At 58.7% G+C, this 111,561-nt stretch carries 123 protein-coding genes and 1 tRNA gene (2 of these 124 running past the window's edge); 41 read left to right on the top strand and 83 right to left on the bottom strand.

Annotated elements, in window-relative coordinates:
• Positions 1-640 carry the 5' portion of a hypothetical protein gene (locus FHL07_RS06695; protein WP_095020783.1) on the bottom strand. It extends 113 nt beyond the left edge of the window, so 640 of the gene's 753 nt are visible here — the first part of the coding sequence; its start codon is at positions 638-640; the stop codon falls past the left edge of the window.
• Positions 641-1,338: 698 nt separating this feature from the next.
• Here FHL07_RS06695 and FHL07_RS06690 point away from each other — a divergent pair.
• The gene (locus FHL07_RS06690) at positions 1,339-1,857 is read left to right on the top strand and encodes a cysteine hydrolase family protein (RefSeq protein WP_138738227.1); all 519 of its coding nucleotides are present in this window, start codon (positions 1,339-1,341) and stop codon (positions 1,855-1,857) included.
• A 198-nt stretch (positions 1,858-2,055) separates the two neighbouring features.
• Here the strand turns inward: FHL07_RS06690 and FHL07_RS06685 are convergent, their stop codons facing one another.
• From FHL07_RS06685 to FHL07_RS06675, 3 genes are all read right to left on the bottom strand, one after another.
• Positions 2,056-2,406, bottom strand: a complete 351-nt coding sequence (locus FHL07_RS06685) for a hypothetical protein (protein ID WP_138738226.1) — start codon at positions 2,404-2,406, stop codon at positions 2,056-2,058.
• Between the two features lie 55 nt (positions 2,407-2,461).
• Complete coding sequence (locus FHL07_RS23795) at positions 2,462-3,463, bottom strand: polymorphic toxin type 44 domain-containing protein (protein WP_238705504.1); 1,002 nt, start codon at positions 3,461-3,463, stop codon at positions 2,462-2,464.
• 490 nt (positions 3,464-3,953) lie between these two features.
• A tRNA-Ser gene (locus tag FHL07_RS06675) sits at positions 3,954-4,041 on the bottom strand.
• Between the two features lie 124 nt (positions 4,042-4,165).
• On the opposite strand from FHL07_RS06675, the gene FHL07_RS06670 reads away from it, so the two are divergent.
• The 7 genes from FHL07_RS06670 (at position 4,166) to FHL07_RS06640 (ending at position 7,594) form a co-directional block, all read left to right on the top strand.
• Positions 4,166-4,837, top strand: a complete 672-nt coding sequence (locus tag FHL07_RS06670) for a Bax inhibitor-1/YccA family protein (protein WP_095002022.1) — start codon at positions 4,166-4,168, stop codon at positions 4,835-4,837.
• 110 nt (positions 4,838-4,947) lie between these two features.
• Positions 4,948-5,340 (top strand): sulfurtransferase complex subunit TusD, encoded by a 393-nt coding sequence (gene tusD / locus FHL07_RS06665; RefSeq protein WP_095019560.1) that lies wholly within the window; start codon positions 4,948-4,950, stop codon positions 5,338-5,340.
• 1 nt (position 5,341) lies between these two features.
• Positions 5,342-5,704, top strand: a complete 363-nt coding sequence (gene tusC / locus FHL07_RS06660) for a sulfurtransferase complex subunit TusC (RefSeq protein ID WP_138738225.1) — start codon at positions 5,342-5,344, stop codon at positions 5,702-5,704.
• The gene (gene tusB / locus FHL07_RS06655; protein WP_095002025.1) at positions 5,704-5,991 is read left to right on the top strand and encodes a sulfurtransferase complex subunit TusB; all 288 of its coding nucleotides are present in this window, start codon (positions 5,704-5,706) and stop codon (positions 5,989-5,991) included. The genes tusC and tusB overlap by 1 nt, the downstream gene beginning before the upstream one ends.
• Positions 5,988-6,323 (top strand): TusE/DsrC/DsvC family sulfur relay protein, encoded by a 336-nt coding sequence (locus tag FHL07_RS06650; RefSeq protein ID WP_095025501.1) that lies wholly within the window; start codon positions 5,988-5,990, stop codon positions 6,321-6,323. The genes tusB and FHL07_RS06650 overlap by 4 nt, the downstream gene beginning before the upstream one ends.
• On the top strand, positions 6,320-7,321 hold the full coding sequence (locus tag FHL07_RS06645) for a glycosyl transferase family protein (protein WP_095021346.1): 1,002 nt from the start codon (positions 6,320-6,322) through the stop codon (positions 7,319-7,321). Before FHL07_RS06650 ends, FHL07_RS06645 begins: the two co-directional genes overlap by 4 nt.
• Positions 7,322-7,366: 45 nt before the next feature.
• Positions 7,367-7,594, top strand: a complete 228-nt coding sequence (locus FHL07_RS06640) for a YheU family protein (protein ID WP_095002028.1) — start codon at positions 7,367-7,369, stop codon at positions 7,592-7,594.
• Here the strand turns inward: FHL07_RS06640 and csrA are convergent.
• Both csrA and FHL07_RS06630 read right to left on the bottom strand, forming a co-directional pair.
• Positions 7,591-7,794, bottom strand: a complete 204-nt coding sequence (csrA, locus tag FHL07_RS06635) for a carbon storage regulator CsrA (protein ID WP_095019562.1) — start codon at positions 7,792-7,794, stop codon at positions 7,591-7,593. The genes FHL07_RS06640 and csrA overlap by 4 nt on opposite strands.
• 135 nt (positions 7,795-7,929) lie before the next feature.
• On the bottom strand, positions 7,930-8,262 hold the full coding sequence (locus tag FHL07_RS06630; RefSeq protein WP_095002030.1) for a YnfA family protein: 333 nt from the start codon (positions 8,260-8,262) through the stop codon (positions 7,930-7,932).
• Positions 8,263-8,463: 201 nt separating this feature from the next.
• Between FHL07_RS06630 and FHL07_RS06625 the strand changes: the two genes are divergently transcribed.
• Positions 8,464-8,622 (top strand): DUF3309 family protein, encoded by a 159-nt coding sequence (locus tag FHL07_RS06625; RefSeq protein WP_095002031.1) that lies wholly within the window; start codon positions 8,464-8,466, stop codon positions 8,620-8,622.
• A 48-nt stretch (positions 8,623-8,670) separates the two neighbouring features.
• Here FHL07_RS06625 and FHL07_RS06620 read toward each other — a convergent pair whose 3' ends face one another.
• From FHL07_RS06620 to FHL07_RS06600, 5 genes are all read right to left on the bottom strand, one after another.
• Positions 8,671-10,749 (bottom strand): LTA synthase family protein, encoded by a 2,079-nt coding sequence (locus FHL07_RS06620; RefSeq protein WP_095019563.1) that lies wholly within the window; start codon positions 10,747-10,749, stop codon positions 8,671-8,673.
• A 353-nt stretch (positions 10,750-11,102) separates the two neighbouring features.
• Positions 11,103-11,978 (bottom strand): polyamine aminopropyltransferase, encoded by an 876-nt coding sequence (gene speE / locus FHL07_RS06615; RefSeq protein ID WP_138738224.1) that lies wholly within the window; start codon positions 11,976-11,978, stop codon positions 11,103-11,105.
• A gap of 203 nt (positions 11,979-12,181) precedes the next feature.
• Complete coding sequence (locus FHL07_RS06610) at positions 12,182-12,373, bottom strand: PLDc N-terminal domain-containing protein (RefSeq protein ID WP_016781476.1); 192 nt, start codon at positions 12,371-12,373, stop codon at positions 12,182-12,184.
• A gap of 84 nt (positions 12,374-12,457) precedes the next feature.
• On the bottom strand, positions 12,458-12,988 hold the full coding sequence (locus FHL07_RS06605) for a hypothetical protein (protein WP_095019565.1): 531 nt from the start codon (positions 12,986-12,988) through the stop codon (positions 12,458-12,460).
• Between the two features lie 68 nt (positions 12,989-13,056).
• Positions 13,057-13,590: an ankyrin repeat domain-containing protein gene (locus tag FHL07_RS06600; RefSeq protein ID WP_095002035.1), complete on the bottom strand. Its 534-nt coding sequence runs from the start codon at positions 13,588-13,590 to the stop codon at positions 13,057-13,059.
• Positions 13,591-13,882: 292 nt separating this feature from the next.
• Here FHL07_RS06600 and FHL07_RS06595 point away from each other — a divergent pair, with 292 nt between their 5' ends.
• Positions 13,883-14,161: a DUF3509 domain-containing protein gene (locus tag FHL07_RS06595; protein ID WP_095002036.1), complete on the top strand. Its 279-nt coding sequence runs from the start codon at positions 13,883-13,885 to the stop codon at positions 14,159-14,161.
• A gap of 83 nt (positions 14,162-14,244) precedes the next feature.
• Here the strand turns inward: FHL07_RS06595 and mtnC are convergent, their stop codons facing one another.
• From mtnC to aroC, 5 genes are all read right to left on the bottom strand, one after another.
• Positions 14,245-14,928 carry an acireductone synthase gene (mtnC, locus tag FHL07_RS06590; RefSeq protein ID WP_138738223.1) on the bottom strand — a complete coding sequence of 228 codons (684 nt, stop codon included), beginning with the start codon at positions 14,926-14,928 and terminating at the stop codon, positions 14,245-14,247.
• A 9-nt stretch (positions 14,929-14,937) separates the two neighbouring features.
• Positions 14,938-15,483 (bottom strand): 1,2-dihydroxy-3-keto-5-methylthiopentene dioxygenase, encoded by a 546-nt coding sequence (locus FHL07_RS06585; protein ID WP_095002038.1) that lies wholly within the window; start codon positions 15,481-15,483, stop codon positions 14,938-14,940.
• A 100-nt stretch (positions 15,484-15,583) separates the two neighbouring features.
• Positions 15,584-16,204: a methylthioribulose 1-phosphate dehydratase gene (locus tag FHL07_RS06580; protein WP_095027152.1), complete on the bottom strand. Its 621-nt coding sequence runs from the start codon at positions 16,202-16,204 to the stop codon at positions 15,584-15,586.
• Positions 16,201-17,349 carry an MFS transporter gene (locus FHL07_RS06575; RefSeq protein WP_095002040.1) on the bottom strand — a complete coding sequence of 383 codons (1,149 nt, stop codon included), beginning with the start codon at positions 17,347-17,349 and terminating at the stop codon, positions 16,201-16,203. The genes FHL07_RS06580 and FHL07_RS06575 overlap by 4 nt, the downstream gene beginning before the upstream one ends.
• A 34-nt stretch (positions 17,350-17,383) precedes the next feature.
• Positions 17,384-18,475: a chorismate synthase gene (aroC, locus tag FHL07_RS06570; RefSeq protein WP_095019567.1), complete on the bottom strand. Its 1,092-nt coding sequence runs from the start codon at positions 18,473-18,475 to the stop codon at positions 17,384-17,386.
• A gap of 192 nt (positions 18,476-18,667) precedes the next feature.
• Between aroC and FHL07_RS06565 the strand changes: the two genes are divergently transcribed.
• Together FHL07_RS06565 and FHL07_RS06560 are read left to right on the top strand one after the other, a co-directional pair.
• Positions 18,668-19,672 (top strand): alpha/beta hydrolase, encoded by a 1,005-nt coding sequence (locus tag FHL07_RS06565; RefSeq protein ID WP_095002042.1) that lies wholly within the window; start codon positions 18,668-18,670, stop codon positions 19,670-19,672.
• Positions 19,673-19,725: 53 nt separating this feature from the next.
• Positions 19,726-20,517: a hypothetical protein gene (locus tag FHL07_RS06560; RefSeq protein WP_095021343.1), complete on the top strand. Its 792-nt coding sequence runs from the start codon at positions 19,726-19,728 to the stop codon at positions 20,515-20,517.
• Between the two features lie 33 nt (positions 20,518-20,550).
• Here the strand turns inward: FHL07_RS06560 and FHL07_RS06555 are convergent, their stop codons facing one another.
• Positions 20,551-22,431 (bottom strand): glycoside hydrolase family 3 protein, encoded by a 1,881-nt coding sequence (locus tag FHL07_RS06555; protein ID WP_095032290.1) that lies wholly within the window; start codon positions 22,429-22,431, stop codon positions 20,551-20,553.
• A 167-nt stretch (positions 22,432-22,598) separates the two neighbouring features.
• On the bottom strand, positions 22,599-23,507 hold the full coding sequence (gene prmB / locus FHL07_RS06550) for a 50S ribosomal protein L3 N(5)-glutamine methyltransferase (RefSeq protein WP_095021341.1): 909 nt from the start codon (positions 23,505-23,507) through the stop codon (positions 22,599-22,601).
• Positions 23,508-23,779: 272 nt separating this feature from the next.
• Here prmB and FHL07_RS06545 point away from each other — a divergent pair, with 272 nt between their 5' ends.
• The 5 genes from FHL07_RS06545 to FHL07_RS06525 all read left to right on the top strand — a co-directional run bounded on the left by FHL07_RS06545 (position 23,780) and on the right by FHL07_RS06525 (position 26,554).
• Complete coding sequence (locus tag FHL07_RS06545; protein ID WP_095002045.1) at positions 23,780-24,370, top strand: cysteine hydrolase family protein; 591 nt, start codon at positions 23,780-23,782, stop codon at positions 24,368-24,370.
• 146 nt (positions 24,371-24,516) lie between these two features.
• Positions 24,517-24,837 (top strand): hypothetical protein, encoded by a 321-nt coding sequence (locus FHL07_RS06540; protein ID WP_095002046.1) that lies wholly within the window; start codon positions 24,517-24,519, stop codon positions 24,835-24,837.
• Positions 24,838-24,900: 63 nt separating this feature from the next.
• Positions 24,901-25,458: a Smr/MutS family protein gene (locus tag FHL07_RS06535; RefSeq protein WP_095002047.1), complete on the top strand. Its 558-nt coding sequence runs from the start codon at positions 24,901-24,903 to the stop codon at positions 25,456-25,458.
• A 77-nt stretch (positions 25,459-25,535) separates the two neighbouring features.
• Positions 25,536-26,081, top strand: a complete 546-nt coding sequence (folE, locus tag FHL07_RS06530) for a GTP cyclohydrolase I FolE (RefSeq protein WP_003442011.1) — start codon at positions 25,536-25,538, stop codon at positions 26,079-26,081.
• 101 nt (positions 26,082-26,182) lie between these two features.
• Positions 26,183-26,554 carry a glutathione S-transferase N-terminal domain-containing protein gene (locus FHL07_RS06525; protein ID WP_095002048.1) on the top strand — a complete coding sequence of 124 codons (372 nt, stop codon included), beginning with the start codon at positions 26,183-26,185 and terminating at the stop codon, positions 26,552-26,554.
• A gap of 168 nt (positions 26,555-26,722) precedes the next feature.
• Here the strand turns inward: FHL07_RS06525 and FHL07_RS06520 are convergent, their stop codons facing one another.
• Together FHL07_RS06520 and FHL07_RS06515 are read right to left on the bottom strand one after the other, a co-directional pair.
• On the bottom strand, positions 26,723-27,325 hold the full coding sequence (locus FHL07_RS06520; protein WP_138738222.1) for a glutathione S-transferase family protein: 603 nt from the start codon (positions 27,323-27,325) through the stop codon (positions 26,723-26,725).
• A 10-nt stretch (positions 27,326-27,335) separates the two neighbouring features.
• Positions 27,336-28,502 carry an aminotransferase-like domain-containing protein gene (locus FHL07_RS06515; protein ID WP_138738221.1) on the bottom strand — a complete coding sequence of 389 codons (1,167 nt, stop codon included), beginning with the start codon at positions 28,500-28,502 and terminating at the stop codon, positions 27,336-27,338.
• 82 nt (positions 28,503-28,584) lie between these two features.
• On the opposite strand from FHL07_RS06515, the gene FHL07_RS06510 reads away from it, so the two are divergent.
• The 3 genes from FHL07_RS06510 to FHL07_RS06500 all read left to right on the top strand — a co-directional run bounded on the left by FHL07_RS06510 (position 28,585) and on the right by FHL07_RS06500 (position 31,349).
• On the top strand, positions 28,585-29,025 hold the full coding sequence (locus FHL07_RS06510) for a MarR family winged helix-turn-helix transcriptional regulator (RefSeq protein WP_095002051.1): 441 nt from the start codon (positions 28,585-28,587) through the stop codon (positions 29,023-29,025).
• Between the two features lie 287 nt (positions 29,026-29,312).
• Positions 29,313-30,662 carry an NCS2 family permease gene (locus FHL07_RS06505; RefSeq protein ID WP_138738220.1) on the top strand — a complete coding sequence of 450 codons (1,350 nt, stop codon included), beginning with the start codon at positions 29,313-29,315 and terminating at the stop codon, positions 30,660-30,662.
• Positions 30,663-30,722: 60 nt separating this feature from the next.
• Complete coding sequence (locus tag FHL07_RS06500; RefSeq protein ID WP_095019573.1) at positions 30,723-31,349, top strand: LysE family translocator; 627 nt, start codon at positions 30,723-30,725, stop codon at positions 31,347-31,349.
• A 236-nt stretch (positions 31,350-31,585) separates the two neighbouring features.
• Here FHL07_RS06500 and uraH read toward each other — a convergent pair whose 3' ends face one another.
• Positions 31,586-31,939, bottom strand: a complete 354-nt coding sequence (uraH, locus tag FHL07_RS06495) for a hydroxyisourate hydrolase (protein ID WP_095002054.1) — start codon at positions 31,937-31,939, stop codon at positions 31,586-31,588.
• Positions 31,940-32,312: 373 nt separating this feature from the next.
• Here uraH and puuE point away from each other — a divergent pair, with 373 nt between their 5' ends.
• From puuE to FHL07_RS06455, 8 genes are all read left to right on the top strand, one after another.
• Positions 32,313-33,242 carry an allantoinase PuuE gene (gene puuE, locus FHL07_RS06490; protein WP_138738219.1) on the top strand — a complete coding sequence of 310 codons (930 nt, stop codon included), beginning with the start codon at positions 32,313-32,315 and terminating at the stop codon, positions 33,240-33,242.
• Complete coding sequence (uraD, locus tag FHL07_RS06485; RefSeq protein ID WP_016781499.1) at positions 33,239-33,754, top strand: 2-oxo-4-hydroxy-4-carboxy-5-ureidoimidazoline decarboxylase; 516 nt, start codon at positions 33,239-33,241, stop codon at positions 33,752-33,754. Before puuE ends, uraD begins: the two co-directional genes overlap by 4 nt.
• Positions 33,755-33,815: 61 nt before the next feature.
• A complete protein-coding gene (alc, locus tag FHL07_RS06480) occupies positions 33,816-34,811 on the top strand; it encodes an allantoicase (protein ID WP_138738218.1) in 996 nt (331 codons plus the stop codon).
• A 121-nt stretch (positions 34,812-34,932) separates the two neighbouring features.
• A complete protein-coding gene (locus FHL07_RS06475; protein ID WP_016781501.1) occupies positions 34,933-35,436 on the top strand; it encodes an ureidoglycolate lyase in 504 nt (167 codons plus the stop codon).
• Between the two features lie 48 nt (positions 35,437-35,484).
• A complete protein-coding gene (locus FHL07_RS06470) occupies positions 35,485-36,774 on the top strand; it encodes a urate hydroxylase PuuD (RefSeq protein ID WP_095002056.1) in 1,290 nt (429 codons plus the stop codon).
• A gap of 84 nt (positions 36,775-36,858) precedes the next feature.
• Positions 36,859-38,223 carry a nucleobase:cation symporter-2 family protein gene (locus tag FHL07_RS06465; protein ID WP_095002057.1) on the top strand — a complete coding sequence of 455 codons (1,365 nt, stop codon included), beginning with the start codon at positions 36,859-36,861 and terminating at the stop codon, positions 38,221-38,223.
• Between the two features lie 152 nt (positions 38,224-38,375).
• On the top strand, positions 38,376-39,161 hold the full coding sequence (locus FHL07_RS06460; protein WP_095002058.1) for an outer membrane protein OmpK: 786 nt from the start codon (positions 38,376-38,378) through the stop codon (positions 39,159-39,161).
• A 359-nt stretch (positions 39,162-39,520) separates the two neighbouring features.
• Positions 39,521-40,306: an outer membrane protein OmpK gene (locus FHL07_RS06455; RefSeq protein WP_138738217.1), complete on the top strand. Its 786-nt coding sequence runs from the start codon at positions 39,521-39,523 to the stop codon at positions 40,304-40,306.
• Between the two features lie 19 nt (positions 40,307-40,325).
• Here the strand turns inward: FHL07_RS06455 and FHL07_RS06450 are convergent, their stop codons facing one another.
• The gene (locus tag FHL07_RS06450) at positions 40,326-40,928 is read right to left on the bottom strand and encodes a TetR/AcrR family transcriptional regulator (protein WP_095002060.1); all 603 of its coding nucleotides are present in this window, start codon (positions 40,926-40,928) and stop codon (positions 40,326-40,328) included.
• 274 nt (positions 40,929-41,202) lie between these two features.
• Between FHL07_RS06450 and FHL07_RS06445 the strand changes: the two genes are divergently transcribed.
• The gene (locus tag FHL07_RS06445; protein WP_095019576.1) at positions 41,203-42,405 is read left to right on the top strand and encodes an MFS transporter; all 1,203 of its coding nucleotides are present in this window, start codon (positions 41,203-41,205) and stop codon (positions 42,403-42,405) included.
• Here FHL07_RS06445 and FHL07_RS06440 read toward each other — a convergent pair.
• Positions 42,402-43,343: a DUF808 domain-containing protein gene (locus tag FHL07_RS06440; RefSeq protein WP_095002062.1), complete on the bottom strand. Its 942-nt coding sequence runs from the start codon at positions 43,341-43,343 to the stop codon at positions 42,402-42,404. The two genes, FHL07_RS06445 and FHL07_RS06440, sit on opposite strands and share 4 nt — an antisense overlap.
• 132 nt (positions 43,344-43,475) lie before the next feature.
• Here FHL07_RS06440 and FHL07_RS06435 point away from each other — a divergent pair, with 132 nt between their 5' ends.
• Positions 43,476-44,084: a TetR/AcrR family transcriptional regulator gene (locus tag FHL07_RS06435; protein ID WP_095021338.1), complete on the top strand. Its 609-nt coding sequence runs from the start codon at positions 43,476-43,478 to the stop codon at positions 44,082-44,084.
• A gap of 80 nt (positions 44,085-44,164) precedes the next feature.
• Here FHL07_RS06435 and FHL07_RS06430 read toward each other — a convergent pair whose 3' ends face one another.
• Together FHL07_RS06430 and FHL07_RS06425 are read right to left on the bottom strand one after the other, a co-directional pair.
• A complete protein-coding gene (locus FHL07_RS06430) occupies positions 44,165-44,623 on the bottom strand; it encodes an REP-associated tyrosine transposase (protein WP_095024370.1) in 459 nt (152 codons plus the stop codon).
• Positions 44,624-44,801: 178 nt separating this feature from the next.
• The gene (locus tag FHL07_RS06425) at positions 44,802-45,242 is read right to left on the bottom strand and encodes a GlcG/HbpS family heme-binding protein (protein ID WP_095002064.1); all 441 of its coding nucleotides are present in this window, start codon (positions 45,240-45,242) and stop codon (positions 44,802-44,804) included.
• A gap of 267 nt (positions 45,243-45,509) precedes the next feature.
• Between FHL07_RS06425 and gcl the strand changes: the two genes are divergently transcribed.
• From gcl to FHL07_RS06390, 7 genes are all read left to right on the top strand, one after another.
• Positions 45,510-47,285 (top strand): glyoxylate carboligase, encoded by a 1,776-nt coding sequence (gcl, locus tag FHL07_RS06420; protein WP_095002065.1) that lies wholly within the window; start codon positions 45,510-45,512, stop codon positions 47,283-47,285.
• Positions 47,286-47,340: 55 nt separating this feature from the next.
• The gene (hyi, locus tag FHL07_RS06415; protein WP_095002066.1) at positions 47,341-48,123 is read left to right on the top strand and encodes a hydroxypyruvate isomerase; all 783 of its coding nucleotides are present in this window, start codon (positions 47,341-47,343) and stop codon (positions 48,121-48,123) included.
• A gap of 90 nt (positions 48,124-48,213) precedes the next feature.
• Entirely contained in the window at positions 48,214-49,104 is an 891-nt protein-coding gene (locus FHL07_RS06410) for a 2-hydroxy-3-oxopropionate reductase (RefSeq protein ID WP_046809691.1), read from the top strand.
• A gap of 143 nt (positions 49,105-49,247) precedes the next feature.
• Positions 49,248-50,135, top strand: a complete 888-nt coding sequence (locus tag FHL07_RS06405) for an urea transporter (RefSeq protein WP_138738216.1) — start codon at positions 49,248-49,250, stop codon at positions 50,133-50,135.
• Positions 50,136-50,174: 39 nt separating this feature from the next.
• Positions 50,175-50,996: an ion transporter gene (locus tag FHL07_RS06400; protein ID WP_095002068.1), complete on the top strand. Its 822-nt coding sequence runs from the start codon at positions 50,175-50,177 to the stop codon at positions 50,994-50,996.
• 93 nt (positions 50,997-51,089) lie between these two features.
• Positions 51,090-52,097: a sulfate ABC transporter substrate-binding protein gene (locus FHL07_RS06395; RefSeq protein ID WP_095019582.1), complete on the top strand. Its 1,008-nt coding sequence runs from the start codon at positions 51,090-51,092 to the stop codon at positions 52,095-52,097.
• 229 nt (positions 52,098-52,326) lie between these two features.
• Complete coding sequence (locus FHL07_RS06390; RefSeq protein WP_138738215.1) at positions 52,327-54,264, top strand: DNA topoisomerase III; 1,938 nt, start codon at positions 52,327-52,329, stop codon at positions 54,262-54,264.
• Between the two features lie 3 nt (positions 54,265-54,267).
• On the opposite strand, the gene FHL07_RS06385 is transcribed toward FHL07_RS06390, so the two are convergent.
• The 3 genes from FHL07_RS06385 to FHL07_RS06380 form a co-directional block, all read right to left on the bottom strand.
• The gene (locus FHL07_RS06385) at positions 54,268-55,110 is read right to left on the bottom strand and encodes a PhzF family phenazine biosynthesis protein (RefSeq protein ID WP_138738214.1); all 843 of its coding nucleotides are present in this window, start codon (positions 55,108-55,110) and stop codon (positions 54,268-54,270) included.
• Between the two features lie 82 nt (positions 55,111-55,192).
• Positions 55,193-55,324 carry a putative transporter small subunit gene (locus FHL07_RS23790; protein ID WP_016781520.1) on the bottom strand — a complete coding sequence of 44 codons (132 nt, stop codon included), beginning with the start codon at positions 55,322-55,324 and terminating at the stop codon, positions 55,193-55,195.
• Positions 55,306-56,973 (bottom strand): sodium:solute symporter family protein, encoded by a 1,668-nt coding sequence (locus FHL07_RS06380; RefSeq protein WP_095002072.1) that lies wholly within the window; start codon positions 56,971-56,973, stop codon positions 55,306-55,308. The genes FHL07_RS23790 and FHL07_RS06380 overlap by 19 nt, the downstream gene beginning before the upstream one ends.
• 414 nt (positions 56,974-57,387) lie before the next feature.
• Here FHL07_RS06380 and FHL07_RS06375 point away from each other — a divergent pair, with 414 nt between their 5' ends.
• Positions 57,388-58,110, top strand: a complete 723-nt coding sequence (locus tag FHL07_RS06375; protein ID WP_095027142.1) for an SDR family oxidoreductase — start codon at positions 57,388-57,390, stop codon at positions 58,108-58,110.
• A 46-nt stretch (positions 58,111-58,156) separates the two neighbouring features.
• Here FHL07_RS06375 and FHL07_RS06370 read toward each other — a convergent pair whose 3' ends face one another.
• The 10 genes from FHL07_RS06370 to ccmA all read right to left on the bottom strand — a co-directional run bounded on the left by FHL07_RS06370 (position 58,157) and on the right by ccmA (position 65,643).
• Entirely contained in the window at positions 58,157-58,552 is a 396-nt protein-coding gene (locus FHL07_RS06370) for a hypothetical protein (RefSeq protein WP_095021432.1), read from the bottom strand.
• Between the two features lie 130 nt (positions 58,553-58,682).
• Positions 58,683-59,885 (bottom strand): c-type cytochrome biogenesis protein CcmI, encoded by a 1,203-nt coding sequence (gene ccmI, locus FHL07_RS06365; RefSeq protein WP_095002075.1) that lies wholly within the window; start codon positions 59,883-59,885, stop codon positions 58,683-58,685.
• A complete protein-coding gene (locus tag FHL07_RS06360; protein WP_095002076.1) occupies positions 59,878-60,354 on the bottom strand; it encodes a cytochrome c-type biogenesis protein in 477 nt (158 codons plus the stop codon). The genes ccmI and FHL07_RS06360 overlap by 8 nt, the downstream gene beginning before the upstream one ends.
• Positions 60,351-60,887 (bottom strand): DsbE family thiol:disulfide interchange protein, encoded by a 537-nt coding sequence (locus FHL07_RS06355; protein ID WP_088377708.1) that lies wholly within the window; start codon positions 60,885-60,887, stop codon positions 60,351-60,353. Before FHL07_RS06355 ends, FHL07_RS06360 begins: the two co-directional genes overlap by 4 nt.
• Positions 60,884-62,869, bottom strand: a complete 1,986-nt coding sequence (locus tag FHL07_RS06350) for a heme lyase CcmF/NrfE family subunit (protein ID WP_176465207.1) — start codon at positions 62,867-62,869, stop codon at positions 60,884-60,886. The genes FHL07_RS06355 and FHL07_RS06350 overlap by 4 nt, the downstream gene beginning before the upstream one ends.
• The gene (gene ccmE, locus FHL07_RS06345; protein ID WP_016781527.1) at positions 62,869-63,330 is read right to left on the bottom strand and encodes a cytochrome c maturation protein CcmE; all 462 of its coding nucleotides are present in this window, start codon (positions 63,328-63,330) and stop codon (positions 62,869-62,871) included. The genes FHL07_RS06350 and ccmE overlap by 1 nt, the downstream gene beginning before the upstream one ends.
• Entirely contained in the window at positions 63,327-63,503 is a 177-nt protein-coding gene (ccmD, locus tag FHL07_RS06340; protein WP_016781528.1) for a heme exporter protein CcmD, read from the bottom strand. Before ccmD ends, ccmE begins: the two co-directional genes overlap by 4 nt.
• The gene (locus FHL07_RS06335; RefSeq protein ID WP_176464856.1) at positions 63,500-64,258 is read right to left on the bottom strand and encodes a heme ABC transporter permease; all 759 of its coding nucleotides are present in this window, start codon (positions 64,256-64,258) and stop codon (positions 63,500-63,502) included. Before FHL07_RS06335 ends, ccmD begins: the two co-directional genes overlap by 4 nt.
• Positions 64,259-64,342: 84 nt before the next feature.
• A complete protein-coding gene (ccmB, locus tag FHL07_RS06330) occupies positions 64,343-65,011 on the bottom strand; it encodes a heme exporter protein CcmB (protein ID WP_016781529.1) in 669 nt (222 codons plus the stop codon).
• On the bottom strand, positions 65,008-65,643 hold the full coding sequence (ccmA, locus tag FHL07_RS06325; protein ID WP_095024387.1) for a cytochrome c biogenesis heme-transporting ATPase CcmA: 636 nt from the start codon (positions 65,641-65,643) through the stop codon (positions 65,008-65,010). Before ccmA ends, ccmB begins: the two co-directional genes overlap by 4 nt.
• A gap of 192 nt (positions 65,644-65,835) precedes the next feature.
• Between ccmA and fliK the strand changes: the two genes are divergently transcribed.
• Positions 65,836-67,407 carry a flagellar hook-length control protein FliK gene (gene fliK / locus FHL07_RS06320; protein WP_095039467.1) on the top strand — a complete coding sequence of 524 codons (1,572 nt, stop codon included), beginning with the start codon at positions 65,836-65,838 and terminating at the stop codon, positions 67,405-67,407.
• Complete coding sequence (locus tag FHL07_RS06315) at positions 67,404-67,721, top strand: EscU/YscU/HrcU family type III secretion system export apparatus switch protein (protein WP_138738213.1); 318 nt, start codon at positions 67,404-67,406, stop codon at positions 67,719-67,721. The genes fliK and FHL07_RS06315 overlap by 4 nt, the downstream gene beginning before the upstream one ends.
• 26 nt (positions 67,722-67,747) lie before the next feature.
• On the opposite strand, the gene FHL07_RS06310 is transcribed toward FHL07_RS06315, so the two are convergent.
• Entirely contained in the window at positions 67,748-69,037 is a 1,290-nt protein-coding gene (locus FHL07_RS06310; protein WP_138738212.1) for an amidase, read from the bottom strand.
• A gap of 29 nt (positions 69,038-69,066) precedes the next feature.
• The gene (locus FHL07_RS06305) at positions 69,067-69,480 is read right to left on the bottom strand and encodes a VOC family protein (RefSeq protein ID WP_095002082.1); all 414 of its coding nucleotides are present in this window, start codon (positions 69,478-69,480) and stop codon (positions 69,067-69,069) included.
• Positions 69,481-69,588: 108 nt separating this feature from the next.
• Here FHL07_RS06305 and FHL07_RS06300 point away from each other — a divergent pair, with 108 nt between their 5' ends.
• A complete protein-coding gene (locus FHL07_RS06300; protein ID WP_095027136.1) occupies positions 69,589-70,464 on the top strand; it encodes a LysR substrate-binding domain-containing protein in 876 nt (291 codons plus the stop codon).
• 56 nt (positions 70,465-70,520) lie between these two features.
• Here the strand turns inward: FHL07_RS06300 and FHL07_RS06295 are convergent, their stop codons facing one another.
• The 43 genes from FHL07_RS06295 to FHL07_RS06080 all read right to left on the bottom strand — a co-directional run.
• On the bottom strand, positions 70,521-70,913 hold the full coding sequence (locus FHL07_RS06295) for a DUF2802 domain-containing protein (RefSeq protein ID WP_095002084.1): 393 nt from the start codon (positions 70,911-70,913) through the stop codon (positions 70,521-70,523).
• Positions 70,914-71,393: a chemotaxis protein CheW gene (locus FHL07_RS06290; protein WP_016781537.1), complete on the bottom strand. Its 480-nt coding sequence runs from the start codon at positions 71,391-71,393 to the stop codon at positions 70,914-70,916.
• A gap of 81 nt (positions 71,394-71,474) precedes the next feature.
• A complete protein-coding gene (locus tag FHL07_RS06285; RefSeq protein WP_095002085.1) occupies positions 71,475-72,203 on the bottom strand; it encodes a CheW domain-containing protein in 729 nt (242 codons plus the stop codon).
• Positions 72,204-72,287: 84 nt separating this feature from the next.
• Positions 72,288-73,076, bottom strand: coding sequence for a ParA family protein (locus FHL07_RS06280; RefSeq protein ID WP_095002086.1), 789 nt, complete (start codon positions 73,074-73,076; stop codon positions 72,288-72,290).
• Between the two features lie 39 nt (positions 73,077-73,115).
• Complete coding sequence (gene motD / locus FHL07_RS06275; RefSeq protein ID WP_095002087.1) at positions 73,116-74,006, bottom strand: flagellar motor protein MotD; 891 nt, start codon at positions 74,004-74,006, stop codon at positions 73,116-73,118.
• A 2-nt stretch (positions 74,007-74,008) separates the two neighbouring features.
• Positions 74,009-74,749 carry a flagellar motor protein gene (locus tag FHL07_RS06270; protein WP_095002088.1) on the bottom strand — a complete coding sequence of 247 codons (741 nt, stop codon included), beginning with the start codon at positions 74,747-74,749 and terminating at the stop codon, positions 74,009-74,011.
• Positions 74,749-75,891 (bottom strand): protein-glutamate methylesterase/protein-glutamine glutaminase, encoded by a 1,143-nt coding sequence (locus tag FHL07_RS06265; protein ID WP_138738211.1) that lies wholly within the window; start codon positions 75,889-75,891, stop codon positions 74,749-74,751. The genes FHL07_RS06270 and FHL07_RS06265 overlap by 1 nt, the downstream gene beginning before the upstream one ends.
• Positions 75,892-75,938: 47 nt before the next feature.
• On the bottom strand, positions 75,939-78,107 hold the full coding sequence (locus FHL07_RS06260; protein ID WP_095018899.1) for a chemotaxis protein CheA: 2,169 nt from the start codon (positions 78,105-78,107) through the stop codon (positions 75,939-75,941).
• Positions 78,108-78,171: 64 nt separating this feature from the next.
• Positions 78,172-78,960: a protein phosphatase CheZ gene (locus FHL07_RS06255; protein WP_095018900.1), complete on the bottom strand. Its 789-nt coding sequence runs from the start codon at positions 78,958-78,960 to the stop codon at positions 78,172-78,174.
• A gap of 20 nt (positions 78,961-78,980) precedes the next feature.
• On the bottom strand, positions 78,981-79,352 hold the full coding sequence (locus tag FHL07_RS06250) for a chemotaxis response regulator CheY (protein WP_162939305.1): 372 nt from the start codon (positions 79,350-79,352) through the stop codon (positions 78,981-78,983).
• Between the two features lie 194 nt (positions 79,353-79,546).
• Positions 79,547-80,287 carry an RNA polymerase sigma factor FliA gene (gene fliA, locus FHL07_RS06245; protein WP_016781546.1) on the bottom strand — a complete coding sequence of 247 codons (741 nt, stop codon included), beginning with the start codon at positions 80,285-80,287 and terminating at the stop codon, positions 79,547-79,549.
• Positions 80,287-81,114, bottom strand: a complete 828-nt coding sequence (gene fleN / locus FHL07_RS06240) for a flagellar synthesis regulator FleN (protein ID WP_016781547.1) — start codon at positions 81,112-81,114, stop codon at positions 80,287-80,289. The genes fliA and fleN overlap by 1 nt, the downstream gene beginning before the upstream one ends.
• Before the next feature lie 119 nt (positions 81,115-81,233).
• Positions 81,234-82,550, bottom strand: a complete 1,317-nt coding sequence (gene flhF, locus FHL07_RS06235) for a flagellar biosynthesis protein FlhF (protein WP_095002596.1) — start codon at positions 82,548-82,550, stop codon at positions 81,234-81,236.
• Positions 82,551-82,561: 11 nt separating this feature from the next.
• Positions 82,562-84,691: a flagellar biosynthesis protein FlhA gene (flhA, locus tag FHL07_RS06230; protein WP_095002707.1), complete on the bottom strand. Its 2,130-nt coding sequence runs from the start codon at positions 84,689-84,691 to the stop codon at positions 82,562-82,564.
• A 256-nt stretch (positions 84,692-84,947) separates the two neighbouring features.
• Positions 84,948-86,000 (bottom strand): fimbrial protein, encoded by a 1,053-nt coding sequence (locus FHL07_RS06225; RefSeq protein WP_095026927.1) that lies wholly within the window; start codon positions 85,998-86,000, stop codon positions 84,948-84,950.
• A 125-nt stretch (positions 86,001-86,125) separates the two neighbouring features.
• The gene (locus FHL07_RS06220) at positions 86,126-86,533 is read right to left on the bottom strand and encodes a fimbrial protein (RefSeq protein ID WP_238705503.1); all 408 of its coding nucleotides are present in this window, start codon (positions 86,531-86,533) and stop codon (positions 86,126-86,128) included.
• A 106-nt stretch (positions 86,534-86,639) separates the two neighbouring features.
• Entirely contained in the window at positions 86,640-87,212 is a 573-nt protein-coding gene (locus FHL07_RS06215) for a fimbrial protein (protein WP_095002598.1), read from the bottom strand.
• Positions 87,213-87,234: 22 nt separating this feature from the next.
• The gene (locus FHL07_RS06210; RefSeq protein WP_095002599.1) at positions 87,235-87,999 is read right to left on the bottom strand and encodes a fimbria/pilus periplasmic chaperone; all 765 of its coding nucleotides are present in this window, start codon (positions 87,997-87,999) and stop codon (positions 87,235-87,237) included.
• Complete coding sequence (locus FHL07_RS06205) at positions 87,996-90,530, bottom strand: outer membrane usher protein (RefSeq protein ID WP_238705502.1); 2,535 nt, start codon at positions 90,528-90,530, stop codon at positions 87,996-87,998. Before FHL07_RS06205 ends, FHL07_RS06210 begins: the two co-directional genes overlap by 4 nt.
• A gap of 42 nt (positions 90,531-90,572) precedes the next feature.
• Positions 90,573-90,845 carry a fimbrial protein gene (locus FHL07_RS23785; RefSeq protein ID WP_232527673.1) on the bottom strand — a complete coding sequence of 91 codons (273 nt, stop codon included), beginning with the start codon at positions 90,843-90,845 and terminating at the stop codon, positions 90,573-90,575.
• 356 nt (positions 90,846-91,201) lie between these two features.
• Positions 91,202-91,735: a fimbrial protein gene (locus FHL07_RS06195; RefSeq protein WP_095002710.1), complete on the bottom strand. Its 534-nt coding sequence runs from the start codon at positions 91,733-91,735 to the stop codon at positions 91,202-91,204.
• A gap of 345 nt (positions 91,736-92,080) precedes the next feature.
• Positions 92,081-93,217: a flagellar biosynthesis protein FlhB gene (gene flhB / locus FHL07_RS06190; protein ID WP_095002601.1), complete on the bottom strand. Its 1,137-nt coding sequence runs from the start codon at positions 93,215-93,217 to the stop codon at positions 92,081-92,083.
• A 2-nt stretch (positions 93,218-93,219) separates the two neighbouring features.
• Positions 93,220-94,002 carry a flagellar biosynthetic protein FliR gene (gene fliR / locus FHL07_RS06185; RefSeq protein WP_138738209.1) on the bottom strand — a complete coding sequence of 261 codons (783 nt, stop codon included), beginning with the start codon at positions 94,000-94,002 and terminating at the stop codon, positions 93,220-93,222.
• Positions 94,003-94,272: a flagellar biosynthesis protein FliQ gene (gene fliQ / locus FHL07_RS06180; protein WP_095002603.1), complete on the bottom strand. Its 270-nt coding sequence runs from the start codon at positions 94,270-94,272 to the stop codon at positions 94,003-94,005. It lies immediately after the preceding gene.
• A gap of 4 nt (positions 94,273-94,276) precedes the next feature.
• On the bottom strand, positions 94,277-95,020 hold the full coding sequence (gene fliP / locus FHL07_RS06175) for a flagellar type III secretion system pore protein FliP (protein WP_095002604.1): 744 nt from the start codon (positions 95,018-95,020) through the stop codon (positions 94,277-94,279).
• Positions 95,020-95,454, bottom strand: coding sequence for a flagellar biosynthetic protein FliO (fliO, locus tag FHL07_RS06170; RefSeq protein WP_095018905.1), 435 nt, complete (start codon positions 95,452-95,454; stop codon positions 95,020-95,022). Before fliO ends, fliP begins: the two co-directional genes overlap by 1 nt.
• On the bottom strand, positions 95,455-95,919 hold the full coding sequence (gene fliN, locus FHL07_RS06165; protein WP_095002606.1) for a flagellar motor switch protein FliN: 465 nt from the start codon (positions 95,917-95,919) through the stop codon (positions 95,455-95,457). It abuts the gene before it with no gap.
• A 58-nt stretch (positions 95,920-95,977) separates the two neighbouring features.
• Positions 95,978-96,946 carry a flagellar motor switch protein FliM gene (fliM, locus tag FHL07_RS06160; protein WP_019828822.1) on the bottom strand — a complete coding sequence of 323 codons (969 nt, stop codon included), beginning with the start codon at positions 96,944-96,946 and terminating at the stop codon, positions 95,978-95,980.
• A 9-nt stretch (positions 96,947-96,955) separates the two neighbouring features.
• Positions 96,956-97,447: a flagellar basal body-associated protein FliL gene (fliL, locus tag FHL07_RS06155; protein WP_095018906.1), complete on the bottom strand. Its 492-nt coding sequence runs from the start codon at positions 97,445-97,447 to the stop codon at positions 96,956-96,958.
• A 184-nt stretch (positions 97,448-97,631) separates the two neighbouring features.
• Positions 97,632-98,816: a flagellar hook-length control protein FliK gene (locus tag FHL07_RS06150; protein WP_138738208.1), complete on the bottom strand. Its 1,185-nt coding sequence runs from the start codon at positions 98,814-98,816 to the stop codon at positions 97,632-97,634.
• Positions 98,817-98,895: 79 nt separating this feature from the next.
• A complete protein-coding gene (locus FHL07_RS06145; RefSeq protein WP_095002609.1) occupies positions 98,896-99,258 on the bottom strand; it encodes an Hpt domain-containing protein in 363 nt (120 codons plus the stop codon).
• A gap of 30 nt (positions 99,259-99,288) precedes the next feature.
• Complete coding sequence (locus tag FHL07_RS06140) at positions 99,289-100,626, bottom strand: ATP-binding SpoIIE family protein phosphatase (protein ID WP_095018908.1); 1,338 nt, start codon at positions 100,624-100,626, stop codon at positions 99,289-99,291.
• 8 nt (positions 100,627-100,634) lie between these two features.
• Positions 100,635-100,940 carry an STAS domain-containing protein gene (locus tag FHL07_RS06135; RefSeq protein WP_095002611.1) on the bottom strand — a complete coding sequence of 102 codons (306 nt, stop codon included), beginning with the start codon at positions 100,938-100,940 and terminating at the stop codon, positions 100,635-100,637.
• A 105-nt stretch (positions 100,941-101,045) separates the two neighbouring features.
• Positions 101,046-101,498 carry a flagellar export protein FliJ gene (gene fliJ, locus FHL07_RS06130; protein WP_095002612.1) on the bottom strand — a complete coding sequence of 151 codons (453 nt, stop codon included), beginning with the start codon at positions 101,496-101,498 and terminating at the stop codon, positions 101,046-101,048.
• A 6-nt stretch (positions 101,499-101,504) separates the two neighbouring features.
• A complete protein-coding gene (gene fliI, locus FHL07_RS06125) occupies positions 101,505-102,863 on the bottom strand; it encodes a flagellar protein export ATPase FliI (protein ID WP_095024152.1) in 1,359 nt (452 codons plus the stop codon).
• Positions 102,853-103,611, bottom strand: a complete 759-nt coding sequence (gene fliH / locus FHL07_RS06120; RefSeq protein WP_095025521.1) for a flagellar assembly protein FliH — start codon at positions 103,609-103,611, stop codon at positions 102,853-102,855. Before fliH ends, fliI begins: the two co-directional genes overlap by 11 nt.
• Complete coding sequence (gene fliG, locus FHL07_RS06115) at positions 103,612-104,634, bottom strand: flagellar motor switch protein FliG (protein WP_083369860.1); 1,023 nt, start codon at positions 104,632-104,634, stop codon at positions 103,612-103,614.
• The gene (gene fliF, locus FHL07_RS06110; RefSeq protein WP_095002615.1) at positions 104,627-106,411 is read right to left on the bottom strand and encodes a flagellar basal-body MS-ring/collar protein FliF; all 1,785 of its coding nucleotides are present in this window, start codon (positions 106,409-106,411) and stop codon (positions 104,627-104,629) included. Before fliF ends, fliG begins: the two co-directional genes overlap by 8 nt.
• 15 nt (positions 106,412-106,426) lie before the next feature.
• A complete protein-coding gene (gene fliE / locus FHL07_RS06105) occupies positions 106,427-106,759 on the bottom strand; it encodes a flagellar hook-basal body complex protein FliE (protein WP_016781577.1) in 333 nt (110 codons plus the stop codon).
• A 244-nt stretch (positions 106,760-107,003) separates the two neighbouring features.
• Entirely contained in the window at positions 107,004-108,389 is a 1,386-nt protein-coding gene (locus tag FHL07_RS06095) for a sigma-54-dependent transcriptional regulator (RefSeq protein ID WP_095021128.1), read from the bottom strand.
• Between the two features lie 5 nt (positions 108,390-108,394).
• On the bottom strand, positions 108,395-109,513 hold the full coding sequence (locus FHL07_RS06090) for a sensor histidine kinase (protein ID WP_095002616.1): 1,119 nt from the start codon (positions 109,511-109,513) through the stop codon (positions 108,395-108,397).
• A 207-nt stretch (positions 109,514-109,720) separates the two neighbouring features.
• Positions 109,721-111,202: a sigma-54 dependent transcriptional regulator gene (locus FHL07_RS06085; RefSeq protein WP_095002617.1), complete on the bottom strand. Its 1,482-nt coding sequence runs from the start codon at positions 111,200-111,202 to the stop codon at positions 109,721-109,723.
• Positions 111,203-111,382: 180 nt separating this feature from the next.
• Positions 111,383-111,561 carry the 3' portion of a flagellar protein FliT gene (locus FHL07_RS06080; RefSeq protein WP_095002618.1) on the bottom strand. It continues 115 nt past the right edge of the window, so 179 of the gene's 294 nt are visible here — the last part of the coding sequence; its start codon lies beyond the right edge, outside the window; the stop codon is at positions 111,383-111,385.

The following is a 111,561-nucleotide window of genomic DNA, read 5'->3' as shown; positions in this document are numbered from 1 at the left end:
CCCCGACCATCGGGATCATGCCCAACCAGGTCGGCCTTCTTTCTCGTGGGGCTTCACCGTTGAAATAGGGCCTGTTCGTGGCTCGGGTATTATCGGCCACATAACGGGGGTTAACCTGAGCAGTTGAAACTTGCAACTCACCGTCGACAACAATATAGGACTCCACATCCCTGATATTTTGAGTAGGAATGAGGGTCGGCGTTATATATTCATTGGCTGCCCGTGAGGGATGGTAGTTCAAGGGGGTGATCGGGACTTGCGGGTTGTTGTCATGCAATGTCCGCAATGAGGCCTCGGCATTGAAGAAGTTGCTGTCCGGCCTGACGCGATAAAGATAAATACGCTGACCGGGTTGGGCAAAAGCCCTGGCTGCTGCGGCAGTGCGAATGAACTGAAAGTTTGCCGCGGTTGAGACAAAGCCTGAATCTCGCTGCCCCTGTTGCCTGTTGACGCATGACTCGCCGGTCACATGGTCATGAACATTAAAGTTACTACCCCAGGCCTGGAAACCAGCGTGAAATATCAGATGCTCCGGCCGGGTATCCATTCGCCATACCGTACCTGGTGGCTCGGCCCATGAATAAGGAGCCTTTAATATAACTGTCACAAAAACCCATAGCAAAACCCCCAGCGTCTTCATGATCCCGCCCCCCGATAATTAAAGAAATGCCTGCAAAGCACACGCACTTAATTAATATTACCGAAAAACAAATTACCCGCTATTCATTATGAGCCCCCACAGAACCATAATAAACTCAAAATATTGCATGACTGACCCCATACTTTTAATTACCCCCCCACGCAGCACCTCGGCGTACAGAATCTCTATGACTGTTTCGTTAAAGTAGCAGGGCTACGTTCAATATTTAATTTAAAGCACAGACTGTGCGTGCTGGAACTCAAGCTCAAGACACCGCAGTACGTCGATGACCGCGGCAAACTACCCTTTTGCCTTGTGCTCATGCCCAAGAAGACGAGGCTCCCACCAACAACATCTCGTATCACCACAGCGCGTGTAGGTTGCGCTGGACGACCTTTAGTCTAAGTTTGATTGGCCGCGGCTTCCAAGAAGCATATGGGTATATGGCTGGCCAGCTCGAAGTCATGACGCTTCCTGCTCCTGCTTGCCAACCCGCTGATACGCAGCTACTGTCAGCTCCATGAATCAATTACGAGTTGCCTTGACCACGACTACCACGACCGCCGAAGGCGGGTCGTGAGAGGTATCGTGAGAGGTATCGTGAGTCCATAACGCACGAACTTCAAAGGCCCGCCAGTGATGGTAAGGGCCTTTTCTTTTGCCCTTGTGTCACTGGCCAAAACGCAAGGAAAAGCCCCATGTATGCACTGTTGATTCTTGATATGCAGGTAGGATTGGTGCATGGCCCGGACAAGCCATGGGCTGGCGAGGCCCTGTTGGACACATTGAACACGTTGCTGGATAAAGCCCGGAGCGCAGGTGCCCCGGTCTTTCTCGCCCGTCATGTCGGCCCTACCGGTTCACCGATTGAACCGGGAAGCCCGTTGACCCAACTGATACCGGAACTGGTGCTACAGGGCAACGAAGTGATTTTCGAGAAAAACCGCCCCAACGCCTTTGCCAGGACAAACCTGGCCGACCAGCTACAGGCTCTTGGTGTTGAGGGTGTGGTCATCACGGGCATGAAAACCCAATATTGTGTCGACAGCACCTGCCGCGCGGCACGAGACCTTGGGTTCGACGCAGTACTGATTGCCGATGGCCATACCTGCAGTGACACCCCTGCGTTGAAGGCACAGCAGATTATCGCTCATCACAATGCAACCCTGGCGGGGCCATTCTGTCGTGTCATCAACGCTGAGGACTGGGGGTTTTAGTCTCGGTCGACAGATCGGGCTGATCCAGGCTGATCTGTTGCTAAAACAATGAGGCACAGAGGTAAAAATCGAGCGCTAATACCTGTCGAGGCCGGCTGCTTTCAAGACCTCTATGGAGAAATACAGCACGTGGCCTGTAGGCCACATGCTATGCGGGAGTATTTTTCTTCCAGGCCGGTGTTTTTTTCAACTAAAAATCTATGGGGCAGTTGAATCAAGATCGAATTTCACGATATTGATCTCACCATCAACTTTAAACAATGAGATATTGTGAAACTCATAAATAACCCCATCAACTTTTAGTTTGACCCGATCATCTAAAACCTCGCGAACAGCTGCAGAGCTTTTTGTAACAAGGAATGGGGCGGTCTTCTTTGCTTTCTGAAGCGCTTCTTCATCGCCAGGTTGAAGATTCATCAGGAAATACCTATAGACCAATGGCACCGTAGCGCCACCAGAATCATATAAGACCTCATAGATGGCCCCGCCATGGCCAACATTTGTAACTGAAGTAATCTTGACAGGATCAGGCCTGCCTGGAGCAGACATGTATATGTACAAAGCCTGCACAAGACAAACAGCAAACAAACTCCAAAAAACCCATTTAATACCCCTTCGACTTCGCATAATCTATTCCTGCTTTAATCCATACTTGATCAACAGGATCATCGCCGTAAGGAGCCTCTGACCACCATTTATCGAATTCTGCCTGAGAAGTCCCAGCTAAGGACTGTGCAGCACCAGCTGCTCTTAAAAGTACCGCTTCAGAAATCCCAGCTGCCGTACCAACAGCACCATAATTAAAATTACCGAAGCTCTCATACTGAGGCTGGCCTTTTTTGTAATCCCACTCGCCCTTGTTTCTGACTTGGGTGTAAAACCAGCTGAGCAAAAAACCTCTACCTTTAATACTAAAGTATGCTTTTTGGCTTTTCGCAAATTCTAGGTTCTCATCTAAAGAGACGCCGGGTGGAGCGCTAGGATACTGTTTATGTCTGGCTTGCTCTTTCGCATCGCGCAGATTTGTCGCTTTAGCCACCTCTATGAGAGCCAATTTCTGCTGCTTTTCTTTCAAACGTCGGGCCGTTTCTGAATAGACCTCAGACAACCTGGCAAATTCATACCTCTGTGCCCAATCAAGAAGTTTAGGTGTATTAACTATGACCCTCATCTTCCCGGCCTGAGTAAAACTCCCCGCACTTGGCCTTTTTGAAGCTTGTACATCACTGCCGTCCCCAGAACCTTTAGAAACCTTAACCTTTCTATCAGCCTCATTCTCTTTAGCCATATATAGTGTTACCAGGATATTTTTCTCTCTTGTGATTATTTTGCTTGACGTGGATACATCCATAGGCATATTTAGCCCACCTGCACCCTTGATTTCCTGGTCAATCTCAAAATCTATGGCCGCAATATTATCTTTGTGCTGCATATCAAATCTATATGCATTATCAAAAATCCATTGAGTTACATTCTCAAGCGCCCTTATCAATAGACCGAGCATATCATGCATATAATCTGGCATCATAGACTCTCTCGATGTACCAGGAATGGAGAAGTCTATTATTCTCCCCACAACAGATATCGGACCAAGCTCTAATGGCATATTCATACTCCTTATGAATCAATCCAGACTTTATATTATTCATCGAACTCCCTACTCATACAAATTTATAAAGTCACAACATATGTACAGACCGAAGTTTAGTGACGAGGTTTTTGGTACGCATAATACGAAATGGCGCCTTCATGAGTTCATGACAATAACGGTTCTCAAGTATATTGAATACTTTGCTTTCGTAGGCAAAACGAAAGCAGGTGAGGTACACGGGTATGCAGGTAGCGGCGACTGTTTACATACGGGTTGTGAAAATTGTGAAAGCTACCTGTTAAATCGGCGAAAAGTGCACAGCTAAAAAGCACTTTCCCTCCGACTCAAACACAGGCGTTAAAAACGCTGGATCGGGCTCTAAAATTGCCCCAGATGCGGACACGGTCTGAAGCTATGCGAAAACGACGAGCTCGGTGCAGCGCCCTTCCCCACCCCCCAGAAACGACAAAGCCCGCCAAAAGGCGGGCTCTGCGGTGTAGCAATATGGCGGAGGCGATGGGATTCGAACTCATGGACCTGTTACAGTCGACGGTTTTCAAGACCGTTGCCTTAAACCACTCGGCCACACCTCCTATACGTTGTTTCGGGCGCCATAATACCTGAATGAAACACGTTGTCAAACTCTCTTGATCGCTTGTTTCAGAGCCTCTGCTATGATCTTTGCTACTTAACATTTCTAAACACAGGAGTATCGCCATGCGCGAACAGGATTACGCAGTTAATAGCAGCGTGCAGGCCGAGCAGCTAGAGGTTAGCCGCGTCCTGCGCAATACGTACGGTTTGCTGGCCCTCACCCTGGCTTTCAGCGGTGTGATGGCTTATGTCTCGCAGCAGCTGCGGGTCGGCTATCCCAATATTTTCGTTGTGCTGATCGGGTTCTACGGCCTGTTCTTCTTGACCAACAAGCTGCGTGATTCGGCATGGGGCCTGGTTTCTGCCTTTGCCCTTACCGGTTTCATGGGCTTCTTGCTGGGCCCTATTCTCAACCGTTACCTGGGCATGCAGGGCGGCGCCGAGGTGGTCAGTTCTGCCTTTGCCATGACGGCTCTGGTATTTGGCGGCCTGTCTGCCTATGTATTGATCACTCGCAAGGACATGAGCTTCCTCGGCGGTTTCATCACTGCCGGTTTCTTTGTTCTGCTGGGCGCTACGCTGGCGAGCTTCTTCTTCCAGATCAGCGGCCTGCAGTTGGCTATCAGCGCCGGTTTTGTACTGTTCTCGTCGGTCTGCATTCTGTTCCAGACCAGCGCCATCATTCATGGCGGCGAGCGCAACTACATCATGGCTACCATCAGCCTGTATGTATCGATCTACAACCTGTTTATCAGCCTGCTGCAAATTTTCGGCATCATGAGCCGCGACGACTGATCAACAACCGCTATACAAAAGCCCGCTTCGGCGGGCTTTTTGTTGTCTGCCACAAGCATCTTTGGGCATCTGGCTTTATCATTGCCCCAGATTTGCCGACAGAGCCCACCATGAAATTCGCCATTGCCCTTTATTCAGCGGCCCATGCCCCCTCCTCCCGTCGAGCCTTGCGCTTTGCCGAGGCAGCGCTGGCAGGCGGCCATGAAATTGTCCGTTTGTTCTTCTATCAGGACGGTGTTCATATTGCCTCGAGCAATATCGTCACGCCGCAAGACGAGCAGGACCTTGCGCAACAATGGGCAACTTTTGTCAGCCAGCACCAACTCGATGGTGTGGTCTGTATTGCCGCTGCCTTGCGCCGCGGTGTACTCAATGAAGACGAGTCCGCACGCTATCAGCGGCCCGGGGTCAATGTTCATGCACCCTGGGAGTTGTCCGGACTGGGCCAATTGCACGATGCCATTCAATCGGCCGATCGATTGATCTGTTTCGGGGGACCTTGAAATGCCCAAGTCGCTATTGATTATCAGCCGTCAGGCACCGTGGTCGGGGCCCGGCGCCAAAGAAGCACTGGATATCGTGCTGGCAGGCGGTGCATTTGATTTGCCGATTGCTCTGCTGTTTATGGATGACGGTATTTTTCAGCTGCTGGCGACTCAAAATGTCGCAGCCATCCAGCAGAAGAATCTAACGGCCAATCTGCAGGCCCTGTCCATGTTCGGCGTTGACGATCTGTTTGCCTGCAACCACAGCCTTGACGAACGCGGCATCTCAACCGAGGGGCTTGCGGCAATTGATGTGCAGCTCTTGTCGACTGAAGCTGTCCGCGCTCTTATTGATCGTTATGACCAAGTGATCACTCTCTGATGTCGACTCTACATGTTGTGAGCCACTCACCATTTTCTGACATACGCCTGAGCAGCTGTCTTCGCGTGTTAGGCAGCGACGATGCCCTTTTGCTCTGTGGCGACGCGGTGTATGCCCTGCAGCTTCAAGGCACTGCTCTCACAGCCCTGACTGGAAAAACCGTATTTATCCTTGAAGAGGACTTGCAGGCACGCAACCTGGAATGTCCGCCATGGGCGGCCTGCGTTGATTACCCGGCTTTCGTCGAGCTGTCGATTCGTTACGACAAGGTCAACAGCTGGCTATGAATACGCTCACCCTCGACGGTAAAAATATCGAGCTGGACAAGGACGGTTATCTGCTCGATCTCAACGACTGGTCCGCTGATGTTGCTCAGGCACTGGCGGCGCAGGCAGGTATTGAGTTGAGCGCCGAACACTGGGAAATCCTCGAGTTGTTGCGCAGCTTTTATCAGGAGTTCGAGCTATCGCCTGCCACTCGCCCTCTGATCAAGTACACGGCACTCAAATTGGGTCCAGAAAAGGGCAATAGCCTGCATCTCAACCGACTGTTTAACGGCACCCCTGCCAAACTCGCCGCCAAGCTGGCGGGCCTGCCCAAACCGACCAATTGCCTATGAACACTCCCGCTGCGCTGACACTTGAAACTCCCGCCGAACACCCTTTTGCGCAATTTGTACGCATCCTGGGCAAAGGCAAACGGGGTGCCCGCAACCTGACTCGGGAAGAAGCCCGCGAAGCCATGGGCATGCTGCTTGACGACAAGGCAGAAGACACGCAACTGGGCGCCTTCCTCATGTTGCTGCGGCATAAAGAAGAAAGCGCAGAGGAAATGGCCGGTTTTACCGAGGCCGTCAGGGAGCGACTGACACCTCCCGCGATCAAGGTCGACATTGACTGGCCGACTTACGCCGGTAAAAAACGCCACCTGCCCTGGTACTTGCTGGCAGCCAAGTGCCTGGCACAGCACGGTGTACGCATTTTCATGCATGGCGGCGGCGCCCATACCGCGGGCCGAATGTACAGCGAGCAGCTTCTCGACGCGCTGGCCATTCCACTGTGTCGCAACTGGCAAAGTGTCAACGAGGCCCTGGATGCGGGGAATCCGGCCTTTATGCCGCTGCAGGACTGGGCGCCACAATTGCAACGCATGATCGATCTGCGCAACACCCTCGGGCTGCGCTCGCCGATTCATTCATTGGCTCGCATACTCAACCCGCTGGGTGCGCGCTGCGGCCTGCAAAGCATCTTCCATCCGGGCTATCAAAGCGTGCATCGCGAAGCCAGCGGTTTGCTGGGTGACACCAGTATTGTGGTCAAGGGTGATGGCGGCGAAGTCGAAATCAACCCCGATAGCGCAAGCCATCTTTACGGCACTACAGCTGGTGTTGACTGGGATGAAGAATGGCCAGCACTGTCTTCACAGCGCCATGTCAAACCAGCGTCACTAGACCCTGAACACCTCAAGGCATTGTGGCGTGGAGAAGTCCAGGACAGCTACCCGCAACTGGCCTTGCTGTCGACCATGGCCCTGGCATTGCGCGGTCTGGGCACACCCCGGGCGCAAGCTTTTGAACTGGCTCAGCATTACTGGGACAACCGCAACAAGGCGATTTAAGCCCAAGGCCAACCACCTCAACACGCTTGCTTACGAGAGCCCAAGATGCTTATCCCCTACGACCAGCTTGAACCCGACACCCTCACCCGCCTGATCGAGGACTTTGTGAGTCGCGACGGCACGGACAACGGCGATGACACTCCCCAAGAAACCCGTGTACTGCGGGTTCGACATGCATTGAGCAAAGGCCAGGCAGTAATTTTCTTCGATCTGGAAAGCCAGCAATGCCAACTGATGCCCAGGCACGCGGTACCGAAGGAATTTTTTGATTAAACCTTGGCCGAAGATCCGGTTGCCTGCTGCCCGACGGGCTGGTTTTTTATCCGCTCATAAATTTCCGAGCGATGCACGCTGATATGCCTGGGAGCTTCAATCCCCAGGCGCACGTTGTTGCCGTTAACGGCGATGACAAACAGCGTTATATCTTCCCCGATTGAAAAATGCTCTCCGACGGTTCGACTCAGTATCTGCATGGCTCTCATCCTCAAGGGTGGGGAGCCACAAAGACTGCACGGCATAAAAACCGGCTTCAATACTTACAAGTTAATTCAGTTACAACCTACTGCATACAAGGCTTATTCCTACGTACTCCCTACGGAATTTTCCCTTTACGAGGGGGTAAAACGCGGTCCCAGCAAGATGATGGTCGCGCCAATCACGCACAGTCCTACCCCGAGCCAATCTGAGCCCAGTGGCCGGATACGTTCCACTACTGCCAGCCAGGCAATGGATGTCACGATGTAAATCCCGCCATAGGCCGCATAGGCCCGCCCGGCATAGGCTGCCTCAACCTTGGTCAGCAGCAGGGCAAACAGCACCAGGCTCAGAATAGCGGGCAAAGCCCACCAGGCACTTTTGCCCTGACGAAGCCACATCCAGAACCCGTAGCAGCCTGCAATTTCAAACAGAGCAGCCAAAAAAAACCAAACGTAATTGAGCATGTGCAGTGTTTCCAGGTGGGCAGCGCGCCACCCTACCTGCGCACCTGCCACCGATCAAGGCAGAACTGTTTTTGAGTACGGCATGAAAAAAGTTGAATTATTCATCGAGCTGGAGAGTCGGATTTTATAAGCACTGCCCATCCTTGTTCCTGAAGCGGCGCCCCGTAAAACTGAACGTTGGCGGAACACCACAAAAAGGAAATGCTCATGACCACAATTCTTCTGATCGTCCTGATTTTGCTGTTAATCGGCGGATTACCTGTGTTTCCGCACTCCAAAAGCTGGGGCTATGGCCCCTCAGGGATTATCGGTACCGTACTGGTTGTACTGTTGATATTACTGTTGCTCGGCAAGATTTGACCCAATAAAAAAGAGGCCCTGAGGCCTCTTTTTTATTTAACTGGCTGATTATTTCGGATCAGCCACACCTGCGGTGTTGTCCAGCAGGCTCTTGGTCGCGGTCTGCAGGAAGGATTCGAGCTTTTTCTTCAGCTCGGTCGCTTCAGGCGAGTCAGTGACCACGGTCGCTTCAGGGTTGGCACCCAATTTGTACTGCCAAACCTTGGCCGGCATGTCTTTAGGCTGCACCAGCAAGTGGTCGTCACTGATGATCGCCACGGTCTGGTCACTGCCAGACGGCTTGATCACACCACTGCCCTTGTCACCCTCAGGCAGAGTCAGCAGGTCACGGCCCCAGCATTGCTGACGGAACTCACCACCCAGACGCCCCATGATGGTTGGCACGATGTCGACCTGAGTGCCCACGATATCAGTGCGTGTACCAAACTTCTCCTGGATGCCAGGACCGATCAGCAGCAACGGCACGTTGAAACGCCCCAGGTCCATCTCGGAAATCTGCTGCTCGTTACCGAAACCGTGATCGCCCACGATCACAAACAGGGTTTCCTTGAAGTAGGGTTCTTTGCGCGCTTTTTCGAAGAACTGCCCCAGCGCCCAGTCGGAATAACGCATCGCCGTCAAATGCTCGTTGAGCGAACCGCGATCGGTTACCGGCTCGACCGGCAATGGCGTAGGCAAGGCATACGGCGTGTGGTTGGACAGGGTTTGCAGCAGCGCATAGAAAGGTTCTTTGCCTTCACGCTTTTTCAGCTCTTCCAGGCCGCGGTTGAACATGTCCTGGTCGGACACACCCCAGGTAGGATCAGAGAACACCGGGTCAACGAAATCGTTACGACCTACAAAAGTGGTCATGCCCTGGTTACTGAAGAAACCAGACTGGTTGTCCCAGGCAAAGTCGCCATTGTAGACATACACGTCATCGAACTTGCGGGCGCTGAGCAGTTCCGGCAAGCCGGACAGCTTGTGGCTGCCTTCCGGGGTCTGCATCAGGTATTCAAAACCCGGCAGGTTCGGGAAGCACGCCATGGTGGCAAACATGCCTTGGTGGGTATGGGTGCCATTGGAGAAGAAGCGCTCGAACAGCAAGCCTTGCTTGGACAGCTCATCGAAGTACGGGGTGATATTGCCCGGACGACCCAGCGCACCCACCGAGTGACCGGCGAAGCTTTCCATCAGGATTACGACGACGTTCTTGATAGGCAGGGTTTTTTCCGCAGGCGGCGTGGTATCGCGACGCACAGGAGCGGTATCAGGATCAACCAGCTTGTCATTTTCAGTCAGCAGCATGTCGCGCACGGTCTGCGTCGCTACGGGCTGCTCAAGGGTAGCCTTCCAGATATTGGTGCGATCGTCACCGAAGCGGCTTTTCGCAGCGGCAATCAATGACAGAGAGCCGTTGAGCCCCAACTGATTGGCGAAGTTGGAGTCGGTTGTGTAGGCATCACCCCAACGCAGCGGAGGACCCTGACGCAATGTGCCACGGGCCAGGACCACACACACCAGCAGCAGCACGACAAATACCGCTGCACGGCCGTACCAGGGCGCCACCGCACGCGAAGTGCCAGCAGCCGCGCGGGTAGCGCTGGAACGGGTCACGCGGTCGGCGCCGCGGAAGGCAAAGTACAAAATGACAGTGCCGACAGCCCAGGACAGCAGGTAACGCACCACCGGGAAGCCATACCAAAGCATGCTCATCACGGTTTTCGGGTCTTCCTTCACATACTGGAAAACCAGACCGTTAAGACGCTGATGGAACTCACGGTAGAAGTCCATCTCCATCAGGCCCAAAAACAGCGCCAGGCTGGATGCTGCAGTCAGCCAGAAACGCAGCACACCGCGCATGGCCATGGCCTTGACACTGAGCACCGCCAGCAGCAGCGGAATACTGAAGTACACGACAATCCGGGCGTCAAAGCGCAGACCGTTGCCGAAGGCTTCAAGGAACGTCGATGCCGGGGTGTCGAGGATCATTTCCCGGTTGTAAACCAGCAATGCCACCCGCAACAGGGTGAACATCACCATCATGATCAAGGCACAGAGCAGCGTAAACGCCAGATGCGATTTGACGGTCGGTTGCAACACACGCGTGGCCGCGTGCTGTTGGCTTGGGGCGTCCGGGTTTGCCATGTCGTTTTAGGACCCATTGGTTCAAGTTGAAGTGGCTTTATCACCGGTGGCTTGCCACGGGTGCATCGCTCTTTAATTACACAGATTTTGACCCGAGACCCACCAGAAACGCCTGAACTGAGGCGTTTACGAGTAGACAGGCAAAATTTTGCGTGCGAATTGTCTTAAAGGTACCGTGAAAATTTCGTGCAGAGCACATCTTGAAACATAAGAAAGGGCGCTCATTCCCTGTGGGAGCGGGCTTGTTAGCGATTGGAGCAACGCGGTCCAACTTTAAACCGCGTCGCCTGCATCGCGGGTAAGCCCGCTCCCACAGTTCTACAACTGACGCCCTGCCTTGCTACTGCACAGCCTCAGTCGTTGCTTGGCTTGTTGATAGCCTGCAAAACATATTGCGGCAAGGCGAAAGCACCGATATGAACTTCCGGATTGTAGTAGCGGGTCACGATACCGCTACCGGCAAAACGTTGACGCAGGGTCTCAAGCGGCAACTTGCGATAGCTCGCATCAGTCGAACCCCAGGCGAAGGTCATGGAGCCGCCGATATAGGTAGGCACGGCAGCCTGGTAGAAATGCCAGTCAGCAAACAGGCTGCGCATGCGCCCGGCGGTGGTCTGCACTTCCTGCAACTGCATAAATGGCGTGCCGTTCTGGGTGACCAGTACACCCCCTTCATTCAGGCAACGGTGGCAAGCCTGGTAGAAGTTCTCGGAGAACAGCACTTCGCCCGGCCCGATCGGATCGGTGGAATCCGAGATGATCACGTCGAATTTTTCTTCGGTGGTGGCGACAAAGCGCATGCCGTCGTCGATCACCAGGTTAAGGCGTGGATCGTCGTACGCACCCCTGGAGTGGTTGGGCAGGAACTCTTTGCACATGTCCACCACGGTGCCGTCGATCTCGACCATGGTGATGTGTTCAATGCCAATGTGCTTGGAGACTTCGCGCAACATGCCGCCATCACCACCGCCAATGATCAGCACGCGCTTGACCGCACCGTGGGCCAGGATCGGCACATGGGTAAGCATTTCGTGGTAGATGAATTCGTCCGCTTCGGTGGTCTGGATCACGCCGTCCAGAGCCATTACGCGGCCCATGACCGGGTTTTCGAAGATCACCAGATGCTGGTGATCGGTTCGCACTTCATGGAGCAGCTTGTCCATGCGAAAGCGTTGGCCATAGCCTTCGTAAAGGGTTTCGAGATAGTGGTTGTCAAGCGATTCGGCCATGGGTAGTCCCCTTGAATGCTGGTGGCAACGGACGGTCACCCGCCCATGATCGACAGCCAAACCTCATACCGCTATCGCGACACGGGTCCAACTGCCCAAGAAAGGCGCGCATTCTACGTCGAGGAACATGACAGGTCGAACCTTGACGCCGACAATCTAAGCGGGCAACCACGATTTATCGTCGCTGCCCGCTGGCAAGCAGCTCAAATACGCACATTGCCCCTCGGCCCGGCGATGGCCCAAATCACCAGCCCCAGTACCGGCAGGAACAGAATCAGCAGCACCCAAAGCACTTTCGCGCCCGTCCCGGCGCCGCTTTTGATTACGTTGATGATGGCCCAGATATCCAGGGCCAGAATAATCAGACCGATCAGACCATTAAACGTTGAACCCATGATGACGCTCCCGAGTGAGTACTTGTGCTCATAGGATAGTCACCCACGGCCAGGGTTCCGTTTTTTATTGCAGCAGCCAGGGTTTCAGACGTGGACGGCAACCTTGAGAGCTTCCAGCGATGGCGCAGCGGCGATGCCGACTTCGGCACACAGTTCCAGCACGCGCGGCACGTCATTGCCGTAAACCAGCACCACCTGGATTTCGTCGTCCAGCGGCTGGCTCAGGTTGACCAGCACATAACCGCCCTGCTCCGGGCTCATGCTGCCCATCTGGATCTGGATGCGGTTGAGCGCGGTCAGCGCTTCGGTCTTGGCCAATTGCTTTGGCTTGATATTGAACGCTACATCAGGACCGAAAGAGGCGACGATCTGGGCAAACAGGTCCATCCAGGTATCGGCCTGGAACAACACCGTTTCCGGCAAGCTGCCCACCACAACCCATTCACCCAGCGGGATCGGGAAGCTGTCGTCGTAGTTGATGTCCGGGTTGGCAAGCAGAAATGCTGCCTGATCGGCGTAGGCTTGAGCCGCCTCGTCCGCGATGGAGGCGATTTCGTCGTCGCCCATGCACCCAGAGCTGATTTTGCTGATGAGTTCAACGAGAGTGGTTTTCATGGGCGAGGCCTGTCACAAGGAAAATTAAGGGCGCGCAGGATATATCAATTGCGCCCTTCAAGGGGCGATCAGCCCAACAGCTTCTCAAGTTGCGCCACGGTTTCGGCTGCGCCCATGGTCCTGGCGGCATCCAGGGCGGTGATGCCATTGGCGTCCTTGGCTTTTGGATCGGCGCCCTTGCTGATCAGGTAATCGATGATTTCCCCACGATTGAACATGGCGGCCATCATCAGCGCTGTACGGCCATCAAATGATGCGCCTTCAACTTGTGCGCCACCTTCAACCAGGGTCTTGACCATTTCCAGGTCGCCCTTGAAGGCAGCACCTGCAATCGGGCTCTGGCCATTGTCATTGCGGATCTCGGGGTCGGCATTGTGCTCAAGCAGCACCTTCACCGCTTCAACGTGGCCGTGATAGCTGGCCAGCATCAACAGGGTATCGCCCTTGTGGTTGCGCAAATTGGCCGGCAAGCCCTTGCTCAGCAAGGCTGCCAGCATTGCAGCATCACCATCCCGTGCCTTGTTGAACACCTGCTCGGCAAAGTCGGCGGCCTCTTCCGGGGTCATCTGGCGGCTCTGGTCTGCTGGCTTGTTCTCTGACATGTAAGGTTCCACCCTGGCTACAAAAAAAACCTAGTTTCCTGAGACGCAGACACGGTGTCACCCCTTTTTTGCTCAATGCACCCATAGGAACAATCAATCAGCTGTCTGAGCCTGATACCGACTGGGCAAAATGCAGGATGCACGATGGCCACTCATGCAAAATGCACGATAAATGCTTTTTGCATAAATTATAAGCTGTTGATTTATATGGATTTTTTAAAAAAAGAATAGTGGCACAATCACTGCAATCTCTACTCCATACAAGCATTCAAGCGCTAATGGAGCTGAACATATGAGCCTGATCCAGGAAAAATTCGCATCGTTGTTCTCCAACCACACTGTCACCGTTAAACCCCGCCCGGATGGCGGCGTGCTGCTGACATTGTGTGACAACGAAGGCAAACAGACCCAGCGCACACTTTCTTACACCCAACTGCATACCGCCGAGGAACTGACTTGGGCCATCAGCGCGATTCGTCGTGACCTGGCAGGCACTGCCAGTGAATTGCCGACCATTTCGCTGCTGCAAAGCCAGCATCGTTTTGCCCTGCCGACCTATCACACCCGCTGAATCCAAGGGTAGTGCAAAGCAGTCCGCGATAGAGAACGGCATGACTGTGGGAGCGAGCAGGCTCACTCCCACAGCAGTGTTATTCAAACTGCGGCAGGATCAATCTCGGCAAAACTGCTCACGGTTTTATGTCCCGCCAGTTCCCCACCCTCACGGACCAGACCGCAGGTCAGCATGCCGGCCGCCTGTGCAGCATCGAGTTCTTCAACGATATCCGACAAAAACAGGATCTTCCCGGCCGGGCAGCCTATGGCCTCGGTAATGTGGCGATAGGATTGCGCCTCACGCTTGGGCCCGGAGGTGGTGTCAAAGTAGCCATTGAACAGTGGCGTCAGGTCACCCGCCTCGGAACAGCCAAAAATCAGCTTTTGCGCCTGTATCGAACCTGACGAGTAGACATACAGGTCATACCCTTTGGCATGCCACTCGCGCAGCGCTTCGACCGCGTCCGGGTAAACATGGCCCTTAAGCTCACCCGCGGCGTATCCCTGCTTCCAGATCATCCCTTGCAAGGCCTTGAGTGGTGTGGCCTTGCGGTCTTCGGCCAGCCATTGCTGGAGGATCTCGATGACCCGTTCGACATCGGCCTCAGGCTCGCCGCTATCCAGGCGTACTGCGCCCAGCTGCATGGCCACTTCAGGGTCTTCGGCATGCTCGCGCACAAACCCGGGCAGATGTTTGGCCGCATACGGAAACAACACGTCAAATACGAAGCTGACAGCGCTGGTGGTGCCTTCGATATCGGTCAGGATGGCTTTGATCGGCATGGGAGATCCTTAGTCTTCGAGGCGCGGGAAGCGTTCAGCGATGTCTTCGCCGGTAAAGTTGGCAACCCAGCCTTCCGGGTTGTTGAACAGGCGGATGGCGACAAAATGCGGATGCTCACCCATGTCGAACCAGTGCGGCGTGCCTGCGGGTACTGAAATTAGATCGTTCTTTTCGCACAACACCGCATACACATAGTCGCCAATATGTAGCGTAAACAAGCCACGACCGGCGACGAAAAAACGCACTTCATCTTCGCCATGGCGGTGCTCGTCGAGGAATTTGGCGCGCAATTCGGCTTTTTGCGGGTGATCGCTGTTGAGACTGATCACGTCCACGGTGACATAACCACCCTCGCTCATCAGCCGGTCAATCTGCACGCGATAGGCGTTGATCACTTCATCCTGACTGGCGCCCGGCTGGATCTGCGTGGCGGCCTGCCAGCGGTCAAAGCGCACGCCCTGCTCGGCCAGTGTTGAAGCGATATCATCAAAATGGGTGAGCACCTTGTTGGGGAGTTCCGGGCTCGATACGTGATAAACGGACAAACTGCTCATGGGGCGTGGTTCCTCGGCTTCGGCGCGCATTCGGCTTTTACAGGCCGTTCAGGCAGACCGTTCAAATCAGGGTGTGAGCTTCTTCACGGTGAAGTCAGCGTTAACGATTGAGTATTGCGCGAGCTTTCAGTTCGCATTCAAACAAAAATTCGAAGGCTTCGATCTGGCGCAAGGCGTCGCTCATGCGCGCGCCCCACGTGTAAAGGCCATGCCCGCGAATCAGATAGCCCACACAGTCCGGGTGGGCTTCAAGCCATGGCTGAACCTTGGCCGCCAGCCGCGCGATGTCTTGATCATTGTCAAAAATCGGCACCAGCACCCTGGACTCATGGGTCGAGACGCCACTGAAAGCCTTTTGCAGTTCGTAGTCTTCAAATTCAATGCTGTCGCCCGGCGTCAGGCGCGACAGCACCGTGGCATTGACCGAATGGGTGTGCAGCACCGCGCCAATTTCGGGGCGCCAGCTGTACAACTGGGTATGCAGCAGGGTTTCAGCGGAGGGTTTCTTGCCTGGTTCCAGGCTGTTGCCTGCCAGGTCAGTGGCAAGCACATCATCAGGTCCCAGCTGGCCCTTGTGCTTGCCCGACACCGTCAGCAGCGCCTGGCTGGCCGACAACCGGGTGGAATAGTTGCTGCTGGTAGCCGGTGACCAGCCACGCGCATATAAAAAGCGCCCGGCTTCAATGATTTCCAGGCTCAGGTGTTCACGGGTAAGGCTCATGGCCTGTCCTCTTGCAGTCGGGTGGCAATGATAACGGCTGCAGCCAGCGCTGCGACACTCGCCATACTAAAGGTGAAAGCGGGGCCCAGGGTGTTCCAGCTGTAACCGGAGTACAGCGCCCCCACGGCGCCACCGATACCGGCCAGCGTGGCGTACAGGGCCTGGCCCTGGCCTTGCTGGCCGGGACCGAAACTGCGTTGCACAAAGGTCATGGCCGAGGCATGAAAACTGCCAAAGGTGGCGGCGTGCAGCAGCTGCGCCAACAGCAACACCCACAGGTGCTCGGCAAAAGACCCCAGCAACAGCCAGCGCAAGGCAGCGAGGATAAAACTGAACATCAGCACCCGGCGTACGGAAAATTTCAGCAGGATACGGCGCATGGCCAAAAACATCAGCACTTCGGCCACCACTCCCAGGGCCCAGAGCAAGCCGATCACACCACGGCTATAGCCGAGGTGTTCCAGATGCAGAGTCAGAAATGTGTAGTACGGGCCGTGGCTCATTTGCATCAGCGCCACACAGGCATAGAACGCCAGCACGCCCGGGCTGAACAGTTGCTTCAAGAACCCGCCTTCCACCTGCTTGCGGCCCAGGCTGGAGGGCTGCGCATTGGGCACCCACAGGCTGCACAGCACAATGCCAGCCATGATCACGAGCAGCGCCACCGGGTAGATATCCAGGCTCAGCCATTCGAACAGGCGGCCCAGGATCACCACGGTAAGGATAAAACCGATCGAGCCCCACAAACGAATCTGACTGTAACGCTCAGGCTGCTCACGCAAGTGGGCAAAGGTAATGACTTCAAACTGCGGCAACACCGCATGCCAGAAGAACGCATGCAGCGCCATCACCAGCGCCAGCCAGGCATAGCTCTGGCTGACAAAGATCAGGGCAAAACTGCACAAGGTGCAGAGCGCACCCAGACGCACGATCAGCAGACGCTGACCGCTGTAGTCCCCCAACCAGCCCCACAGGTTGGGCGCAACGCAGCGCATCAGCATCGGGATGGCCACCAGTTCGCCAATGCGCGCACTGGAAAACCCCAGGTGATTGAAGTACAGCGCCAGAAACGGCGCTGTGGCACCCAGCAAGGCGAAATAGAAAAGATAGAAGCCTGACAGACGCCAGTAAGGAAGTGTCGCCACGGCCGTCAGACCGTGACGCTCAACAATCCTTGCATTACAACTGGCCCAGTACGGGCGTGCTGACGCGTACGTCGGCGTTCTGGCCGCGATGACGCAACAGGTGATCCATCAGCACAATGGCCATCATGGCTTCGGCAATCGGCGTGGCACGGATACCCACGCACGGGTCATGACGACCCTTGGTAATCACGTCCACCGGATTGCCATGCACATCGATCGAGCGGCCCGGGGTGGTGATGCTCGAGGTTGGCTTGAGCGCCAGGTGGGCAACGATCGGCTGGCCAGACGAAATACCGCCCAGGATGCCGCCGGCGTTGTTGCTCAGGAAACCTTCAGGGGTCATCTCGTCGCGATGCTCGGTGCCGCGCTGGGCAACACTGGCAAAACCGGCGCCGATTTCAATACCTTTTACGGCATTAATGCTCATCAGCGCATGGGCCAGCTCGGCATCCAGACGGTCGAAAATCGGCTCGCCCAACCCCGGGATCACGCCTTCGGCGACCACGGTGATTTTGGCGCCAACCGAGTCCTGGTCACGGCGCAGTTGATCCATATAGGCCTCAAGCTCCGGCACTTTGTCCGGGTCAGGGCTGAAAAAGGCGTTTTGTTCAACCGAGTCCCAGGTCTTGAACGGGATTTCAATCGGGCCCAGCTGGCTCATATAACCGCGAATCACGATGCCTTGGGTGGCCAGGTACTTTTTCGCGATGGCACCGGCGGCCACACGCATGGCCGTTTCACGCGCCGAACTGCGCCCGCCGCCGCGGTAATCGCGCTCGCCGTACTTGTGGTGATAGGTGTAATCAGCGTGGGCCGGGCGGAACAGATCCTTGATCGCCGAGTAATCCTTGGACTTCTGGTCAGTGTTACGGATCAGCAGGCCAATGGCGCAGCCAGTGGTGCGGCCTTCAAACACCCCGGAGAGGATTTCAACTTCGTCGGCCTCCTGACGCTGGGTGGTGTGGCGGCTGGTGCCGGGCTTGCGTCGATCCAGATCACGTTGCAAATCTTCAAGGGACAGCTCCAGCCCTGGCGGGCAGCCATCAACAATGGCGACCAACGCCGGACCATGGCTTTCGCCAGCGGTGGTGACAGTGAACAGCTTGCCGTAGGTATTGCCGGACATGCAGGGCGCTCCGCGAAAATCAGCCGATAAAGTTCAGCCCGGGATCAGTTCAAGTCTTGTTGCAACACAACAGATGTTGAACAGATCCCAGATAACCAAAAGCGCCAGTATACGCAGGCTACCTCTGTAGTTCATCCTCGAACCTTACTCATCCGGGTTTGTCCAACCGGCACACTAGACAATGATGGCGCTATGATGCTGCGAATACTTTTATTAGCACTGACCCTGTTTGGCTTTGGCACCCAGGCCCTGGCGGCCCCGCCCTCCAATGTCTTGCTGCGGCCCATTGAGCTCGATACCGGCTCCGGCACGTTGTATGGCTCGCTGGTTTTGCCCAAGAGCGACAAGCCCGTACCCGTGGTGCTGATTATTGCCGGTTCCGGCCCGACTGACCGCGACGGCAACAACCCTATCGGCGGGCGCAATGACGCCCTGAAAAAACTGGCCTGGCGCCTGGCCCAGAGCAATATTGCCAGCGTCCGCTTCGACAAGCGCGGCATCGCCCAGAGCCAGCCTGCCGGGCCTGACGAGCAAAAGCTCAACTTCGATCAGTATGTGTCCGACGCCGTGGCCTGGGGCGAGAAACTCAAAAGCGACCCGCGCTTTGGCAAGGTGTTTGTGCTCGGGCACAGTGAAGGCGCAATGATCGCCAGCCTGGCAGCCCCACAAATCGGTGCTGCCGGCGTGGTTTCGATTGCCGGTACAGGGCGCCCGGTGGGCGTGCTGTTGCGCGAGCAACTGCAACGCAATCACCTGCCGCCTGCCCTGCTCAAGCGCAGTTTTGAGCTGATCAGCAGCCTGGAAGCCGGCAAGACCGACGACAAGGTGCCCAAGGATCTGCAAGTGATCTTCCGCCCCAGCGTGCAGCCGTACATGATCAGCCTGCTGCGCCATGACCCGGCAGCCGCTTTCGCCGCACTGAAAATGCCGGCCATGATCATTCAGGGCACCCACGACATTCAGGTAGAGGTCAAGGATGCCCGCCTGCTCAAGGCCGCCAAGCCCGATGCCGTACTGACACTGATCAATGGCATGAACCACGTGATGCGCATCGTGCCAATGGACATGAAGCGCCAGGTGCAGTCCTATAACGACCCCAATCAGCGTTTGGCAGGCGAACTGGGCGACCGAACTGTGCGCTTTATCACGAAAGTCAATGCGGGCCAGCCCTACAGTACTGCGCATAACGGCCGATAAACCGGTGTCGGCCGTCTTTGCTTGGCTGACATCCAGCACAGGATCGAGCCGTTATGAGCGACACCCCAACACAACCCGCCGGGCCCGAGGCACCGGAAGTGCCCGAGGCCCCGCCGCTGCCTTGGGCCGATGTGCAGCCCGAGCATTTGCGCATGCTGCGCCTCGCCCCCCTGCCCACTGACCGCAACACCGGGGCACGGCCGTTACGCTTTGTGCAGTTTGGCCACGCCACACGCCACAGCAAAGACCTCAGCCTGCTGCGCATGACCATCACCCTGCCGGGCCAGCGCGTGCGCAGCGAACAGAACCAGCTTGACCTGTGGGTCGACCATAGCACCCACCGCGTGCGTTTCAGCCCTGAGCGCGGTTTGCAAGTTGAACCGGCGAACCGCGGGATCGGCCGTTTTCTGCTGGCTCAGGCCGCGTTGTGGGCGCAGAAAAAATGGTCGCACTACCGCGTTGACGGCACCGACCTGGCCAGCCGGGACGCCCTGAATGAAGACAGCCGCCTGCGCCGCGATCATGTTTTGCGGGTGCAGGGCTTTGATGTGGTGTATGCCGACGCCCAGTTTCTCAAGGCACGGATCGAAGACGTGCAAGTGGGCGAGTTGCTGGACAGCTGGAATGGCGAAAAGCTTCAGTTCCTCGACATTCTTGAGACTGCGCAAATGCTCCAGCAAGCCGAACAGAACTTGCAGGAACAAGAGGTAAAACTGCGGGAAAAAGAAGAAAAACTCGGCAGGTACCAGCGCGAAGAAATGGGCCTGCGCTTTACCATCACCTGCCTGGTAGCCTTTTCGGTGTTCCAGGCAGGGTTGTTGATCTGGATTGCGACGCACCGCTGATGGTACCCACCCGCTGCACAGGGTCACTATGGGTTACGGATAGCCAAGACCTGTTCCCCTGGGGTAGCGCAACGCCCCCGGCTGGCTGCCATCGGCCAGGGCAAAAATATCAACCGGCAAACGCCCCACGGGGACGCTCCGCCCCAGCATGACATCCACAGCAGCCGGCAAGGCTGGCCCCAGCAGACCTCGGTCATACCCCCTGGACGAGTAGGTCGCCAATGTGGCGCCGGCGATATCGTCAAATTCCACCACATCGTAGGGCGAGTTCATCGTCAGATGAATAGCCAGCTTGCCGCGGGACGTGGCGTATTCCATGGCACAGCGCAGCCATTGCAAACTGCTCTGCACGGTTGCTCCTGACAACAACTGATCGGCATGCGCATTTCGCACGACAGCACTGACACCGATTGAAGAGGTACCGAGAATCACCGTTTCTGCGGCGTTGATCGCCCGCTTTATCTCAACCCAGCCAACGCCTCTCAGCGCCTTGCCTGTCAACAGGAGCGCAGGATAGCCGGCCTCCTCGAACCTGCGGCGCAAGGCTTCGGCCTGCTCATTCCTCGGGGTCAGGATCAAGATCCGCGCGCACTGGTTCTTCAGAGGCAACGCGGCGCACTGATTACGAATCAATGTAATGGATTGCGCGGTAATACGTTGCTCGAGCGCACGATGTGCCGGGCTGCCAATTATATTCAACTCAGGTCGAGGCCTGGCGCCCTGCTCGGCGGTAATCCCGTTGCGCAACTTCATTCGCACAATCCGCAATACCGACTGATCCAGTTCCTGTCGATCAATATCGCCCGCCTCGACAGCCGCTACCACCTGATCAACCAACCCGGACAGGAGCCCGGCCTGGCGAGCGGTACGAAATTCAATGGGCATCAGGGCGATATCCACATCCGCCTGAAAAGCCTTTATCACGGCGTCGGCCTGACCGAAAAAACCGGCAATGGCCTTCATATCCATCGCATCCGTGATGCTCACGCCCTGAAAGCCAAGCTCACCCCGTAGAATATTGTGCTGAATTTTCCGCGACATGGTCGCAGGTGCAATAATCGGTTCACCGGTGCGCGTCTGAACCAGGGTGCTATCGAGCGCAGGATATTGAATATGGGCGGTCATGACCATTTCTGGCGCTTCACCCGCTTCAATGGCCAAACGATAGGGCGCCAGATCAATTGCCCAGGCATCTTCACGGGACTTGTTCACCACCGGCAGCCCGATATGCGAGTCCGTTTCCGTATCCCCATGCCCCGGGAAATGCTTGTACGCCGCGATCACGCCCTGTGCAGCCATACCTTGCATCATGCGTCGGGCCAACAGGCTGACCGTGCGTACATCATCACCAAAAGCGCGCACATTGATGACGGGGTTGAACGGGTTGCTGTTGACGTCCACCACTGGGGCAAAATTCAAGTTAAACCCCAGAGCCGCAATCTCGGCGGCCAACACCACACCCTGGTCATAAGCCATCCGCTCGTCACCACCGCCGTGCCAGGCCGCAGCCAATGCCATGTTGCCCGGGAAAACCGTGGCCGCCCTGCGCGGCAGGCGAAACACTGACCCCCCCTCCTCGTCCACCCCCAGCAACAGGCCGAGTTCACCCGCGACCGGGGGCACAGCGCGCAGATCATCCAGAAGGGTTCTGCCCTGCTCAAGCGAACTCAAATTGTTACCAAACAAAATCACCCCGCCAATGGCGTTGTTACGCAGGGCATCGCCCATGGCGGAATTGAACCGGGTGGTACTCAGGGTGCACGCTGGCTGGTCGTCAGGACACCAATAACGAAAGGCCACGAGCAACTTCTGCCCGATTTTTTCGCGCAGGGTCAAGCCCTCAAGGAGGCATCGGGCGCGCGTGTCGAGATCAGTGTCGCTGGGAGCCAAAGGAAACCGGGACGCTTGTGTCATGCTTTGATCCTCGTATACAAACCAATACGGGCATCAAGCAGGCAGCCACTTCAGGGAGATGCGTGCCAAAACCGCTTCGCTTGATGCCCAGCCGTTGTCGAATGTATCGAGTTGCGGACGAACAAAAAGCGAAGAGGTATTGCAGCGTTTGTAATGCTCTTGCCTGATCAGATTCGAGAAGCAAACAGCCCCTGATGGGCACGGCACTGTTCGGCGGTCAACATGAATACACCGTGCCCCCCGCGCTCAAAATCAAGCCAGGCGAAGTCGACTTCCGGGTACAGCGACTCAACGTGTATCTGGCTGTTGCCTACCTCAACGATCAGCAAGCCTTTTTCGGTCAGATGATCAGCCGCTTCGGCCAGCATCCGGCGTACCAGGTTCAGGCCGTCGTCACCGCAGGCCAGCCCCAATTCCGGCTCGTGCTGATACTCGGCCGGCATGTCGGCGAAATCTTCGGCATCCACATACGGCGGGTTGGACACAATCAGGTCGAAACGCTGCCCCGGCAAGCCATCAAAGCCGTCGCCCTGCACGGTGTAAACCCGTGCGTCGACACCGTGGCGCTCGATGTTCTGGTTGGCCACTTCAAGGGCCTCGAAGGACAGGTCGGCCAGCACCACTTCAGCGCTCTGGAACTCATAGGCACAGGCAATGCCGATACAGCCCGAACCGGTACACAGGTCAAGAATGCGCGCGGGCTCGGCAGCCAGCCACGGCTCAAAACGTTTTTCGATCAACTCGCCAATCGGCGAACGCGGGATCAGCACGCGCTCATCAACGATAAACGACATGCCGCAGAACCAGGCCTCACCCAACAGATAGGCCGTGGGCACGCGTTCTTCGATACGGCGCTTGAGCAGATGCTGCAGGTTCACCAGCTCATCGTCTTCAAGGCGGCAGTCGAGATAACTATCGGCAATTTCCCACGGCAGGTTCAGCGCACCCAACACCAATTGACGGGCTTCGTCCCAGGCATTGTCGGTACCATGACCAAAGAACAACTCTTCCCCATGAAAGTGGCTAACGGCCCAGCGAATATGGTCGCGCAGAGTGCGCAGGCGGGAAGTGATCAATGGTCTTACTCCTCAAAATCGATTGGCGATTCTAACAGCCAAACTCCGACGCGCCAAAGGTGGCCGGACGACTACACGTGACGGCGTTTCAAAAAGTAAGACCGTGTACAATAAAAAACTGAAATCGCTCCATTTTGTACATTTTATGGCTACAACATATTTGCTTGACATCGCTACAGGCCAGCAACCACAAGGCCTGCACGACTAGTCATTCACATAAACGCTCCGCCAGTGGAGAATGTCGCAAAAGCCCCATTCAAAGGAGCCCCCGAATGCCCGCTTTAAAGACGATGTTTCAACTCACAGGACGTGGCTATGCCGCAGCCAATCTAAGCAACGCCAGCCTGCTGATCATCGATGCGCAAAATGAGTACTTGAGCGGGCCATTGGCCCTTTCCGGCATGGACGCGGCCACCGCCAACATTGCCCGTCTGCTTGAAGCTGCCCGCAAGGCAAAGCGCCCGGTCATCCATATCCGTCACCTGGGCACCGTTGGCGGTATGTTCGACCCTCAGGGCGAGCGTGGCGCCTTCATCAAGGGCCTGGAACCACAGGGTGATGAGCAGATTATCGAGAAGCGCATGCCCAACGCATTCAACGACACCGGGCTGCAAAAGGCCCTGGAAAACCTCGGCTCGCTGGATGTGATCGTCTGCGGCTTCATGAGCCACTCCAGCGTCAGCACTACCGTGCGTGCGGCCAAGGACTACGGCTTGCGCTGCACCCTGGTGGAAGACGCCTGCGCCACCCGCGACCTGCCGACCGCGGACGGCATTATCAGCGCCGAGCAAGTGCAAAAAGCCGAAATGGCCATCATGAACGACAACTTTGCCACCCTGACGTTGACCCAAAACCTGATTTGATCTGAACCGGACGTTGACGGGCGGCCCCTGCAACCGCCCATCCCGGACCAGCTCCAGCCTGCGGGCGCTTTCCTATTTCACTACACTCAGGAACAACCTGACGAAGTCCCTGTCGAAGGGCCGATACCCTTTAAGGAAAGATCGGAATGAAGATCTCCGATGGTTTTGATGCTCGGCGTTTGCGCCCCAAGGCTCATCGCGACTGGCGCTCGCGCCTGGTACTGATGTTTGCAGCGCTGCTGGCACTGCTTGGCATGCTGTTGCTGTTGGCGGGTGCCGCCAGCCTGATTGGCCATCCAACGGCACTGGGCGAGCTCAATGCCAGCCCCGCAGGTGCAACACTGGTGTTGGTGTCCGGCCTGTTGGTGTGCTGGCTAGGGGTATGGATGTGGCGTCGACGCCGGCGCCTGATGCGCAAGCCATTTGGCCTGAACATGGCCCCGCACCTGATGAAAAAACACGACTGACGCATATCCGCCGCCCGATTGTCGTCGACTTGGGTAAACTGGCAGCCCTTCGCGGAGGCTGACATGCAAGACGACGATTTTTCCCTGTTCAAAAACGAGATTCGCGGTGTCAAACCGATCAAGCATGATCGTGCCGACACCGGCAAACCCAAGGCTGACCGTGCGCAGCTGGCCAAGTTGCGCCAGAACGCCATTGTGCGCACCAACGCGACCATCATCGACGGCCTGTCAGACCAGTTTGTGATTGATGTTGGCCCCGAGGACCAGCTGAGCTGGGCCCGTGACGGCGTGCAGGAAAGCCAGATGCGCAAGCTCAAGCTGGGGCAGATCGCCTTTGAAGGCAGCCTTGACCTGCACGGCATGACCGTTGAAAAGGCCCGCGAAACCCTTTGGGAATTCCTCGGTGAAGCCGTGCGCCTTGAAGTACGTTGCGTGCGCGTTACCCACGGCAAGGCCGTGCGTCTGGACGGCAAGCGCCCGATGATCAAAAGCCACGTCAACACCTGGCTGCGCCAGCACTCACAGGTACTGGGCTTCTGCTCCTGCCAGGCCAGGCATGGCGGCGCCGGCGCGGTCTATGTGATGCTCAAGCGCACCATGATGGAGGGGCGTGACGAGTAACAGCGTGTCATCACGCTTGCAGCGTCGTGTCAGCCCCCGTACCCTTACTCTTTGCGAAAAATCCCACAGGTAGATTAATGTCCCTGGAACAAAACTACACCGCGATCCTCGGTCAACTCGGCGAAGACGTTTCCCGTGAAGGCCTGCTGGATACGCCAAAGCGTGCCGCCAAGGCCATGCAGTACCTTTGCCGCGGCTATGAACAAACCCTGGAAGAAGTCACCAACGGTGCCTTGTTCAGCTCAGACAACAGCGAAATGGTGCTGGTCAAGGACATCGAGTTGTACTCGCTGTGCGAACACCACCTGCTGCCGTTTATCGGCAAGGCCCATGTCGCCTACATTCCGAGCGGCAAAGTGCTGGGCCTGTCGAAAGTGGCGCGTATTGTCGATATGTATGCCCGTCGCCTGCAGATCCAGGAAAATCTCAGTCGCCAGATCGCCGACGCCGTGATGCAAGTCACCGGCGCCCTGGGCGTGGCCGTTGTGATCGAGGCCAAGCACATGTGCATGATGATGCGCGGTGTCGAGAAGCAGAACTCGTCGATGATCACTTCGGTGATGCTGGGTGAGTTCCGCGAAAACGCCGCCACGCGCAGCGAGTTTCTCAGCCTGATCAAGTAACTGCGGCACAGAAAAAACCGGCGTTTATCGCCGGTTTTTTTTCGCCTGCACAATTTCAGGTAAGCTGCGTCCCTTCTTAATTTGCCCATGAGGCTTTTACTGTGTTTATCAAAGCGCTTCGCGTAGGCCTGGGTCAGCTCATCATCGCTGGCGATTTCGTGACACGTCCAAGCAAAAAGCAGCGCCCTGCCGCCGCTCAGGCGCAGGTCGACCAGGCTGCCAAGGGCCTGACCCTGTTTCAGTTCCACGCCTGCCCTTTCTGTGTAAAAACGCGCCGCACCCTGCGCCGCCTGAATGTGCCAGTGGCCCTGCGTGACGCGAAGAACAACGAGCAGGATCGCCAGACCCTGCTGGAGCAAGGGGGCAAGATCAAAGTACCTTGCCTGCGCATCGAAGAAGGCGGCAAAACCACCTGGATGTATGAGTCCAAGGTGATCATTGACTACCTGAACCAGCGCTTTGCCAACGTTTAAGGCCATCCCCCGGTCTACCCTCCCTGTGGGAGCGAGCCTGCTCGCGAACGACCTTCGCGAGCAGGCTCGCTCCCACAGTTGAAGTTTCCTTCAGACCTCGTCAGCGGCTACAGAATGTGCGCACAAAAAAACCGGCACTTGGCCGGTTTTTTTAAAGGGGCGATTTGCTCAATCGAGCATTCCCACATGCCGCGGATGGCTGGCCACCCGCGCCAGCCAGGCCTGAATACCCGGGTAGCCGCTCAGGTCAAACCCGCCCTGATGGGCCACATGGGTATAGGCATACAGCGTCACGTCGGCGATCGAGTATTGCTCACCCACCAGATACGGCGTGCGCGTGAGCTGTTGCTCCATCACGTCCAGCGCCTTGTAGCCACGCTTTTGCAGCTTGCGGTATTCCTCAAAGCGCTCTTCGGGTAGCCCCAGGTAAAACTGGATAAAGCGCGCCACCGCAATATAAGGCTCATGACTGTACTGCTCGAAAAACTGCCATTGCAGCACTTGCGTGCGCAAACGCGGTTCGGTCGGCAAAAACTCGCTGCCGTCGGCCAGGTAGTTGAGAATCGCGTTGGACTCCCACAGGCACGTACCGTCTTCCAGCTCCAGCACCGGCACTTTACCGTTGGGGTTTTTCGCCAGAAACTCCGGGGTCTCGGTTTCACCCTTGAGAATGTCCACGGCAAACCACTGATACTCAAGCCCCAGCAAATGCAGCATCAGCTTGATCTTGTAGCAGTTGCCCGAGTTGTAATCGCCATAAACCTTGAGCATTGCGCCTCCTTCAGGCCGCCTGGGCAGCCTGGGCCTGACGAATCACGTTGGCCAAACGCTTGAGGCCCTCATGCAGACGTGCCGGATCGATGTGGCTGAAGTTCAGGCGCAGGCTGCCCACGTTCTGGTCCGGGTTGGCGAAGAACGGCTCGCCAGGCATAAAGGCCACGTTCTGTTCCAGCGCAGGCTTGAGCAAAGTGCGGGTATCGAACGGTTGCTTGAGGGTCAGCCAGAAGAACAAACCGCCCTGGGGCACATGCCAGTCAGCCAGATCCGAGAAATGCTCTTCCAGCGCCAGCTGAAAACCGTCACGGCGCACGCGGTAGAAATCACGCAGTTCGGCCAGGTGATTACTCATTTTCTCGGTGCCGATCCACTGCAAGGCTTGCCACTGGCCAACGCGGTTGGTGTGCAGGTCAGCCGATTGCTTAAGGCGCAGCAAGTGCGGATACAGGTCAGGGCTGGCAATCAGGAAACCGACGCGCAGACCAGGCAACAGGGTCTTGGACACCGTGCCGGAATAGATCCAGCTGGCTTTTTTCAGGCGGCTGACAATCGGTGTGGCGCTGCCGCCGTCGAAGTTCAGCTCGCGGTACGGCTCGTCTTCGATCAGGGTCACGCCGAACTCGTCGAGCAAGGCAGCAACCGCGTCGCGCTTGGTTTCGCTGTAACGCACAGCAGACGGATTCTGGAACGTCGGGATCAAGTAGATGAACGCCGGGCTGTGTTTTTCCAGCTGCACGCGCAACGCAGCCAGATCAGGGCCATCAGCTTGCAGCGGAAACGTCAGGCATTCGGCACCGAACAATTGGAAGATTTGCAGCGCCGCCAGGTAGGTCGGTGCTTCGAGCATGATTTCGGTGCCCTTGTCGATATACAGCTTGGCTGCCAGATCAAGCGCCTGCTGCGAACCGCTCAACACCATCACCTGGCTGGCGTCGCAATCAACCCCCAGTGCGCGAGCCTCTGCAGCAAGTACTTCACGCAGTGCCGGCTCACCTTCGCTCATGCCGTATTGACCCATCGAGGCAGGCATATCGGTCCAGTCGACCTTGGGCAGCATGGCCTCGGCCGGTAGCCCGCCAGCGAAAGACATGACTTCCGGACGTTGGGCCGCAGCCAGAATTTCACGAATCAAGGAGCTTTTCAGGCGGGAAACACGTTCGGAGAAGGCCATACAGATCACCGGTAGCGGAAGTAATTGGAAATAAGTCAAACTGTTTGACCGAAACTACGCCGCGAACCCTAGATACGTCAATATGCTTGACCTTAAAAATCCGACCACTCAGCGCGCCGCCATGGAAGCCTTCTTCTTTGGCTATCAAGCATTTACCGCCAAAGCGGATGAAATGCTGGCACGTCGTGGGCTGAGTCGGGTGCATCAGCGTATTGTTTTTTTTATCGCCCACCACCCCGGTGTCAGCGTCAAGGAACTGCTGACCTTACTGGGCGTGAGCAAGCAGGCCCTGAATACGCCATTACGCCAGTTGATCGAGATGGCCCTGGTGCGCAGCGTCGCGCCCGAGACCGACAAGCGCAAACGCCTGCTGGAACTGACTGCCGACGGTGTGGCCTTCGAAAAGAGCCTGCGCCGCGAACAGGTCAAGCTGCTGCAAAGGGTATTTGCTCAGGCAGGTGAAGACGCGGTGAATGGCTGGCTGGCGGTCAATCATGCCCTGGGACAAAGCCGCCAGCTCTAGAGCAGGGTTCCTGTGGAAGGTGGCTTGTTCTGTAAGCGGGCTTGCCCGCGATGCAGGCGCCGCAGTACTCCAGTTGTACCGCAGCGATCCAATCGCGAGCAAACTCGCTCCCACAGAAAACAGACACCCACCCATCACTTTCTGATCACAATCTTAAAAACATTATTTGCTTTTTTTGTATACAAAAGCATAATTCACTTCGCCTGCATTTCTGACCCGAAAGTCAGAAAAATATCTCCCGCCACACCCAGTGCCCTTAAAAATAATAAAAGCCTGAGGAAATCACCGTGGACAGCCAAAAGTCAGAAATACCCGTTGTCGAACTTGCCACGCCCGCCGCCCGCAGCTGGCTGGAACGCCTGTTCAAACTGTCACTGCATGGCACCACGGTCAAAACCGAGCTGATTGCCGGGCTGACCACCTTCATCACCATGGCCTACATCATCTTCGTCAACCCCAACATCATGGCCGATGCTGGGATCGATCATGGTGCAGCCTTCGTCGCCACCTGCATTGCCGCCGCTCTCGGCAGCCTGTTGATGGGGCTTTACGCCAACTGGCCAGTAGGCCTGGCGCCAGGTATGGGACTGAATGCGTTTTTTACTTACACCGTGGTCGGAACCATGGGTTACAGCTGGGAAACAGCATTGGGTGCCGTGTTTGTCTCCGGTGTGCTGTTCCTGATTCTGACCCTGTCGCGGGTGCGTGAATGGCTGCTCAACAGCATTCCCGTCAGCTTGCGGTACGCGATGGGTGCCGGGGTGGGGTTGTTCCTGGGGATTATCGGCCTGAAAACCTCGGGCATTATCGTCGACAGCCCGGCCACCCTGATCAAGCTCAGTTCATTGCGCGACCCTGCCCCGCTGCTGGCAGCGGTGTGCTTTTTGATGATTGCGATTCTGAGCTATCACCGCGTCTTCGGCGCCATCCTGATCAGCATTATCGCCGTGACCCTCGCCGGCTGGGGCCTGGACCTGGTGCATTACAACGGCATCATGTCGGCACCGCCAAGCCTTGCACCGACCTGGATGGCCATGGACCTCAAGGGCGTTTTCAACATCAGCATGATCAGCGTGGTGCTGGCCTTTCTGTTTGTACACATGTTCGATACGGCCGGCACCCTGATGGGCGTGGCCCAGCGTGCCGGGCTGGTGAAGGCCGATGGCAGGATCGAAAACCTGTCCCGGGCCCTCAAGGCCGACAGCGCCTCCAGCGTGTTCGGTGCCGTGGTCGGCGTGCCACCCGTGACCAGCTACGTGGAAAGCGCCGCAGGCGTTGCGGCAGGCGGGCGTACCGGGCTTACTGCCGTCACCGTGGGCGTGTTGTTTGTGGCCGCCATGTTCTTTGCCCCTCTGGCTGGCATGATCCCCGCTTACGCCACGGCAGGCGCTCTGATTTATGTGGCCATGCTGATGATGGGCGGCATGCAGCACATCAACTGGGACGAACCCACTGACTGCATCCCGGCCATAGTGACCGTGATCATGATGCCTTTGACCTTCTCGGTCGCCGACGGGATAGCCCTGGGCTTTATCAGCTTTGTCGCACTCAAGGCAGGCACCGGCAAATACCGGGAAATTTCCGTCAGCCTGTGGGTGCTCTGCGCTATTTTCATCGCCAAGTTTATTTTCCTGTAAACCGGGCGGTATCAATCGGCCCCGCAATGACGCGGGGCCTTTGTTGTTTGGGAGGAAGTGATGAGTCTGGAAACCTGGCTGCTGTTCAGCAGCGCGGCATTGGTGGTAATCCTGATTCCAGGGCCGCTGTCGTTATTGATGATCAGCAACAGTCTGAACTACGGCTTGCGCCGTTCGTACCCGGCTTTTCTGGGAGGTGTATTTGCCTCGATCTGCCTGCTCAGCGCTTCGGCACTGGGTTTGGGCGCCTTGCTGCTGGCCTCGGAAAAACTCTTCAGCGCCCTGAAGATCGTGGGCGCGCTGTACCTGTTTTACCTGGCCTGGCAAAGCTGGAAACAATCGCGTCAGCCGGCCACCGTCACCAATGTGCCCGAAGCCGCACCAATACCGCGCTTTAGCGCCCTGTTTGGGCGCGCGTTCGTGCTGGGGGCCAGCAATCCTAAGGACATTCTGTTCTTTGCTGCCTTTTTGCCGCAGTTTCTCAACCCCGATCTACCGTTCCTCAACCAGTTACTGGTGATGATCGCCACCTGGACCGTGCTCGACCTGCTGTGCAAGCTGGCCTACGGCCTGGGTGCCCACGGTGCGGCGGGGTACCTGCGCAGCGGCAAGGGCCAGAGCTGGTTCAACCGGGTCAGTGCCGGGCTGTTCAGCGTGGCAGGCACGGCGTCGTTGTTGAGCCGCTGATTGCACACAAGCCCGTAGCAGCTGCCGAAGCAACGAGGCTGCGTTCGATTGCGAAGCAATCGTAAGACCTGAGTTCGCGATTTATCTGATGGACAGCGGATTCAGGTTCTACGACGGCTACGCCGCCGAACGCAGCCTCGTTGCTTCGGCAGCTGCTACGGACATGGCATTTAGACAGGCAAAAAAAAGCCCGCAGTGTGAGCGGGCAAATAACCACATGCGCAGATCGAAAACGATTAGCTACCGCGATAGGTCGAGTAGCTGTACGGCGAAATCAGTAGCGGTACATGGTAGTGATCCTGCTCGGCGCTGATCCCGAAACGCAGTACCACCACATCCAGAAACGCCGGCTCCGGCAATTTCACACCCCGTGCGCGGTAGTAATCACCGGCACTGAACTGCACCTGGTAAACCCCGGAACGGTAGGCCTCCCCCTCCAGCAACGGCGCGTCGCAACGGCCATCGCTGTTGGTCAGGGCTGTAGCGACCAACTCCAGCCCCGAACCTTCAACCCGATACAGCTCGACCTTGATCGAGCTGCCCGGGCAGCCGTGTGCGGCATCCAAAACGTGCGTAGTCAAACGTCCCATTGATTGTGCGACCTCCCGAGTCGTGAAAAAAACGGCTGCCGCCCTCTTTTGGCGCACCAAAAGGCTCGGCGAAGACACGATTAAGACATTTATCAAAAAAATTGTACACAATTAAAAATGACAATCTGCGCATCCCCCGACGCTACGGGGCCTGCACGGCATTAATCGTCAAAGCCGCAGTCCTCAGAGACCTTTCGACCATAAACTGACCAATCAGGCAGGTTTCTTGCAAGTACTCTTTCTGTACAAATCGTGGTAGAAATAGCAAAAATCAGGGTTACAAATAAAATGTAAAGTTGTATACAATCAGCTCATCGCAGTGACGCCAGGTCTGGCCAATCGACTGTTACCACGAACAATAAGGAAGACTGCAGTGAGCGCTGACTACCCACGCGACCTGATTGGTTACGGTCCAAACCCTCCACACCCGCATTGGCCGGGCAACGCCCGCATCGCCCTGTCTTTTGTTCTCAATTACGAAGAAGGCGGCGAGCGCAACATCCTGCACGGTGACAAGGAGTCTGAAGCCTTCCTGTCGGAAATGGTCTCAGCCCAACCATTGCAGGGCGAGCGCAACATGAGCATGGAGTCGCTGTACGAGTACGGCAGCCGTGCAGGCGTGTGGCGCATCCTCAAGCTGTTTCGCGAGTTCGATATTCCGCTCACGGTGTTTGCCGTGGCAATGGCCGCCCAGCGCCATCCGGATGTGATCCGCGCCATGGTCGAGGCCGGGCATGAGATCTGCAGCCACGGTTATCGCTGGATCGACTACCAGTACATGGATGAAGCGCAAGAGCGTGAACACATGCTCGAAGCCATCCGCATCCTCACCGAAATCAGCGGCGAACGCCCGCTGGGCTGGTACACCGGCCGCACCGGCCCCAACACCCGGCGCCTGGTGATGGAAGAAGGCGGCTTTTTGTACGACTGCGATACCTATGACGACGACCTGCCCTACTGGGAACCCAACAATCCCACCGGCAAACCGCATCTGGTGATCCCCTATACCCTGGATACCAATGACATGCGCTTTACCCAGGTGCAGGGCTTCAACACCGGCGAGCAATTTTTCCAGTACCTCAAGGATGCTTTCGATGTGCTGTACGCCGAAGGCGCAGAGTCGCCGAAGATGCTTTCCATCGGCCTGCATTGCCGCCTCATTGGCCGCCCTGCGCGCCTCGCCGCCCTCAAGCGTTTCATTGAGTACGCCAAGGGCCACGAACAGGTCTGGTTCACCCGCCGCGTGGACATTGCCCGCCACTGGCACGCCACCCACCCTTTTATTGCCGAGACCGCCAAATGAGCGCCTTCAAGACCCTCAAGCCTTCACAACTGAGCCGTGAAGCCTTCGTGGCGGCTTTTGCCGATATCTACGAACACTCGCCCTGGGTTGCCGAAAAGGCCTACGACCTGGGCCTGGACAGCAGCGTCGACCAGATCGAAACCCTGCACCAGCGCATGAGTGACATTTTGTTGAGCGCCGATCACGCCAGCCAGCTGGCATTGATCAACGCTCACCCGGACCTGGCCGGCAAAGCAGCCGTCCAGGGCCAACTGACCGAAGCCAGCACCAATGAACAGGCTGGCGCCGGTATTCACCAATGCACGGCCGAAGAGTTTCAACGCTTCACCGAGCTGAACGAGGCCTACAAAGCCAAGTTCAAGTTTCCCTTCATCATGGCGGTAAAAGGCAGCGACCGGCACCAGATCCTCGCCGCGTTCGAAACCCGCATCCATAACCCGGCAGACGTCGAGTTCAAGTGCGCGTTGGCAGAAATCAACAAGATCGCCCTGTTCCGATTACTCCAGCTCTAAGCCGAACCGGCACCCGCCGATGACGCATCTCCAGCCACTCATTTAAAGGCAGACAAGAAGAATGAAAGCTTACGCCGTACCTTTCGAGAAGTTCGTCAACCTGGCCGATGCCCGCCTGGGCACCAAAATCGTTTCGGTAACCGATGACTGGTTTGCCGACGCCAACCGCATGTTCCACCCGACCCCGGCCGTATGGAAGGAGGGCGTTTTCGATGACAACGGCAAGTGGATGGACGGCTGGGAGTCCCGCCGCAAGCGCTTCGAAGGCTATGACAGTGCCGTCATCCGTCTTGGCGTTCCGGGCTCGATCAAGGGTGTGGACATCGACACTTCATTCTTCACCGGCAACTTTCCACCATCGGCCTCGCTGGAAGCCTGCTTCCTGGCCTCGGGCGAACCGAATGAAAACACCCAGTGGGTGGAAGTACTGTCGGCCGTCGAGCTGCAGGGCAACAGCCATCACTACCACGAAATCAACAATGACCAGGCCTTCAGCCACCTGCGCTTCAACATTTTCCCGGATGGCGGCGTAGCGCGTCTGCGCGTGTACGGCGTGCCGTTCCGTGACTGGTCGGCAGTAGGCGACAACGAACAGGTCGATCTGGCCGCAGCTCTCAACGGTGGCCGCGCCCTCGCCTGCTCCGACGAACACTTCGGCCGCATGAGCAACATCCTCAACCCTGGCCGTGGCATCAATATGGGCGATGGCTGGGAAACTGCACGTCGTCGTACCCCGGGCAATGACTGGGTCATCGTCGCGCTGGGCCACCCGGGCGAGATCGAAAAAATCATCGTCGATACCCTGCACTTCAAGGGCAACTACCCGGACAGCTGCTCGATCCAGGGCGCGTACGTCAAGGGCGGTACCGACAGCCAGATCGAAACCCAGTCGCTGTTCTGGCGTGAACTGCTGCCGAGCCAAAAAATGGAAATGCACGCTGAACACACCTACAGCGAGCAACTGAAAAACCTCGGCCCGATCACCCACATTCGCCTCAACCTGTTCCCGGATGGTGGTGTAAGCCGCATCCGCGTATTGGGCAAAGTCGCCAAATAAGCGCTGCACCCATCGCAGGCAAGTCCGCTCCCACATTTGAAATGTATTCATCCTGTGGGAGCGGGGTTACCCGCGATAGCGACAAAACTGACACCACAGAAACCCGAATAAGAAGACCACCATGCGCACATTGATGATTGAACCTCTGACCAAAGAAGCCTTCGCCCCTTTCGGTGACGTGATTGAAACCGATGGCAGCGACCACTTCATGATCAATAACGGTTCGACCATGCGCTTTCACCGTCTGGCCGAGGTCGAAACGGCTACGCCAGAGGACAAGGCGATCATCAGCATTTTCCGCGCCGAGGCGCAGGACATGCCGTTCACCGTACGCATGCTGGAGCGCCATCCGCTGGGCAGCCAGGCTTTTATACCGCTGCTCGGCAACCCCTTTCTGATCGTGGTCGCGCCCGTTGGCGATGAACCTGTATCGGACCTGGTCCGCGCCTTTGTCAGTAATGGCAGGCAGGGCATCAATTACCATCGCGGCGTCTGGCACCACCCGGTGCTGACGATCGAAAAGCGGGATGACTTCCTGGTGGTTGATCGCAGTGGCAGCGGTAATAACTGCGATGAGCATTTCTTTAAAGAGGATCAGTTGCTGTTCCTCGCCCCCCACCAATAAGAGAAGGTCCAACACTCACAAAAGAGTGACGGGCAAGAGGTAAAGACTGTGGAAGCACATCTAATGGAATGGCTGAATCTGAGCGTGCGCTGGATTCATATGATTACCGGTGTGGCCTGGATTGGCGCGTCGTTTTATTTCGTCTGGCTGGAGAACAACCTTAACCGGGCCAACCCCAAGGATGGCCTTGCTGGCGATCTATGGGCGATTCACGGCGGCGGTATTTACCACCTCGAAAAATACAAACTGGCCCCACCCACCATGCCGGAAAACCTGCACTGGTTTAAATGGGAAGCCTATTTCACCTGGATGTCGGGCATCGCCCTGCTCTGTCTGGTGTTCTACTTCAACCCCGCGCTGTACCTGATTGCTCCAGGCAGCAGCATGAGCGGCCCTGAAGCGGTTGCCATCGGTATCGGCTCGCTGATTGCCGGCTGGTTCGTTTACGACTTTCTGTGCGACTCCGCCCTGGGCAAACGCCCGGCGTTGCTCGGTTTCGTCCTGTTTGTGCTGCTGGTTGCAGCAGCGTTCGGCCTGAGCAAAGTGTTCAGCGGGCGCGGTGCCTACCTGCACGTGGGCGCCATTATCGGCACCATCATGGTCGGTAACGTATTCCGCACCATCATGCCGGCACAACGTGCCCTGGTAGCCGCGATCAAGGAAGGCCGCAGCCCTGATCCGGCTCTGCCGGCCAAAGGCCTGCTGCGTTCGCGACACAACAACTACTTCACCTTGCCGGTGCTGTTCATCATGATCAGCAACCACTTCCCGAGCACCTATGGCAGCCAGTACAACTGGTTGATCCTGGCCGGGATTGCGGTGCTGGCAGTGCTGGTACGTCACTACTTCAACACCCGCCACGACAGCCACAAATATGCCTGGACCCTGCCGGTCGCAGCCCTGGGCATGATTTGCCTGGCTTACGTTACCGGTCCAAAGCCTGTGTCGACAGCGCCAGAAACCGCCAAGGTGATCAAGTACCAACCGCTGCCGGAAACCGCCCTGGGCGGCGTCAAGGCTGCAGATGCTCCGCCAGCGGCACCGGCACAGGCACCCGCGGCAGCGCCAGTGGCCACCGTCGATTTTGAACAAGTCCACAAGGTGATCCAGGAGCGCTGCACGGTCTGTCATTCCGCCACCCCCAGCAGCCCGTTGTTCAGTGCGGCTCCGGCAGGCGTGATGTTCGACACCGCGCAACAGATCCAGCTGATGGCCCCGCGCATTCAGGCTCAGGCCGTTGTCACGCCGATCATGCCGCTGGGCAACATCACGCAAATGACGCAACAGGAGCGCGACCTGGTCGGCGCCTGGATCAATGCAGGGGCACGGACCAACTGACGCACCGCCTTTGCGGTCGCAGCCCCGCTGCGGCCGCAAGAACACACCACTAGCTCACAACAATAAAAATGACCGAGGTGTTGCATGTCCGATTTAACCGAACCGCGCATACCCGCCGTGACCGCCCCGCCCCCGCTGGCGCGGCTACCCATGCTGCAACTGATCCTGGTCGGTTTGCAGCATGTGCTGCTGATGTATGGCGGCGCCGTGGCCGTGCCGCTGATCATCGGACAGGCTGCAGGCCTGAGTCGTGAAGAGATCGCGTTTCTGATCAACGCCGACCTGCTGGTGGCGGGTGTCGCTACCATCGTGCAGTCGATGGGTATCGGCCCCATGGGTATTCGCATGCCGGTCATGATGGGCGCCAGCTTTGCCGCCGTTGGCAGCATGGTGGCAATGGCCGGGATGCCGGGTATCGGCTTGACCGGGATCTTCGGCGCGACCATCGCCGCGGGCTTTTTCGGAATGATCATTGCGCCATTTATGTCCAAGGTGGTGCGCTTCTTTCCTCCCCTGGTCACCGGTACTGTCATTACGTCGATCGGCCTGTCGCTGTTCCCCGTTGCGGTCAACTGGGCCGGTGGCGGCAGTGCTGCGGCGCAATTCGGCTCGCCGGTGTACCTGGCCATCGCGGCTCTGGTGCTGGGCACCATCCTGCTGATCAACCGCTTTATGCGCGGCTTCTGGGTCAATGTGTCGGTCTTGATCGGCATGGCCCTGGGCTATGTGCTGTCAGGCGCCATCGGCATGGTCGACCTCTCCGGGCTGGACAATACGCCGTGGTTCCAGGTTGTCACCCCCTTGCACTTCGGCATGCCGGAGTTTCATTTGGCACCGATTCTTTCGATGTGCCTGGTGGTGGTGATCATTTTTGTCGAGTCCACCGGGATGTTCCTGGCGCTGGGCAAAATCACCGATCAGGAAGTCACCCCGCGCATGCTGCGTCGCGGTTTGCTGTGTGACGCAGGCGCTTCGTTTATCGCCGGTTTTTTCAACACCTTCACCCACTCCTCCTTCGCCCAGAACATTGGCCTGGTGCAAATGACCGGCGTGCGTTGCCGCTCGGTAACCATCATGGCCGGTATCTTCCTGATCACCCTCAGCCTGCTGCCGAAAGCGGCGTACCTGGTGGCCTCGATTCCGCCTGCAGTGTTGGGTGGCGCCGCCATTGCCATGTTCGGCATGGTCGCGGCAACCGGGATCAAGATCCTCCAGGAAGCCGACATCGCCGACCGCCGCAATCAGTTGCTGGTGGCCGTGAGCATCGGCATGGGCCTGATCCCGGTGGTGCGTCCTGAGTTTTTCGCCCACCTGCCACTGTGGATGGACCCCATCACCCACAGCGGTATCGCCATGGCCGCTGTCAGCGCGGTGTGCCTGAACCTGATGTTCAATGTGCTGGGCGGTTCCGAACGCGCAGCCATGAGCGGGCATGTGCACCAGCACTGAGCCCTGACCCTCACCCCAACCCTCTCCCCAAGGGAGAGGGGGCTGATCGGTGGTGTTCCTGAGCGCTCGCACGACCAATCCCCTCTCCCTCCGGGAGAGGGCTAGGGAGAGGGGCTCTCGCTTTACAAAAACAATAAAAAAGGGAGTTACCCATGAAGTGCAAACACTGGGGCGTCACGCTCGCAGGTGGACTTTTGGCTGCCAGCCAGACAATGGCCGGGGACCTGTTTTTATGGCAAACCAACAGCCTGACCTACCTGTACGGCAAGAACTTCGCGATCAACCCGTCGATCCAGCAAACCGTCACTTTCGAACATGCGGACAAATGGAAGTACGGCGACAACTTCCTGTTTGTCGACCGGATTTTCTACAACGGCAAAGAAGACCCCAACAAAGGCCCGCACACCTATTACGGCGAGTTCAGCCCGCGCCTGTCGTTCGGCAAGATCTTCGACCGCAAATTCGAATATGGCCCGATCAAGGATGTGCTGCTGGCCATGACCTATGAATATGGCGAAGGCGACAGCGAGGCCTACCTGATCGGCCCGGGCTTTGATCTGGCGGTACCGGGCTTCAACTACTTCACCCTCAACTTCTATCGCCGCCATACCGAGGGCCCACGCCCTGGCACCGGGGTCTGGCAGATCACTCCGTCGTTTTCCTACACCATCCCCCTGGGCCGCTCCAACGTGTTGATCGACGGCTATATGGACTGGGTGGTGGACAACGACCAGAACTCACGCGGCACCTACCACTCCAATCTGCACTTCAACCCACAGATCAAATATGACCTGGGCAAGGCCCTGAACCTGGGTGAAAAACAGCTCTATGTCGGGATTGAATACAGCTACTGGAAGGACAAGTACGGCATCGAAAGCAGCAGCCGTCTTGATACCAACCAGAACACCGCCAGTGCCCTGATCAAAGTCCACTTCTAAGCTCTAGACTGTGCATGCTCTGTTATTGCCCGCCCTGGGCTTTAACAGAGCGCTTGAGTGCACGCGCCAGAGCCCGTATCCTGCGCGCCCGCTTAAACGCGACGTTTTTAAAAGCTGACTTTAAAGCCAACTTTTGCCTTTATATCAAAGGTTTACGGCCTGCCTGCCGCCCCCTGCACTCAACTGCCAACGCGCAGTCGAGGGTTTATTCATGGCTATAAAACAGGTATGGCCCCGAACTTGCTAAAAGCACTGAAGCTGACCGTAAAGGCAACTTTTAAAACCATGAACCAAGGCGCCACAACAGAGCGCCACGTTCGCACTACTTGCACAACTTTCTATATTTTGGAGCTAACCGAATGAAGCGCACACTTACCGGCCTGATGCTTGCGGGGAGCATGCTGGGCGGGGCTCCGGCAGTCGCCGGCGACCTGCTGCAATGGCAAACCAACAGCCTGACTTACTTGTACGGCAAGGACTTCCAGGTCAATCCAAAAATTCAGCAGACCATGACCTTCGAGCATGCTGACAGCTGGAAGTACGGTGACAACTTCTTCTTCCTTGACCGTATCTTTTACAACGGCAAGAAAGACGGCAACGTCGGCCCGAACACCTACTACGGTGAATTCACCCCGCGTTTGTCGTTCGGCAAGATCTTCGACCAGAAGTTTGAATTCGGCCCGATCAAGGACGTATTGCTGGCCATGACTTACGAGTTTGGCGAAGGCGATACCGATGCCTACCTGATCGGTCCGGGTTTCGACCTGAACGTGCCGGGCTTTGACTACTTCCAGCTGAACTTCTACCAGCGCTTCCCGGAAGGCAGCCGCGCCGGCAAAGGTGTGTGGCAGATCACCCCGGTGTGGTCCTACACCCTGCCCCTGGGCAACTCCGATGTGCTGATCGACGGCTACATGGACTGGGTGGTCGACAACGACCAGAACTCACGCGGCACCTACCACGCCAACCTGCACTTCAACCCGCAGGTTAAATATGACCTGGGCAAGGCCCTGAGCTGGAGCGCCAAGCAACTGTATGTCGGTGTGGAATACGACTACTGGAAAAACAAGTACGGCATCGAAGACAGCGGCGCGTTCAAGACCAATCAGAACACCACCAGCCTGCTGATCAAGTACCACTTCTGATGCACGGGCCCGGGCCGCGTCAGCGCGGCTCAGGCACCCGCAGCAAACCGCGCAGCATCAGGTCCAGGCTGTCCAGCGCAGCGGCCAGACGCTGCGGCGGGTTGTCGGCCTCGGCAATCCAGAACGACGCATCCATCAGCCCGCCCTGAATCAGACGCGCCAGCGCCTCGGGATCGGTGCGCTGAATCACCTCGGTGTCCATCAGCCCCTGCAACATCGACGCCATCGACAGGCAGCACACCGACTGGGTGTTCTGCACATATTGCGAGCCCAGCACCGAAGGCGCATCGCGCAACAGAATGCGCTGTACCTCGACTTGCAGGGCCATCTCCAGATACAGCCGGCACTGATCCTTAAACCCTTGCCAATGGCTGTCCGCCTGCTCAAACACCTGCGCCAGCTGCGCATCCAGCTCGGCATCGATCTGCTGGGCCACGGCCTTGAACAAGCCTTTCTTGTCGCCAAAATGGTGGTACAACGCGCCACGCGTCAGCCCGACCGAAGCCGTCAATTCGTCCATCGATGTCCGGGCATAGCCCACCGTACTGAATGCCAGGCGAGCCGCCTCAAGCAGCTTGCCACGGGTTTCTTCGATCATTTGCGACCGCGCTTTGGGCGCCATGCCTGTCACCTTTATTTTTGGATACGCGACGTATGTTAATTGACATACGCTGTGTATGCGTATATTTCTACATACGCCGCGTATGTCATGCTCGGCAATCACACATTCCCGTAGCAGCTGCCGAAGGCTGCGTTCGGTTGCGAAGCAACCGTAAAAACAGTAGATGCGGTTCTCCTGAAAGTCCGCATTCAATGGTTTGACGACGACTGCGTCGCCGAACGCAGCCTTCGGCAGCGGCTACGAAAGCAATCCCCAACACTGTTCCGGAGCTTGTATGGCCAACCCCTATCGCGAGATTTTCAGCGCCCCCGGCACCAAGGCTTTCAGCGGTGCGGGCCTGATCGCGCGGATGCCGATCTCAATGGTCGGCATCGGCATCATCACCATGCTGGCGCAACTGCAAGGTTCCTATTGGCTGGCCGGTGGCGTAGCCGCCACCTTTGCCCTGGCCACAGCCCTGCTGGCTCCGCAGATTTCACGCTGGGTCGACCGCTACGGCCAGAGCCGCATCCTGCCCGGTGTCACCGCCATTGGCGTCAGCGCCCTGCTGGCCTTGCTGCTGTGCAGTCATTTTGGCGCGCCGGACTGGACGCTGTTTGTGTTCGCCGCCCTGTCGGGCTGCATGCCGAGCATGTCGGCAATGGTGCGGGCACGCTGGACCGAGCTGTATCGCGGCTCGCCCAAACTGCATACGGCGTTCTCGTTCGAGTCGGTACTCGATGAAGTGAGCTTTATTATCGGCCCGCCGATTTCCGTGGGCCTGAGTGTGGCGCTGTTCCCCCAGGCCGGACCACTGGCGGCAGCCATCCTGCTGGCCATCGGCGTCAGCGTGTTTGTGCTGCAACGCAGCACCGAACCACCGGTACACCCGCGTAGCAGCGAGCACCAGGGCACAGTCTTACGCCAGGGCGCCGTGGTGGTTTTGCTGTTGGCCCTGCTTGGGCTGGGCACGATTGTGGGTACGGTGGATGTGGTTAGCGTGGCCTTTGCCCAGCATCAGGGCCAACCGGCTGCCGCAAGCATTGTATTGTCGATGTACGCCTTGGGATCGTGCGCTGCCGGGCTGGTGTTCGGCATGCTCAAGTTGAACATGCCGCTGCCCAGGCTGTTTGTGCTCGGCGCCCTGGCCACCTCCATCACCATGGTGCCGCTGCTGTGGGCCGACAGCATCGCCACCCTGGCCGTGGGCATGCTGATCGCCGGGCTGTTTTTTGCCCCCACCCTGATCACCGCCATGGGCCTGGTGGAAAACATTGTCCCACCCGCCAAGCTGACTGAAGGCCTGACCTGGATGATCACCGGTCTGGGCATGGGCGTGGCCCTCGGTGCGGTACTCGGCGGCTGGGTGGTGGACGCGTACGGCGCCCAGGCCGGTTTTAGCGTGTCGCTGGCCGCCGGCGGCGTCATGCTGCTGTTCGCGGTGCTGGGCTATCGATTGCTGCAGGACAGTACCCTGCCCCGTGCCATCGCGGCCTAGGACTTGATGGCCCGCCAGACCTTGCTCGCGACAGACACCACGGCCAACACCACCGCGCCGGCAATAATGCCGGCCACGGCGTTGAGCAGGGTCGGCACAATCACCGACACCACACCCAGCCATTGCGTGCTGCCTTGCGCAACGCCTTCAACCCAATGATGCAACGGCGGTACACCGTGGGTCAGGATACCGCCGCCGACCATGAACATTGCCGCCGTGCCGATCACGGTCAGACTTTTCATCATGTACGGGGCTGCGCTCAACACACCACGGCCAAAGCTGCGCTGGAACCGCGGCCAGGCGCCGTCGCCGGTCTTCTTGCTCAGGTACAGGCCACCATCGTCGAGTTTGACGATGCCACCCACCACGCCATATACCCCGACTGTCATCACGATGGCGATACCCGACAACACCACCACCTGCTGCATCAGCGGTGAGTCGGAGACGATGCCCAGGGTGATGGCAATGATTTCGGCGGACAGGATAAAGTCCGTACGAACGGCGCCCTTGACCTTATCCTTTTCAAACGCCGCCAGATCGACTTCAGCACCGGCCAGCGACTCCTGCAAGGCCTGGCGCTGGCTCTGGGCATCGGCCTTGCTGTGGGTGAAACTGTGGGCGACCTTTTCGAAACCCTCGAAACACAGATAAGCCCCACCCACCATCAACAGCGGCGTCACCGCCCAGGGCGCAAAGGCACTGATGGCCAGCGCTGCCGGTACCAGAATCGCCTTGTTGCGAAACGAACCCTTGGCCACGGCCCACACCACCGGCAACTCCCGGTCGGCACGCACGCCCGATACCTGCTGGGCGTTGAGCGCAAGGTCATCGCCCAGCACACCGGCGGTTTTTTTGGCGGCCACTTTGGTCATCAGAGCGACGTCATCGAGCACGGCGGCGATATCATCGAGCAACATCAGCAAGCTACTGCCAGCCATAGAAAAACGTCCTGAGAGATGGAATGGACACAAGCATAGCGCGTGCCGCGCGCAAAGCGGCAATCTTGAGCCACTTGCAAGCCCGGTGCTACCATGCCCGACCGCCCCAGCAGGCAAGGACATATCGGGTTTATGAGCAGTATCCGCGAGCGTAACAAAGAACTGATTTTGCGTGCCGCCAGCGAAGAATTCGCTGACAAGGGTTTCGCCGCCAGCAAAACCAGCGATATCGCGGCCAAGGCCGGCGTGCCCAAGCCCAATGTCTACTACTACTTCAAATCCAAGGAAAACCTCTATCGCGAGGTGCTTGAAAGCATTATCGACCCGATCCTGCGGGCTTCGACGCCGTTCAACGCCGATGGCGAGCCGAATACGGTATTGAGCAATTACATCCGCTCAAAAATCGTGATTTCCCGTGACCTGCCCTTTGCCTCGAAAGTGTTCGCCAGCGAAATCATGCATGGCGCCCCGCACTTGAGTGAGAAACAGGTAGAGCTGTTGAATGCCCAGGCCCAACACAACATCGCCTGCATCCAGACCTGGATCGACCGCGGCCAGATTGCCGCCATCGACCCGCACCACCTGATGTTCAGCATCTGGGCGGCAACCCAGACCTACGCCGACTTCGACTGGCAGATCTCGGCCATCACCGGCAAGACCAAGCTTGAAGACAGCGACTACGAAGCGGCAACCCAAACCATTATCCGGTTGGTGCTGAAGGGCTGCGAACCGGACCGATAAACCACGCTGGGACCTTCGCGAGCAGGCTCGCTCCCACCCTGCGCACAATCTGTGGGAGCGAGCCTGCTCGCGAAGCCCTTTCAAACCCAGATTGCATCCCACAGGGGATAGTCACCGAGCTTCTCGACCAGTCGTGCCCGCAACGGATTGGCGACAACATAACGAGCAACATTCACCAGATCCTCTTCTCGCCTTAATGCCCGGTCATGGAAGCCATTTTGCCAAAGGCTGATTTTGCGATCAGTTGATCGCCTGACAGCCTGGGTACTCAAAGACTTGGTTCGTTGCATCAAGCTACCGAGCGTCCCACGGTGTAATTCGATCAACCAATGAACGTGATCTGGCATGACGACCCAGGCCAACGAGTCTGCAAAACCCTGGTCTTGGGCAGCGCGAAATTGTGCGACGACTAATCGTCCCAAGGTAAAGTCTTTAAAGATGGGCTCTCTGCAGAGCGTGTTGGTGCTCAACAGGTAAATTCGATTTGGCTCGGAACAGCGGCCGATACGCAGGCGGTGTGAAGCAGCTAAAGACGGCATTCCTTTGCCTTTTCATAGATGAGTAATGAAAAGGCTAGCCCTGAAAGAACAATGAGGACGGGGCGTTTTTTAGCTGAATGTGTCTCAACAATGCCTTCGCGAGCAGGCTCGCTCCCACCCTGCGCACAATCTGTGGGAGCGAGCCTGCTCGCGAAGGCGGTCAATCACTCAGCCCAAATCAGACCGCCACCCCCGCATCCGCCCGCAGGCCCAGCGCTTCTACCGCGCTGATCGCGCATTGCTCGTCGATATCCGACGTATCGCCGCTGATACCAACAGCACCGATTACCTGCCCCGCCTCATCACGAATCAATACCCCACCCGGCGCAGGCACCACGTCACTTTGCCCCATGCCATTAAGCGCCGCGAAGAACGCCGGGCGCTGTTGCGCGTCCAGTGCCAGCAGACGCGAGCCCTTGCCTAAGGCAATCGCGCCCCAGGCTTTGCCAATCGCAATGCTGGGGCGCAGCAGGCTGGCGCCGTCTTCGCGCTGCAACGCCAGCAAATGCCCGCCACTGTCGAGCACCACTACCGTCAGCGGCGCAGCACTGATCTGACGCCCGACGCTCAAGGCCTGAGCGGTCAGTTCTAAAGCGACTTTCAAGGTTAAAGCACTCATGGTTGCCATCCTTATCTTGTTATGGAAAGCCTTCGGCGCACCTCGAGAGGCGCACTCAATAACACCAATAGAACACAATACAAATCTATTTTGTATACAATTTTTCAGCAATCAAAAAAACAAAACCCAGCGAACAAGCCTGAATACAAGGCTTGCTTGTGATCAACCATCGAATCGATAAAAGCCATTGACCTGCACAGCGGAGGATGAATACACTCACTCAACAGCCACTTGTATACAATTACAAAACGTAAGAGGCACAAAACAATGAGCAAAATGAGAGCAATCGAAGCCGCCGTTCTGGTGATGCGTCGCGAAGGTGTCGATACCGCATTCGGTATCCCGGGCGCCGCCATCAACCCGCTGTACTCGGCCCTGAAAAAGGTCGGTGGCATCGATCACGTCCTTGCTCGCCACGTCGAAGGCGCCTCGCACATGGCCGAGGGCTATACCCGCACCAAGGCCGGCAATATCGGCGTGTGCATCGGCACCTCGGGGCCTGCCGGTACCGATATGGTGACGGGCCTGTACAGTGCCTCGGCCGACTCGATCCCGATTCTGTGCATCACCGGCCAGGCCCCACGGGCACGGATGCACAAAGAAGACTTCCAGGCGGTGGATATCACCGCCATCGTCAAGCCCGTCACCAAGTGGTCGACCACGGTGATGGAGCCGGGCCAGGTGCCTTACGCCTTCCAGAAAGCCTTTTACGAAATGCGCTCCGGGCGCCCTGGCCCGGTGCTGATCGATCTGCCGTTCGATGTGCAGATGGCCGAAATCGAATTCGACATTGACGCCTACGAACCGCTGCCACTGGCCAAACCAACGGCAAACCGGCTGCAGGCCGAAAAAGCCCTGACCATGCTCGATCAGGCGGAACGCCCGCTGCTGGTCAGCGGTGGCGGCGTGATCAATGCCGACGCCAGCGACCTGCTGGTGGAATTCGCCGAACTGACCGGTATCCCGGTGATTCCGACCCTGATGGGCTGGGGCACCATCGCCGATGACCACCCGCTGATGGTGGGCATGGTCGGCCTGCAAACCTCGCACCGTTATGGCAACGCCACCCTGCTCAAGTCCGATGTGGTATTGGGCATCGGCAACCGCTGGGCCAACCGCCATACCGGTTCGGTGGATGTGTACACCGAAGGCCGCAAGTTCATTCACGTGGATATCGAACCGACCCAGATCGGCCGGGTATTCAACCCGGATCTGGGCATCGTTTCCGACGCCGGTGCCGCGCTCAAGGTATTCCTTGAAGTAGCCCGCGAATGGAAAGCTGCCGGCAAGCTGAAAAACCGCAGCGCCTGGCTGCAGGACTGCCAGCAGCGCAAGGCCACGATGCAGCGCAAGACCCACTTCGACAACGTGCCGGTCAAGCCACAACGCGTGTACGAAGAAATGAACCAGGTGTTCGGCAAAGACACCTGCTATGTCAGCACCATCGGTTTGTCACAGATTGCCGGCGCACAATTCCTGCATGTGTACAAACCTCGCCACTGGATCAACTGCGGCCAGGCCGGCCCTCTGGGCTGGACCATTCCGGCGGCGCTGGGGGTGGTCAAGGCCGACCCTGATCGCAATGTGGTGGCACTGTCCGGCGACTACGACTTCCAGTTCATGATCGAAGAACTGGCCGTGGGCGCTCAGTTCAACCTGCCCTATATCCACGTGGTGGTTAACAACTCCTACTTGGGGCTTATCCGTCAGGCCCAGCGCGGGTTTGAAATGGACTACTGCGTGCAGTTGGCTTTCGACAACCTCAACGCACCGGAGCTTAACGGCTATGGCGTTGACCACGTGGCCGTCGTTCAAGGCCTGGGTTGCAAGGCCTTGCGCGTGTTCGAACCGAGTGAAATCCAGCCTGCCCTGCGCAAGGCCCAGGAGCTGATCAAGGAATTCCGCGTGCCGGTGATGGTGGAAATCATCCTGGAGCGTGTGACCAATATCTCGATGGGCACCGAAATCAACGGCGTAAATGAATTTGAAGACCTGGCGCTGGTGGGTAACGATGCACCGACCGCCATTTCGATGCTGGATTAATTTATAGCCCTCACCCCCTCTCCCGAGGAGAGGGGACAAAAAGCAGGAGTTCACCATGCCGCGTTTTGCCGCCAACCTGTCCATGCTGTTCACCGAGCAGGATTTTCTTGTCCGTTTTCAAGCGGCCGCCAACGCTGGTTTTCATGGCGTTGAATACCTGTTCCCTTACGATTACAACTCGGCCGATATCAAGGCCCAGCTCGATGCCAATAAACTGACCCAGGTGCTGTTCAACCTGCCGGCCGGTGACTGGGCCAAGGGCGAGCGCGGGATTGCCTGCCTGCCGGACCGGGTTGAAGAGTTCCGCGCCGGGGTCGACCTGGCCATCGCTTACGCGCAAGTGCTGGGCAACGACCAGATCAACTGCCTGGCCGGCATCCGCCCCCAGGGCGTGGACGACGCCACGGTCGAAAAAACCTTCGTCGCCAACCTCAAATACGCCGCCGACAAGCTGCAGGCAGTCGGCATCAAGCTGGTGATGGAGTCGATCAACACCCTCGACATCCCCGGCTTTTACCTGAACAACACCCAGCAGGCACTGGCGATCCAGGAAAAGGTCGGCAGCAGCAATCTGTTCCTGCAATACGACATCTACCACATGCAAATCATGGAGGGTGACCTGGCCCGCACCATGCAGACTCATCTGCCGCAGATCAACCATATCCAGCTGGCCGATAACCCTGGTCGCCACGAACCGGGCACCGGCGAAATCAACTACCGCTTTTTGTTCGATCACCTGGACCGCATCGGCTATCAGGGTTGGGTTGGCTGTGAGTACAAGCCGCTGACCAGCACCGAGGCCGGTCTGGCGTGGCTCAAGACCCATAACGCGGTGTAACTCTGTGGGAGCGATCCCATCGCGAGCAAGCCCGCTCCCACATCAGACCATCTACTCTGAATCGCCCTAAGAAAAACAAGAGGATTTGTCATGGCTAAAATCGGATTTATCGGCACGGGCATCATGGGCTCACCCATGGCCAGCAACCTGCAAAAGGCCGGGCACAGCCTGTTTCTGTCGACCCATCACGGTGCCGCACCGGCCGATCTGGTTGCCGCTGGCGCAATCGCCCTGGCCAGCCCGCGAGAAGTGGCCCAGGAAGCCGAATTCATCATCGTCATGGTGCCGGATACCCCTCAGGTTGAGGATGTGCTGTTTCGTGAAGACGGCATCGCCGCGGGCCTGAGCCCGAACAAGGTGGTGATCGACATGAGTTCGATCTCGCCTACGGCCACCAAAGCGTTCGCCGAAAAAATCAACGCCAAGGGTGCTCAGTACCTCGACGCGCCGGTATCCGGCGGTGAAGTTGGCGCCAAGGCCGGCTCACTGAGCATCATGGTCGGCGGTGACGAAAAAACCTTCGCCCGCGCCCTGCCGCTGCTGCAGAGCATGGGCAAGAACATCACCCTGGTGGGCGGCAATGGCGACGGTCAAACCGCCAAGGTAGCCAACCAGATCATCGTCGCCCTGAATATCCAGGCCGTGGCCGAAGCCCTGGTATTTGCTGCGAAAAACGGCGCTGACCCGGCCAAGGTTCGCGAAGCGCTGATGGGTGGCTTTGCCTCCTCGAAAATCCTCGAAGTGCACGGCGAGCGCATGATCAAGGGCACTTTTGACCCGGGCTTCCGTATCAGCCTGCATCAAAAAGACCTCAACCTGGCCCTGGCCGGTGCCCGTGAGCTGGGGATCAATCTGCCCAACACCGCCAATGCCCAGCAAGTGTTCAGCACCTGCGCGGCTATCGGTGGCAGCAACTGGGACCACTCGGCGCTGATCAAGGGCCTGGAGCACATGGCCAACTTCTCGATTCGCGACAAGTAAGCCCACCGGTCTGCCCTTTTTGGGGAGACCGCACTACCTGTAGTCGCTGCCGAGGCACGAAGGCTGCGAGTTCTTGATCATGCAGGGAGCCAATCAAGAGCTCGCAGCCTTCGTGCCTCGGCTGCGACTACCAGGTAACAATCATGAGTTCAAACCCCTGCCCCGACTGGGCGACGGCCCTGTGCGCCGGTTTCGGCCAGATCTTCCTCCAGCGTCATCCTCTGTGCGGCGTGCTGTGCCTGCTGGCCATTCTGATCAGTGCCCCCACCCTGCTTGGTGGCGCCTTGCTCGGCGGTATTGCCGGACTGCTCACCGCGCAACGGCGCGACTATCCCAAGGCCGAACGCCAGGCGGGTCTGTACAGCTACAACGGTATCTTGCTGGGCTTGCTGATAAGCCACCAGCTTGAATGGTCTGCCCTGTTGCCCTTGCTGATCATTGCCAGTGCCGGACTGAGTACGATGCTCGTGCACCAGTGGCTCAAGCGCGCCACCCCCGGGCAAAGCCTGCTGGCCTACACCGCGCCGTTTGTGGGTATTGGCTGGATCCTGCTGCACCTGACCAACCCGCCTGCACAAGCCATGGACCACACCCAGGCCGTCAATGGCCTCACACTGGCACAGGGGCTGTTCAAGGGCATTGCCCAGGTCATGTTGCTGCCACACCCGCTGGCCGGGTTGCTGATTGTGATCGGCCTGTGGCTGAGCAACTGGCGCGCGGCACTATGGGCCATCACCGGTTCACTGGCCGGCATGCTGTTTGCCTTGTATCAACAGGACAGCGCGGCTGCACTGGACGGCCTGGCCGGCTACAACCCGGCACTCGCCGCATTGGCCCTGAGTCAGCAAGCACGGCGTCCCTGGCTGCCCGTGGCGGGGATTATCGTGACCTTGCTGATCACCCCGGGCTTTATTGCCCTGGGCCTCGACCCCCTGACCGCACCCTTTATCCTCGGATGCTGGCTGGTGCACGCCAGTGTGCGCATCCTGCACCCTGCACAAGAACAATGCAGGTTGCGCATTGAGCGTTAATACTCGAACCTTCTGACCTTTGGGCATCGAGCAACCTGCATGGATAACAATGACTGGCGCCAGCGCTTGTATGTGATGGTCTTTCAGGCCGATACCCCGGCGGGGCGGCGTTTCGACACCGCCCTGCTGCTGATCATCCTGTGCAGCCTGGTGGTCGTGGTGCTCGACAGCATCAACAGCATTCACCGCGACTACGCCAAACTGCTGGCCTATATCGAGTGGGGTTTCACCTTTGTATTCGCCGTGGAATACGGCCTGCGTCTGTATTGCTCGCCCAAACCTCTGCGTTACGCCTTCAGCTTCTACGGCCTGGTGGATTTGCTGGCCATTGTGCCGGGGATTCTGGCGATCTATTACAGCGACGCGCAGTACCTGTTGATCATCCGCATCATTCGCATGTTGCGGATTTTTCGTATCCTCAAGCTGCGCCCCTACCTGAGCCAGGCCAACTATCTGCTCTCGGCGCTGCGCGGCAGCAAGCAAAAAATCATCGTGTTCCTGGTCAGCGTCTCCACCCTGGTTACGGTGTTCGGCAGTCTGATGTATGTGGTCGAAGGACCTGCAAACGGCTTTACCAGTATTCCGGTAAGTATCTATTGGGCCATTGTCACCCTGACGACTGTGGGTTTTGGTGACATAGTGCCCAAAACCGTACTGGGGCAAGTGATCTCGGCGATGGTGATGATCACCGGCTACTCGATCATTGCCGTGCCCACCGGCATCTTCACTGCCGAATTGGCCAACGCCATGCGTGGCGAGCAACTCAAGCACGACTGCCCGACCTGCAAAAAGAACACTCACGAACAATCGGCGTCTTTTTGTTCACGGTGCGGCAATGCTCTTTTTACGAAAAAAGCATAACCACAGCACTTTTTAATCTTTTAAGGACTATGCGACAGTCGCTATAGTTACTGGCAATTTGCCCTTATTGCTCCCTATAACAAGGAATGCGCAGTGAAAAAACTCTTTAGTGCCTCAATTCTGGCCGCTGGCCTGGCCCTTGGCAGTGTCGCGAGTGCAGCGACCCCACCGCCACTGCTAAACGTGTCCTACGATGTGATGCGTGATTTCTACAAAGACTACAACGCAGCCTTCCAGAAGCACTGGGCACAAGAGCACAACGGCGAAAAGCTCAACGTACAAATGTCATTTGGTGGTTCCAGCAAACAGGCGCGCTCGGTCATCGATGGCTTGCCGGCGGACGTGATCACCATGAACATGGCCACCGACATCAATGCCCTGGCCGACAACGGCCATCTGGTCCCGGAAAACTGGGTCACCCGCCTGCCGGACAACAGCGCACCGTTTACCTCGGCCACCGTTTTCATCGTGCGCAAGGGCAACCCCAAGGCTCTGAAAGACTGGCCCGACCTGCTCAAGGACGGCGTACAGGTCATCGTACCCAACCCGAAAACCTCGGGTAACGGCCGCTACACCTTCCTGTCGGCCTGGGGCTATGTACTGAAAAACGGCGGTGACGAAACCAAGGCCAAGGACTTTGTGGCCAAGTTGTTCAAGCAGGCTCCAGTGCTTGATACCGGCGGTCGTGCAGCCACCACCACCTTTATGACCAATCAGATCGGCGATGTGCTGGTGACGTTCGAAAACGAGGCGGAAATGATCGCCCGTGAATTTGGTCGCGACCAGTTCGAAGTGATCTACCCGAGCGTATCGGCAGAAGCCGAGCCGCCTGTGACGGTAGTGGACAAAGTGGTCGACAAAAAAGGCACCCGCGCCACGGCCGAAGCCTACCTCAAGTACCTGTGGTCGCCTGAAGGCCAGGAAATCGCTGCTAAAAACTACCTGCGCCCGCGTGACCAGGCAATTCTCGCCAAGTACAACGACCGCTTCCCGAAAGTCGACTTCCTGTCGGTTGAAAAAACCTTCGGCGACTGGCGCGACGTGCAGAAAAAGTACTTCAACGACGGTGGCGTGTTCGACCAGATCTACAACGCGCAATAATCCCCTGTCCGGTTGCAAGCCCGCCTTCCATTGTGGGAGCGGGCTTGCTCGCGAAGGGATGCCCCCGGTACGCCTGACTGCCCCCCTCGCCTGCATCGCAGGCAAGCCAGCTCCCCCAGGTTTTGCAGCACCTGCAAAAGCCTGTACATATAAACAGTAAAAAAACTTGCTCTCGCGCCTGTCTCTGCCCATGCTGTGCATCTTCTGCGATGCGTGAATGAGTTGAGCGATGCGGCTGTTTCTGTGTGAAAAACCCTCCCAGGCCAAAGATATTGCCGCCGTGCTCGGTGCCAGCCGCCGCGGTGATGGCTGCTGGGTGGGCGCCAATGCCACCGTCACCTGGTGCATCGGTCACCTGCTCGAAACCGCCCCGCCTGACGCCTACGATGAGCGCTACAAGCGCTGGGTACTGGCTGACCTGCCGATCATTCCGGAAAAATGGAAAATGCGCGTCAAACCCAAGACCGCCAGCCAGTTCAAGGCCGTCAAGCGCCTGCTCGGTGAAGCCACAGAACTGGTCATCGCCACCGACGCCGACCGCGAAGGCGAGATGATTGCCCGCGAACTGGTCGAGCACTGCCGCTACCGCGGCCCCATCCAGCGCCTGTGGCTGTCGGCCCTGGACGACGCCTCGATCCGCAAGGCCCTGGCTGCGCTCAAGCCCGGCAGCGAAACCTTCAACCTCTATCATTCGGCCCTCGGCCGCTCGCGGGCCGACTGGTTGATCGGCATGAACATGAGCCGCCTGTTTACCCTGCTCGGCCGCCAGTCGGGCTATCAAGGCGTATTGCCAGTGGGCCGTGTGCAGACCCCTACGCTGCGGCTGGTGGTCGATCGTGATCGCAGCATCAGCGACTTTATCCCCGTGGCCTACTGGGCCATAGACGTACAGCTCAGGCACGACGGGCAGTTATTCACCGCGCAATGGCGGGCCGATCCCGACACCTGCGACGACCAGGACCGCTGCCTCAACCAGGCCCATGCCCAACAGGCCGCAAGTGCAATGCAAAACGCCAGCAGCGCCCGGGTGATCAAGCTGCGCACCGAGCGCATGCGTGAAGTCGCGCCATTGCCGTTCGATCTGGGCACGCTGCAGGAAGTGTGTTCAAAAAAGCTCGGCCTCGGCGCCCAGGAAACCCTCGATATTGCCCAGGCCCTGTACGAAACCTACAAGGTCGTCACCTATCCGCGCAGCGATTGCGGCTACTTGCCACAGAGCCAGCACGGCGAAGCCGCGTCGATTCTCAGCGCCTTGCAGCAGGCCGATCCGTCACTGGCACCACTGGCCAGCCATCTGGACCCGCAGCGCCGTTCACGGGCCTGGAACGACGCAAAAGTCAGCGCCCACCACGGCATCATTCCTACAGCTGCTGCAAAGAATATTGAACGCCTGAGCGGCAAACATCGCGCGGTATATACGCTGATTCGCGCACGCTACCTCGCGCAGTTTCTGCCCAACCATGAATACGACCGCACCCAGGCCGACTTTGATTGTGCAGGGCAAAACCTGCGGGCCGTCGGCAAGCAGATCGTCGAGCCCGGCTGGAAGCGCGCCCTGCCCGAAGCACTGGCCCCGGCCAAAGGTCGCGAAGCCCCTGCTCCACAGCCCCTGCCGTTATTGCGCGAAGGGCTGGACTGCGCGATTGCCGCGGTCAACCTCAAGGACTTGTGGACCCAGCCGCCCAAGCCGTTCACCGAAGGCGACCTGATCAAGGCGATGAAAAACGTCGCCAAGCTGGTGCAGGACCCGCTGCTCAAGCAAAAACTCAAGGACACCACCGGTATCGGCACCGAAGCCACCCGCGCCGGCATCATCCAGGGCTTGCTCGATCGCGGTTACCTGAGCAAAAACGGCAAGGCCCTGGCGGCGACCGCCCCCGCCTTTAGCCTGATCGACGCGGTACCGCGCGCCATTGCCGACCCCGGCACCACGGCCATCTGGGAGCAGGCGCTGGACATGGTGCAAAGCGGCGAAATGACCCTCGACGTATTCGTCGCCAAACAGGCGGCGTGGATGAGCAAACATATCGAACGTTGCAGCGCCATGACCATGACGATCAGCGGTCCGGCCAGCCCGGCCGGTGCGGCGCCAGCCTGGAAGAAGAAACGCAAGGCCGCTACGGGCAAGGCCAGACCCAAGCGGGCGGTGAAAGCAAAAGGGGCATGAGGCTCAGAGCGTCAATTGCCCGCTAATACAGGTCACCGCCGGGCCGCCCACCCAGATATCCTCGCCGATCTGCTCGATCGACACCCGCCCTGCCCGCCCCATTGCCGTACCCTGGCTGGCCACATAATGCGCCGGGGCAAGGCCTGCGCCGATCAGCCACTGCGCCAGCCCGGCATTCAGGCTACCGGTCACCGGATCTTCGGGCATGCCCTCGCCGGCACAGAATGCGCGCACTTCAAACTGCGCCTCGTCGCCATCGAGTTCAGGCTGCCAAGGGGCAACCACACCGATCGACAGTCCGAGCAACTGCGAGTAATCGGGCTCTAAAGCCAGCACCTGCTCACGGTCACGCAACATCAACGCCACCCAGCCCGGGCCATTATCGACCCAACGCGCCTGCACCACCGCCTGCGCCTCGATGCCCAGGCCACGGCAGATACGCTGCAGCAAATCCCCCTCAACAGCACCCGTACGCAACAGGGGCGGTGCAGTAAAAGCCAGTTGCCCGGCCTGGCGACGAAGACGGATCAACCCCGCGGCGCACTCCTGCACGACCTCTTGACCACGGGGCACGCCGCCGGCTTCCAGCCAGGCGTGGCAACTGCCCAGCGTAGGGTGGCCAGCAAAAGGCAGCTCGTTGAGAGTGGTAAAAATTCGCAGGCGGTAATCGGCATCAGGGTTTTGCGGCTTGAGCACAAAAGTGGTTTCACTCAGATTGGTCCAGCGCGCAAAGTCGGCCATTTGCGTGTCACTCAGGCTGTCGGCATTCAACACCACGGCCACCGGGTTGCCCTTGAGGGCAACGCTGCTGAAAACGTCAACTTGCTTGAATTCGAATGGGCGCATGACCGGCTCCTGATAGTGATCAGCAAGCACCCTACACAATTTGCGTAGCCGCTGGCGAGGCAGCGGCTACCCCATCAAACATTCAGACCAGATCCGTACCCTCACGCTTGGCCTTGCGCATATCGCGCCACAGGCTGACGCACAGGGTCAACATTACGGCCCCGGCAATGGCCGGCCAGATCAGGACATACAGGGTCAAAGCGAAACTGGACATGGGGTGGCTCCTTTTTCAGTGGCAGGTTCGACGGTGTGGTGGAAGGCCACAACACGTTCGTTGATACAGTCAAAATCAAAGGTTTCATTGGCCAGCAAGCTCACCAGCACACACACCACGGTGCTGACACCGTAAGCGGTCAATGAACTGAGCAACACCGGGTAATCGCGGAGAAAACCGAACGCGAATGGCGCCAGTACCAAGAACGCCAATCCGCCCATCACAAAGCCCACGCGCTTGCCAAAAAAGCCGAACGCCATCAGGCCAATCACCACCCCGCCGCCGATCGAGGCACAGAGTTCGAAGAACAGCGCCACCGCACCTTGCATCTGCAACAATTCGAAGCGGGCGACCAAAAACATCACAAACCCGGCAATCGCTGCACTGGTAAAGGCCGCGTTGGTAATCCGCTGCCAATACAGGCTGGCAATAACAGGAAAGACAATCGCGCCCCATAGCGCGCCGACAAAAATCAGCATGGTCAGGATATCGAGTTTCATGCTGGCAAAAATCATCGCCAGCATGGTTGCCAGCACCATGGTCAGGCGCCCAACAAACAACATGGTTTTTGGATTGGGTTTGCCCTTGGCTATGTTCTTGCCATACACGTCAGTCATCACCAGCGCCGACAAGGCGGACAGGTCGGAATCCGCCGTGGACGACAGCGAACCGATCACCATGATGAAAAACAGCCCCACCGCAAACGGCGGCAAGTAGGTCGAGGCCATTTGCGGGATCAGGTTATTGAGGTCGCCATCCTGGGGTTCGATACCTGCCAGCAGGGCCAGAAACCCCAGCATGCCCAGCCCGATCACAATCGAGGCATAACCGATGGTGGCGGTGACGAATGTCGACTTCATCAAGTCTTCACGCACGGCAAACAGCCGCTGGGCGATGGTCTGGTTACCAATGGCGTAGGCCAGCACGGCCACGAAGTAAGGTGCGCCCTGCTCCAGAATCGCGGTTTTCGAATAGAAGCTGGCTTGCTCGGGGGTGATCCTCGGCATGCCCTGGGCGAAGATTTCAGGGCCGCCCAACTGGAAGAAAATAATCGGAATAATCACCACCGCAGCGAAGATCATGGCGAATAGCTGGCCGAAATCAGTAAGCACCGATGAGCGAAACCCTGACCAGATGGTGTAAGTCAGAATCCCGACACCGGCGATAAGCACACCATGGGTAAAGCTCAGCGGCGAAAGCACCGCGACCAGTGCCCCGGCGGCGGTGAAATTGACCATCAGGCTGATCAGACTGCCGACGATATTGGAGCCCGCCAGAATCATCTGGCTGGAACGCCCGTGCCGTGCGTGCATGATCTCCGCCAGGGTGTGGGCCTTGGGCGCCAGTTGCCGGAAACGCCGGCCAAAGGGGTAGATAAACAGAATCATCAGCGCGCCCCAGAAGCCATAGTGCAACGCCCCCGAGAGACCAAACTTGTAGCCCGCACTGGCGGCGGCGTAAAAGGAAGCGGCCCAGATCCAGGTGGCCGTCATGCTGGCGGCCGACATGCCAAAGCCGATGGAGTTATTGGAGACCATATAGCCGTCGACGTTTTCGTCCTTGCGGCCCACGCGCAACGACACCAAAAAGGTCAGGCCATAAAAACAGAACAGAAGCAGCAACACGGTGAGGGTGGAAAGTTGGAACATTCCTTTCTCCTTTCTTATGCGCACACAGTCGTTACAGACGCAACGAAAGGCCGAAATCGGCAGGTGCAACAACCCGGATTTCCTGACAGGCAGGCGATAGCGGACAGCGGTCCGTGGGTTGTCAAAGTGATGGCTGGCAAGTGACGGAACGCAAGAGGCGTTCCAGGTCAAAAGGCAAAGCGTGCGCTAGCACGTTGAGCCGGTGCTTGCAGCAATGGCCGGCAAGGTGCCGGGAGATAAGTCCGGTATCAGATGCACAAAGCCCTGACACGAACGGAAAAGAAGTATACAGATTTAGGGGGTGACCGGAAGAGGCCGAGACAGGCCGCCACTAAAAGCGCCTCGCAAACCTGCCCGCTCCCACAAGCGCTTGCCAAGGTATCATGCTCACCGTCTTTAAATAGGGAGCACACCATGACCCAACGTACCTACCTTGTCACCGGCGCCAGCAAAGGCATCGGTCGCGCGTTGTGCGAACATCTGGCCCAGGCAGGCCACACCGTGGTGGGCATAGCCCGCAATGCAGACGACCCGGATTTCCCTGGCACACTGGTCGCCCTTAATCTGGCCGACCGCGAACGCAGCGCACAGGTACTCAAGGAACTCAGCGAACGTTTCGCCTTCGACGGGCTGGTCAACAACGTCGGCCTGGTGCGCCCGCAAGCATTGGGCGAAATTGATCTGGATGCATTCGATGACGTCATGCGAGTTAACCTGCATTCGGCGCTGCAGGCCACCCAGGCGTTATTGCCCGGCATGCGCAGCCGAGGCTGGGGGCGAGTCGTGAATATTTCCAGCCTGACCGTACTCGGCATCACCCAGCGTACGGCCTATGCCGCAGCCAAGGCGGCGCTGGTCAGCTTTACCCGCTCCTGGGCACTGGAACTGGCACAAACAGGCATAACCGTAAACGCCGTGGCCCCCGGCCCGACCGAGACGGAGCTGTTCCGCGCCAACAACCCGCCCGGCTCCGCGGGCGAAGCACGCTATCTGGCAGGCGTGCCAATGGCACGTCTGGGCCAGCCCGCAGAAATCGCCTCGGCGATTGCCTTTCTACTGTCTGAGAGCAGCGGTTTTATTACCGGCCAGACGCTGTTTGTCGATGGTGGTGCATCGGTGGGCAAGGCGGCGTTTTAACCACAGCCCCAAACCAAAACGGCGACCCGAAGGTCGCCGCTTGGCTTTACTTGAACTGCCGACTCAACCCCGGCGGTACGCCGCTGATATCGGTCTCTTCCCACGGCCCGTTGGGGCTCACCGCGCGGCTCCAGCCGTTGTCCCAGCGGTAGTAGGCGCGCTGGCGGTAGAAGACGTTGGTCTGGTTATCCAGCACATACACGCCCAGACGCGCATCCCAGTGGCTAGGCCCGCCCGGCGGCGGCGCAAAGGTCGCCGAGGTGCGCGGCAACGGTTTTGGCGCCTTGGGAATCGGCATGTCCGGCAGGGGCTTGCCCGAGGGCTGGGGTGTCGGCTGCGGCATCGGCGTTGTTGGCGCAGGCGGTTCGTAAGGCTGTTGAACCGCACAGGCGCTCAGGCCTAGAGCTAGCGCGAGCAAGGTGATACGGGCGAATACGGCCATGGCGGCTTCTCTTGTAAGTCAGCTAAGACCCCCTGTGGCGGCGGACTTGCTCGCGATTCAATCAATGCGGATTCACTGGAGGACCGCGTCGTCTGCATCGCGAGCAAGCCCGCTGCCACATTCGGGGCATTTATTTATCCGGGCTGTCGATGGTCAGCTGTTGCAGCTCCCGAGTGCTGCTGGACAGCGGCTGGCTGCGCCCTACCCACTCGCCTGCTGTTGGCTGGCCAGCACGGGAGATGCGTGCCATTAATTGGACTTCAGGAAAGTTGGACAGTTTCAATTGCGGCATCATTGCGTCGACATCGCCCAGCTCAACCGTGATCGGCAGATCCGCCACAGTCACGCGCTTGACCGCCAACGGTGCCGGCGGGCCGGAGACCGCACGGGCAAAGATAAACACGCTGTCACCCGGCAAGGCGCTGGCCTTGACCGCATCGGCCAGATCCACGTTGACCTTGATCGAGGCCATCGCCTTGGCCACAGGTGCAGTTTCAACCTTGCCGCCGCGGGCCTGCAGTTGCTCACGGGCCTTGGCAATACCGCCTTCCAGCGCCGCACGGGAGGCGTCGCCTTCAGGCAGTTCGGTCATCAACCGTTGCCAGTAGCCAATGGCCTGTTCGAAGCGCTGGTCCTCGAAGGCGGCGATGCCCAGCAGGCCCAGGCTGGTGACTTCCTTCGGGTCGGCCTTCAAGGCTTCATCGGTCAGCGCCTGGATTTTGTCGCTCCACTTTTTATCGTCTGCAAAGTACTGCGCCTGTGCCCACTGGCCCAGCAACTCGGGCTGACGACCGGCCAGGTTGGCCGCGCGTTCGAACACCCTGGCCGCATCCGCAGGACGGTTTTGTGCCATATAGGCACGGCCCAGGAAGTACAGGCCTTCGGCCGAGTCAGGTTGCGCAGCCGCGGCACGCTCAAGGCGCGCGACCATTTCTTCAAGGGATTGCGGCGGCTGGGAGAACTCGCGGGTCAATTCGACCTTGTCGCTGGAACCAAAATGCAGGTACAGGCTCAAGCCCAGCACCGGCACCAGCACTGCGGCCAACAACGGAATGGCCTTGCCCAGACTGGACACCCGCCCCGGCGCCACACCTTCGGTGTCCGCGAGCAATTCGCGGGCCGCTTCGGCGCGGCCGGTTTCGAACTGTTCAGCGGTCAACACGCCCTCTTCGCGCTGGGCTTGCAACTCGGCCACCCGCTCTTGATACAAGGCAACGTTCAGAGCGGTACGGTCTTCTTCGCGCTGGGCACGGCGCCCGCGCAATACCGGGATCAATAAAAAGCTGAGGGCTATCAGTAGCAGCAAGCCTGCTGCGAGCCAGAAATCAATCATCTTTGGTTTTATCCAGCAAAGTGTCGAGGCGCTTGCGCTCCTCGGCAGAAAGTGTGTCCGAACCTTCGGTCTGCTCTGTACGTCGACGGCGCCCGACGATGACGCCAATCACCACCAGACCGCCCACCAGCAGGGCCAGCGGGCCAAACCAGAGCACTGCGGTCTTGCGGGTCAGGGCCGGTTTATAGAGCACGAAATCGCCGTAGCGGGCGACCATGAAATCGAGGATCTGCTGGTTGTCCTTGCCTTCGCCGAGCATGCGATAGATCTCGCGGCGCAGGTCGGTGGCAATAGGGGCGTTGGAGTCGGCGATGTCCTGGTTCTGACACTTGGGGCAGCGTAATTCCTTGGTCAGCTCACGAAAACGGTCGCGCTCGGCGTCGTTGGCAAACTCGTAGGTATCGATGGCGGCATGGGCAACCCCGGTCAGGGTCAAACCGAAAACCACGGCGGCTAGCCAGCGCTTCATGGTTTGGCCTCGTCAACCAGTGCCTGATATTTACCCGCAAGCTGCTCACGCCACACGGTCTCGTCGATCACGCCGACAAACTTGTGGCGGATGATGCCCTTGCTGTCGATCAGGAATGTCTCAGGAGCGCCGTACACGCCCAGATTCAGGCCCAGGGAGCCGTCTGCGTCGTTGATGTCCAGCTGATAAGGGTTGTGGAAATCCTTGAGCCACTTCTTCGCATCTTCGTTGACGTCTTTGTAGTTCACGCCGTAGATCAGCACACCCTGATCGGCCAGCTTGGTCAGCACCGGGTGCTCGACCCGGCATGAAATGCACCAGGTGGCCCACACGTTGACCAGCGCAGGCTTGCCCTTGAGGTCAGCCTCGGTGAGGGTTTTGTCCCCCTCCACCGAAGGCAGGCTGAAGGCCGGGAACGGCTTGTCGATCATCGCCGACGGCAGCTCGGTCGGGTCCAGATACAAGCCCCGGTAGAGAAACCACGCCATACCGAGAAAAACGGCCAGCGGGACCAGCATCAACCAACGTCTCATGCCGTGGCTCCTGTCATGCCCAGTGCTTCACGCACGCGGCTTTTCACCTTGACCCGGTAGCGACGATCCATCGCTGCCAGCAATCCACCAAAGCCTGTGAGCAGACCGCCAAACCAGATCCAGCGCACAAACGGTTTCACATGCACCCGCACAGCCCAGGCGCCGTTGTCCAGGGGCTCACCCAGCGCCACATAGAGGTCACGGGTGAAACCGGCGTCGATCCCGGCTTCGGTCATCATCGAGTTCTGCACCGTGTAGAGGCGTTTTTCCGGGTGCAGTACGCTGACTTCCTTGCCATTGCGGATGACACGCACGGTGCCTTTGTCAGACGTAAAGTTCGGACCCTGGAAGTGCTTGGCGCCTTCAAAAACAAAGTGATAACCGCCAAGCTCCATCGACTCGCCCGGTGCCAGGCGCAAGTCGCGCTCGGCACTGTGCTGGCTCGACAACACCACCCCCAGCGCACACACGGCGATACCCAGGTGGGCAATCTGCATGCCCCAGTAGCTGCGGGTCAGGCTACGCACGCCTTTGATCAAGCCCTTGTGACGGGTTTTGTCACCGATGTCACGCACCCCGGCCAGCAGCACCCAGGCCGCCAGCATAAAGGTGGTCAGCACCGCCCAGTTGAAGTCGCCATAGGCCACTCCGGCAATTGCCGACAGCGCGGCGCTGCCCAGCAGTACGGGGGTGAGCATGCCCAACAACCATTTGACCGGAGTGTCTTTCCAGCGCACCAGCACACCGACGGCCATCACCACCATCAGCAAAGCCATGAGCGGGATAAACAGGGCGTTGAAGTACGGCGGGCCCACCGACATCTTGGCGCCACTGATGGCATCCAGAATCAGTGGGTACAAGGTGCCGAGCAGAATCATCGACGCGGCCACCACCAGGATCAGGTTGTTGCCCAACAGCAGGGTCTCACGGGACCACAGCTTGAAGCTGACATGGCTTTTCACCACTGGCGCACGCAGGGCAAACAGGGTCAGCGAACCGCCGACCACAAACAGCAGGAAGATCAGGATGAATACGCCGCGCTCTGGGTCGGAAGCGAACGCATGCACCGAGGTCAACACGCCGGAACGCACCAGGAACGTACCCAGCAGGCTCAGGGAAAACGCAGCTATCGCCAGCAGTACGGTCCAGCTCTTGAACACACCGCGCTTTTCGGTCACGGCCAGCGAGTGAATCAGCGCCGTACCCACCAACCATGGCATGAACGAAGCATTTTCTACCGGATCCCAGAACCACCAGCCGCCCCAGCCAAGCTCGTAATAAGCCCACCATGAACCCAGGGTGATGCCGATGCCGAGGAAGGCCCATGCCACGATGGTCCATGGACGCGACCAGCGCGCCCAGGCTGCGTCCAGCCGACCGCCGAGCAAGGCAGCAATGGCAAAGGCAAAAGCCACGGAGAAACCGACATAGCCCATGTACAGCATTGGCGGGTGAACAATCAGGCCAATGTCCTGCAGTAGCGGGTTAAGGTCGTTGCCATCCGAAGGAATCTGCGGCAGCAAGCGCACGAAAGGATCTGAGGTCAGGATCAAAAACAGCAGGAAGCCGACACTGATCATGCCCATGATCGCCAGCACACGCGCCAGCATCACTTGTGGCAGCTGCCGCGAGAAGATCGACACGGCAAAGGTCCAGCCACCGAGGATCATCGCCCACAACAGCAGCGAGCCTTCGTGGGCACCCCACACCGCGCTGAACTTGAAGTACCAGGGCAACGCGCTGTTCGAGTTGCTGGCTACGTACGCCACCGAAAAGTCATCGGCCATAAAGGCATAGGTCAGGCAGGCAAAGGAGAACAACAAAAAGGCAAATTGCCCCCAGGCAGCGGGTTGCGCCAGGCTCATCCACAATTTGTCGCCGCGCCAGGCGCCCAGCAGCGGCACGATGGCCTGCACAATGGCAAAGCACAGGGCCAGAATCATGGCCAGATGGCCCAATTCGGGAATATAGAGTCCAGACATCAGTACTTACCCTCACTTGCAGGCACAGGCGCGGATTGGCCACTTTCGTTCAGCGCCTTGGTCACTTCGGGCGGCATGTATTTTTCGTCGTGTTTGGCCAGCACTTCATCAGCCACCACCACACCCTGGGCATTGAGCTTGCCCAGCGCGACGATGCCCTGCCCTTCACGGAACAGGTCCGGGAGGATACCGCGATACTGGATGGTCACCGATTTGTTGAAATCGGTGACCACAAACTGCACGTCCAGCGAGTCACCTGAACGCTTGAGCGAACCGTCCTCGACCATGCCACCGGCACGGATCCGGGTATCCAATGGCGCTTCGCCATTGGCGATCTGGGTCGGGGTGTAAAACAGGTTGATGTTCTGCTGCAAGGCGCTCAGGGCCAGGGCCACGGCAGCGCCGACCCCTACCAGAATCGCCAGGATGATGATCAAGCGTTTTTTGCGCAGCGGATTCACTTCGAATTCTCCCGACGCAAACGACGCGCCTCTTGTTGCAGATAACGCCGGCGCGCCATGATTGGCAGTGCCACGTTCAACCCCAGCACCGCCAGGCAAATGCCATAGGCCGACCAGACATATACCCCGTGATGGCCCATGGCGAGAAAGTCGCCAAAAGAAGCAAAACTCATCGCGCACCCTCCAGAGCCTTCAACACCTCAGCCTTGACCCAGCTGCTGCGGGCCTCGCGCTTGAGCACCTCAAGACGCATGCGCAACAGCAGCACCGCGCCAAAGAAGCAATAAAAGCCCAGCACCGTGAGCAACAGCGGCATCCACATTTCCATGGGCATGGCCGGTTTTTCGGTCAGGGTGAAGGTCGCGCCCTGGTGCAGGGTGTTCCACCACTCCACCGAGTACTTGATGATCGGAATATTGATCACGCCCACAATCGCCAGCACCGCGCAGGCCTTGGCCGCACTGTCGCGATTGGTGATGGCGTTGCCCAGGGCAATCAGGCCGAAGTACAGAAACAGCAGAATCAGCATCGAGGTCAGACGCGCATCCCAGACCCACCACGAGCCCCAGGTCGGCTTGCCCCACACCGCACCGGTGACCAGCGCCACGGCTGTCATCCAGGCGCCAATGGGTGCGGCGGATTGCAGGGCCACGTCGGCGATTTTCATCTTCCACACCAGCCCTACCACACCGCACACCGCCAGCATCACGTAGCAGGATTGCGCCAGCATGGCCGCAGGAACATGGATATAGATGATGCGGAAGCTGTTGCCCTGCTGGTAGTCCGGCGGTGCAAAGGCCAGGCCCCAGACCACCCCGCAGGTGATCAGCAACACGGCGGCAATGCTTAACCACGGCAACAGCCGCCCACTGATGGCATAGAACCATTTGGGCGAGCCGAGTTTGTGAAACCAAGTCCAGTTCATCACGCTGCTTCCATCACGGTGCCGGTCACGACAGGTGTGCTGTCATGCCAGCCAGGGTCTTTACTGGCCCACGCAGGCCAGACCTCATTATTCGCCGACGCTGATTTTCAGGCCGGCAGCTATTGCAAAAGGTGTCAGGGTTACAGCCAGGGCGGTCAGGCTACCAAGCCACAGCAAATAACCGGTTGCAGGCATGCCTTGCAATGCCGCCTGCAGGGCGCCACTACCAAGGATCAATACCGGGATATATAAAGGCAAAATCAGCAGCGCCAGCAGCAAGCCGCCGCGCTTGAGGCCCACGGTCAGGGCAGCGCCCACGGCACCAAGCAGGCTCAACACTGGCGTCCCCAGCAGCAACGACATCAGCAACACCGGCAGGCACGCCACCGGCAGCCCGAGCATCAGGGCCAGCAGGGGTGACAGGATCACCAGCGCCAGACCGGAAAACGCCCAGTGTGCCAGCACCTTGGCCAGTACCAGTAGAGGCAGGGGGTGCGACGAAAGGACCCACTGCTCAAGCGATCCGTCCTCGAAATCACTGCGGAAAAGCCCGTCCAGCGAGAGCAAAACCGCTAAAAGGGCCGCGACCCACAGCAGTCCTGGAGACAAGGTTTGCAACAATTTCGTCTCCGGGCCAACGGCCAGCGGAAACATTGCGATGACGATCGCGAAGAACACCAACGGGTTGGCCAATTCGGCCGGGCGACGGAACAGCAAACGCGCTTCGCGCGCCACCAACACGGCAAACACACTCATACAGCCCACTGCCCCAGGTCGATATTGCGGTAACCGGCTGGCATCCGGGTCAAGGTATGGTGCGTGGTGAGCACCACCATGCCGCCGCTTTCACAGTGGCGGGCCAGGTGTTCTTCGAGTTGCGCCACGCCCTGTTTATCGAGCGCGGTAAACGGCTCATCGAGAATCCACAACGGCGGGCTGTCCAGATACAGGCGGGCCAGCGCCACACGGCGCTGCTGCCCTGCCGACAAGGTGTGGCACGGCACATCCTCAAAACCCTGCAAGCCGACCTCATGCAACGCAGCCCAGATGGCATCACGGGTTGCCTGGCGATGCAAGGCGCACAGCCAGCTGAGGTTTTCTTCGGCCGTGAGCAAATCCTTGATTCCCGCCGCATGGCCGATCCACAGCAAATTGCTGGTCAATTCATGACGTTGGGCGCTCAGGGCCATACCGTTAAGCCGTACTTCGCCAGCCGTTGGCTGCATCAGGCCCGCCAACAAGCGCAGCAGGCTGGTTTTGCCGCTGCCGTTGGGGCCGCTGATTTGCAGCATGTCGCCGCTGGTCAGACGCAATTCGAGGTGTTCGAACAGCATCCGCCAGTCACGCTCACAAGCGAGCGCTACGGCTTCTAAAAGAGGGCTGGTCACGTAATTGAGGCCTTCACGGTTCAAGTCGGCGCAGGCATGGCCGTTAAAGTGATGCAGGATAAATGCATTTGCGGCCTGATTCAGAGAGCTGGATCAAACAATTGTTATGTTTTTTAGGCGCTCTGAACGACGGGGCAGCATTATACATGCCATGTCCTACGCTAAAGAGGGCAATTTCGACAGGTTGTTACGATGAAAGGCGACATGAATATTCCACCCATCCCACAACCCGCCCCCAGCAGTGTGCGTCAGGGGCTTGTGGGCGGTGAAGTGCTCAAGTTGCTGCAGCCCGCAGAGGGCCTGATAAAGCCCGGCCAAAGTGCCCAGGCCGAGGTGCTGTCACTCAAGCAAAACGATCTGAGCTTCCAGCTTTTGCTCAAGTTGACCCTGGCCAGTGGCCGCGAAACCAACGTGCAGGCCAGCAGCAATTTTCCCTTGCCGCTGGGCACCCAACTGGCCGTGACCCAGCCTTCTGCGGGAAACCTTGCGATCAGCCTGCAACAGGCCCTGAGCAGCAGCGTCGCCACTCTCACCCGCCTCGATACCCGACAGTTGCCAGTGGGCACGCTGCTGCAAGGCAAGGTACTGACCACTCAGGCCCTGGCGCAGCCCGCAGGGCAACCGACGGTTTATCGGTCACTGGTGACCTTGCTCAACAGCGCACTGAGCGGCACGACCCTGACCCTGGACAGCCCGCTGCCCTTGCGTATCGGCAGCTTGCTTAGCGCCCGTGTGGACGGCCCGCAGAGCCTCGAGTTTGTGCCGCTGAGCGGGCGCCAGGAACAACTGGCTGTGGCGCAACAACTGGCAACACAACAGAGCCGGCAAGGCTCGTTGGAGGGCCTTTTCAACGCCCTGCAAAAACTGCCGGCCACTGCCGACATGCCTGCTGAGCTGCGTGCATCCATCGACAAACTATTAGCCGGTTTGCCTACGCCCTACCAACTGAGCAACGCCAAAGGCCTGGGTGATGCCCTGCTCAACAGCGGGGCATTTCTGGAGGCCCGACTGCTGACCGGGCAAACCCCGGCACAGGCCCCTGACATGAAAGCTACCTTGCTGCGCCTTATTGCGCAGATCCTGCCCGGTCTGCCGTCAAGCACCAGCTTCAACCCCGGCATGGCTGCCAGCACCCAGGCCCAGGCCTTGCCGACTTTTGTGCGTAATGCCCTGGGCATGCTCGGCCAGGTCAGCGCCAAACCACAGCCCGGCGGCTTCCCCTTGCCCCAGCGCTTGCTGCAGAACGGTGAAGGTGAAGACAGCCTGGAGAACTTGCTGAAACTGGCAGCAGCAGCTGTCTCGCGGCTGCAAAGCCATCAGCTGTCCAGCCTGGAACAGAGTGGGCGCACGGCCGAGGGTGGTGTACTGACCACCTGGCAACTGGAAATCCCCATGCGCAATGCTCACGACATCGTACCTTTGCAGGTCAAGTTCCAGCGTGAAGACCCGCCGGAAAAACAAGCGCAAGATAAAACCGAATCCCGGGAGATCAAGGATCAACTATGGCGCGTGGAGCTGGCCTTCGACCTCGCCCCCCTGGGCCCGCTGCATGTGCAGGCGCAGCTGTTGCGAGGCAACCTGTCGGGCCAGCTCTGGGCAGAACAGGCATACACCGCCCGCCTGATCGAAAGTCAGCTGGGCAACTTGCGTCAGCGTCTGAGTGAAGCCGGGTTGAGCGTGACCGATCTGGATTGCCATCAAGGCATCCCGCCGCAAAGTGGCCATACCCGTCTGGAACAACGCTGGGTCGATGAAACCGCATGAATACACCTGCAGAACCGCGCCAGGCGATTGCCCTCAAATACGACGGCAAACAGGCCCCTACCCTCACCGCCAAGGGCGATGACGAACTGGCCGAAGCCATCCTGGCGCTGGCCCGTGAACACGAAGTGCCGATCTATGAAAATGCCGAGCTGGTCAAATTACTGGCGCGCATGGAGTTGGGTGACAGCATCCCGCAAGAGCTGTACCGCACACTGGCAGAGATCATTGCCTTTGCCTGGCAGCTTAAAGGTAAATTCCCAGAGGGTTTTGCCCCCCAAACCGAGCCGGAGGAACGCGACATCACTCCCAGTTAAACACTCTATCGCCTTCGTAGCAGCTGCTACAGACCGGGCGTTGAGCGCAGGGCGCTATCCACCTGCTGCGCCGCTTCGAGCAGCCTGCTGTCCTGACGAAATCCGCCAATCAGTTGCAACCCCACTGGCAGCTCCCCCGACGCCCGGGGCATCGGAATATTGAGCTGGGGCAGGCCGAATGCCATCCAGAACTTGCAGAAGTCTGATGGCCCGGTGCTCTGCAACCCCAGTGGCGCAACCATGCCGCAGGTGGCACCCAGCATCGCGTCAAAGGGTTCGAAATGCTCCTTCAACACCGGCGCCAACGCCGCCAGCCGAGCCTTCGCTGCCGTTTCCTGCTGCCAACTGGTGGCCCGCGCCCTATCAATCATGGCCAGCACTTGCGGGCTCAGTTGCTCGGGGTTCGATTGCCACTCCTTGCTCAGTGAACGGGCACCCTCGCAGTCATTGATCAACTGGTGATCATCGAAAACACTGGCAAACTCGTCCTCCAGTACCACCTCGGTGACGCTATGGCCTGCGGTTTTCAATTGTTCCATAGCTGCCAGCAAGGCCTTAGCCACCGGAGGATCGATCTGATCCCAACGCGACGTACGACAAAACCCGAATAATCGGGCGCCATTCTCCCCGTTCGTTTGCGGCAAGCCGGGCACCAGTACCCGGGCGAGCAGCGCCAGGTCGCGAACCGAACGGCCATACCAGCCCAGGGTGTCGAAGCTCGGCGCCAGGGGCTTGACCCCTTCCAGGGAAACCAGCCCATGGGACGGCTTGAAGGCATACAACCCGCAATAGGATGCAGGCTTAAGCAGCGAGCCCGCCGTTTGCGTGCCCAGGGCAAGGGGGAAAAAGCCCGCGGCCATGCCCGCAGCAGAGCCGGCACTGGAGCTGCCCGGCGTCCTCTGCAGGTCATGGGGATTACGCGTCGGCCCCGTGTGCATATAGGCAAATTCAGTGGTATGGGTTTTACCCATGATCACCGCCCCGGCCTGACGCAGCAGCGCAACCACATGGGCATCCCGCGAGGGCCGGTTGTGGGCGTAGATCGGCGAGTAAAATGCTGTCGGATGGTCGCCGGTATCAATGATGTCCTTGACCCCCACCGGCACACCGGCCAATAAACCATTGATCTGCGGGCTGCCCAGGCACAGGGCCTGTTTACGTACGCACTGCGCATCGAGCGCGGCAAACGCCTGGATTGCAGGTTCGCGGGCATTGCTTTGCGCCAGAAAATGCTCAGCCACCTGCCCGGGGCCAAGCAGCGCCTTGCGTACGTGTTCGGCGATCGCGCAGGCATCTGCAGTGTCAAGAAAGCTCATGTGATGTTTAACCTCGGATTATGGCTGTGTTACACGGCATATACCGCTGCCCAATCGGCAAAACCCTTGATCTCAATGGGATTGCCCGAGGGGTCGAGGAAAAACATCGTCGCCTGCTCCCCCGCTGTCCCGGCAAAGCGCAGGGTCGGCTCCAGTACAAACTGCACGTCACGGCTCAGCAGGCGTTCTTTGAGAGCGTGCCAGTCGGGCATGGCCAGTACCACGCCAAAATGTGGCATGGGCACCCGGTGCTCGCCGACTTTCCCGGTATTGCTAACGGAAAACGGCTCGCCCAGATGCAACGACAACTGATGGCCGAAAAAGTCGATATCTACCCAGCTCTCCGTGCTGCGGCCCTCAGCACAGCCCAGCACGTCGCAGTAAAAGCGCCGCGCCGAGACCAGGTCGTGAACGTGATAGGCGAAATGAAAAAGCGATTGCACAGTGACCTCCTGAAACCGGAACAGGCCAGATGGCCCTTGCGCCAATGATGTATTGCCGTCTTCAATAGAACTAACCTGTTATTTTATCCGTGAAAGAAAGAAATTCTTATGGATACGCGCTACCTCAAAAGCCTGATCGCCGTGGTGGATTGCGGCTCGATTGCCAGGGCAGCACGCCTGGAAAACCTCACTGCCGCCGCCGTCAGCCAGCGCATTCTGGCCCTTGAGCGCCAGCTCGGGCTGGAGCTTCTGGTGCGCATCGGGCATGAGGCCAAACCCAGCCTGGCCTGCCTGGATTTACTGCCCCGGGCACGTGCCATCGTCAATGAAGTAGCGCTGCTGGCAGGTGATGCCGATAGCCAGGGCCTGACCGGCCCCTTGCGCATCGGCGCCATTTCAACCGTGCTCACGGGGCTTCTGCCACAGGCCTTGCGCGCCTTGACCCGCTCAACCCCGCAACTGAAACCGGTCATAGTGCCCGGCACATCGCGCGCGCTGTATCAGGCGCTGGAGGCCAATGAGCTGGATGCCGCGATTGTGGTCGCACCGCCCTTTGCACTGAGCAAAACCTTCGAGGTGGTGGTGCTGCGCAAGGAGCCTTTGCTGTTTATTTCCAATGAACCCTCCACGCAAGGCATCGACGCCCGCCTGCAACACTGCCCGTACATTCAGTATGACCCCGATGCCTGGGGCGGCCGCCATGCCCTGCAGTACTTGCAGGATCACAGCCTGTCACCCGCTGCCCTGCTCGATCTGGATGCACTGGAAACCATCGCCCTGCTCACGGCACAGGGCCTTGGGGTGAGTCTGGTGCCATGCTGGTCGGGAATTGAGCGCTGGACCGGCAGTTGTGTGCTGGAGCCGGTCGGGGATGAGCGCTATGACCGCGAAATTGTGCTGCTCAGCCATGCCCAGGGCCCAAGGTTGCGGATGGTAGACGTATTGCAGGGGGCGCTGCTGGAGACTGCAGGCAGTCATCTGTAGCCGCTGAGGAGCGCAGCCTCGCTGCGCTCCTCAGCGGCTAAGGTCAGTCACCCAACTCAACCCTTGTACATTTTGCTCATCAGTTCGGCTTCAGCCTGGGTCAGGCCGCATGCCTGGGTCAGCTCATCGACACTGGCACCCATGCTCACCAGCCGCGCCGCCTGGTTGAACGACAGGCTGGTAGGGTCACGCTGCTCAAGCTGAGTCAGCTTCTCGGGCAGCGGCGCAACCACGGCGCGCAATTCGTGCAGGGCTTCGCCCATCTGCACATTGCCGTTCTGGTAGGTATCCAGGCGCCGCGCCAGTTCCCGAAGGCGCCGGTCTCGCTGTTCATCGGCCGCAGCCTGTTGCGCCACAAGCACCCGCTGACGGCGCACGTGGCTGACAAACAGCCACAGGGTCACGGCCCATAACAGGCCCAGGACGATTACCGCCGCCTCAAGGATCAATCAGATGTTCTCCAGATCCGACCATTCTTCCTCGGTCATCATTTTGTCCAGTTCAACCAGAATCAGCAGTTCGCCGTTCTTGTTGCACACACCCTGGATAAACTTGGCCGATTCGTCATTGCCCACGTTAGGCGCCGTTTCGATTTCGGACTGACGCAGATACACCACCTCTGCCACGCTATCGACCAGAATCCCAACCACTTGCTTGTCGGCTTCGATGATGACGATGCGCGAGTTATCGGTGATTTCGGCGTTGTACAGACCAAAACGCTGACGCGTGTCTATGACCGTTACTACGTTGCCGCGCAGGTTGATAATACCCAACACGTAGGAAGGCGCACCCGGTACCGGGGCGATTTCGGTGTAACGCAGCACTTCCTGCACTTGCATCACATTGATGCCATAGGTTTCGTTGTCCAGCTTGAAGGTAACCCATTGCAGGATCGGATCTTCAGAACCCTGTGCCGCTGACTGTTTCATACCCCAAACCCCTGACTGAAATACTGCTCGATTCTGATAACTGGCGATCCGCCCTCGCAGGTGAATCGACCACGATTATTGTTATGACTTGCCCTTGGCGATCAATGCCGCCAGTTGCTCCACATCCAGCAATGCGCACATGTGTTCAATCACCGTGCCCGCCAGCCACGGCCGTTGCCCGCGCTGTGAACGCCATTTGATTTCGTTGGGGTGCAGGCGCAACGAACGGCTGACCTGATGCACCGCCAGCCCCCATTCGTAGCCCTGTACGGAAATCACGTATTGCAGGCCTTCGCGCAAATCATCGCGATAGCGTTCAGGCATCACCCAGCGCGCGGTATCGAGCACGTTGAGCTTGCCGCTCTGGCTGGGCAGGATCCCCAGAAACCAGTCTGGCTGGCCAAACAGCGGAGTGAGTTCACGCCCGGCCAGTGAGTAGATCGAGCCCAGGCACACCAATGGCACCGCCAGGGTCAACCCCGCCACGTCGAACAGCAGGCACTCGAAAGGTTCGGCAGCCCAGGCCGGGCGACCATCATCGGGAACCGGCAAATGCGCCCCGGGGGCACTGGGCCGATGGACTTCAACCAGCGGATGGGCCAGCGCCTCGGCAGGCACACCGACCTCAGACAGCTCCACCGGCATCGCCAACGGCGCTTCAATGGGTTGCGCGGCGGCAGGTTCCGCCTCCGTCTGCGCGGGTGCGGGTTCAGCCGCTTCCAGCGCCTGGGTTGCATCAAACAGCAAGTCGTCGAGGTACGACTGCAAGGCCACTTGCGAGCGGTTGGAAAGTGCTACTGGCTGCGTCATAAAGTGCCCCACTCATCAGCCTCGCGACAGAGACCTGTAGTCGTTATCGGCCAGACCCGACCGATACTTGAATGCCCGCCCACTTCACGCCACCTGCGGTGCAAGCTGGCGGGTGAGGACGTGCTTGAGCAACGCACGGTAGGCGATCACTCCACGGGTTTTCTCATCGAACTGCGAAGGCGTCTGCCCGGCACGGCTGGCATCGCGCAAACGAGTATCGACCGGGATAAAACCCTGCCACAGGGTCTCGGGGTACACATCGCGCAATACTCGCAAGGTACTCATCGACGCCTGGGTACGACGGTCGAACAACGTCGGCACGATACAGAACGGCAGCTCCTGGGGGCGCGAGCGGTTGATCATGCGCAGGGTATGCACCATGCGTTCCAGGCCCTTGAGCGCCAGATGTTCGGTTTGCACCGGGATGATCAACTGCTGACTGGCCGCCAGCGCGTTGACCATCAACACACCCAGAATCGGCGGGCTGTCGATGATCGCGTAGTCATAGTCCTGCCACAGTTGCGCCAGGCTGCGGGCAATCACAAGGCCCAGGCCGCTTTGCCCCGGAGCCTGACGCTCGAGGGTCGCCAGGGCCGTGGTGGCCGGCAGCAAGGAAATTTTCTCGTGGCTGGTGGGCAACAGCAATTGCGCGGCCAGGCCCTCAGGCACCTGGCCCTGATGCAGAAACAGGTCGTAGACACTGTGTTCCAGACCATCGGGGTCATAACCGAAGTAGCTGGTCATGGAGCCGTGCGGGTCAAGATCGACCACCACCACGCGCTTGCCCGCCTCTGCCAGCAAACCGGCCAGGGCGATGGATGTGGTGGTCTTGCCGACCCCACCTTTTTGATTGGCTACTGCCCAGACTCTCATTCAGTTGTTCCTCCCGGCTGCATGCGTGCCGGCCGAGATTTATAGGGTTGGCGACGGGGAATTGACGGCATTCCCGCGAACCAGTGGCTGTGTCTGTGGCGGTGCAGTTTGTGTGCCAGCCCGCTTCAAGGCGGCATCCGGTGTTGCATGGGCGCTGCCCGTGCCAGTCAGGCTGCGGCGTACCTCAAGGTTGCGCGACACCACCAGCACTACCCGGCGATTGAGCGCGCGCCCCTCTGGCGTAGCGTTGTTGGCCACCGGCTGAAACTCGCCGTAGCCCACCGAGGCCATGCGCCCGGGGCTGACCCCCTGCATGGCGAGCATGCGCACGATGCTTGCCGAGCGCGCCGATGACAGTTCCCAGTTGGTCGGGTACTGCGCAGTCCGGATCGGCAGGTCGTCAGTAAACCCTTCGACATGTATCGGGTTTTCAAAGGGTTTGAGTACTGCGGCCACTTTGTCGATGATCTCGAAAGCTGCATTGCTGGGCATCGCATCACCGCTGCCGAACAGCAGGCTGGAGTTGAGTTCGATCTCGACCCACAGCTCATTGCCGCGCACCGTCAATTGTTTGGACGCGATCAAATCACCAAAGGCATGGGTGATGTCATTGGCAATGGTCTTGAGCGGGTCATCGGGGCGCTGCCCCAAACCGGCGTCAGTATTTTCGCTGTCTTTTATCAAGGGTTCGGCAGGCTGGGTGGTCAGCGGACGCTCTTCACCGATGGGCACCGGCTTGATGCTGCGCTCGGTGTCATTGAACACACCGACCAGCGCCTGGGAAATCACTCGGTACTTGCCCTCATTGATTGAAGAAATCGAGTACATGACGACGAAAAAGGCAAACAGCAAGGTGATGAAGTCCGCGTAGGACACAAGCCAGCGTTCGTGATTGACGTGTTCATCCGCGTGGCGACGGCGCCGGCTCATAGTTAACCTGTAAAGCCTTGAAGTTTGAGTTCAATGGAGCGCGGGTTCTCGCCCTCGGCAATCGACAGGATGCCTTCGAGCAACATCTCACGGTACAGCGACTGGCGCATGGCAATGGCCTTGAGCTTGCTGGCAATGGGCAGCAACACCAGGTTGGCGCTGGCCACCCCGTAAATGGTCGCGACAAACGCCACCGCAATGCCACTGCCCAGTTGCCCTGGATCGGCCAGGTTGCCCATAACGTGGATCAAGCCCATGACCGCGCCAATAATGCCGATGGTCGGGGCGTAACCGCCCATGCTCTCAAACACCTTGGCGGCCTCGATATCGCGGCTTTCCTGGGTCATGTAGTCGACTTCCAGCACGCTGCGAATGGTTTCCGGCTCTACTCCGTCGACCAGCAATTGCAGGCCCTTGCGCGAATAGCTGTCGGGCTCGGTATCGGCCATGCCCTCCAGGCCGAGCAAGCCTTCCTTGCGGGCCGTAAGGCTCCAGTTGACGACACGGTCGATACCGCCCGTCATGTCGATACGTGGCGGAAACAGAATCCACACCACGGTCTGCATTGCGCGCTTGAACGCACTCATGGGCGACTGCAGCAATGCCGCGCCCACAGTGCCGCCCAGCACGATCAACGCCGCCGGGCCATTGGCCAGAGCGCCCAGATGGCCACCCTCCAGGTAGTTGCCGCCGATAATCGCGACAAACGCCATGATGATGCCAATCAGGCTGAGCACATCCATCAGTGGCAAGCCTCGGCCAGATGCCGGCCAATGTCATCGAGGCTGTACACCGCATCGGCCAGGCCGGCTTTGATGATGGCCATGGGCATGCCGTAAATCACGCAACTGGCTTCGTCCTGGGCCCATACCTGGCTGCCGCCCTGTTTGAGCATGCGCGCGCCTTCGCGGCCGTCCGCGCCCATGCCGGTCAATACCACCGCCAAAACTTTGTCACCAAAGGATTTGGCCGCCGAGCCGAAGGTGATATCCACGCACGGTTTGTAGTTGAGGCGCTCATCGCCCGGCAGGATGCGTACGGCTCCACGGCCGTCGATCATCATTTGCTTGCCGCCAGGTGCCAGCAAGGCCAGACCGGGGCGCAGGATATCGCCGTCCTCGGCTTCCTTGACACTGATGCGGCAAAGCTTGTCCAGCCGCTCGGCAAACGCTTTGGTGAACGCGGCCGGCATATGCTGCACAAGCACGATCGGCGCCGGGAAATTGCCCGGCAACTGCGTCAGTACCCGTTGCAAGGCCACCGGCCCACCGGTTGAGGTGCCGATAGCCACCAGTTTGTAAGCCTTGCGCTTGGGTGCGGCAGCCGCCGGGGTTGGCACAGGGCCACCACGGCTGGCAATCGGTGTGGTGCGCACCGGCGCGGCCACCGCGGCCGGGGCCACGAAACCGCCCAGCCCGGGCCGGGGCGCAGGGGTCGGGGTCGGGGCCGCCGCCGGTACAGGTGCGCTGTAGCTGGACATGCGCCTGTTGCTGCGCGAGATGCTGTGTACTTTTTCACACAGCATCTGTTTGACCTTCTCGGGGTTACGCGAGATGTCTTCAAAGTTTTTCGGCAGAAAATCCACCGCCCCGGCGTCCAGCGCATCGAGGGTCACGCGGGCACCCTCGTGGGTCAGTGAGGAGAACATCAACACCGGGGTCGGGCAGCGCTGCATGATATGGCGCACGGCAGTGATGCCATCCATCATCGGCATCTCGTAATCCATGGTGATCACGTCCGGCTTGAGCGCCAGCGCCTGATCAATCGCTTCCTTGCCGTTGGTGGCGGTGCCGATCACTTGAATCGTCGGGTCAGCCGACAGAATTTCCGAGACACGACGGCGGAAAAAACCGGAATCATCCACCACCAGGACCTTGACTACCATAAACACTCCGTTAGGCGGTACGGGGCACGAGCCCCGAGGCACCAGAATCAAATACGCCGTGATGCGTAATGCTTGAGCATGCTCGGAACATCCAGAATCAAGGCAATACGACCATCACCGGTGATGGTGGCACCCGACATGCCTGGCGTGCCCTGGAGCATCTTGCCCAAAGGCTTGATCACCACTTCTTCCTGGCCGACCAGTTGATCGACCACAAAACCGATGCGCTGGGTGCCGATCGACAGAATCACCACATGCCCTTCGCGCTGCTCTTCGTGGGCAGCAGATGCCACCAGCCAGCGCTTGAGGTAGAACAGCGGCAGCGCCTTGTCGCGCACGATCACCACTTCCTGACCGTCGACCACATTGGTGCGCGACAGGTCGAGGTGGAATATTTCGTTGACGTTGACCAGCGGGAAAGCAAACGCCTGATTGCCCAGCATCACCATCAGGGTCGGCATAATGGCCAGGGTCAGGGGCACCTTGATGACGATTTTCGAACCCCGGCCCAGAGCCGACTCGATGCTCAGCGAGCCATTGAGCTGGGCGATCTTGGTTTTCACCACGTCCATGCCCACGCCACGCCCGGACACATCGCTGATTTCGGTCTTGGTCGAAAAACCCGGGGCAAAGATCAGGTTGTAGCAGTCGTTTTCGCTCAGGCGATCGGCCGCATCCTTGTCCATCAAGCCTTTTTTCACCGCCAGGGAACGCAGGAAATTGGCGTCCATGCCTTTGCCATCGTCAGAGATCGACAGCAGGATATGGTCGCCCTCCTGCTCGGCCGACAAAATCACCCGACCACAGCTCGGCTTGCCGGCGGCGGCGCGCTCTTCAGGGGTTTCGCAGCCGTGGTCGACGGCGTTGCGCACCAGGTGGACCAGCGGGTCGGCCAGGGCCTCGACGAGGTTTTTGTCCAGGTCGGTCTCTTCGCCCACCAGCTCCAGGCTGATTTCTTTTTTCAGCTGCCGTGCCAGGTCCCGTACCAGGCGCGGGAAGCGGCCGAAAACTTTCTTGATCGGCTGCATCCGCGTTTTCATCACCGCGGTTTGCAGGTCGGCGGTGACCACGTCGAGGTTGGACAGCGCCTTGGCCATCTCCTCGTCATGACTGTTCAGGCCCAGGCGCACCAGACGGTTACGCACGAGCACCAGCTCGCCGACCATATTCATGATGTCATCGAGCCGCGCGGTATCGACGCGCACGGTGGTTTCAGCCTCGCTGGCCACCGGTTTTTCTGCAGGCGCAGCCGCGCCACGGGCCGGGCCCGGTCGTGCCGCCGCTACCGGCTTGGCCGGGGCAACTGCAGCCACCACGGCTGCCGAGTCGGCGCTGAATTTGCCTTTGCCGTGCATCTGGTCGAGCAAGGCTTCAAATTCGTGATCGCTGATCAGGTCAGGGTCGCCCGCAGGCACCACGGCAGTGACCGCAGGCTCGGCAGGTGCCGCGGTCGCGGTGTCCAGCCCATCGGTATTGAACGAACCCTTGCCATGCAATTGATCAAGCAGGGCTTCGAATTCATCGTCGGTGATTTCATTGCTGACTTCGGCGGCCACGGCGGGCGCTTCGTCGGCCACAGTGGCCACCGCCGCTTCCATCGAAAACTGGCCCTTGCCGTGCAATTGGTCGAGCAGCAATTCAAACTCGGCGTCGCTTATTTCGTCGCTGGTCGTGCTTTGTGTTGTGGCCACCGCCTCAGGCTCGGCCGCGGCCGCCTTGACCGCATCGAGGGAATCGAGCAACTGCTCGAACTCGCTGTCGGTGATATCGGTCACCGGGGCTTCAACCACCGGTTCAGGCACTGCAACAACCGCTGCTTGCACAGCAGCAGGCTCGGCCAGGCGCGCCAGGGCCGCCAGCAACTCGGGAGTCGCGGCAGTGATCGGGCTGCGCTCACGCACTTCGCTGAACATGCCATTGACCGCATCCAGGGCCTCAAGCACCACATCCATCAGTTCCGCATCAACGCTGCGCTCACCCTTGCGCAGGATGTCGAAGACGTTTTCGGCGATGTGACAGCACTCCACCAACTCATGGAGCTGCAGGAAGCCGGCGCCCCCTTTTACAGTGTGAAAACCGCGAAAAATGGCATTGAGCAGATCCGCATCATCCGGTCGGCTTTCCAGCTCGACCAGTTGTTCGGACAACAACTCCAGAATTTCGCCGGCTTCAACCAGGAAATCCTGAAGGATTTCTTCATCGGCGCCGAAGCTCATGTAGGTGCTCCTTGAAATAGGCTCTTCGACGCCGGGCAACAGCGCCCGCACGCCTCTTCAAGTCCTAAAAACCCAGACTGGACAACAAATCGTCAACATCATCCTGACCGGATACGACGTCATTACGTGTATCGGCATGAATCTGCGGACCTTCACCCTTGGCCTGGTTTTTTTGCAAATTATTTTCAGCGCGCAATGCATCGCGGTCGTGCTCGATCCCGGCAAAGCGATCGACCTGGCTGGCCATCAGCACCAGCTTGAGCAAATTGCTCTCCACGTCCGTGACCAGTTGCGTCACCCGCTTGATCACCTGACCGGTCAGGTCCTGGAAATCCTGAGCCAGCAAAATATCAGTCAGATTGGCGGACACGATGGTGTTTTGCGTTTCGCTGAGCGTCAAAAAACTGTCAATCCGACGCGCCAGCTCGCGAAACTCTTCGGCACCGATTTCACGGCGCATAAAACGCCCCCAATCCGCGCTCAGTTCTTTGGCTTCCTGACCCAGGCCATTGACCAGTGGCGTGCTGTTTTCCACCAGGTCCATGGTCCGGTTGGCCGCCGCTTCCGTGAGTTTCACAACATAAGCCAAACGTTCGGTGGCATCCGTGATCTGCGACACCTCTTCGGCTTGCGGCATGCCTGGATCAATATGGAAATTGACAATGGCGCTGTGCAGTTCGCGGGTCAGCTTGCCGACTTCACGATACAGCCCGCGGTCACGGGTCTGGTTGAGCTCGTGAATCAACTGCACGGCATCGCCAAACTGGCCTCGTTCAAGGCTTTCGACCAATTCGTGGGCATGTTTTTTCAGGGTCGATTCAAAATCGGCCTGTGTGCAATCTTTATGCTCCATAGTGCCCCCAAGGCAACCGCTCAACCGATGCGTTCAAAGATCTTTTCGATTTTGTCTTTGAGTGCGATAGCGGTGAACGGCTTGACTACATATCCATTAACACCGGCCTGGGCCGCTTCGATAATCTGCTCGCGCTTGGCCTCGGCGGTCACCATCAGCACCGGCAAGTGCTTGAGTTTTTCGTCGGCACGCACATGGCGCAGCAACTCGATGCCGGTCATGCCCGGCATGTTCCAGTCCGTCACCAGAAAGTCGATGTGCCCCAGGTTGAGGATCGGCAACGCGGTGGTGCCGTCGTCCGCCTCGACCGTGTTGGTGAACCCCAGGTCACGCAACAGGTTTTTAATGATCCGCCGCATCGTTGAAAAGTCATCAACGATGAGGATTTTCATGTTCTTGTCCAATTCGACCTCCAAGCAGTCTTTAACGCACCCATGTGCAGGGCACGCCATTCAATCAATTCGTTTTCAAACACGCCTAATCGACTGTGGGAGCGGGCTTGCCCGCGATGGGGTCGACGCGGTCTGTCTGATTCACCGTGTCGATCCCATCGCGGGCAAGCCCGCTCCCACAGGTATCAAGGGCCCTAGTGCGCGCGCCACTGCCCCAGGCGAGCCCGCAAGCGTGCCGCGCACTGGCTGTGCAGCTGGCTGACCCGGGACTCGCTGACCCCCAGCACTTCGCCGATTTCCTTGAGGTTCAGTTCTTCGTCGTAGTACAGCGCCAGCACCAACCGTTCACGCTCGGGCAAATGGGCGATCGCATCGGCCAGCGCGGCCTGAAAGCGTTCATCTTCAAGGTCGCGCGACGGCTCCGTGTGGGCACTCGCGCCATCTTCATGCAACCCTTCGTGTTCGCCGTCCTGCAACAGATCGTCGAAACTGAACAGGCGGCTGCCCAGGGTGTCATTCAAGATGGCGTAATAATCATCAAGGCTTAACTGGAGTTCGGCCGCAACTTCATGATCTTTAGCGTCACAACCGGTTTTTGCTTCAATTACCCGAATGGCGTCACTGACCATGCGGGTATTGCGGTGTACCGAACGCGGTGCCCAGTCGCCCTTGCGCACTTCATCGAGCATCGCGCCACGGATACGGATGCCGGCATAGGTCTCGAAACTCGCGCCCTTGCTGGCGTCGTATTTGCCCGAAACTTCGAGCAGGCCGATCATCCCGGCCTGGATCAGGTCATCCACCTGCACGCTGGCCGGCAAACGCGCCAGCAGGTGGTAGGCAATGCGCTTGACCAGGGGCGCGTAGCGCTCGATCAGCTCGTACTGGCTGTCACGGGATGACTTGCTGTACATGCGATAACCGCTGGCCGTCATTAAAAGCGCCCCCCTGCCTGCTGCACCAGGCGTTCGACAAAGAACTCAAGATGCCCCCTCGGGTTGGCTGGCAACGGCCAGGTGTCAACTTTTTGCGCGATGGCCTTGAACGCCAGCGAGCACTTGGAGCGCGGAAACGCTTCGTAGACGGCGCGCTGTTTTTGCACGGCCTTGCGCACGCATTCGTCGTAAGGCACGGCGCCCACATATTGCAGGGCCACATCGAGGAAACGGTCGGTAACCTTGGTCAGCTTGGCGAACAGATTGCGCCCTTCCTGCGGGCTTTGCGCCATATTGGCCAGCACGCGGAAGCGGTTCATGCCGTAATCGCGGTTGAGCAACTTGATCAACGCATAGGCGTCGGTGATCGAGGTCGGCTCGTCGCACACCACCAGCAGCACTTCCTGGGCTGCGCGGACAAAGCTGACCACCGACTCGCCAATCCCGGCGGCGGTGTCGATCACCAGCACATCGAGGTTGTCGCCCAGGTCGCTGAAGGCCTGGATCAGACCGGCATGCTGCGCCGGGCTCAGGTGCACCATGCTCTGGGTGCCCGAGGCCGCCGGCACGATGCGGATCCCGCCGGGCCCCTGGAGCAATACGTCGCGCAGCTCGCAACGCCCCTCGACCACATCGGCCAGGGTGAATTTTGGGGTCAAGCCCAGCAAAACATCGACGTTCGCCAGCCCAAGGTCCGCGTCCATCAACAGAACGCGCCTGCCCAGCTCGGCCAATGCGATGGACAAGTTGACTGACACGTTAGTTTTACCGACGCCACCCTTGCCGCCGGTCACTGCGATCACCTGTACGGGATGCATGCTGCCCATGATCTTTCTTTACCTTGTCTTACTTAGACGCGGCTACATGCGTTGGCTGCTCGTTCCCCTGCGGAACAAAACCTTCAGACCAGCCGATGTAGGTACATTTCAACGTAATCTTGACTACCTCAGCCGACCCGCTTGGGTGGGCTGTGGTAGATATCAGCGAACATATCGGCCATGGCCTCTTCGCTGGGTTCTTCCTGCATTTGCACACTCACTGCGCGGCTCACCAGCTGGTGACGCCGCGGCAGATGAAGATCGTCCGGGATCCGCGGGCCGTCGGTGAGGTAAGCCACCGGCAGCTCGTGACTGATCGCCAGGCTCAACACTTCGCCCAGGCTCGCGGTTTCATCCAGTTTGGTGAGGATGCAACCGGCCAGCCCGCAACGCTTGTAACTGAGGTAAGCGGCCGTCAGCACCTGCTTCTGGCTGGTAGTGGCCAACACCAGATAATTCCTGGCCTTGATTCCGCGCCCCGCCAGGCTTTCGAGCTGCAGGCGCAACGCCGGGTCGCTGGCTTGCAGGCCCGCGGTATCGACCAGCACCACGCGCTTGCGCACCAGCGGTTCAAGGGTCTGGCCCAGCGACTGGCCGGGGGCAACATGGGTTACCGGCACATTCAAGATGCGCCCCAGGGTCTTGAGTTGTTCCTGGGCGCCAATACGAAAACTGTCCATGCTCACCAGGGCGATATTCTGCGCGCCGTACTTGAGCACATAACGGGCCGCCAGCTTGGCCAGGGTGGTGGTTTTACCCATCCCGGCGGGCCCCACCATGGCGATTACGCCACCCTCCTCCAGCGGCTCCAGCTCCGGCGTGGCAATCATCCGCGCCAGGTGCGCCAGCAACATCCGCCACGCCTGGCGTGGCTCTTCGATACCGGCCACCTGCGCCAGCAGATCACGGGACAACGGCCCGGACAAACCGATGCGCTGCAAACGGCGCCACAAGTTGGCCTGCGCGGGCTTGGCGTCCTGCAACTGGCTCCACGCCAGCGAGCCCAGTTGCACTTCCAGCAACTCGCGCAAACCGTTGAGTTCATGGCGCATATTGTCGAATGCACGCTGATCGATCGTCGGTGCCGCGGGCGCTGGCGCAGGGCGCGGCGGTTCTTCCAGGGTCGGCTCAATCAATGGCTCGGCAGCCGTGAGCGGCAGACCGGCAAACAGCTGGCGGTTATCGCCGGCCTCGCCTTCACCGCGCAAGCTCAACTCGGCCTGGGCCGAAACAATCCGCGACTGGGTCTTGCGCAGCTCTTCTTCCAGCTCAATGTTCGGCACCCGGGGTGCCAGCGCGGACAGCTTGTAGTCCAGGGCCGCGGTCAACTCAACGCCCCCGGCAATCCGGCGGTTGCCAATAATGGCGGCGTCAGCCCCCAACTCATCACGAATCAGCTTCATGGCCTGACGCATATCGGCGGCGAAAAATCGCTTCACTTGCATAAACCAAACCCTCAGCCGTTAGGGCCTACTGTCGCAACGATCGTGACCTGCTTGTTGTCAGGGATTTCCTGGTAAGCCAGTACATGCAGGTTGGGCACCGCCAGACGGCCAAAGCGCGACAGCATCGCGCGTACCGGGCCTGCCACCAACAAGATGACCGGATTGCCTTGCATCTCCTGACGCTGAGCAGCGTCGATCAACGAGCGCTGGAGCTTCTCTGCCATGCTGGGCTCCAGCAAAACGCCCTCTTCCTGGCCTTGTCCGGCCTTCTGCAAACTATTGAGCAATATTTGTTCCAACCTGGGCTCCAGGGTGATAACAGGCAGCTCGGAGTCAACGCCTACAATGCTTTGCACGATGGCACGAGACAAGCCCACGCGTACGGCGGCAACCAAAGCGGCAGTATCTTGACTCTTATGAGCATTGTTGGCGACGGCTTCGGCAATACTGCGGATATCCCGCACTGGCACCTGTTCGGCCAACAAGGCCTGCAGCACCTTGAGCAATTGCGACAGGCTCAACACCCCCGGCACCAGTTCTTCGGCCAGTTTGGGCGAGGACTTGGCCAGCAGCTGCATCAACTGCTGAACTTCTTCATGACCAATCAACTCATGGGAGTGTTTGTACAGGATCTGGTTAAGGTGCGTTGCCACTACGGTACTGGCGTCCACTACGGTATAGCCCAGTGACTGCGCCTGGCTGCGCTGGCTGACCTCGATCCACACCGCTTCCAGACCAAAGGCCGGGTCTTTGGTGGTAATCCCGTTAAGCGTGCCAAATACCTGCCCCGGATTGATCGCCATCTCGCGGTCCGGATAGATTTCGGCCTCCGCCAGAATCACTCCCATCAGGGTCAGGCGATAGGCGCTGGGGGCCAGGTCGAGATTGTCACGGATATGCACGGTGGGCATCAGAAAGCCCAGGTCCTGGGACAGCTTCTTGCGCACCCCCTTGATCCGCGCCAGTAACTGGCCACCCTGGTTGCGATCCACCAACGGGATCAGGCGATAACCGACCTCAAGCCCGATCATGTCGATGGGGGTAACGTCATCCCAGCCCAGCTCCTTGGTTTCCTGGGCGCGGGCTGGCGAAGGCAGCAGCTCCTGCTGGCGCTTGACCTCTGCCAGGGCCTGGACCTTGACCACGTTCTGTTTTTTCCACATCAGGTACGCCGCACCACCGGCGACTGCAGCCAGGCTCAGGAAGGAGAAATGCGGCATGCCGGGCACGATGCCCATGATGGCCATGATGCCTGCCGAGACAGCCAGCGCCTTGGGTGAGGTAAACATCTGCCGGTTGATCTGCTTGCCCATGTCTTCGGAGCCCGAAGCACGGGTCACCATGATCGCGGCAGCCGTGGACAGCAACAGGGACGGCAATTGCGCCACCAAACCGTCACCAATGGTGAGCAAGGCGTACACCTTGCCGGCTTCGCTGAAGCTCATGCCGTGCTGGAAAATCCCAACTGCCATGCCGCCGATCAGGTTGATAAACAGGATCAACAGACCGGCGATGGCATCACCGCGCACGAATTTGCTGGCACCGTCCATCGAGCCATAGAACTCGGCTTCCTGGGCGACTTCCTGACGGCGCATCTTGGCCTGATTCTGGTCGATCAGTCCGGCATTCAGGTCGGCGTCAATGGCCATCTGCTTGCCGGGCATGGCGTCGAGGGTGAAGCGCGCACTCACTTCCGAGATGCGCCCGGCGCCCTTGGTCACGACCACGAAGTTGATGATCATCAGGATCGCAAACACCACGATGCCCACCACGTAGTTGCCGCCGATCACCACCTCGCCGAAGGCCTGGATCACCTTGCCCGCGGCGGCGTGGCCCTCCTGACCGTGGAGCATCACCACCCGGGTGGAGGCCACGTTGAGCGCCAGGCGCATCAGCGTGGCCACCAGCAGGATGGTGGGGAACACGGCAAAATCCAGCGGCCGCAAGGCGTAGACGCACACCAGCAACACCACGATGGACAGCGCGATATTGAAGGTAAAAAACACATCCAGCAAAAAGGCGGGGATCGGCAACATCATCATTGCCAGCATCACCAGCAACAACAGCGGCACACCCAACTGTCCCTGACCCAGGCCGGCCAGACCGCTGCGAGCGGTGTTGATTAACTGAGAGCGATCCAATGACATTGCGGCAAACCTTTAGCAAACTTTTGACGCCATATGCGCCGTGGAGCCTGCCACTGCAAGAAACCTTCCAACTTTGGCAAATGGCCATATGGAAGGCTTGCAGGGTGTGCGAATCCTTGTAGTGCCGATGAGCGCAGCAGGGCTGAAACAAGGAAAAAACGCCGTTCATTGCCAATAAGGGAGAATCCTTCCCCCTTGTGTTGTTGCAGCTTTTATTTTGCAGCCGATGGGATGGCTCTTGCTTGGCGAGTCAAGGAAACTCCACCACAAGAGTACCGCTCCCAGCAAAAGGGCCGGCAGGTGGAAAAGTGCCACGTTTACGAAAAAGAGAAAAAGTATATTCCTCCGTTGTTTCACCGTTGATCAAATAGACATAATAACTGAGCCCGGAAGACGGTAAAATAATTGCATCATCACTTTTACGAATCATGGCGATGGCTATATCAGGCTTGCCCGATACAAAACCTTCAGCACTGAATATAGAAGGCGTTGCCACCAGTTTAAGCCTGGCGCTTTGAAGAGCCCTGTCACACACAAATTTTACGCCGACCGTTTTCCGGGCAAGTGAAGTGCTCGCACTTATCCCGATGGCCGCGGGATCCACAGAACCAAAATCAACATTAACGGGCCTGTTATCATTGATAGCACACTCCGCTGGAACAGGTGGTGTTGTGTCCAAACTGTTGCGTGCCCTGATTTGAACGTACATCGAAAATGGCGCATACGAAGCATGGGTGAAATTATACAGCTTGAAAAAATGAAAGTTACCGATCACATCACCCGCGTCAATTTTAATGTTCAAGCCTGGACTTGAAGAAAGTTTGAGATACATACCAAGCCAGAAAAAATAGTTAGGTCCACTTCTAGAGCCTTCGGCAAGGTACCTGCCAGGCCCCAAAGGCCAAGGGTATTCGTTCCCGCCAACAATCATCCCGGAGGAGAAAGCAGAAAATTTTGGAGCCTGATTAAACGTATCAGAGGTTGAAGCTATCCACTCCCGATAACTAAGAGGAAACGTCACCGGGAAATTATGCCTGCACACGGTCGGCACAGCACTTTTCATAGTAACCCTGCTATTTTCCGCATCCAGTTTTACGTCAGTGTAGATAATAAGAGTTTCTGCTCTCATATCCCTCCAGACCCGGTCATCCGTTTGGCAATGAACAGCAAAAGCAACTTGTGCAAACAGCCAAAAAAATACGCCAGCAAAACACCTCATAATATTCACGACTTTTGATCCTGTATGTAGTTTTACCTCGACACGCGTCTTGGGGGCATCCAGCGCAAATATAAACACCGCCACAAATCCATCCAGATCAGGTTAAGAGTCCAAGTCAACAACTATAGTATTTTCCACACCAAAGGTGATCAATGATACGCAGTGCAAACACGTCAGTTTATTGTCGGTGCCTCATCTGCCTTTACTTCTCAGCGCAGTGATATGACTATCGTTGCGGAAGCCGAAAAAGCTCCTCCCGCAAGAGTGCTACCCGGTTTTGCCACCAGCACCGCTTCCATTTGAGGCAAAGTTGGGTATGTAAAATTAACGGGACTGTTAAGGGACCAGGTTGCACCCCCCACCAGGAACTTGATCCCGAGATTACTTTTACTGGTCATCAACAACGCGCGATCAAAACTGGCTCCACCCCCCTGCAACTCTATTGTCATGTCATTGGTTGGCTGCGGCCCGCACGTCACTGTATAAGGCACCTGCTTGCGATAATTGACCCCATCGATCTGTGCAGCTACCAGATTGCTGCCGAAAGGGACAGTGAGCGTGTTGTTGCCATTAACAATGCAAGGCGCAGGCGCAAGGATTACCCCACTCACATTCACGGCCACCTCCGAGGTACGCGCCGTAACACTCTGGCCAAGAGACAGACACAGACAATAGCAAGTGATTGCAAAACGCGAAGTTACCGACCTGATCATCGTTGCGCCCTCACTCATAAATAAGCCTGAAATCAACCCGGGCCCGAAACGCGCCATTGCTCAGTGCTGTGGCAGTGCGCGTGGGTTGCACCTGCCACGTCAGGGTGTCGCTGCCATGCGCCAGAAACAAAGGCTCTCCACGAGCGCCCAAACGCACATCCCGGCCAAGGGCATCGGTCAGGCGCAGGCCCATGCCGGTGACACCCTGAACTTTGACCAAACGCGGATCATCCTTATCGGAAGGCGCCAGAAAAGCGACGGACACCACCGGCTGATAGGCACTCCACACCAGATTGCCCGTGCGCTCATTCAGGAGGCTGCCGGATGCGCGCATGCAATCGACAAAGCGCAACTGCAAAACCACGGGCGATGCCATATCGCCCGGGCGCATCAATTGGCTGCGGGGCACATTTCCAAGGTCCACGGCCTGGTCTGCCGAGGCCATGTCCAGGACGCAAGGGGAATTGATCAGTGAGCCCGAAATATCCAGAACTCCATTCATCCCTTGAATCTCGGCCTGGCCCTGAGCGGCATGCAGCGTCAGCAACAAGGCACTCAGGGCCGTCACCGTACAAGGTTTCATGACGCCTCTTCTGAGGCGCGCACTAGTCATCGGTCGTAGACACATTCGCGTCCACCTTGCAGGTGTTGCCAGTGCAACTGAACGCCAGTGCCGGGCGGCCGCCGTAATCATTTACATAGGTCAGCCAGGGTTTGCTACCCAGTGCCGCCGCACTCACGCCCAGCTTGAGCGTGCCTTTTGGCGGCACCATCAGCGGCTCAAAACCGGGAGAGGTTTTGCCCTCTTTGCTGCTGCGGGCATCGATCAGCGTGATGTAGTACGGGGTAGGATTATTGACTTGAAAGTCATCGGCCTCACGGGTCAGGATCAGTTGTTTCTGCCAGGGGTCCGAGCGTTCCTGCTGGCTCGGCACTATCGAAGCCGGACGATAAAAAAGCTTGATGCGGGTCTGCAGGGCGATCTGCAGGCTGTTGGCCTTGTCGCTACGGGGCGGAATTTCGCGTAAATTGAAGTAATAGACGGTCTCCCGGTCCTGGGGCAGCGACTTGACCGCAGGTAACGCCTGAACTTTCACCTGGCTTTTTTTACCGGGCTCCAGGCGCTGGACCGGTGGCAACACGATCAGCGGCGAGGTGATCTTGTTGCCTTGCTCATCCTCGATCCAGCCCTGGGCCAGGTAAGGCAACTGGGTGTTGTTGTTGGTGATGGTCATGCTGGCGGCATCCTTGCTGCCATCAAACACGACCCGGGTTCGATCAAGACCAATGGCGGCATTGACGTTGCCGGTCTGCGACAGCATCAGGAGGACAAGCGACGAGTACGCGCAACTGAACGTTTTAATTTTCATGACTTTTTCTCGCTATCAACAATCCTGCCCAGAGAGGCTGACGCGGGCATGGTCTTGTCCGCTGCGACCCCCTGGCAGGACAGACTGAGGGTGGAAGCCAATCCGTCGACCGGTAAATCTTCAGGCATTACAAAGGTGCAACGCTCGGCACCACCCCAACTGACTATCATCCGCCCGCCGGGCTGAATACCACTGAGGTAGACGCTGCCAGCATCATTGACGATGCCGGTGCCCTGCTGTTTTTCGTTTTTCACCATGGCGCCGAACGGCGGCACGCTGCCATCAGGCAGGCTTAACACAGCCATGGCCTTGAGCCCGGCAATCACCTCCAGCGTGCGATAACCGATGGCGCCCTCTGTCAGGGTCAACTGGGTCATGGACTCTGTCGCCTCCACATCGGCAGGCAAGCTTTCCAGATCGACACTGGCCTCAGTGCGCGTAAAGCTGCCGACATCCGAGACAACTGCCTTGCCGAAGGCATTGCTGCGCGTCGGGCTGCCATAGCCCCGGATCGGCACGCCAGGTACTCCACCGGTATCGATCATCAACCGGGTACCGCCCGTACCCGCAGTTCGATGCCCTGCGCCACCGTATGGCGTCAGTGTGCCGCCACCACGAGCAGACAGGGTGAGGCTGTTGTAGCTGTTCTCTTGCAGGGCAGCGCTGACGGAGACATCCGCCTGATCACCGGCATGGTTCAGGTACCCGCTAACCGAGGTGTTGCTTGCCGACAGTTGATAGCTGTTGCGCTGATCGAGCCGGTCACTGTAGTTCGTGGAATAGTTATTTTGGCCCTGAGAGCTACTGTTGACGCTGCTGGTGAGCGTCCCGGAGCGACCCATCGGCAGGCTGACTGACAGGTACATACCGGTGTGGTTGCTGGAGATGCCACTGTGCTGGTTTTTCTCCTGATTACGGAAAGCGCTCAGGGAAAGGCTCATGTTTCTTATCGAGCCCACACTGAAATAGCGCGCCAGGGACAAGTTCCATCGCTCACCGCTCGGACGATCCCAATAGGACTGGTTGCTGTAGCTCAGATAAGCGGTAAGCCCCATATCCCGAAACTGCTTGTTGACTGTCGCAGTGTAAAGCGACTTGCTGCCCCCCACCGGACCACCGTAATGGCGCGCATTCAGGTACTCGCTCATGCTCATGTAGTTTTTTTGGGAAAAACGGTAACCCGCAAAGGTGACCTGACTGTCGTACTGGTCGAAGTTTTTCGAATAGCTCAACTGAAAGGAATCGCCCGACAAGGACGTGCCCTGCAGCTTGGCGCTGGCCCGGGTCACATCGAATGAGATCGCTCCCAAGGCCAGCAGGTCGCGCCCCACCCCGACAGAAAGCGCCGTGTAATTATTGTCACTGAGACCACCGCCATACAGGGACCAGCCATTGCTTACGCCCCAGGAGAATTCGCCTGCACCGAAGACGTCGCCCTGCCCTCCGTTGTGAAGAGAAGACGGTCGACCGCTGGCCAGTTTGTAACGCACAGTGCCGGGACGCGTCAGGTAGGGAATGTTGGCCGACTCAACCTGGAAGGTGGTGACGCTGCCGTCCTGCTCTTCGACGCGCACCTCCAGGGTCCCGGTTACGGCATCATTCAGATCCCGAATACGAAAAGGGCCCGCCGCAACCAGCGCTTCATAAAGCACACGGCCTTGCTGGCTGATAATGACCCTGGCATTGGTTTTGGCAACGCCGACAACTTCCGGTGCATAGCCACGCAAATTGGGCGGCAACTGGTTGTCATCCGAGTTGAGTGCAACGCCGGTATAACGGAAGCTGTCGAACACGTTCGAATACAGGTAGTTTTCTCCCAGAGTCAGACGCGCCTGCATGGCAGGCAGCGCTCGATAGGCATAAAAGCGGCTCCACTCCAGCCGTCGCGCACGACTGTAGCTTTCGTCTTCGATACGGCCCTGCCAGTCTGCACGCAAGCGCCAGGGGCCCGCGTTTGCGCCGAACGTGCCATTGCCGCTCAAGTCGGTTTGACGGGCTGAGCCCTTCCGCCCGCTGGACTTGGCCGTGAGGTTGTAATCCATCAGAACGCCCGGCACGCCGTTGTCCCACCGGGAAGGCGGATCCCAGTTCCGGGCGTTGTATTCCAGATAGGCTTGCGGCACGGAAATATGCAGGCTAGAGGTCGCCAGATCACCACTGACTTCCATGCCCGCCAGGCTATTGATATGCAGGCACTCGCCGCTCTTCCACCAGCCGAGCCGAGCTTGCATTTCAGGCTTGAGCCCCAGTTGCTCAACCAGCTCGGTCGACAGGCAGGCCTGGCTACCTTTGGGGTCATCGTCAGGAGGGTAAAAAGCTATGCGCTGCTCAGGCAGCCATTGCGAGTTGACCTGCACCTGCAGCGGATAAACGCCAGGCAAGATAAAACCGCTGCGAGAAAATTGGGACAAGTCGATATTGGTACGATCGCTGAGGTCCAGAATATCGGTATTGAACTGAATCTCATCCCCGGCCCATACCTCAGCACCCAGCGACATCAATCCGCTCAACACGCCGGTGCGCAGTATCATTTGGGCGGCTGAGAGATCCCGCCCGGTAAACAGCCCGTACATTCAGAAATACTCCAGGCGGAAACGCACCGCAGTTCGGTGAGAACCAACCGCTACAGGACGACCATTGCCAACCAGTTGAAGGGTGTAATGCAGCTCCTGGTCCGCTCCGGTCAGAGGCGCCAGGGGCATGGGTACTCCCGGGATGCTTTCCTGCCCTTGGGTATCGGCAATACGCAGGGCCAACCCCCGGGCCGCTCCGCCAATGGCAAACAAGCGCCCGCTGGCATCCGCCAGGCCATCAAACGTCACCCTTACATGCTGCCAGTCAGGCAAGTAACTGCCTGGACGAAAAGAGTCAGGCCTGGCCAATGAGCATTTAATTAAACGCAATGTGAATATCACTGGCGAAGACTGACCCTGACGAATAAGTTGCCCCATGGGCAAAGGGTCGAATTCAACGAGTTGATAAGCGCTACTCGCATCAAGCGCACACGCAGAATCAACAATTTGCCCTTCAAGTGTTACGCGCCCACCCCCCTGACTTGCTAGTGCAGTACACACACCGAAACCCAACGTTATAAACACAAAGAACGAGGTAACCACTACTGAAATCGAGAGTGCTTTCACAGGAAACTCCCACTTGCAATTGCCCTGCTGTCGAACTTCCTACAACAGGGCAACCGGACAACCTACTGATATGCCAGCGCGAAGTTCGTAACAGCAGTAAAAGTACCTGTACCTACAGTAGTGGTTGTAGATGTTTGACCTTTCAACTGAGCACCAAAGGTCAGCGTATTGCTACCCGCCGTAATACCTTTCGGGCGGGTTGCAGTACCCAGCGTTATGGCGGTACCGTCGAACTCGGTCAGAAGGATGCCCGCACCGGCAACGCCGTTCAGGGCCAATGCTCCTGGCACTGCTGTCGCCCCCGTACCGGTAAAGGTGGCCTTGACTGTATTGTCGGTGAGACCGGTCAATGAACAACCGGTCAACTCGATGTTGAAATATTGCTTGGTACCGATGCCACCATTATTCAGCTGAGATTTGGACACCGAACCCAGCGGAACAGGTTGATCCACACTTTCAGGTGTAATGGAGCAGGCCGACTCCAAAATTTCACCGCTAAACGTGACAGTACCCGATCCTGCTCCCGCAGCACTGGCAACTGATGCCGAACAAGCCAGCAACACCATAGACGCCAAAGCAGACTTGGCAGACTTCATTGCAACACCCATCAAACACCCCCTACAAAAATGCGTTACAACAATTGTTTAATAAACTGAAGATTTAGTTTAAGTTTAAATCCCGACACTTATTCATACCCCAAGGAAATAAAAGCGAAAGCCATTAGCTGACTTTTACCCATCCCCACACACCGAAGTAAGAAGCAACTAAACTAACAGCTAACTTTCAAACAATAAGTAAGGCACTTCCAACTGTCTTGTAGGATCCCACCTAATACAAGATAGATATATAACACCGCACTAGCAGAGATTATTTGACGGAGGCGAATTTAAAAGTAACTACTCGACGCAAAATACCTGCACTCCACCCCGTCAACTGACACGCTACTCGTCACGGCGCAAATCCGCCGGGATCGGCAAGTCCTTGAGGGGGTCCGGGCGCTTGCCCTTGCCGGCCTGGTACTGGCGGATCTGGTAGACGTAGGCCAGCACCTGGGCCACGGCCAGGTACAAGCCGGCGGGGATTTCCTGCTCCAGCTCCGTGGAGTAATAGATCGACCGCGCCAGCGCCGGCGACTCCAGCAGCAGGATGTTGTGCTTGGTACCGATCTCGCGAATTTTCAGCGCCAGGAAGTCACTGCCCTTGGCCAGCAACATCGGCGCCCCGCCCTTCTCCGGGTCGTACTTGAGGGCCACGGCGTAGTGGGTCGGGTTGGTGATTATGACGTCGGCATCCGGGATCGCCGCCATCATGCGCCGCTGGGACATTTCACGCTGCACCTGACGTATGCGCTGCTTGACCTCCGGGCGCCCTTCCTGATCCTTGTGCTCGTCGCGTACTTCCTGCTTGGTCATCAGCAATTTCTGATGGCTTTCCCATAGCTGTACCGGTACGTCCACCGCAGCGATCAGGATCAATCCGCAGGCCATCCACAACGCACTCCAACCCACCACTTGCAAGCTGTGGATCACTGCCAGTTCCAGCGGCTCATGGGCGATGCGCAGCAGGTCATCGATGTCGGACTTCAACACCAGCAAGGCCACGATCAGGATGATAAAGAATTTGGCCAGGGCCTTGAGCAGCTCCACCAGCGCCTTGGCCGAGAACATGCGCTTGATCCCGGCGGCGGGGTTCATGCGGCTGAATTTGGGCGCCAGGCTGCCCGCAGCAAAGAGCCAGCCGCCAAGGGATATCGGGCCGACCAGGGCCGCGATCAACAACGTGATCAGTACTGGCTGCACCGCGATCAAGGCGATTTTCCCTGAATGCAGCAGAAACGCGCCCATGGAATCCGGGTTAAGCAGCACTTCGCGGCTCAAGCTGAAGTTGTAACGCATCAGCTCCATCAAATCCTGCGCCAGCGCACCGCCAAAAATCAGCAAGCCCGCCGAACCAGCCAGCATGATGGCCAGGGTGTTCAGCTCTTTGGAACGTGCAATTTCACCCTTTTCCCTGGAGTCCTTTTTTCGTTTCTCCGTGGGGTCTTCTGTTTTATCGGCGCCACTCTCGCTTTCGGCCATGGCTATCTGGCCTGCGCAAGATCACGTAAAAACTGCAGGGCCTCAGAGGCCAGCGGTTGATACTGGTTGAGAATGTCCGCCAGGCTGATCCACAGGATCACCATGCCCAGCACCAGGGTCAGCGGAAAACCGATGGCAAAGATATTCAGTTGCGGCGCGGCCCGGGTCATTACGCCGAAGGCAATGTTGACCACCAGCAGCGCAGTGATCGCCGGCAGTACCAGAAGCAACGCCGCACCCAGCACCCAGCCGAGTTTATTGGCGATTTCCCAGTAGTGGTTGGGCAACAAGCCACCGCCCACCGGCAAGGTGGTGAAGCTCTCGGTCAACACTTCAAATACAACCAGATGGCCATTCATGGACAAAAACAGCAAGGTCACCAGCATGGTGAAAAACTGCCCGATTACTGCCACGTTGACCCCGTTGGCCGGGTCGACCATGGACGCAAAGCCCATGCCCATCTGGATCGCGACAATTTGCCCGGCGACCACGAACGCATGAAAAAACAGCTGCAATGCAAACCCCAGTAACGCACCGATGACGATTTGCTCGGCAATCAGCATCAGGCCACTGAGATCCAGCGGGTTGACGGCGGGCAACGGCGGCAGGCTGGGCATGATTGCCAGGGTAATTGCCAGGGACAAAAACAACTTGATGCGTTTGGGCACCAGGGTGGTGCCGATGATCGGCATGGTGGTCAGCAGCGCGCCCACCCGGAACAGCGGCAGCATAAAGCTGGCGACCCAGGTACTGATCTGCGCGTCTGTCAGGGCGAGCAGCGACATTTAGCCGATCAACTGCGGAATGCTGCCGTACAACTGCAGGATGTATTCCATAAAGGTCTGCACCAGCCACGGCCCGGCCACGATCAGGGTGACCAGCATCACCAGCAAGCGTGGGAGGAAGCTAAGGGTCTGTTCGTTGATCTGGGTCGCGGCCTGGAACATCGCCACCAGCAACCCCACCAGCAAGCTGGGTATTACCAGCACGGCAACCATCAGGGTGGTCAGCCACAACGCACTGCGAAACAGATCTACCGCGACTTCTGGGGTCATGGGGTCAAACTCCGCCGAAACTGCTGGCCAGGGTGCCGATAATCAGCGCCCAGCCATCCACCAGTACAAACAGCATGATTTTAAACGGCAACGAGATGATCAGTGGCGAGAGCATCATCATGCCCATGGCCATCAGCACACTGGCCACTACCAGGTCGATAATCAGAAACGGAATAAAGATCATAAAACCGATCTGGAAGGCGGTTTTAAGCTCCGAGGTGACAAACGCCGGCACCAGAATGGTCAGGGGTGCGGCATCCGGGGTGGCGATATCGGTACGTTTGGACAGGCGCATAAACAGCTCAAGGTCGCTGCTGCGGGTCTGCGCCAGCATAAAGTCCTTGATCGGCACTTCAGCCTTGAGGATCGCATCCTGGGCCGAGAGCTTTTCGGCCAGATAGGGCTGCAAGGCGTCGTTGTTTACCCGATCGAAAACCGGCGCCATGATAAACAGGGTCAAAAACAGCGCCATGCCGGTAAGGATCTGGTTCGATGGGGTTTGTTGCAAGCCCAGGGCCTGGCGCAGGATCGAAAACACAATGATGATCCGCGTAAAGCTGGTCATCAACATGACAAATGCCGGAATAAAGCTCAGCGCAGTCATGATCAGCAGGATTTGCAGGCTGACCGAGTACTCCTGCTGGCCATTGGCCCCGGTGCCCAGGGTTATCGCCGGAATCGACAACGGGTCAGCCCCGAATGCCAATGGCGCGGCCAGTGCCAACAACAGCGCGACTACAAAACGCATCAAGGCTTGTCCTTTTGCTGACCGAGTATTTCCATCAGGCGCTTGGCAAACTCGGGGGTGGCCGGTTGCGCACTACCCGGCACCTGCACCGGCTCCTTGAGCACATGCAGCGGGGTGATCCGGCCCGGCGTAAGACCGAGCAGGATCTGTTCATTGCCCACCTGCACCAGCACCAGCCGGTCCCGCGCGCCCAGGGCCCGGGAGCTGATCAGTTCGATCACCTGGCCCTGGCGCGGGCCCGCCTGCTGTACACGGCGCAGCAACCAGGCCAGGGCAAAAATCAGCCCCAGCACCAGCAGCAGACCCAGTACCAGCTGGGTCAACTGCCCGCCAACACTGGCGCCAGCCACCGGAACCGCTGCGGTCGCAACCACCGGCTCGGCCGCCAGCACACTCAAGGGCAAGCCCAGTAAACCGCCAAGTAGCCGTTTCATTCAGCGCAGCTTCTTGATGCGTTCACTTGGGCTGATCACGTCGGTCAGGCGGATGCCGAACTTCTCGTTGACCACCACCACTTCACCGTGGGCAATCAGGGTGCCGTTGACCAGCACATCCAGTGGTTCGCCGGCCAGACGGTCCAGCTCGATCACCGAGCCCTGATTGAGTTGCAGCAGGTTGCGGATATTGATGTCGGTACTTCCCACTTCCATGGAGATCGACACCGGAATATCCAGAATCACGTCGAGGTTGGGGCCATCCAGGGTCACCGGCTGGTTGTTGCGCGGCACACTGCCGAATTCTTCCATCGGCAGTCGGCTGGAAGAGGGCTTGGTTGCCGCATCGGCCGCCAGTAGCGCGTCGATATCGGCCTGGCCAACATCGCCGGTTTCTTCCAGCGCAGCTGCCCATTCATCAGCCAGCGCCTGGTCTGCAGCGGTTGTATCGTGTTCGTTAGCCATGGGGGTGTCCTCGGCGGGCATTCAATCATTAGCACAGCAAATTCTTGTGGCCAGGCGCCTAGCGCCGACCGATGGGCTCAACCACTTGCAAGGCCAGATTGCCTTTGTGCGAACCCAGTTTGACCTTGAACGACGGCACGCCATTGGCGCGCATCACCAGCTCATCTTCCAGCTCGATGGGGATCACGTCGCCGGGCTGCATATGCAAAATATCGCGCAGGCGTAACTGGCGGCGGGCCACGGTGGCGCTCAGCGGCACACTGACGTCGAGCACATCTTCGCGCAGGGCCTTGCTCCAGCGTTCGTCCTGGTCGTCGAGGTCGGACTGGAAACCGGCGTCGAGCATTTCGCGCACCGGTTCGATCATCGAGTACGGCATGGTCACATGCAGGTCGCCGCCACCGCCGTCGAGTTCGATATGGAAGGTCGACACCACAATGGCTTCGCTGGGCCCGACGATATTGGCCATGGCCGGGTTAACTTCAGAGTTGATGTACTCGAAATTGACTTCCATGATCGCCTGCCAGGCTTCCTTCAAGTCGATAAAGGCCTGCTCCAGCACCATGCGCACCACGCGCAATTCGGTGGGGGTGAATTCACGGCCTTCGATCTTGGCGTGACGGCCATCGCCGCCAAAAAAGTTGTCCACCAGCTTGAACACCAGCTTGGCGTCGAGGATAAACAGCGCCGTTCCGCGCAGCGGCTTGATTTTGACCAAGTTGAGACTGGTGGGCACATACAGCGAATGCACGTACTCGCCGAACTTCATCACCTGCACCCCGCCCACCGCCACATCCGCCGAGCGGCGCAACAGGTTGAACATGCTGATGCGGGTGTAACGGGCAAAACGCTCGTTGATCATTTCCAGGGTCGGCATGCGACCCCGGACAATACGATCCTGACTGGTCAGGTCGTAGCTTTTGACACTGCCGGGCTCGGCAGCGGTTTCGGCCTGTACCAGACCGTCATCGACGCCATGCAGCAGCGCGTCAATCTCATCCTGGGACAGCAGGTCTTGCACGGCCATGTCGTGATCCTACTGCAATACAAAGTTAGTAAAGAGCGCCTGATCGATAACCACTTTGCCGAGTTCTTTTTGCGCAACTTCCTGCACGCTGGCAGTGGTTTTCTGGCGCAATATTTCCTGGCCAACCGGTGTGGCGAGGTCGTCAAAGGCCTGCCCGGAAAACAGCATCACCAGGTTGTTGCGAATCACCGGTATATGCACCATCAGCGCCTTGAGATCGGCAGGGTCGCGTGCTTGCAGGGTCACACTGACTTGCATATAGCGCTGACGGCCATTGGCGTTGAAATTGACCACAAAGGCCGGGGCCATCGGTTCATAGAGGGCAGGCAGCTTGACGTTCACGTCAGCTTGCGGCACAGCTTCGCTCTTGGGGCTGTGCATGAAATACCAGGTGGCGCCAACAGACAGGCCAATTGCCAGCAGCACAGCCACGACGATCAGGATAATCAGCTTGAGTTTGCCTTTAACGGCGGGGTCTTTTACTGCGTCGCTCGTCGCCATGCCAATAATCCGTCACTTTTCGGTTTTCACAGGTGCCGAGGGTAGGCAGAGCAAGTGTTATGCCAGAAGTGGAGGGATCGAAGGCTTCACGCCAATTCAAATTGCGTAGCAGCTGGCGAAGGCTCGCTCCCACAATAGGGCTTGACCTGCAACAGAGTATCTACAGGTGTTTTAGTGCTAGCGCTTACGCGTAGTAATCCACCGCGCTGGAGCCCAGCACCACGCTTGGCGCAACCGCAGCCACTTCCACCGGCTCGTCATCAACAAGGCTGTCCAGTCGCTGGCCACCGCCACCGCTACGGGCCTGTTGCTCCTGGCCCTGCTGGCCTTGCCAGTTGCGCTGCTGATCCGACACGTTGACGTCCACCTGGCCCATGCCCTGCTGAGCGAGCATTTCGCGCAAGCGGTGCATCTGACTGTCCAGCGCCTCACGCACACCGGCGTGGCCACTCACAAAGTTGACCTGCGCCGACTGGTCAGCCGCAATATTGACCCGAATATCCAGACGCCCCAGCTCGGCAGGCTCCAGCTGGATATCGGCTGATTTGAGGTTGGCGCTGGAGAGGTACATCACGCGGTTTACAACTTCTTCGGACCAGCCGCTCTGATGCATGGCCAACGGCTGGTTGACCGGCAGCGCATTGGTAGTTTTCGGCACCGCCGCCTGGGTCAGCGCCGCCAGGCGGTTGGCGAAGTCATCCACACGGGTATCGCTGGAGGCGCTTTTCAGGTCCTTGAGACCCTCATCGACCAGGCCTTTAAAGGATTTCTCGCCCCCTTCACCTGTGGTCGAGTCATCGCTTTTATCATCGACCAGCATGGCTATCCCGCTGGCCTGCCCCTGGGCTGCGGCAGGAGCCGCGTCGCTTGATGGAGTTTTGACCGGGGACTGGCTACTGGCCGAAACATGCCCGCCCTGCTCCATCGCCAGGCGCACGGCAGGCATTGCGTCCAGAGGATCGGCTTGAGGATCGAAGGTGTCGTCGTCGGCCGCCAGCGGTGGCGGTGCCTGGGCCGCCAGTTGTGCCACTTGCACCTCAGGGGTGGCCGGTTGCGCGGGCGGCGCAGCCTCAACAGCCGGCACCGGCACTGGCACCACCGGCTGCGTGGCCAGCGGATCGGCCGTTGCCACGTCATCGCCCGGCTTGTCAGTACTGTCATCCTGATCAGTGCTGACTGCGCCTTCCGTCTTGCCGGCAGGCAAGGGGTTGCCGCTACCGGCAACGGCTGGCGCCGGGTCGGCTGCCTGGGCATAGACCTTTGCAAAAGGCTGCGCATCAGCCTTGGCAGGCTGCACAGGACTGCTCGCCGAGGCTTTAGGGGCTGCGGCGGCAGGTGTCAGAAGCAGGGTTTGGGCAGCAACGGGCATTAACGGCTCTCCACTGTACGGCTGGCATGGGTACAGGTCAGAGAGTCACAGCAAGGTTCGGGCCAGCTTTAGTGCACAGTCAGCGGGATACAAAATGCGGCGATACCGAACGCTGGCGCTCGGCGCGATACAGGCGCCGGACCATCTGGTATTCATCGTCGATTTTGATCACCAGCTCCTGGATTTCGGCCAGTTGCTTCTTTTGCGCACGCTCTTCAAGCAGGCCGCACAAATGTGCCAGGCGAATGGCACCCATATTGCTGCTGCTGCCTTTGAAACTATGGGCAACCAGCGTCAGGTCGCAAGCCTCGCGGGCGTTGTGCAGTTGGCCAAGACGCTCTTCGGAGTCGGAGAGGAAGGTGTCCAGCAGGTCGGCAAACCCTCCCTCCATCACGTCTCGCAACGCATTGACCACTTTCGGGTCCATATGAATGTCAGACACTTGCTCACTCCTTGATCAAGAATGAGCGGATTATGCCAGACCCCCCCACGAAAACTCCACGGTCGCGCTACGACCATCAGGTGCCCAACGTGCTGCAGGGCAGAGTTGACGCACCAGGCTCACCCCGCGTCCCGACAGACGGTCTAAATCCAGTGGCCTGGCCATCACCCTGGCAACATCAAAACCCGCACCACTGTCTTCTACCTGGATCAGCAGGCGACCGCTTTCGCCGATCGGCTCGACTTGCAACGAGAACCGCACAAACCCGTACTTGAGCGTTGCCAGACGCTCCTTGCGCTGCTGATAGTAATGGGCAAAGCCCCCTGTATCGCGCTTGAGCCGTGAATCGAGGCCCAACACCCCGTGCTCCAGGGCATTGCTGTAGAGCTCGGCAAGCACCGCATGAATCACCGGCCCCTGGGCGCGCAGCCCGTGGACTTCCATCAGCAACTGCAACACGTAAGGCAGTGGATTGAACTGCTGCAGGCTGGGCGCCCGAAACTCGAAGCTGGCCGACCAGTCCCGCGGGCTGCATTGGCCACTGTCGGAGTAGACAATCGCCGGCACCCCCAAAAAAGCCGGCAGCTGTGAAGTGATCTGCACCATGCTCACATCATCCCGGGCCTGCCCCTGAAAATCCCGCAAAGCCTGTTCGACCTCGGCAATCAGTTGCAACGGATGCCGATTGGCATCCAGCACCCGCTCCAGGCGCTCAACCCCGAACAATTGCTGATTGGGGCCACAGGTATCGATCACACCGTCGGTCAGTAAAAACACCTGATCACCGGGCAGCATCGGCAACACCTGGGTGGCATGGTCAAACACTTCGGCGCGCAAGACACCCAACGGCAAGTGCTGCGAGGTCAGTGCCGTGCGCTGACCGCTGAGTGCCGCTTGCAAATAGCCATCGGGCATACCGCCATTCCAGACTTCGACGCAGCGCCGCTGGGCGCTCACACACAGCAACGCGGCGCAACAGAACATGTCGACAGGGAGGATACGTTTAAGCTTGGCGTTCATTTCCCTGAGTATTTCCGCCAACCCGTAGCCCTTGGCCGTCATGCTGTAGAACACCTCGGCCAGAGGCATGGCACCAATCGCCGCAGGCAAACCGTGGCCGGTAAAGTCGGCGAGCAGCAGATGGGTATCGCCTGAGGGCGTATAGGCGGCCAACAGCAAATCGCCATTGAACAAGGCATAGGGCGATTGCAGATAACGGATATTGGGGGCATCGAGACAGCCTGAGTGCGCCACCCGGTCAAACACAGCCTTGGCCACCCGCTGTTCGTTAAGCAAGTAGTCGTTGTGCCGGGCGATCTGGTCGCGCTGCTGCACTATCGTTTGCTGCAGCCTGCGCAGGCGCTGCATCGAGCCGCTCAATTGATATCGAACAACTTGTCGAAATTGGAAACGCCCAGAATCTTGCGCACATCCGGGCTGCTGTTGACCACGCGAATGTCAGAATCATCACCGCCGACATGCTCACGCAACAGCAGCAGCATGCCCAGGGCCGAGCTGTCGAGATAGGTGGCATCCTTCAAATCCACCACTACGCAGGCGGGCGCGGGGCTGAGTTCTTCGTAAGCGTCACGAAATTCCTGGTGCTTGGCAAAGTCGAACCGGCCCTTGATGGCGATCGTCAGCTTACTGCCATCTGCCGAGACTTCAGATGTCACTGCCATGTGAATTGCTCCCGAGATAGTCAGTGCAACTATAGACGCTTCTGTGAGCACCGCCGCAGGCCAATACCCGTAGCAGCTGCTACGGGATGCAGAGGACGTACGCGATCAGTACACGTCTTTGCGCGGCAAGCGCTGGGACAGTTCGTCCATCAGCTTTTGCTCGCGCTTGTCTTCCAGCTGGCGCGCTTCGTCGGCGTAGCGCTGTACCAGTTTGCGCAGCCCCTCAACCCGGGCATAGGCCTGTTGCCAGGTCTCGCGGGCCTTGTCGAGATTGTTCTGATGCCACACCAGGCTTTGACGCTGCTGGCCAACGGCGGTTTCCAACTGGCCGAGGAAGTACTGATAGTTACGCAGCCATTGGCCCGTGACTCCCTGGCTGCCGCGGTCTACCCATTGCGCCTGGTATTCCCCGCGGAAATTTTCCAGATCACCCAGTTTGCTGTTGGCCAGGTTGACCTGCCCCTGGAAGTGACCCAGACGCTGGGCCGCAGCCTTCTCGGTCTTTTCCGCCATGTCCACCACCGGCGCCAGACGCGAAGCCCTGTTGTCACTGGCCATGGTCGATTAACCTCCGGCTGCCGGGGCGAAGATACTGCCCAGATGACCGCCGCTTTCGGCCAGGCTGATATTGTCGTTCAACCCCTGGCGCAGATACCCCACCATCGCCGGTTGCAGGGCAATGGCGGTATCGGTCTCGCGATCGCCGCCCGGCACATAGGCGCCCACGCTGATCAAGTCCCGCGCCTGCTGGAAGCGCGACCACAGCTGCTTGAACTGCTGGGCGCGGCGCATATGCTCTTCACTGACCACCGAGGGCATGACCCGGCTGATGGATGCTTCAATATCGATGGCCGGGTAATGGCCCTCTTCGGCCAATCGACGGGATAACACAATATGACCGTCGAGCACGCCCCGCGCCGAATCGGCAATCGGGTCCTGCTGGTCATCCCCTTCAGACAGCACGGTGTAAAACGCGGTGATCGAACCACCCCCGGCCTCGGCGTTGCCGGCGCGCTCCACCAGCTTGGGCAGCTTGGCAAACACCGACGGCGGATAGCCCTTGGTCGCGGGCGGCTCGCCAATGGCCAGGGCGATTTCCCGCTGGGCCTGGGCGAATCGGGTCAGGGAGTCCATCAGCAACAGGACGTTCTTGCCCTTGTCGCGAAAGTATTCGGCAATCCGCGTGCAATACATCGCCGCGCGCAAACGCATCAAGGGCGCATCATCGGCAGGCGATGCCACCACCACCGAACGCTTGATGCCTTCGGCACCCAGGATATGTTCGATAAATTCCTTTACCTCACGGCCCCGCTCGCCGATAAGGCCCACCACGATAATGTCGGCCTCGGTAAAGCGGGTCATCATGCCCAGCAGCACACTCTTGCCCACGCCCGTGCCGGCAAACAGGCCCAGACGCTGACCGCGACCCACCGTCAATAAACCGTTGATGCTGCGAATGCCCACGTCCAGCGGCACGCTGATGGGGTCGCGCTTGAGCGGGTTGATGGTGGGGCCGTCCAGCGGCACCCAGTCTTCGGCCTTCATCGGCCCCTTGCCGTCCAGCGCACGGCCGGCGCCATCGAGCACCCGCCCGAGCATGCTCATGCCCATCGGCAGGCGACCATTATCGGCCAGCGGCACCACGCGGGCGCCCGGCGCAATGCCGGCGACACTGCCTACGGGCATCAGAAAAATTTTACTGCCACTAAAGCCCATTACCTCAGCTTCGACTTCTACCGGGTGAAAGCTGTCGTCGTTGATCACCAGGCAACGGCTGCCCATGGCCGCGCGCAGGCCTTCGGCCTCCAGGGTCAGACCGACCATGCGCAGCAGGCGCCCTTCAACCACCGGCTGCACCGGCAAGGACACCGCCGGAGCGTAGCTGCCCAGGCGCTTGGCAAAACTGGTGCGCTTAAGGTGCATCAAGATCGATGTCGATATCAGGCGCCGCCGGGTGCAGGGCCTGTTCGTGGAGCTGGTCAAGCAACTGGCTCATGGCCTGCTTGATCCGTGTTTCGATACTGGCATCGATGCGGCTGTGCTCGGTTTCAATGCGACAGCCTCCCGGTTGCAGGCTGTCGTCTTCGACAATTCGCCATTGCTCGTCATGACGCTCACGCAGGGCCTTGATCTGGTCAAAGTCCTGCGGATTGATAAACAGGCGAATATTCTCGGCGCCCATCGGCAACAGCTTCAAACCCTCGCGCAGCACTTGCCCGATCTGGCTCGAATCGGTTTTCAGCTCGCGCTGGATCACTTGCCGGGTCATGTGCTCAACCAGCCCGATCATGGCTTTCTCAAGCTGCTGATCCTGCTCGGCAAGCGGTGCCAGCAGGCTGCCCATCAGGCGCTCGAGGCTGGCAACCTTGGCCGTCAGGGCCACTTCGGCTTCCTGGCGAACCTTGAGCTGGGTGCTATGAAAACCTTCTTTCTCACCCGTGGCGAAGCCTTCGTTGTAGGCCTCCTGGCGAATGCTTTCGAGCTCTTCAAGGGTCAACGGCTGGACTTCTTCCAGCGGCACCTCTTCCATCTCAGGCAGTTCTTCAACCGGCTCGGGTTCGGGCTCTGCTTCGGGCTCGCGCCACGGATCGAAGCTGGGCAGGCCCCAGACATCAAAAGCACCGACATCCTTGGCACGGATTACATCACCGGGGGTTTCGCCGCTGCTCACTTAGATCATCTCTTCGCCGCCCTTCCCGCCGAGAGCAATTTCTCCGGCTTCGGCCATACGGCGGGCGATGGTGAGGATTTCCTTCTGCGCAGTCTCGACATCGCTGACGCGCACCGGGCCTTTGGCTTCCAGATCGTCGCGCAGCAATTCGGCGGCACGCTTGGACATGTTCTTGAAGATCTTTTCCTGCACGTTCTCGTCGGAGCCCTTGAGCGCCAGTACCAGTACGTCAGAGGACACTTCCCGGAGCAACGCCTGGATACCGCGGTCGTCGACATCGGCCAGGTTGTTGAACACGAACATGAGGTCTTCGATCTGACCCGAAAGGTCTTCGTCGATATCCCGGATCGAGTCCATCAACTGCGCTTCCATCGAGCTGTCGAGGAAGTTCATGATATCGGCCGCGCGCTTGACCCCACCCAGGGAGGTACGCGCCGCGTTGGAGTTGCCGGAGAACTGCTTCTCGAGGATCTGGTTAAGCTCCTTGAGCGCCGCCGGTTGCACGGTGTTGAGCGACGAGACCCGCAGGATGATGTCCAGGCGCGCCTTCTGGTCAAAGTGGCCGAGCACTTCTCCCGCCTGGTCAGGGTCGAGGTAAGCCACCACAATGGCCTGGATTTGCGGGTGCTCAAAGCGGATCACATCGGCAACGGCACGCGGTTCCATCCACTTGAGGCTATCCAGGCCGCTGGTATTGCCACCCAGCAGGATGCGGTCGATCAGGCCGTTGGCCTTGTCTTCGCCCAGGGCCGAGGTGAGCATTTTGCGGATGTAGCTGTCCGAGCCCACGCCGAGGCTGGTCTGGTCGCCGACGATCTCGACGAATTCGCTCATCACCTGCTCGACCTGCTCACGGTGCACGTTGCGCATCTGCGCCATTGCCACACCCACCCGCTGGACCTCCTTGGGACCCATATGGCGCAGCACCTGGGCGGCATCGGATTCGCCCAGCGACAGGAGCAAAATGGCGGCCTTGTCGACCCGGGTCAACTTGGCGTTGGCGGCGGCGCGGTTATCACTCATCGGCATTGATCCACTCTTTTACTACCTGGGCCACACGGCCCGGATCTTCTGCGACCAGACTCTTGATTGCATTCAACTGCGCGTCATAGCCTTCGCTGGGGCTTGGCAACATGATGCTTTGCGGGCCGCCAAGGCTGACACGATCGTTGGCCAGCTCGCCATCCAGACCGCCCAGGCCGCCCATCTCGGCATCACTGCCAATACCGGCCACCTGCTTGTTGCGGCCGTGACCGGTGATGTTGTTGAGCACCGGGCGCAACACACCGAACACCAGCACCAGAATAAACAGCACGCCGAGCACTTGCTTGACCACATCCCAGAACCAGGGCTGGGAATAGAACGGGATATCGGCGATCACTTCACCCCGCTCGGTGGAGAACGGCACGTTGATCACGCTGACGCTGTCGCCACGGCTGGCATCGAAGCCCACGGCGTCCTGCACCAGACGGGTAAAGCGCGCCAGCTGATCGGTGGTCCACGGCACCTGGGTGATTTCACCGTTGGCCGGGTTGACGCTGATCTTGTCGTCGATCACCACCGCCACCGACAGGCGATTGACCCTGCCCTGCTGCTGTTTGGTGTGGCTGATGGAGCGGTCAAGCTCGAAGTTGCGGGTCGACTGCGAACGTTTGTCGGCCGGGTACGGCGCCAGCATTGGCTGGCCGGTGCCCGGATCCATGATTTGCTGGCCGTTGGCATCAAGCAACGGCTGGCCCGGCTGGATCATGCCCGCCCCGCCAGCAGCTCCCTGGCCGGTTTGCTGCGGTGCGCTGGCCGGGCTCGGCGGCTGATTGCTCAGGGCCCCCGGCACGCCTTGCGGGCCGTTGCTGGCAGTGCGCTGCTCGCTGGTCGATTGTTCGCTGCGCAGGGCTGGCTGGTCGGGGTTGAACTGCTCGGAGGTGGACTCGACCGCACTGAAATCAACATCGGCCGACACTTCGGCCTTGTAGCGGTCATTGCCCAGCACCGGCTGCAGAATGTTGTGCACGCGCTGGGTAAGCATGCCTTCCATGCGGCGACTGTAGTCGAACTGCTTGCCGGCCATGGTCAGCTCGGAATTTTCACCCTGATCCGACAGCAGATTGCCTTTTTGGTCGACCACGGTGATCTGCGACTTGCTCAACTCGGGCACGCTGGTAGCCACCAGGTTGACGATCGCCAGCACCTGCCCAGGCTCCAGCGAGCGGCCCGAGTACAGTTCTACCAGTACCGAAGCGCTGGGTTTGCGCTCATCACGGACAAACACCGAGCTTTTCGGAATGGCCAGGTGAACCCGCGCGCCCTTGACGTTGTTGAGGCTGGAAATGGTCCGTGCCAGCTCGCCTTCAAGCCCACGACGATAGCGTGTGGCCTCCATAAACTGGCTGGTGCCCAGGCCCTGGTCCTTGTCGAGAATCTCGAAACCGATATTGCCGTCGGTGGGCGTCACGCCTGCGGCGGCCAGCTTGAGGCGGGCACGGGAGACGTCATCGGCCTTGACCAGCAAGGCGCCAGAATTAGGTTCGACGGTGTAGGCAATGTCTGCAGCGGCCAGGGTTTCCATGACCTGCTTGGCATCCATACCGGCCAGGCTGCCGTACAGCGGCCGGTAGTCGGGTTGCTGGGACCACAGCACCACGGCAAAACCGATCGCCACGCTCGCCGCCAGACCGACCATCAGGCCGACCTGACGCAGCATGGTCATGTCGCCCAGATTGTCGAGAAAGGTCAGGCCAAACAGCGGTTTGCCGCCTGCGCCTGCTTTGGCCGGAACGTTATCCGGGAGTGCATCTGCCATGACTTGATATCGCCCTTAAACCGGCATCTGCATGATGTCTTGGTAAGCCTGAACCAGCTTGTTACGTACTTGGGTCAAGGCCTGAAAGGAAACGCTGGCCTTCTGGGAGGCGATCATCACGTCAGTCAGGTCGACACCGCTTTTACCGATCTCGAACGCGTTGGACAGCTGACTCGACGCCTGCTGGGTTTCGCTGACCTTGTTGATCGCATTACCGAGCATGTCGGAGAAGCTGCTGGCACCCGCTTCGGGAGCGGCCTGCACAGCCGATTTCGGTTGTGCCATGGCGTCCATCTGCATGGCCCGCATGTCCAACATCAATCGATTAAATTCAATACCTTGGCTCATGGACCAGTGCCTCCGACGACCCGCATTTTTTTGACACTTTCACAGCGCATATTGAGGTGTAGCAACAAGGGTGCCAGCTCCTTGCCGTTTTATAACAATTAACGTTACAAAACGTCGCAGACAAGGATAACACCTGCCCCTGCGGGAGCGGGCTTGCCCGCGATTTAATCGACGCGGTGAATCAGGCGCTGCGCGGTGATGCCTTCGCGGGCAAGCCCGCTCCCACAGGGGTTTAGTGACGCTCTCAGGTGGCAGCAAACAAATAAGCCTCAACATCCATCCCCGCATCACGCATTTGCGCCAGCTTGTAGCGCAAGGTGCGCGGGCTGATGCCCAGACGCTCGGAAGCTTCCTTGCGTCGCCCGCGCTCGGCACGCAAGGTGTCGATAATCATCTGGAACTCACGCCGGCGCAGATCATCGCCCAAGCCGCCCGCCGACTCCACAACTTCCACCGCCAGCGGCTCAGGGCGCGTCAATGGCGGCAAAGGTGCACAGGCCACAGGCCCGGCCAGGCAAAAATCTGCCGCCTCGATCAAGCCGCGCTGCTGCAAGATCAGCGCCCGTTGAATCGCGTTATCCAGTTCGCGCACGTTGCCCGGCCACGGGTATGCACTCAGGCACGCCTTGGCATCGGGCGAAAACCCTACAGCAGTGTGCTTCATTTTGCTGATGTGTTTGGCCAGCAGCCGCTCTGCCAGCGGCAGGATATCGGCGATGCGCTCACGCAACGGCCTCCAGGCCAGGGGGAATACCGAAAGGCGGTAGTACAGATCTTCGCGAAAACGCCCCGCTGCCACCTCCCCCGCCAGGTCGCGGTTGGTGGTGGCGACAACACGGATATCCAGCGCAACCGGCTTGCGCCCGCCCACCCGCTCAACTTCGCGCTCTTGCAATACGCGCAGCAGCTTGGCCTGCAAACCCAAGGGCATTTCGGAAATTTCATCCAGCAGCAAGGTGCCGCCATCAGCCTGCTCGAACTTGCCGGCCTGGGCGGCAATGGCGCCGGTGAAGGCGCCTTTTTCATGACCAAACAGGGTCGCCTCGAGCATATTGTCGGGGATCGCCGCACAATTGATCGCCACAAACGGCCGATCCACCCGATGGGAATGCTGGTGGATATAACGGGCCAGCACCTCTTTGCCAGTGCCCGACTCGCCCGAGATCAGTACCGTGGCATCACTGCGCGCCACCCGTGCCGCCAGCTCCAGCAACTGTGCGCTGGCCGGCTCCACCGCCACCGGCCCTTCGCTGTCGGCCACGCCGAGGCTGCCCAGAGCATGGCGGGCCACCAGATCGAGCAAGGCTTTGGGCTCGAACGGCTTGACCAGATAATCCACCGCCCCTTCACGCATGGCATCCACCGCCCGCTCCACCGCACCGTGAGCCGTCATCAGCAGCACCGGCAATTGCGGCTGGCAGGCGCGCAGGCGGGCCAGCAACTGATGGCCATCCATACCGGGCATATTGACGTCACTGATCACCAGGCTGAACGGCTCCAGCATCACCGCAGCCAGGGCTTCTTCCCCCGAACAGACGGCGCGAAAACCGTGACCTGCCAGCAACAGTGTGTCTGCCAGGGCCTCACGCAACGCATGGTCGTCCTCGACCAACAGCACGTTAATTCGCATCACCATCAGTTTGCCTCCGCTACAACGGGAATCAGCGGCAAGCTGAGCAAGGCACAGGTGCCACGCCCCAGCCGCGAACGTAATTGCAATTGCCCCTGGTGCGCACGCACCACGGCATTGACCACCGCGAGGCCCAGACCTGTACCAGTGGCCTTGGTGGTGAAAAACGGCTCGCCCAGGCGCGCCAGCACTTGCGGCTCAATGCCACTGCCGTTGTCGCTGACACACACCCTTAAACTGTTGTCGCGGCGATACAGATGCACCTTGAGCCGCACCTGTGGCGTACCGGCTTGCAGGGCGTTTTCGATCAGGTTGAGCAGCGCGCCGACCAGGGTGTCGCGATTGCACAGCAACTGCCCCGTGTAGGCATCGCACTGCCAGCGGATCGCCACACCCTGCACATGGGTTTGCGCGGCGGCTTGCAGGGCCTGCATCAATACTTTGGGGGTGACCCTGTCCGTAAGCGGCAGTTCGCCACGCGCAAATACCAGCATGTCGCGCACCTGATGTTCCAGCTCGTGCAGGCGCTCCTTGAGACGCCCGGCGAAGCGCTGCTGGGTTTCCACCGGCAGCGCCTGCTCGGTGAGATGACTGGCGTAGATCAGCGCCGCCGACAGCGGCGTACGAATCTGGTGGGCCAGGGAAGCAACCATGCGCCCCAGAGACGACAGGCGCTCATGGCGGGCGAGCTGGTCTTGCAGGCGCCGGGTTTCTGTCAGGTCATTGAGCAACACCAGTTGCCCGGGCTCGGGATCCAGCGAACGGGTGGCAATCGACAGGCGCCGACCGTCCTTGAGCGATACTTCGTGGCCGTCGTCTTCCCGAGGTGCAAAACAGCGGGCAATCACATGGCGCCACAACTCGCCTTCCAGCGGCAGGCCCAACAGCTCGCAGGCTGCGGGGTTGGCCTCGCGCACGCGACCACGATCATCAATCACGATGATCCCGCCTGGGAGCAGATCGAGCAGGTGTTGCAAGCGATTGGCCAGCCGCTCTTTCTCTGCAAGCTCGGCCATGCGCTGCGCACTGACCACTGCCAGCTCGCCGGTCAGCTCCGAGACGCGGGCTTCCAGCAGACTGTAGGGATCGGGGGCCGAGGACAACTGGACGGCGGCTTGAGGCATGGGGCGTACTCGCTGGGCTGACCGTCATAAAACGGTCCGTTAGACCAAGCGAAGCAATACCCGTGCCTGAATAGCTAACACAAGCGAACCGCTATGCCAGCCCCGGCTTATGTGGGAGCGGGCTTGCTCGCGATTTGGGCGTCTCGCAGTGTCAGGAATAACGCGGTGATGCTATCGCGAGCAAGCCCGCTCCCACAAAGTCACGCGTCAATCATCCGCCTGTTCTTCACCTTCGCGACGACTCATGCCGTACTTGCGCATTTTCTCGACCAGGGTCGTACGACGAATACGCAAGCGTTCTGCCGCACGCGCCACAATACCGTTGGCGTCGTCGAGCGCCTGCTGGATCAGACCCTGCTCCAGCCCGCCAAGGTAATCCTTGAGGTCCAGCCCTTCAGGCGGCAGCATAGCGTTGGCACTGGCCACGAAGTCGGTAGTGGCATTGTTGATCGCCACACGCTCTTCCATATCGCTGCGCAGGCTGTCGACCAGTTGCTCGTCCTCGTCATCCACGTAGCGGAATTTTTTCGGCAGCTCAACAACGCCAATCACCCCGTACGGATGCATGATCGCCATGCGCTCCACCAGATTGGCCAGTTCGCGGACGTTACCCGGCCATGCATGACGGCACAACGACATGATGGCGGCGGAATTGAAGCGGATCGAACCGCGTTTTTCGTGCTCCATGCGCGAAATCAGCTCGTTCATCAGCAACGGAATATCTTCGACCCGCTCACGCAGCGGTGCCATTTCAATCGGGAATACGTTGAGGCGGTAGTACAGGTCTTCGCGGAAGGCGCCGACTTCAATCATGCTTTCAAGGTTTTTGTGGGTGGCGGCAATGATCCGCACATCGGCACACTGGGTCTTGTTGCTGCCCACACGCTCAAATGTACGTTCCTGCAACACACGCAACAGCTTGACCTGCATCGGCAGCGGCATATCGCCGATTTCGTCGAGGAACAGGGTGCCACCATTGGCCAGTTCAAAACGCCCGGCACGACTGGTGATGGCCCCGGTAAAGGCGCCCTTCTCATGGCCAAACAGCTCGCTTTCCAGCAGCTCGGCAGGAATCGCCCCACAGTTGACCGGCACAAACGGCGCATCGCGACGCTTGGAGTGGTAATGCAGATTGCGCGCCACCACTTCCTTGCCGGTGCCGGACTCGCCGAGGATCAGCACGCTGGCATCGGTATCGGCCACTTGCTGCATCATCTGGCGCACATGCTGGATCGCCCGACTGGTACCGACCAGGCTGCGGAACAGGTTGGGCTCGCGATGACGGCCGCGCTCGCGGGCCTGGTCATACATCTCGCGATAGACCTGGGCACGGTGCAGGGAATCAAGCAATTTACTGTAGCTGGGGGGCATTTCGAGGCTGGACAACACCCGGCGGCGCTGGTCTTCAGGCAGGTCGAGAGAAGAAACTTCACCTAAAAGCATGATCGGCAGGAACTCATCCCACGCGGCCAGTGTCTTAAGCAGTCCTGATAAGCCACCGGCAGTACTCACGGTGCCGACCAGCACGCAAAGCACTTCGCGACTGGACGGCAAGGCACTGACAGCCTGCTCCCATTCGTGGCTGGGGCTGGTCAGATTTTCTTCGCCAAGAAAATTCAGGATCACCGCCAAATCACGGCGGCGGACGCTATCGTCATCGATCAGCAGGATTTTGGTTTCACGCCACATGCAATAGCAACTTCCCTAGTCAACTCAATGCCCCGGATGGCAGGACATATGTAGACGTCCTAACCCTGTTGGATATCTAAGACGACTGAATACAGAATAACGTGCTAGTTAAGTCAAAAAACTGTGCCGAGTCAAATTTATGGCGGTTTAAAACGCAATTAACCACATATTCTTTAGGCCTTAACCGAATAGATGGTAAACCTTTGACGCATTTTTTGCTTGGTTGATCTGCCCCATCTGCTCAACGACTGCCTGGCGCTCATCAGTAGCCGCCTCCAGCAACATGCGATACACCACCAATAACCCCTCCAGATTTTCGCGCAAAACAGCCTCGTCCAGTGGCGCTTCGTCCAGCACAT

The organism is Pseudomonas sp. FSL W7-0098 (assembly GCF_005930585.1).
In the GTDB taxonomy this organism is placed as follows: Bacteria; Pseudomonadota; Gammaproteobacteria; order Pseudomonadales; family Pseudomonadaceae; genus Aquipseudomonas; species Aquipseudomonas bubulae.
Note: the sequence above shows the minus strand (reverse complement) of the source record. Positions and strands in the feature narration are given on the sequence as shown.

Excerpts from the sequence above, each read along its gene's own strand:
- fliQ (WP_095002603.1), bottom strand. The coding sequence starts at position 94,272 with ATGACCCCAGAAGTCGCGGTAGATCTGTTTCGCAGTGCGTTGTGGCTG.
- FHL07_RS06455 (WP_138738217.1), top strand. The coding sequence starts at position 39,521 with ATGAAGCGCACACTTACCGGCCTGATGCTTGCGGGGAGCATGCTGGGC.
- gcl (WP_095002065.1), top strand. The coding sequence starts at position 45,510 with ATGAGCAAAATGAGAGCAATCGAAGCCGCCGTTCTGGTGATGCGTCGC.
- tusC (WP_138738225.1), top strand. The coding sequence starts at position 5,342 with ATGCCCAAGTCGCTATTGATTATCAGCCGTCAGGCACCGTGGTCGGGG.
- FHL07_RS23795 (WP_238705504.1), bottom strand. The coding sequence starts at position 3,463 with ATGCCATTAGAGCTTGGTCCGATATCTGTTGTGGGGAGAATAATAGAC.
- FHL07_RS06670 (WP_095002022.1), top strand. The coding sequence starts at position 4,166 with ATGCGCGAACAGGATTACGCAGTTAATAGCAGCGTGCAGGCCGAGCAG.
- ccmB (WP_016781529.1), bottom strand. The coding sequence starts at position 65,011 with ATGAGTGTGTTTGCCGTGTTGGTGGCGCGCGAAGCGCGTTTGCTGTTC.
- FHL07_RS06630 (WP_095002030.1), bottom strand. The coding sequence starts at position 8,262 with ATGCTCAATTACGTTTGGTTTTTTTTGGCTGCTCTGTTTGAAATTGCA.
- FHL07_RS06280 (WP_095002086.1), bottom strand. The coding sequence starts at position 73,076 with ATGAGAGTCTGGGCAGTAGCCAATCAAAAAGGTGGGGTCGGCAAGACC.
- flhF (WP_095002596.1), bottom strand. The coding sequence starts at position 82,550 with ATGCAAGTGAAGCGATTTTTCGCCGCCGATATGCGTCAGGCCATGAAG.
- FHL07_RS06610 (WP_016781476.1), bottom strand. The coding sequence starts at position 12,373 with ATGGGTTCAACGTTTAATGGTCTGATCGGTCTGATTATTCTGGCCCTG.
- FHL07_RS06625 (WP_095002031.1), top strand. The coding sequence starts at position 8,464 with ATGCTCATGACCACAATTCTTCTGATCGTCCTGATTTTGCTGTTAATC.
- FHL07_RS06210 (WP_095002599.1), bottom strand. The coding sequence starts at position 87,999 with ATGAAAATTAAAACGTTCAGTTGCGCGTACTCGTCGCTTGTCCTCCTG.
- FHL07_RS06600 (WP_095002035.1), bottom strand. The coding sequence starts at position 13,590 with ATGTCAGAGAACAAGCCAGCAGACCAGAGCCGCCAGATGACCCCGGAA.
- FHL07_RS06650 (WP_095025501.1), top strand. The coding sequence starts at position 5,988 with ATGAATACGCTCACCCTCGACGGTAAAAATATCGAGCTGGACAAGGAC.
- tusB (WP_095002025.1), top strand. The coding sequence starts at position 5,704 with ATGTCGACTCTACATGTTGTGAGCCACTCACCATTTTCTGACATACGC.
- FHL07_RS06250 (WP_162939305.1), bottom strand. The coding sequence starts at position 79,352 with ATGAAAATCCTCATCGTTGATGACTTTTCAACGATGCGGCGGATCATT.
- FHL07_RS06090 (WP_095002616.1), bottom strand. The coding sequence starts at position 109,513 with ATGCCTCAAGCCGCCGTCCAGTTGTCCTCGGCCCCCGATCCCTACAGT.
- speE (WP_138738224.1), bottom strand. The coding sequence starts at position 11,978 with ATGGCCGAATCGCTTGACAACCACTATCTCGAAACCCTTTACGAAGGC.
- FHL07_RS06355 (WP_088377708.1), bottom strand. The coding sequence starts at position 60,887 with ATGAGACGTTGGTTGATGCTGGTCCCGCTGGCCGTTTTTCTCGGTATG.
- fliO (WP_095018905.1), bottom strand. The coding sequence starts at position 95,454 with ATGAAACGGCTACTTGGCGGTTTACTGGGCTTGCCCTTGAGTGTGCTG.
- FHL07_RS06380 (WP_095002072.1), bottom strand. The coding sequence starts at position 56,973 with ATGTTCCAACTTTCCACCCTCACCGTGTTGCTGCTTCTGTTCTGTTTT.
- FHL07_RS06405 (WP_138738216.1), top strand. The coding sequence starts at position 49,248 with ATGAGTTCAAACCCCTGCCCCGACTGGGCGACGGCCCTGTGCGCCGGT.
- FHL07_RS06425 (WP_095002064.1), bottom strand. The coding sequence starts at position 45,242 with ATGAGTGCTTTAACCTTGAAAGTCGCTTTAGAACTGACCGCTCAGGCC.
- FHL07_RS06140 (WP_095018908.1), bottom strand. The coding sequence starts at position 100,626 with ATGCAGCGCCTGCGCAGGCTGCAGCAAACGATAGTGCAGCAGCGCGAC.
- FHL07_RS06205 (WP_238705502.1), bottom strand. The coding sequence starts at position 90,530 with ATGATACTGCGCACCGGCGTGTTGAGCGGATTGATGTCGCTGGGTGCT.
- FHL07_RS06290 (WP_016781537.1), bottom strand. The coding sequence starts at position 71,393 with ATGAAACAGTCAGCGGCACAGGGTTCTGAAGATCCGATCCTGCAATGG.
- FHL07_RS06400 (WP_095002068.1), top strand. The coding sequence starts at position 50,175 with ATGGATAACAATGACTGGCGCCAGCGCTTGTATGTGATGGTCTTTCAG.
- FHL07_RS06640 (WP_095002028.1), top strand. The coding sequence starts at position 7,367 with ATGCTTATCCCCTACGACCAGCTTGAACCCGACACCCTCACCCGCCTG.
- ccmD (WP_016781528.1), bottom strand. The coding sequence starts at position 63,503 with ATGAGTTTTGCTTCTTTTGGCGACTTTCTCGCCATGGGCCATCACGGG.
- FHL07_RS06555 (WP_095032290.1), bottom strand. The coding sequence starts at position 22,431 with ATGACACAAGCGTCCCGGTTTCCTTTGGCTCCCAGCGACACTGATCTC.
- FHL07_RS06270 (WP_095002088.1), bottom strand. The coding sequence starts at position 74,749 with ATGGATGTGCTCAGCCTGATTGGCATCATCATGGCGTTTGTCGCGATT.
- FHL07_RS06440 (WP_095002062.1), bottom strand. The coding sequence starts at position 43,343 with ATGGCTGGCAGTAGCTTGCTGATGTTGCTCGATGATATCGCCGCCGTG.
- FHL07_RS06605 (WP_095019565.1), bottom strand. The coding sequence starts at position 12,988 with ATGAAAACCACTCTCGTTGAACTCATCAGCAAAATCAGCTCTGGGTGC.
- aroC (WP_095019567.1), bottom strand. The coding sequence starts at position 18,475 with ATGTCCGGCAATACCTACGGCAAGCTGTTCACTGTCACCACCGCTGGC.
- FHL07_RS06195 (WP_095002710.1), bottom strand. The coding sequence starts at position 91,735 with ATGAAGTCTGCCAAGTCTGCTTTGGCGTCTATGGTGTTGCTGGCTTGT.
- FHL07_RS06520 (WP_138738222.1), bottom strand. The coding sequence starts at position 27,325 with ATGCTCAAGGTTTATGGCGATTACAACTCGGGCAACTGCTACAAGATC.
- FHL07_RS06500 (WP_095019573.1), top strand. The coding sequence starts at position 30,723 with ATGAGTCTGGAAACCTGGCTGCTGTTCAGCAGCGCGGCATTGGTGGTA.
- FHL07_RS06560 (WP_095021343.1), top strand. The coding sequence starts at position 19,726 with ATGAGCGACACCCCAACACAACCCGCCGGGCCCGAGGCACCGGAAGTG.
- FHL07_RS06265 (WP_138738211.1), bottom strand. The coding sequence starts at position 75,891 with ATGGTAGTCAAGGTCCTGGTGGTGGATGATTCCGGTTTTTTCCGCCGT.
- fliN (WP_095002606.1), bottom strand. The coding sequence starts at position 95,919 with ATGGCTAACGAACACGATACAACCGCTGCAGACCAGGCGCTGGCTGAT.
- fleN (WP_016781547.1), bottom strand. The coding sequence starts at position 81,114 with ATGGGCAGCATGCATCCCGTACAGGTGATCGCAGTGACCGGCGGCAAG.
- FHL07_RS06445 (WP_095019576.1), top strand. The coding sequence starts at position 41,203 with ATGGCCAACCCCTATCGCGAGATTTTCAGCGCCCCCGGCACCAAGGCT.
- FHL07_RS06300 (WP_095027136.1), top strand. The coding sequence starts at position 69,589 with ATGGATACGCGCTACCTCAAAAGCCTGATCGCCGTGGTGGATTGCGGC.
- fliP (WP_095002604.1), bottom strand. The coding sequence starts at position 95,020 with ATGCGTTTTGTAGTCGCGCTGTTGTTGGCACTGGCCGCGCCATTGGCA.
- FHL07_RS06620 (WP_095019563.1), bottom strand. The coding sequence starts at position 10,749 with ATGGCAAACCCGGACGCCCCAAGCCAACAGCACGCGGCCACGCGTGTG.
- flhB (WP_095002601.1), bottom strand. The coding sequence starts at position 93,217 with ATGGCCGAAAGCGAGAGTGGCGCCGATAAAACAGAAGACCCCACGGAG.
- FHL07_RS06475 (WP_016781501.1), top strand. The coding sequence starts at position 34,933 with ATGCGCACATTGATGATTGAACCTCTGACCAAAGAAGCCTTCGCCCCT.
- folE (WP_003442011.1), top strand. The coding sequence starts at position 25,536 with ATGTCCCTGGAACAAAACTACACCGCGATCCTCGGTCAACTCGGCGAA.
- FHL07_RS06540 (WP_095002046.1), top strand. The coding sequence starts at position 24,517 with ATGAAGATCTCCGATGGTTTTGATGCTCGGCGTTTGCGCCCCAAGGCT.
- FHL07_RS06595 (WP_095002036.1), top strand. The coding sequence starts at position 13,883 with ATGAGCCTGATCCAGGAAAAATTCGCATCGTTGTTCTCCAACCACACT.
- mtnC (WP_138738223.1), bottom strand. The coding sequence starts at position 14,928 with ATGCCGATCAAAGCCATCCTGACCGATATCGAAGGCACCACCAGCGCT.
- FHL07_RS06215 (WP_095002598.1), bottom strand. The coding sequence starts at position 87,212 with ATGAAACCTTGTACGGTGACGGCCCTGAGTGCCTTGTTGCTGACGCTG.
- FHL07_RS06690 (WP_138738227.1), top strand. The coding sequence starts at position 1,339 with ATGTATGCACTGTTGATTCTTGATATGCAGGTAGGATTGGTGCATGGC.
- FHL07_RS06585 (WP_095002038.1), bottom strand. The coding sequence starts at position 15,483 with ATGAGCAGTTTGTCCGTTTATCACGTATCGAGCCCGGAACTCCCCAAC.
- FHL07_RS06350 (WP_176465207.1), bottom strand. The coding sequence starts at position 62,869 with ATGTCTGGACTCTATATTCCCGAATTGGGCCATCTGGCCATGATTCTG.
- FHL07_RS06515 (WP_138738221.1), bottom strand. The coding sequence starts at position 28,502 with ATGGCCTTCTCCGAACGTGTTTCCCGCCTGAAAAGCTCCTTGATTCGT.
- FHL07_RS06255 (WP_095018900.1), bottom strand. The coding sequence starts at position 78,960 with ATGGAGCATAAAGATTGCACACAGGCCGATTTTGAATCGACCCTGAAA.
- FHL07_RS06430 (WP_095024370.1), bottom strand. The coding sequence starts at position 44,623 with ATGCCGTCTTTAGCTGCTTCACACCGCCTGCGTATCGGCCGCTGTTCC.
- FHL07_RS06390 (WP_138738215.1), top strand. The coding sequence starts at position 52,327 with ATGCGGCTGTTTCTGTGTGAAAAACCCTCCCAGGCCAAAGATATTGCC.
- FHL07_RS06375 (WP_095027142.1), top strand. The coding sequence starts at position 57,388 with ATGACCCAACGTACCTACCTTGTCACCGGCGCCAGCAAAGGCATCGGT.
- FHL07_RS06310 (WP_138738212.1), bottom strand. The coding sequence starts at position 69,037 with ATGAGCTTTCTTGACACTGCAGATGCCTGCGCGATCGCCGAACACGTA.
- FHL07_RS06535 (WP_095002047.1), top strand. The coding sequence starts at position 24,901 with ATGCAAGACGACGATTTTTCCCTGTTCAAAAACGAGATTCGCGGTGTC.
- alc (WP_138738218.1), top strand. The coding sequence starts at position 33,816 with ATGAAAGCTTACGCCGTACCTTTCGAGAAGTTCGTCAACCTGGCCGAT.
- FHL07_RS06360 (WP_095002076.1), bottom strand. The coding sequence starts at position 60,354 with ATGAAGCGCTGGCTAGCCGCCGTGGTTTTCGGTTTGACCCTGACCGGG.
- FHL07_RS06410 (WP_046809691.1), top strand. The coding sequence starts at position 48,214 with ATGGCTAAAATCGGATTTATCGGCACGGGCATCATGGGCTCACCCATG.
- FHL07_RS06150 (WP_138738208.1), bottom strand. The coding sequence starts at position 98,816 with ATGCCCGTTGCTGCCCAAACCCTGCTTCTGACACCTGCCGCCGCAGCC.
- FHL07_RS06370 (WP_095021432.1), bottom strand. The coding sequence starts at position 58,552 with ATGGCCGTATTCGCCCGTATCACCTTGCTCGCGCTAGCTCTAGGCCTG.
- fliL (WP_095018906.1), bottom strand. The coding sequence starts at position 97,447 with ATGGCGACGAGCGACGCAGTAAAAGACCCCGCCGTTAAAGGCAAACTC.
- FHL07_RS06435 (WP_095021338.1), top strand. The coding sequence starts at position 43,476 with ATGAGCAGTATCCGCGAGCGTAACAAAGAACTGATTTTGCGTGCCGCC.
- uraH (WP_095002054.1), bottom strand. The coding sequence starts at position 31,939 with ATGGGACGTTTGACTACGCACGTTTTGGATGCCGCACACGGCTGCCCG.
- FHL07_RS06510 (WP_095002051.1), top strand. The coding sequence starts at position 28,585 with ATGCTTGACCTTAAAAATCCGACCACTCAGCGCGCCGCCATGGAAGCC.
- FHL07_RS06085 (WP_095002617.1), bottom strand. The coding sequence starts at position 111,202 with ATGTGGCGTGAAACCAAAATCCTGCTGATCGATGACGATAGCGTCCGC.
- FHL07_RS06135 (WP_095002611.1), bottom strand. The coding sequence starts at position 100,940 with ATGGCAGTGACATCTGAAGTCTCGGCAGATGGCAGTAAGCTGACGATC.
- hyi (WP_095002066.1), top strand. The coding sequence starts at position 47,341 with ATGCCGCGTTTTGCCGCCAACCTGTCCATGCTGTTCACCGAGCAGGAT.
- fliE (WP_016781577.1), bottom strand. The coding sequence starts at position 106,759 with ATGAGCCAAGGTATTGAATTTAATCGATTGATGTTGGACATGCGGGCC.
- FHL07_RS06285 (WP_095002085.1), bottom strand. The coding sequence starts at position 72,203 with ATGACGCAGCCAGTAGCACTTTCCAACCGCTCGCAAGTGGCCTTGCAG.
- fliA (WP_016781546.1), bottom strand. The coding sequence starts at position 80,287 with ATGACGGCCAGCGGTTATCGCATGTACAGCAAGTCATCCCGTGACAGC.
- csrA (WP_095019562.1), bottom strand. The coding sequence starts at position 7,794 with ATGCAGATACTGAGTCGAACCGTCGGAGAGCATTTTTCAATCGGGGAA.
- FHL07_RS23790 (WP_016781520.1), bottom strand. The coding sequence starts at position 55,324 with ATGTCCAGTTTCGCTTTGACCCTGTATGTCCTGATCTGGCCGGCCATT.
- FHL07_RS06450 (WP_095002060.1), bottom strand. The coding sequence starts at position 40,928 with ATGGCGCCCAAAGCGCGGTCGCAAATGATCGAAGAAACCCGTGGCAAG.
- FHL07_RS06385 (WP_138738214.1), bottom strand. The coding sequence starts at position 55,110 with ATGCGCCCATTCGAATTCAAGCAAGTTGACGTTTTCAGCAGCGTTGCC.
- fliR (WP_138738209.1), bottom strand. The coding sequence starts at position 94,002 with ATGTCGCTGCTCGCCCTGACAGACGCGCAGATCAGTACCTGGGTCGCC.
- tusD (WP_095019560.1), top strand. The coding sequence starts at position 4,948 with ATGAAATTCGCCATTGCCCTTTATTCAGCGGCCCATGCCCCCTCCTCC.
- FHL07_RS06685 (WP_138738226.1), bottom strand. The coding sequence starts at position 2,406 with ATGTCTGCTCCAGGCAGGCCTGATCCTGTCAAGATTACTTCAGTTACA.
- FHL07_RS06315 (WP_138738213.1), top strand. The coding sequence starts at position 67,404 with ATGAATACACCTGCAGAACCGCGCCAGGCGATTGCCCTCAAATACGAC.
- FHL07_RS06580 (WP_095027152.1), bottom strand. The coding sequence starts at position 16,204 with ATGAGCCTTACCCGTGAACACCTGAGCCTGGAAATCATTGAAGCCGGG.
- uraD (WP_016781499.1), top strand. The coding sequence starts at position 33,239 with ATGAGCGCCTTCAAGACCCTCAAGCCTTCACAACTGAGCCGTGAAGCC.
- FHL07_RS06565 (WP_095002042.1), top strand. The coding sequence starts at position 18,668 with ATGATGCTGCGAATACTTTTATTAGCACTGACCCTGTTTGGCTTTGGC.
- FHL07_RS06645 (WP_095021346.1), top strand. The coding sequence starts at position 6,320 with ATGAACACTCCCGCTGCGCTGACACTTGAAACTCCCGCCGAACACCCT.
- fliI (WP_095024152.1), bottom strand. The coding sequence starts at position 102,863 with ATGCACCTTAAGCGCACCAGTTTTGCCAAGCGCCTGGGCAGCTACGCT.
- FHL07_RS06460 (WP_095002058.1), top strand. The coding sequence starts at position 38,376 with ATGAAGTGCAAACACTGGGGCGTCACGCTCGCAGGTGGACTTTTGGCT.
- fliM (WP_019828822.1), bottom strand. The coding sequence starts at position 96,946 with ATGGCCGTGCAAGACCTGCTGTCCCAGGATGAGATTGACGCGCTGCTG.
- fliJ (WP_095002612.1), bottom strand. The coding sequence starts at position 101,498 with ATGGCCAGTGACAACAGGGCTTCGCGTCTGGCGCCGGTGGTGGACATG.
- FHL07_RS06545 (WP_095002045.1), top strand. The coding sequence starts at position 23,780 with ATGCCCGCTTTAAAGACGATGTTTCAACTCACAGGACGTGGCTATGCC.
- fliG (WP_083369860.1), bottom strand. The coding sequence starts at position 104,634 with ATGAGTGATAACCGCGCCGCCGCCAACGCCAAGTTGACCCGGGTCGAC.
- FHL07_RS06095 (WP_095021128.1), bottom strand. The coding sequence starts at position 108,389 with ATGCGAATTAACGTGCTGTTGGTCGAGGACGACCATGCGTTGCGTGAG.
- ccmI (WP_095002075.1), bottom strand. The coding sequence starts at position 59,885 with ATGATTGATTTCTGGCTCGCAGCAGGCTTGCTGCTACTGATAGCCCTC.
- FHL07_RS06465 (WP_095002057.1), top strand. The coding sequence starts at position 36,859 with ATGTCCGATTTAACCGAACCGCGCATACCCGCCGTGACCGCCCCGCCC.
- motD (WP_095002087.1), bottom strand. The coding sequence starts at position 74,006 with ATGAGCCGGCGCCGTCGCCACGCGGATGAACACGTCAATCACGAACGC.
- fliF (WP_095002615.1), bottom strand. The coding sequence starts at position 106,411 with ATGGCAGATGCACTCCCGGATAACGTTCCGGCCAAAGCAGGCGCAGGC.
- fliK (WP_095039467.1), top strand. The coding sequence starts at position 65,836 with ATGAAAGGCGACATGAATATTCCACCCATCCCACAACCCGCCCCCAGC.
- FHL07_RS06260 (WP_095018899.1), bottom strand. The coding sequence starts at position 78,107 with ATGAGCTTCGGCGCCGATGAAGAAATCCTTCAGGATTTCCTGGTTGAA.